Origin of the sequence: Actinosynnema sp. NPDC020468 (genome assembly GCF_040642015.1) — a bacterium.
Classification (GTDB): Bacteria; Actinomycetota; Actinomycetes; order Mycobacteriales; family Pseudonocardiaceae; genus Actinosynnema.
In genome coordinates this window covers 1-96,746 of sequence record NZ_JBFAEO010000032.1, presented here as the reverse complement: position 1 = coordinate 96,746, position 96,746 = coordinate 1, and the positions used below count along the sequence as shown (strand labels likewise).

Genomic DNA, 96,746 nt, shown 5'->3' with positions numbered 1-96,746 from the left:
GCCGTCGAGCACGAAACCCTCGTACCGCTCGACCTTCGGCTTGCGCTGCGGGTGCGAGGCACACCCGCCCGACCCGACCGGCTTCCAACGGGTCCGGCCGCCGAGCGTTGCCGTTGGGAGTCTCGGGGGTGCGCGTGGTGGCGGGGAGTGCGAGTACCCGCCACCACGGCGCTTTCTCCTCCTGGATCAGCCCCTCGCGTGCACGTCGGGAGTGCCGGCCTCGGACTCGTTCGCCCGGAAACCGCCCGCGGGGGACCGGCCGCCCCGGTTCGTCCCGTCGGTGTGGCGAAGGACGTGCGCGGGCCCGCAGGGATGGGCCCGGGCACCACCACCTCCGGACGCCACCGCCGGTGAGGCGGGTGACACCCGGGGCACGGAACGCCGGTACTTCTCGACCACCACGATCTCCTTCGTTGCAGGGTGAAGGTCTCGCGTGGTTTTCACATTAAGAGCAGATGACCGCCGGACGTCATACGTCTTGGGCATAAAGGCGGTCGATGGGCGTCGCGTCGGCCATCAACCCGATCATGCCCGACACCAGCCGCAGCTGGTCGACGCCGCGGATGTCCGCTTCGACCAGTCGCGGTGAGCACACCACCACCGCCACCGCCTGCGCCCGCGAGAGGGCGACGTTCAACCGGTTGCGGGACAACAGGAAGTCCAGCCCGCGCGGCAGGTCCACGGCGGCCGACGACGTCATCGTGGTGATCACGACCGGCGCCTCCTGCCCCTGGAACCGGTCCACCGTGCCCACCCGCACGTGCTCGTAACCGTGTTTCGCCAACTCCCGCCGCACCAACCGGACCTGCATGTTGTACGGCGCCACCACGAGCACGTCCGAGTCGTCGAGGGCCCGCGAGGTCGCGCCGTCGATCCACAGGCGACCCACCAGCTCGCGGACCAGCTCGACCACGACCCGGGCCTCCTCGACCGACGACGTCGTGTTGTGCCGGTGCGCCACCTCGCGCAGGTACACCCCCGACGCCAACCCGGCGACGCCCCGTTCCGCCGCGCTGGGGTGCGCGTGCAGCAACCCGGCGTAGGACAGGTTCGACACCGGCTCGCACACCGCCGGGTGCATCCGCCGCGTCTGGTCCAGGAAGTACCCCAGGTGCGCCGGGATCACGTCCGCGTCCCCGATGAGGTGCCCCAGCGCCGACGCGTCCGCGCCCGCCGGGTGCGTGCCCTGCACGACCTGCGGCAACTGCTGCGGATCGCCCAGCAGCACCAGGTTGCGCGCGCACGTCGACACCGCCAGCGCGTCCGCGAGCGCGAACTGCCCCGCCTCGTCCACGATCAGCACGTCGAACGGCTGCTCCCGCAACGCCGCGTTGGCGAACGTCCAGGCCGTGCCGCCGACCAGGTGGCCGCCACCCTGGTCGGTGCGCCACCGCGCCAACGCCCCGTTGTCCCGGGGCTGCTCCCAGGAGCACCCAGGCACCGGCTTCCCCTTGGCCCGCTTGGCGGTGGGGATCGGCACCCCGGCCTCCCGCCCGGCCGCGAGCGCCGCCGCCAACACGTTCTCCACGGCCTTGTGGCTGTTCGACGTCACCCCGACACTGCGCCCGGACCGGACGAGGTGCGCGATCAACCGCCCGGCCAGGTAGGTCTTGCCGGCGCCGGGCGGCCCCTGCACGGCCAACGTGGACCCCCGCAACGCGTCCACGGCGGCGATGACGTCCGCGATCACGTCGGCACCGCGCGGCAACCCGTCGACCCGCAACCGCGGCGCCGTCCGCCGGACCAGGTCCACCCCGGGGTGCGGCAACAACTCCGGCAGGTGCTCCACCACCTCCCGCGCGAGCTCGTACACCGCCTCGTCCTTGGGCGTCGGCCGAACCGGACTGCCGGGCAGCACCGCGACCGGCCGCTCCCCGTCGACCTCGTCCACCGCCGTGCTCTCCACGAGCACGATCTCCTCGGCGCTCTCCTCGACCACCTCGGCGTCCCGCGACCGGTTGGGCGAACCGAGGTAGAGCAACCGCACCGACTCCCCGACCGTGAACGGGTGCGGACGCTCGGGATCACACCGCACCACGACCTGCCGCTTGGCCTTGCGCACCCGCCCGGCCGGCTGCACCCACTCCTGCGCCCGCACCGACACCGCCACCGCGCACGCGCCGTCCGACTCCAACTCCGACAACGGCGCCGCCATCTGCCGGAAGAAGTCCCACCAGGCCGGATTCGTCTCCCGCCGGTGGTACCCGACCGCCGCCGCCAGCAACGCCCGAGCCTTCTGGTCCTCGGTGGCGTCCGCCGGGTCGTCCGGCAGCCCGTCCATCAGCGGATCGACCACCCGGGCCAACCGCTCGGCCCGCTCGGCCCGCCGCAGCGCCGCGACCTCGTCTTCGATCTCCTCCACAAAGGACGGTTCGACCACCACCGGCGCGATGCCTGCCTCGTCCCGGATGTCCGTCAGGAACCGGAAGAGCCGCCGCGTGGACACGCAGTCGTAGGTGTTGTACTCGGCGATCCCGCCCAACACCTCCTCGGCCCGCGCCGGATCCACCCCGCGCAACGCCAGGAACTCCTCGTACGCCTCGATGCTCGACACCGCCGTGGTCACCTCACCACCACGCCCCGACGGCATGTACAGCGGCTCGAGGTACTTGATCGAGTACGACCGCTGCGACACCCGCAACGCCTTGCGCACCACCGAGTACAGGTCGACCAACGCCCCGGACCGCAACAGGTGGTCGACCGCCTCCTCCCGAGTGCCGTGCAACGCCGCCAACTTCTTGAGCGCGTTCACCTCGTACGGCGCGTAGTGGTACACGTGCGCCCCGGGGTGCGCCCCCAACACCCCACCCGCGAAGTCCACGAACCGCTCGAACGCCACCTTCTCCTGAGCCCGACTGTGCGCCCAGAACGCGGTGAACGCCTCGTCCCCGTCCACCACCCCGAACAGGTACTCCACCCCCTGCCCGTCGAGCGCGAACGGATCACCCTCCATGTCGAAGAAGAGATCCCCCGGACTCGCCACCGGCAACGCGGCCAACGCCGAGGGATCCACGATCTCGTAGGCGACCTTCCCCACCGGATCGTCCGAGGTGCGCGAGTCGTCCTGGATCACCTGGAGCGCGGCCTGCGCCCGCAACCCCCCGAACGTCCCCGCCGACATGGAGGACGGCCGATCCTCCCGCCGCGCATTGGCCAGCGCGTCGATGGTCCCCAACCCCACCGCCACCAACTTCCGCCGCTGGTCGGCCCGAATCCCCGCCACCAACGACAAATCCCGATCCCGCTCCCGCCCGGAAGCGCAGTGCGAGGAGAACCGACACCCGGCACACGCGGCCCGCTCGTCCTCCCACAACCGCTCGGGCAGAACAACGTCCCCACCCGAACCCAACCGCTCCCGCAAACTCCGCACCACCGGAGCGAAATCCGCAAGCCGAAACTCCCGAGAACTCCCGTCCCCCAACAACAAGCGCCCAAGGGGAGCAGCGAACTCCCCCAACGCCAACCCGTACGCGGTCAACTGCACCACCGACGCCGCAGTGGGCCGCCGAGCCAACTTCGCATCCTGAGGCTCATACCCCAACGGCGTCCGAACCAGAAAATCGGCCCGCCCGTGAAACCCGTCGGCGTAGAAAACCCCTTGGTAAACCACCGCGACCCCAGCCTCAAGCGCCCGCCGAGTAGCCGAAGCCGCCGCCACCAACGCCTCGTGCACAGGCGCGGGCTGAGCAATCTCGACCACCTCACCAGCAGCCCGAAACCCCTCCAACACAGCCACTTCGTGCGCCACGCCCCGCCGAGCAGCCAACAGATCCCGCCGCTCGTCCCCCAGAGGCGCCCCCTCCACCCCGAGCGCCAAGGCTCGCGAGAGGACACTCCGATGCCCGCACTCCAACAGATCGACCAAATCCGAGGGCGAGTACACCGAACGGCCACCGGCAATGAACATGGCGCGCAGTATCTCCGCCAAACCCCAGGACACCACGCACCACACCCGGCGAGTCGCAGGAAGGCCTCACAACGCACACCAGCAGGCGCCAGCCAAGCCGCCGGCCTCGTGTTCTCCCCGTATGGCCTGGGCGAAGCCCAACCGCATGTGTCAAGGGGGCACATCAAGCGCTACCGACGCCCAAACTCACCAACCGCCCCCTTGACGCATGTGGTTGCCTCTGGCAGGCCATACGGGGAGAACACGACGCCCTTCACCCCCGGAGGCGCTGCCCGTCCGGCGAGGACGCTCTTAATCCCTAAACAGCACCCCACACCCCACCGCCACCCACCACCCGCCCCACAACATCACCCATGAGCAACCCGCCACCGATCCCGATGCTCCCGAGCCTTCTCCACAGCCGCAGCCACCGCCCACCCGGGCAACTCCTCCCCACACCACCCCCGAAGCACCGAAGCCATCCCCTCCACGAACTCCCGCCCCACCTCCGTCAACACCCCGGCCCCCAACAACGCCTCAGCCCCCGTCAACGCGGCCCCACGCCACCGCGCGTACTCCACCAGCGCCCGCTCCCCACCCCGCCCCCGCCAGAACCCGGCCACCCCCAAGTGCGCATACGTCCCGTGAAGCAACCCCACAGCCGGCCGAGGATCATCCCGCCAGGGCGCGTAGAACAACTCCGACGTATCCCTGACCAGCGGAAACAAATCCATCAACGCCGCCAGCTTGGTGTGCTGCGTCTCGTGCGCCAACACCACCGCCAACACCTCGGCGTCCCCGGTCGACGCCAGGAATACACACCCCACCGCATCCGAGACCGTCGCACTGGTCGTCCCCCCGACGACCGAGGGCATCGGCGTCACCACGCTCACCGCGGCCGCGAACTCCGCCGCCACCCCGGCCCGATCCCGGGCCAGAACCCCCCAGGCCGCCCCCAACACCGCCCGCCACGTCTCGAGATCCACCTCCGCGGCAACCGGCAGATCAACCGGCACCCCACCCTGAACCCACTGATCGACCTGCAACACCACCCCACCGAGATCGATCTCCGGATACGGCACCACCGTCAAATCCCCAGGCCCCCCGGGCGCGACACCCAACGACGGCAACACGAACACCTCGACGTCCGGAAACCCCACCTCACACGCGACCCCGGCCCGAACAGCCGCCGCCGCGGCCACGAACGCCAACCCCTCCCCACCCCCACCCCCGTCCCGCAACCCCAACGCCACCCGAGTGGCCCACGCCCCCACGGCGGGATGGTCGAAAACCCGCTCCACCGCCCACGGCGCGACCGCCCCCACCCGCCGCAACAACCCGAACGCCTCGGCCGCCCCCGGATCACCGGAAGCGATGTACCGGATCAACAACGCCGTCCGACTACGCCGAGCCGCCCGCAACCGACGAACGACGTCACCCCCACCCCCACCCCGGGCCAACGCCCGGAAGTCCCCCCACCCCATCCGCCACCGATCCACCCCTGCGCCCCCGCCCCTCACCGCAACCGGGCCAGATCGCCCGCCACCCGATCCCGCACGTGCCCGACCAACCGGTACAGATCGGGGCAGTACACCGACGGATGATCGAACGTCCCGTCCGGGTGAAGCCGATGAGCCCGCAACCCGCCTCCGCACACCGCCACGACCGGACAGGCCAGGCACTCCGCACACGGCCCACCCCGCGCCGCCGCCACCCCCGGCACCCGCAACGCGTCGTCGAACGAATCCCGCCCGACGTTCAACCCCGTGGCGGAAGCCTCCGGCGACCCGGACGCCACGATGTCCGAAACCTCGATATCCCCGTCGACTTCGACCACCACATGAGCCGGCGGAGTATTCCCCCACCCCTCGACCCGGGACCGCCCGCCCAACACCAACGCGAGGATCTCCTCGAACACCCGAACCGCACACCGGGGATCCGAGTACCACCGATCGAAAACGGCGATCAACCACTCCGCGTACGGCGTCCCACCCACGCCCATCCCCGCCGGCGGTGAACACCAATCCCCGTGCGGCAACAAAAAATCGATAACGGGAGCTCCAAGTCCGACCAGGAACTCATACGTGGCCACCGCGTCCACCGCGGGATCGACCACGCACAACACCCCACCGTAAATCTCCGGAAACTCGTCGGCCAACAACCGGAGCCCGGCCGCCACCGACGCCCAACTCCCACGCCCGTCCGGTCGCACACGGTGTCGGTCGTGCGCCTCGGGCACCCCGTCCACGCTCACCCCGACCCGCACCCGCAACCGCGCCAGGACCTCCAACCACCCCCGGTCGAGCAACGTCCCGTTGGTCTGCACGACCACGTCCACCGGCACCGGAACCCGGGATCGCAAGCCCCGCACCAATTCCTCCAGGAACGCCACCCCGGCGAGCAACGGCTCCCCACCGTGCAGCACCACGTCCACCCGGGGTAGGTCGTGCGCCCGAACGTGCTCGGCGATCCGCTCGACCGCCCGCTCCGCGACCGCCGCGCTCATCACCCTGGGTCGCGACCGCCACCGCTGATCGGCGCGCGTGTACACGTAGCAGTAGTCGCACGCCAGGTTGCACCGACCGTGCACCTTGAGGATGAACTGGCGGAACGGCAACACTTTCATCAGGCCCCCGATTCGCGACCCCCTCCCGCAATGAAACACGTCCCCGCACCCCCGGCGTCGGCCGATCGGCCGATTCCCGGCGACACCCACCCGTGCGCACTAGGATGAGGAACAACGCGCCGCGCACAAAACCGCAGCATTGCGGTGAGGGGAGCGCCATGAACGAGGAACCCGCCCTCGAGTCCGACCTGCTCGACGTCACGGACATCGACCTGACCCGATTGGCGGAACTACCCGAAACCGCCCTCCGCGCCGCACTCCACCGCATCCTCACCGACCACGACGACCTGCCCGACCAGTACGCCGCCTTCGAGAGCGCGCTCTGACCACTTTCCACACCACCAGGAATATTCACCCTCACGCCACCCGGGCTCACCCCGCCCACCCCCACCCAACGTGAAACAACATCCCCACCCGACCACCGAACGTCATTGCGCAATAACAACTCCCGAAGATTCGGCCCATCGGGCCCTCCACACCCCCACCCGACTTGCTACCGTGATTCGGTGACCCCAGGGGGCAGGGCGTTGACGCTGTTGGCAGCCCTAGGCGCGGGCTGGATCACCGCCGCCGCTGCCGGGCTGGACGGTGTCGAACATTCGGCCGCCTACGGTTACTTCATCACCGCGCTGTTGGGCTTCGGCCTCTACGCCAGTGCGAGCGGTATCGAAATAGCCGAGTTCCGCAAGGAATTCCGCACCATTGCGGTCGCGGTCACCCTGGGCGTACTGGCGAAAACCGCCTTGATCGCCGGCGTCCTGTGGTTCGCCTTCCGCGCCGATCCGCGTTATCTCCTGCTCGCCGTCGCGGTGGCCCAGATCGACCCGCTGTCGGTCGCCTCGGTGCTCGCCAAGTCCCGGATGTCGGACTCGGCCAAGGCCCTGCTCGCCGCGTGGGCGGCGTTCGACGACCCGATGACCGTCCTGCTGACCGTCTACCTGAGCGGTTTCGTGCTGGCGGACTCGATCGGCGGCCTGGACTCGTTCGGGGTGAACCTGCTGCTCAACGCCGTCCTGGCGGCCGGAGCGTGGGGCCTGTACCGGTTGTGGCGGCACTGGTCGGGCCGTCCGAAGTGGCACCCGGGCCGTAACGCGCGCGTCGCGATCCGCTGGCTCGCGCTGCTGTCGGTGCTCGCGATCGGCTACGTCGCGGTGAAGTTCTCGCTGCTCCTGGGCCTCGCGGTGATCGGCCTGTTCTTCCGCCCGGTGAGCGAGAAGTACCTGAGCCGAGCCGCCGAGGTCTGCGTGGTCGTCGCGACGCTGGCCGTCGGCCTGGTGCTCGCGGGCGACTTCGACCTGGGCCTGATCGGCGTCACCGGCGGTCTGCTGCTCGGCGCGGCGGCGTTCGCGTCGCAAGCCGTGGTGGCGTGGGCGCTGACCCTGCCGAAGCGCTGGCGCGGCGACCGCGTGCGGCTCGCGCTCGGCCAGCAGAACGGCCTGACCGCGATCATCCTGGCCCTGCTGCTCGAACCGCTGCTCGAGGGCTCGATCGCGATCGTGGTCCCGGCGGTGATCACGGTGAACCTGCTGAACTACGGCACCAACGCCTGGTACGACGCGTGGTCGGACCGCAGGCAGGACGGCCGCCCGGGCTTCTTCACGAGCCTGCTCTCCCGACTCCTGCCCACCCCGGCGCTCGCCGCGCACCCGAACCCACCCGCAGGCGGACCCCGACCCGCGACCGCCACCCGCCCCACCGTCGGCGCCACCCGCCCGGCGAGCGCCACCCACCCGGCGACCGCCAACACGACCGGGTCCACGACCGTCAACGCCAGCCGGCCCGCGACCGCCGACCGCCCCGCGACCGCCCCGCCGTCACCGCCCCGCGGCCCGCACGGCCCGCCCCGGCCTCACCACGGCGCGGGCGCGTAGTCCTTCAGGAAGCACCCGTACAGGTCCTCGCCCAGCTCACCCCGCACGATCGGGTCGTACACCCGAGCCGCACCGTCGACCAGGTCCAACGGCGCGTGGAACCCCTCGGCGGCGAGCCGGACCTTGGTCGGGTGCGGTCGCTCGTCGGTGATCCACCCGGTGTCCACGGCCGTCATCAGGATGCCGTCGGTCAGCATCTCCTCGGCACTGGTCCGGGTCAGCATGTTCAGCGCGGCCTTGGCCATGTTCGTGTGCGGGTGGCCGGGTCCCTTGTACGCGCGGGCGAACTGGCCCTCCATCGCGGACACGTTCACCACGTACTTGCGCCGCGCGGGCGCCGCCGCCATGGCGGGCCGCAACCGGGAGATGAGGATGAACGGCGCGGTCGAGTTGCACAGCTGCACCTCGAGCAGCTCGACCGGGTCCACCTCGTTGACCCGCTGCACCCACGAGTTCACCGCGGCCTCGTCCGGCACCAGACCGCCGGCGTCGATCTCCTTCGACCCGGCGAGCAGCGCGAGCGAGGTGACCGACGGCACCGTCTCGACCAGCGACCCGGTCAGCGCGAGCGGGTGCTCGGCGACCGTGTGCCCGAACGACACCAGCTCGGGCAGCGGCCCGGACGGCAGCGGCGCGGACTCGGCCGCGACCAGCGGCGCGTAGGCGTTCGAGGACCGGCGCACGGTCTGCGCGGCGTTGTTGATCAGGATGTCCAGCGGGCCGGCCGCGGCGACCGAGTCGGCCAGCCGCACGACCTGGCTCGGGTCGCGCAGGTCGATGCCGACCACGCGGAGCCGGTGCAGCCACTCCTCGCTGTCCGCCAGGGCGGCGAACCGGCGCACCGCGTCGTGCGGGAACCGGGTGGTGATGGTGAGGTGCGCGCCGTCCCGCAGCAGGCGCAGCGCGATGTACATGCCGATCTTGGCCCGACCGCCGGTGAGCAGCGCGCGCCGACCCGTCAGGTCCGCGCCCGCGTCCCGCTTGCTCCGGTTGAGTTCGGCGCAGTCCGGGCAGAGCTGGTGGTAGAACGCGTCGACGTCGACGTACCGCTTCTTGCACGTGTAGCAGGAGCGGGCGCGCAACAACGTGCCCGCCCGCGCGCCCGGCTCGGGCTCGCGCAGCAGCACGCCGCGGGTCTCGTCGTCGATGCGGCCGGGCGAACCGGTCGCGGTCGACTCGATCACCGCCCGGTCGGCCTCGACCACGGCGGTGCGGCGCTCGGCTTTGCGGCGCTTGCGGACGCTCTTGTAAATGCCCGCGGTCGCCCTGCGGATCGCGACGGCGTCGGGGTGCTCGGTCGGCAGTTCGTCCACTTGGGCGAGCACCCGCAGGGCGATCTCCAGCTCGGCGGGATCGATTGACACGGGCCGCACTCTACCCGGGCGGTATTTCGGTACCTGATGGGTGAAATTCGAGTGAGGCAGCGCTAGGGTGCCCCGCATGCCTACAGCGGGCCCTAAGGTGCGGCGCTTGGAGCACCCCGAAGCCGAGATCCGGCCGCGTGACCTGGGACTGCCCCGGACGAGACCCGTGCTGGCCGTGCTCGGCACCGCGCTGGACCTCGAGACCGCCGCGGCGGCGCTCCCGGTGTTCCGATCCGCGCTGGTCGCGGCGGCGCAGCTGGACGCGACCGTGCTGACGGCGGGTGCCGACATCGGCGTCACGCACCTGGTCGGACTGGCCGCGGAGTCGGTGCCGGGCCGCAGACCGCGGTTGGTCGGCGTCGCGCCGAGCGGTCGGGTCGCGGTCGACGCGGAGCCCTCGCCCGGCGAGGTCCGGCTCGACCGGCACCACGACACGGCCGTGCTGGTGCCCGGCGCGCAGTGGGGCGAGGAGACCCCGGCGCTGTTCCGGGTGGTCGACGCGGTGACGAGGTCCCGCCGGCCTGCACTGGCGCTGCTGCTCGGCGGCGACGCGCTCGACCGGGCCGCGCTGCTGGAGCACCTCGGCCGCGACCGGCCGCTGCTGGTGCTCGCGGGCACCGGCGGGTTGGCCGACGAGATCGCGGGCGGTGCGCTGGGCGACGGTGACGACCTGGCCGTGCTGGTGCGCGGCGGTTCGGTCGCGGTCGTGCACCTGGACGAGGGCGCGGACCGGGTGGTCTCGGTCCTCCGCCGGGTGCTCGGCGGCGCGTCGGTGCACGCGCCCGCCCCGAACCCGCGCCCGTCGCTGCGGTTCCGGCCGCCCGCGCCGCACCCGGTGGTCGACCCGGGTTACGTGCTCGACTACCCGCTGCTGGCCGACGCGATCCACGAGGCGAACCAGGTCGTCGCGCCCGTGCTGCACGAGTCCGAGGTGGCGGCGCTGGCCGAGAGCAGGCGGGCCCGGCTGAAGGTGGCGCTGGGCGCCGCGGCGGGGTTCGCGACGACGGTGTTCGGCGCGGTGCAGGTCTGGCTGGCCGACGTGGTGTGGCCGGGCGTGCTGGTGGCGGTGTCCGGCGCGGTGGCCGCGGTGCTGGTCGTGGCGACGCGCAACGGCGAGGACCCGGAGCCCCGGACGAGAGCGGACCGCCTGCGGGCGCTGTACTTCGACCACCTGGCCGCACCGCCCCCGAGCACCGCCGCGGAACGCGACCGCCGATCCCGCGACCTGGCCGCCGAGGTCGCCCGACACCGCCACGAACCGGTGAGCACCCGATGACGAACCGCCCTGACGCGCCGGCGGACCCCGCCGCGAAGCCCGACGACACCACACCCGCCGCGCCGGAACCCGTCGCGACGCCCGAGAAGGCACCGACCGGCGGCTCGACCCGCCGGCCCTCCGCCCGCACGGCGAAGCCCGAGGTCGCGAAACCCGATCCGGCGACCTCGCGGGACACGGCACGTCGATCGCCGACCCGCACCGCGAAGTCCGGCGACCAGGCGGAGCCCGAAACGCCCGCCGGCACCCGTCGCGCCGCCCGCCCCAAGCCCGAGTCCACGAGCACCGTCCCCCCGGTGTCCACTTCGGACTCCGCCACGACCGCCGCGCCGGCAGTAGCGCCGAAATCCCCGCCGAAATCCCCGGCGCCACCCGCCACCCCGCCGACAACCGTTGGCGCACAACAGGAATCTCCGCTCGATCAGGCCATTGAAGACCCGCTGGCCGCGGCCGTCGTCGCCCGCACCCGGACGCTGCCCGCCCCGCCGCCGCGCCCGGCCGAACCCAGGACGGCGGCCGCCCGACCGGCCGCGGCCCCCTTCGACCCCGACGTGCACCGCGAGCAGTTCCTCCGCGCCTACCTGAGGCACCGGGTGGGGGAGAAGCTGGCCGGGTTCGAGCGGACCGGGCGCCGGCACGTGGTCGCCCGGCGCGCGACGACCGGCGCCGGCGTGCTGCTGTTCACCGGCGCGGCGGCGCTCGGGGCGGTGGCGGTGGCCGATCCCGGTCGGCGGGCGCTGTGGGGCCTGCTCGCCACGGCGTGCGCGGCCCTCGCGGGCGCGGTGGCGGTGTACGAGACGGCGTTCTCGTCCCGGGTGCTCGCCCGGCGGTCGGCCGGTGGCGCCGCCGTGCTGGCACTGCTCCAGGCGCACGGCGCGCCCGAGGGCGACGCGGGCGTGGCGGCTTTTCGGGCCGAAGTCGAAAGCGCGCTGCGGCATTCGGGCTAGTCATCGGAAGCGGCTATGCATTATTCCAGGGCATCGTCTGTTCTTATGGATTCCCGAATGGGTGATCTGTAGATCCGGGCCAATTCGCACTAAAGTCGGGAGCCCCGCGCCCGTTTTCGTGGAGGTTTCCGTGACGCCGAAGATGAAGAAGATTCGTATCCGCCTGTCGGGGCCGATCCGCCTCGCCGCCGCCTCGTGTTCGGCGTGCCAGGTCCCGACCCTGGGCAGCTGAACGGATGGCCGACCACATCTGGATCAGAGGCAGCCACCCGGCGGACCGCGTCCGGGCCAGAGCCGGTCGGGACCTGTCGCCCGAGCTGGCCTCGGTCGACGCGCACCGGGGCCTGCGCGGTCCGTACACGGCGGGCGGCTCGCTGCTGCGGGCCATCGCCGTGGACGCGTTCAACAGATGTCCCGAACTCGCCTCGCGGCACAACACCGAGGTCGCCACCGCCGCGCCGGAACTCGCGGTCAGCGTGCCGACCGCGTGGGCGACCCTGGAGTGGACGGTCAGCGACGAGCAGCGCACCCGCTACTACTCCCGGCTGCGCACCCGCGACATCGCCAACGGCATCGCCGACTTCCTGCGCGCCTACCTCGCGTCCTACGGCGACGAGCAGCGCACCCTCTTCGTGGACAACGTCCACCAGGCCGACCCGACCGACCAGGAGCTGTTCGCCGTCCTGTTGCGCCGTCAGGACATCCCGCAGCTGAACCTGGTCCTCGGCACCGGCTGGGACCCGCTCGTCGACCCGCCGGGCGACGTCGCGGTCAGCCTCGCCGAGGCGCTGCCCGCCTACGCCAGGCTGGTCGACGGCCCGCGCCCGGCGCAGTCCCGCGACCCGCGCGGCTACATCGAGAGCGACGGCACCACCGAGGACCCGGCCGCGATCGCCGCCTACCGCGCGCTGTCCCCGGACGTCCGGGCACGCCGGCACGACGAGCGGTGCGCTCGGCTCTACGCGCTGGGGGAGCAGTCGCTCGCGCTGGGCGCGATCCCGTTCCACGCCGAGCGCGGCACCCGCCGGGCGACGCTCGGCGTGCAGGCGCTCAAGCACGCGCTCGGCCACTGCCGCAAGGTCGGCCTCTACCACGCCGCCGCGGACCTCGGGCTGCGCGGCCGGGCGCTGGTCGACCGCCTGGACGACCCCGCGCTCTGGTGGCACTTCACCGAGGGCGCCGCCGCGTCGCTCGCCACCGCGGGCCGGGCCGACGAGGCCGCCCTGGTCTACGACGAGGCGCGCGCGGTGACCGAGAACCCCGCGCAGCAGCTACGGCTCGCCTACGGCACCGCGATGCTGCACGTGCGGCACCTGCCCGAGCCGCGGCGCGACCTGGCGCAGGCGCGCGGCTGGATGGAGCTCGCCATGTCGCTGGCGCGCGGTCTGCCGGACCCGAAGGAGGCCGCGTTCCACTCGGTGTTCGCCCGCAACGGCCTGGCGCTGGTGGAGATCCACGAGGGCCGGGACGCGGAGGCGCTGCGGTTGGTCGAGGACGGGCTCGCGGTGCTGGACCGGTCGTTCGGCCGGACCGAGCACGCGCTGCTGCGCTCGGTGCTGCGGCTCAACCGCGGTCGGGTGCTGGCCGCCGCGGGCAGGCTCGAGGAGGCGCTCGCCGAGCACACCGCCAACACCGAGCTGGACCCGGCGTTCCCCGAGCACCACTTCCACGTCGGCACGCTGCTGCGCAGGCTCGGCCGCAACGCGGAGGCCGCGGCCGCGTTCGAACGGGTGCTGCCGCTCTCGCCGCCGTTCCCCGAGGTGCATTACAACCTCGCGGACACCTGGTTGGAACTCGGCGACGTGCGCAAAGCGCTGGGGTGCTTCGACTACGTGCTCGAACTCGACCCGGGACACCTGCGGGCGCGGGTGAACCGGGCCGCGCTGCGGTGCGAGGCGGGCGACACGCACGGCGCGTGGGACGACGTGGAGGAGGGTCTCCTCCAGTCGCCGGACAACGTGCACCTGTTGTGCGTCAAGGCGAGGCTGCTCGCCGAGGCGGGTGACGGCCGGACCGCGTCCGCCGTGCTGTCCACCGCGCTGCGCCGCGACCCGGGTTACGCGCAGGCGTGGGCGCTGCGCGGTCAGCTGCGCTTCGAGGCGGGCGATTTCGGTGGCGCGCTGAGCGATTACGACCGCGCCGTGGCGCTGGGCGACGGTCCGGAGGTCCGGTTCAACCGGGCCGTGGTGTTCGAACGGGTCGGCCGGTACGGCGAGGCGGCCGACGACTACCGATCGGTGCTGGCGGACTCGGACGACGAGGACGCGCGGAACAGGTTGGAGTTCTGCCTGCGCGCCGTCGGTTGAGCGGTGAGCGCCGCGCGGCCGGCGTGGTGGCCGCGCGGCGCCTGAGCTCAGACCGTCCCGGTGAACCGGTCGTCCAGGTAGGCGAGCTTGGCCGCCTCGTCGCGCGCGGAGTACAGGTAGCGGACCCAGGCCTCCCGCTCGTGCAGCACCGCGCCCATCTCCCAGACGCAGATGACCTCCAGGTGGGTGCCCTGCTCCAGCAGTCGGAAGTGGTCGCTGTCCTTGGTCTCGCGGTAGTAGACCGTCTCCCACATCTCGTTGTTGCGCCGCCACGTGCAGACGATGAGGAAGTGGAACGACTCGCCGCACAGGTGGTGGACCACGAAGCCGAGGTCGCCGGAGATGTCCAGCGCGCCGCTCGCCACCTGGTCGTGCAGGAACCTCGTGCCGTCGGCGCGCACCTCGGTGGTGATCACGGCGTCCTTCTCGCGGACCTCGTACCACTTCAGGTGCGCGTCCGGCAGGACCAGGTCGGCCTCCGGCAGCGCGACGACTTCCTTGGGGTAGTGGCGGTAGTCGTCCTCGACGTTGGTGATCCGGGCGAGGTGGGCATGCGTCATTCCGGCGATCCTAGGTCGTGCGCGCCGCCGAGCCGACCGTTCCGGGAGGACCGCGGCGCACCGGTTCTCGACCGTTGACGGTGGACGGCGACGCGCCCCTACCGGTTGCCACCCCTGGTGCGCAAGGGTTTCCCGGTACGCCACCCGCGGTCGCGACCGGACGGCTAGTCTCCCGCTCCGTGACTCCGACCCTCGCCACCCTGCGCGCCTCGGCGCTGACCTTCGGCGGGTACGACCAGCCCGACCGCTCGTGGTCCGCGCTGACGCTGGCCACCGCGCCCGGCCTCGACCTCGCCCTGCCCGCCCACCGCGACGCCGCGCACGTGTGGCTCAACGCGTGGGGCTGCCGGATCCGCAAACCCCGGGACGGCGAGCCGAGGGTGTTCGACGAGGCGGTCGCCGCGTGGTGGGAGCGGTGGCACACCGGGTTGCCCGCGCGCGAGGTGTGGCTCGCCGAGCTGTCCGACGAGGACGCGGCCGCGCTGGGGGAGTGCTTCGCGGACCTGGCGGCGACCCGCGCCGCGCCCACCAGGACGCTCGGCCCGACGGCCGCGTCCAAGCTGCTGTTCGCCTTGCGCCCCAACGCGCTCATGCCGTGGGACAACCTCATCGCGCAGCGGTTGCACGGCGCGCGAGACGGCGCGGCCTACACCCGGCACCTGACCACCGGGCGGACCTGGGCGCGGGCCGTGCTGGCCGAGTCGGGGCTCGCGGAGGCCGTGCTGGTGGAGCAGCTCGGCCGGCCGGGCGGTTCGCTCGCGAAGGTGCTGGACGAGTACTGCTACCTGGTCTACACCCGGGACTGGGTGGCCGCGCCCTGACCGGCGGGCTCGGTGAAGCGCCGGTGAAGAGGTGTCGACGCCGGGGGGAAATCACTTCGGAGTTCCGCGCGGAAACATCCGGGGCCATTTACCCGGTTGCGGTCGGGTGGCGCCGGCGAAGTGGCCGACGCGAGTCGTGAACCGATTGGGTCGGATCGGGGGGTGGTGTTCCGGCGGGTTGTCGGGTACTTCGGGAAACCGCCGCCCGGTCGCCGCCACGGGACGCGTCATCGCAGCTCACCGGGGGTACGGGAGAGGCGCGCCGTGCCGCACGCGGCCGGCCGGCGGTGTGGGCGGCACATTGTCGGCGGACCCCATAGGCATTCACGATGGGGTTCCCATAGGGGTCGGAAATGGGTCGTTGACTCTTCCCGGAGCGCGCCTACGATCGCCGTACCTAGCAGGAGAGGGTACGTGCATGCCCAGCTCGTCTCGGTTTCAGGGCGACGTCGTCGGCGCATTGTCGGACGTTCGCGAGTACCACGTGGTGACGGCGCGGACCACCCGGTTGGCATGTTTACCGCCCTATTTCCCGAGTGCGCCGGCGGGCGCGCGGTGAAGGTCGGCGTGGTGGGCGGCGGCGTCGCCGGCGCGCTGCTCGCGCTGCGCCTGCGCCGGGAGCACGGCGTCGCGGTGGAGGTGTTCGCCGGACCTCCGTCCACCGCGGACGCCTCGGGCGCGTCCGGCGGACTGGTCCGCGGTGTCGAGTCGACACCCGAGGCCTCCCGGCTCGCCTCGGCGGCGCTCGCGGAGGTGCGCGGCAGCGCGGAGTTGCTGGAGTGGAGCGGGTACCGGGAGATCGGCTCGGTCCACGTCCGCGGTCCCGGCGCGGAACCCGACACGAGCGCGGTGGACGAGCTGCTGCCCGGTTCGGCGGAGGTCGTCGGCGGCGCGGAACTGGCCGCGCGCTTCGGGTTCCGGGACGCGGCCGACGCGGTCGCGGTGGTCGAGCGGCACGCCGGGTACCTGTCGCCCGACCGGTTGCGCGCCCGCGCGCTGGGCTGGCTCGCGGACCACGGCGCGCAGGTGCGACCGGTGCTCGCGACGACCGTCGCGCCCGGACTGGTGACGGTGGCCGGCGCGGAGCACCGCTTCGACGCGGTCGTGGTCGCGGCCGGCGCGTGGACCGGTCGGCTGGTCGGCGCGGAGGGCTGGCGCACCAAGCAGATCCAGTACGGCGTGTACCGGGTGCGGCTGCCCGGGCTCGGCGTGCTGGTGGACGACGTGACCGGGTTGTACGGGAGGCCCTGGGGCGACGGGACGTTCCTGCTCGGCCTCGGGTGCGACCGCTGGGGCGTCGACCCGGACCGGGTCGAGCCGGACCGCGCGTCGGCCGCGCTGGTGGTGGACCGGGTGCGCGAGCGGTTCGGCGCGACCGCCGTGCCCGAGCGCGTGGTGGCGTCGTTCGACGGCTACGGCCCGGATCCCGGCCTGCGGCTGCGCGGGTCGGACGGCCTCTTCACCTTCGCCGGTGGCAGCGGGGGAGCGGCCAAGACCGTCGTCGCGGCCAGTCGGCTCGCGGCGGCGGCCCTCGTCGGGTGACTCCGCCACCTCGCGCGTAACGCGGAACGACTGCGGTACCCAGGGTTCCGGCGGCCGGTCAGGCCGCCGGGCCGGCTGTGGCGACCCCGGATCACGGGCGCGCGGCACGGCCGTTCGGCTCAGCCATCGGGGATACGGTGCCTGCATTCGGGGGCATAGGGATTCTCTGTTGGTGCAGGGGTGAGCACGGGGCAATACTCGCTTCGGTCCGGTTCGCCAGACCACTTCGGACGGACTGATCCACCACGGAACCCGGGATTCCTCTGGGGCCGCACGACTTTCCACCGTCCGAAGAGGACATCCCGATCGAGGCCCGGCGTGGGCGGAGATCGGGGCAGCACCACCCGACCGCCGCGACCGGCGGTGGTCGGTCGGAACGGACCGGTCCGGGATGGGGGCACACGTGGTCGGCCACGTCGCGTTCGAGGCGCCGGGGCACCGCGCGTGCGGCCCGGATCACGGCACCCGAGGAGCCCGGGGTCCCCGGGCGGACGACACCCCGGCGGCGACCCCGCCGAGGCTCGCCCGCGCACCGAGGACCCCGCGCTCCGCCTAGGCGCCACACCGGCACACCGCCGCCGCGAGGCAGTTCGCGGCGCGATGAGCCCTGCCCTCGGCACGGCCGGATCCAGAGCACACGGCGCCACCTACCGGGCGCCGCACACCGTCGAGCTATGGAGATTCCGTTGGACCACCAGGAAGTAGAACTGCTGGCGATCGGCGCCGGGCCCGCGAACCTCGCCCTGGCCGTCGCGTTGGAGGAGCTGTCACCCGAGATCGCGGCGAACTCGCTGATCGTGGAGCAGCACGACGACGTGGTGTGGCAGCGCGGGATGCTGCTGCCCTGGTCGCAGAGCCAGGTGTCCTTCCTCAAGGACCTGGTGACCCTGCGCAACCCGCGCAGCGAGTTCTCGTTCGTCAACTACCTGCACTCGATCGGCAGGCTGGACGAGTTCATCAACCTCGGCACGTTCACCCCGTACCGGCTGGAGATCTCCGACTACCTCCAGTGGGTGGCCCGGTCGCTGAAGTCGGTGCGGGTCGAGCACGGCAGGCGGGTGGTCGCGGTCGAGCCGCGCGAGGACGTCGCGGGCGAGGTCACGTCGTGGCTGGTCCGGTTCGCCGACGGCGGCAGCGCGGGCGCGCGCAGCATCGTGGTCGGCGCGGGCCGGGAGGCGCACGTGCCCGCCGAGTTCCTGAACCTGCCGCGCGAGAAGGTCATCCACAGCACGGAGTTCCTCCAGCGCGTCGAGCGGCTCGACCCCGAGGGCGCGCACCGCATCGTGGTGGTCGGCGGCGCGCAGAGCGCGGCCGAGATGCTGTGGCAGGCCCACCAGAGCTTCCCGCAGGCCCAGGTCACCATGGTGATGCGCTCGATCGGCCTGAACGGCTACGAGAGCAGCAAGTTCACCAACGAGCTGTTCTACCCGTCCTTCGTGGACACGTTCAACCAGGCGCTGCCGGACGCCCGCGAGCAGCTGCTGCGCGAGATGAACCGGACCAACTACGCCGGGTTGTCGCCCGCCATGCTGGACAACCTGTACCGCACGATCTACCTGGAGAAGCTGACCGGGACCGAGCGGCTCGGCATGATCACCATGGCCGAGATCGGCGACGCCCGCTCCGAGGGCGACGAGGTCGTGCTCACCCTGGTCGACCGCAAGAACGGCGAGCGGTCCGAGCTGCGCTGCGACGTCGTCATGCTCGGCACCGGCTTCGGCAAGCAGATGCCGCTGATGACCCGCAACCTGGCCGCGTCCGTCGGCGCGGACGACTTCACCGTCACCCGCAACTACCGGATGACCCTGCCCGCGACCGTGTCCGCGCGGGTGTACCTCCAGGGCGTCAACGAGTCCACCCACGGCATCGCCGACTCGCTGATCAGCGTGCTGGCCATCCGGTCCGGCGAGATCGTCGGCGACCTGCTGGCCGACCGCGTCCCCGCCGCCCGCCCGCGCCAGGACGTCGAGCTGCTCGACGTCGTCGCCTCCGCCTGACCCCGCCGAACCCACCGCGAAGGAACGCACCGATCATGATGGAGATCCGCAAGCTCGACCGGGAGAACCTCAAGCAGGACAACGGGCTCGTGGCCCAGCGGCTGATGCCGTGGCCGCTGGTGAACGCGCCGTTCGAGGGCTCGTGGTGCGTCGTGCGCCCCGGCGCCGAGTCGGGCGCGCACGGCCACCACGAGTACGAGATCTGGGTGGCGATGACCGGCGCGGCCGAGATCATCACCAAGGACGGCACGTCGTCGTTCGTCGCGGGCGACGTCGTGCACTTCACGCCGCACGAGAAGCACCAGGTGGTCAACCGGGGCGACGCCGACTTCCAGTTCTACGCGATCTGGTGGGACGCCGAGATGACCGAGAAGTTCGGCGCCCGCCACGAGGAGATCGCGTGAGCGACAAGGCCCGTCCGGCGATCGTCATCGCGGCCACGCCGACCTCCAACGGCGACCTGCACGTCGGCCACATGGCGGGTCCGTACCTCTCCGGCGACGTCTACGCGCGGTACCTGCGCGCCACCGGCCGCCCGGTGATCTACACGACCTGCACCGACGACAACCAGAGCTACGTGGTGTCGACCGCGCACCGGCGCGGCACGACACCGGCGGAGCTGGTCGAGACCTCGACAGCGAAGATCGAGCGGACGCTCGCGGCCATGGGCACGCTGATGGTCGGCCTGCCGCCCATCGACGAGCGGTACGAGCGCACGGTCCTCGACTACGTCACCGAGTTGCACGCGGCCGGTCGGTTCCGGCTGCGCACGGTCCGGTTGCCCTACGCCAAGAACGCGGGCGTCTACCTCTACGACGGCCTGGTGTCGGGCACCTGCCCGGTGTGCATGTCCGGCAGCAGCGGCGGCGCCTGCGAGAACTGCGGGCACCCCAACAACTTCGACGAACTCCTCGACCCGCGCTACAGCGTGGACCCGGCGGACCCGGTGGTGTACCGGGAGCGGCAGATCCTGGTGCTGCCCATGGAGGAGTACCGCGAGCGGCTCTCGGCGTACTACGCCTCGCGCACCCCGCGCTGGCGCCCGCACGCCAAGCAGCTGATCGGCGAGCTCCTCGCCCGACCGCTGCCGGACGTGCCGGTCACGTTCCCCGGCACGTGGGGCATCAAGGCGCCGTTCACCGAAACCCCCGACCAGATCCTGTACCCGTGGATCGAGGCGATGCCCGCGTCGATCTACAGCACCTGGTGGGCCGCGAACCGGCTGGGCCGCTCCGGCGGCGCGGTGGACGAGCACTGGCGCGCCGAGCAGGGCGCGGAACTCGTGTACTTCCACGGTTTCGACAACGTCTACCACTGGGGCCTGGTCGACCTGGTCATGCTCCTCGCGCACGGCGACCGGTACACCACGCCGGAGGCCAACGTGTGCAACGAGTTCTACGACCTGGAGGGCGAGAAGTTCTCCACCAGCCGCAACCACCTCATCTGGAGCGCGGACCTGCTCGCCGAGGTGCCGCGCGACCTGGTGCGGTTCTACCTGGCGCTGACCGCGCCGGAGTTCCAGCGCACCAACTTCAGCCGCGACCAGCTGCACAGCGTCACCACGCGCCGGCTGGTCGAGCCGTGGAACGCGCTGGCGGACGCGATCGCGCTGGCCCTGGTCGGCGTGGACGCGGCGGAGCCGTTGCCCACCACGGAGGCGGGCAGGCGGCGCGCGGCGGCGATGGTCGAGCGGTTCCGGCTGTGCTACGAGCTGCCGCACTTCACCCTCGGCCGCGCGGCCGAGACGGTGATCACCCAGCTCGGCCGGCTGCGGCTGCTGGCCGACGCGGTCGACGTGCGCGGCAACGGGAACGCGCCCGCCGCGCCCGGCGACCTGCTGCTGGAGGCGCGCACGCTGCTCTCCTGGGCCGCGCCGATCCTGGTCGACATCGGCGACCAGCTCACCGCCGAGGGCGTCGACCTCGCCCTGGGCACCGAGGGCGCGACCTCGGTGCCGGTGTTCCGGTTCCCCCGACTGCCCGCGACGACCGCGACCGCGCAGTCCCGCCCCCTGCTCGACAGCGCCCGCTAAGGAGGTGGCGGCGTGAAGCTGCTGACCGTGGAGACCCGCCAGTACCTGAACTACTACCACTCCCGCTACGAGCAGGTGAAGGAGCTCGGCGCGGACCTGTACGTGCTCAACGGCGAGGGCACCGAGGACTTCTGGCCGGCGGAGAAGTACCGCCTGGTCGGGTCCAAGGACATCGACAAGATGATCGCCGTGGCCAAGGAGTGGCACGCCGACGAGCACTTCGACGGCGTGATCACGTTCTCCGAGGCGGCGGTCATCGCGGTGGCCATGATCGCCGAGGCGCTCGGCCTGCCGACCATCGGCCGGGAGGCGGCGCTCAACAGCCGCAACAAGCTGCTGATGCGCCGGGCGCACGAGCGGGCCGGCGCGCCGATCCCCGGGTTCCGGCACGTCACCTCGCTGGAGCAGGCGCGGGACGCGGCGGCCGAGTTCGGCTTCCCGGTCATCGTGAAGCCGACCCTGGGCGCGGGCAGCCACTTCGTCTTCAAGTGCGACGACGACGCGGAGCTGGTCGAGCACTACACCCAGGCCGCCGAGGGCATCCAGGAGCTGTTCTGGGCGACCTCCGAGGCCGACGGGATCGACCTGGGCGCCAACGGGATCCTTGTGGAGTCCTTTTTGGACGGCAAGGAGTACCTGATGGAGGCGGTGGCCTGGGACGACGAGGTGTACCTGGGCTCGGTGGTCGACCGGATCACCGCCGAGGGCGGCACGTTCGACGACGACGTGCACCACGCGCCGACGTCGATGTCCGCGCAGGACCTGGCCGCGGTGCACGCCGTGGTGAAGGCCGGCGCGCACGCGCAGGGCCTGCGGCGCAGCGTGATGCACGCCGAGGTGCGGTTCCACGAGGGCAAGCCCTACCTGCTGGAGATCGCGGCCCGGGTGGGCGGCGGCGGGTTGGACCTGGTCGCCCGGATCACCGCCGAGCACGACCCGATCGCGGCCGTGGTCGACATCGCGGCGGGCCGCGCGCCCGCCGTGCGGCACTTCACGCCCACCGGCACCCACATCACCGCGATGTGCCTGATCTCCGAGGCCGGCGTGGTCGAGGAGGTGCACGTGCCCGACGAGGTGAGCGGGTCGGACCGGGTGTTCCTGCTCAAGATCACCGCGCGCAAGGGCGACGTGATCAAGCGGCCGCCCAACGGGAACACGATCCTCGGGTTCCTCGGCACCACGGGTGAGTCCGAAGAGGACGCCTTCGCGAAGATGACCGAGTTCGCCGCGAAGGTCACGGTGGACTTCCAGTAGTGGCCGGGTTTCCCGGCGCCCCTACCGGCGCCGGGAGCCCACCGCGGGCGACGACCCGCGTCGCCCGCGTCCTTTCCGAGCGCGGACTTCCTTGGGGGAAGAGCAAGTGACGACGATCAACGCGATCGACTACGACGGCAAGCGGTTCAGCCCGGTGGCGGACGGCGCGCCGGAGGAGTCCAGGGTCGCGGTGTACCGCCAGGAAGGCGACCTCTTATGGGGCGAGTTCCTGGGAGGCCGGGCCCGGCGCGGCACGCTGACCGGCACCGTCCTGCCCGACGGCAGGCTCGACTTCGCCTACTGCATGGTGCTCGACGGCGGCGAGGTCGTCTCCGGCCACTGCACCAGCACGCCCCAGGTCCTCGCGGACGGGCGCGTGCGGCTCAACGAGGTGTGGGAGCGGTTCGGCGCCCACGCGGACAGCGGCGTCTCGGTGATCGAGGAGATCCCGCGCCGCGGCGAGCACGACACATCCGTCAGCTGATCCAGAGACAGGGACTGAACCAGACATGACCGCGGCCAGCACCATCACCGCCCCCGCCGAAGACCGCCCCAGGAAGGGCGGCGTCGTGACCTGGGCGTGCGCGCCCGGGTTCCCGCCCGCCGTGATCTTCCCGTTCACGCCCGCCGAGCGCATGGGCACCCGCAACATCCTGGAGTTCCAGGCGCTCATGTACCGGACGCTGTACTACTTCGGCAGCGATGGCACACCGAACGTCGACTACGCGCAGAGCATCGGCGAGGAGCCGGTGTGGAGCGAGGACGGGCTGACCGTCACGATCAGGGTCAAGCCGTGGAAGTGGTCGAGCGGTGAGACGCTGTCCGCGGACAACGTGCTGTTCTGGGTCAACCTGATGAAGGTGAAGGGCGCCCGGTACGGCGAGTACGTGCCGGGCTACTTCCCGGACAACCTGACCTCGTACGGCAAGCTGGCCGACGATCAGGTGTTCTTCACGTTCGACAAGGTCTACTCGAAGCACTGGGTGCTGCACAACCAGCTCAGCACCATCACGCCGCTGCCGAAGTCGTGGGACCGCACCGCGGCCGGACCGGCGAACGCCTCGGGCGACGTCGCGGACGTCGAGGCGGTCTACGAGTACCTGATGGCCGAGCAGGGCGACATCATCCACGAGGGCAACGAGCACCGCACCAAGTGGGCGGACAGTCCTGTTTGGAGTGTCGTGTCCGGGCCGTGGCGGCTCAAGAGCTACACCCTGGAGGGCATCGTCACGTTCGTGCCCAACGAGCACTACTCGGGGCCGAACAAGCCGCACCTGGACGAGTTCCGCCAGGTGCCGACGTTCTCCGACGAGGAGCAGTACAAGGCGCTGCTCAAGGGGCCGGACGCCGAGGACGGCTTCCAGGTCGGCTACCTGCCGCTGAGCTTCGCCACCGAGCCCGCGGTGGACCCGGTGGTCGGCGGGCCGAACCCGTTGGCGGACAACTACACCATGTACCCGCAGAGCGCCTTCTGCATCCGGTACATCTCGCTGAACTACAACAACCCGACCGTCGTCGGGAAGCTGTTCGCGCAGACCTACGTCAGGCAGGCGCTGCAAAGCGTGCTGGACCAGGACACCGCGGTCCGCGACATCTACCAGGGCTACGCGTACCGGCAGAACGGCCCGGTGCCGATGTACCCGAAGACCGACTACGTCTCGCCGCGCCAGCGCGAGGGCGCGTGGCCGCTGCCGTTCTCCCCGAAGCACGCCAAGGAGTTGCTGGAGGCCAACGGCTGGGACACCAGCGTGACGCCGGCGGTGTGCGTGCGTCCCGGCACCGGACCCGGCGAGGCGGGCGAGGGCATCCCGGCGGGCACCCCGCTGACCATCCTCATGCGCTACGTCGAGGGCCGCCCGGCGCTGACCCGGGTCATGGAGGGCTTCCGCGACGCGGCCGCCGAGGCCGGCATCGAGTTGCGGCTGATGGAGGTCTACGGCTCGGTGCTGGTCGCCGAGGACGCGCCGTGCACGGCGACCGAGGAAACCCCGTGCACGTGGGAGATGTGCTGCTGGAACGGCGGCTGGGCCTACCACCACCCGACCGGCGAGATCCTGTTCTCCACCGGCGCGGGCGGCAACTTCGGCTTCTACAGCGACCCGAAGGCCGACGAGCTGATCGAGCGCACGGTCACCAGCGACGACCTCGACGTGCTCTACGAGTACCAGGACTACATCGCCGAGCAGGTGCCGGTGATCTTCACGCCGAACTTCCCGATCCGGCTGTTCGAGGTGGCCAACACGCTGCGCGGCTTCGGGCCGGTCAACCCGTACGGCATGATCAACCCGGAGAACTGGTACTACGTCGAGGACGAGGCCTGATGGTCCTCGCCGCCGTGCCGCCGAGTCCCGTCGGCGCGCACCAGATGCTCGTCTTCCTGCTGCAACTGGCCGTGCTGCTCGGCACGGCGTTCGCGCTCGGCAGGCTGGCGGCGAGGTTCCGGATGCCCGCGGTGGTCGGTGAACTCGCCGCGGGCGTCCTGCTCGGCCCCTCGCTGCTCGCGCCCGCGCTGCCCGGGCTGTCCGGCTGGCTGTTCCCGACCGACCCCGGCCAGATCCACCTGCTGGACGCGGTGGGCCAGTTCGGCGTGCTGCTGCTGGTCGGGTTCACCGGGATGCACATCGACCTCGGCCTGGCCCGGAAGCAGGGTCGCGCCGCGCTCTGGGTGGCCTCGGGCGGGCTGCTGGTGCCGCTCGGGCTCGGCTTCGGCGCCGGGTTCCTGATCCCGGCGTCGATGGTCGGCGACGGCGCGGCGCGGCCGACGTTCGCGCTGTTCCTCGGTGTCGCGGTGTGCGTCAGCGCGATCCCGGTGATCGCCAAGGTGCTGCTGGAGATGAACCTGCTGCACCGCGACATCGGTCAGCTCGTGGTGACCGCGGCGGCCGTGGACGACATCGTCGGCTGGTCGCTGCTGGCGGTCGTGTCCGGGATGGCGACCGCCGGGCTCACCACCGGGCACGTGCTGCTCTCGGTCGGCTCGCTGGTCGCGGTCGCCCTGATCGCGCTGCTGGTCGGACGGCCGGTGGTGAAGCGCGCCCTGGCGCTCGCGAACCGGTCGACCGAACCCGGCGTGACCGTCGCGGTGGTCGTGCTGCTGATCGTGCTGTGCGCGGCCGGAACGCACGCGCTGGAGTTGGAGCCGATCCTCGGCGCGTTCCTCTGCGGGCTGTTGATCTCGGCGGCCGGCGGGGTCGACCGGGAGAAGCTGAACCCGCTCCGGGTGTTCGTGATGTCGGTGCTCGCGCCGATCTTCTTCGCGACCGCCGGATTGCGCATGGATCTCACCGCGCTGCGCCGCCCGGAGGTGCTCGGCGGGGCATTCCTGGTATTGGTTCTGGCTATCACCGGCAAGTTCGTCGGCGCCTACCTGGGTGCGCGAATGGGCAGGTTGAGCCACTGGCAGGGCCTCGCGCTGGGCGCCGGACTCAACGCACGAGGCGTTATCGGGGTCATCGTGGCCATGGTCGGCCTGCGCGTCGGTGTGTTGACGACGGCCACCTATACGATTGTCGTATTGGTCGCGGTGGTCACCTCGCTAATGGCACCCCCGACCCTCCGCTACGCCGTTCGGCGGATTGCCGTGACGAGCGAGGAGAAGGACCGGGAAAAGGTCTTCAGCGGTTAGCCGTCGGTTTCTCGGAAATCGGCCGGAAACCTGCTACAAACTCTCCCGACGAAAAGAGGGCACCGCACCATGACCGCAACCCGAGACGACCGTCCGCTGCTCCTGCTGGTGGCCACCGGCATGCGGACCTACCGCGAATACCTGCTGCGCTCGATCAGTGCCGAGTACCGCGTGCACCTGTTCTCCCACGTCGAACCGGAGTGGGAGAAGGAGTACGTCTCGGGGTGGACGGTGCTGCCCAGCACGATGGACGGTCCCGCGATGGCGGAGGCGGCCCGCGGTCTCGCCGCCGACCACGAGTTCGCGGGCGTCCTGTGCTGGGACGAGGCGCGCATCCACGCCGCGTCGTTCGTGGCGCAGGCGCTGGGCGTGCGCAACGGCGACCCCGCCGTGGTGTGGCGCCTGCGGGACAAGGGCCAGACCCGCGCGACGCTGGACGCGGCGGACGTGCCGCAGCCCCGGTCGATCCCGGTGAAGACCGCGGACGACGCCGTGGTGGCGGCGGACAAGGTCGGCTACCCGGCCATCCTCAAGCCGCGCGGGCTGGGCGCCAGCCTCGGCGTGATCAAGGTGCTCGACGCCGACGGGATCCGGGCCAACTTCGCGTTCACCGAGAAGGCCGAGGGTCCCGAGCCGGTGGTGTTCGACACCGACCAGCCGATCCTGGTCGAGGAGTTCGTGTCCGGCGAGGAGATCAGCGTCGACTCGGTGGTCCGCGACGGCCGCGTCACGCCGGTCTTCGTCGGCCGCAAGGTCGTCGGCTACCACCCGTACGCCGAGGAGATCGGCCACTTCGTGGACGCCGACGACCCGCTGCTGACCGACCCCGTGCTGGCCGACGTCCTCCAGCGCACGCACGACGCGCTGGGCTTCACCGACGGCGTCACGCACTCGGAGTTCATGCTCACCGCCGACGGCCCGAAGGTCATCGAGGTCAACGGCCGGCTGGGCGGCGACCTGATCCCGTACCTGGGCCTGCTCGCCACCGGCGTCGACCCCGGCGCGTTCGCCGCCGCCGCGGCCACCGGTCGCACGCCGGACCTGGAGCCGCGGCACCGCAAGGTGGCCGGCATCCGCTTCTTCTACGTGGCGGAGGAGGACACCACGCTCGGCTCGCTCGGCTTCGAGGAGTCGAGGCTGCCCGAGGGGATCGACCGCGCGGTGGCCGTCGCGGCGCCGGGCGCCGTGGTGTCGCCGCCGCCCAGGGGAACCGTGTGGGGGCGCATCGCCTTCGCCATCGCCACCGGCTCGTCCCGCGACCAGGTCGCCCAGCGCCTGGACGCCGCCGAAGCCGCGTTCGTCGTCACGCCTGCCTGAAGACCGTCCCACCGAGAAGTGAAGAGCGATGACAACTGACCACAAGTCCGCGGGCATCTGGACCACCTTCGTCGAGTCGCCACTGGCGGTGAAGGCCGTCCTCGGTGGCGTCTTCATCAACAAGATCGGCGGCTTCCTCAACATCTTCCTGGTGCTGTTCCTCACCGCGAAGGGCTACTCCGCAGGCCAGGCGGCGACCGCCCTCGGTGTGTACGGCATCGGTGCCGTGATCGGCGTCCTGGTCGGCGGCGCGCTCGCCGACCGGCTGGGCGCGCGCAACTCCACCGTGCTCAGCATGGCCGGTTCCGCGGTGCTGATCGGCTCGCTGCTGTACCTGCCGAGCTACCCGGCCCTGGTGGTCGCGGTGGCGCTGGTCGGCGCGGTGAGCCAGATCTACCGGCCCGCGTCGGCGACCCTGCTGTCCGAGCTGACCGGCGACGACCGCCAGGTCATGACGTTCGCCATGTACCGGTTCGGGTTGAACCTGGGCACCACGGCCGCGCCGCTGATCGGCTTCGGGCTCTACCAGCTGGGTGGCAACAGCTACGACCTGTTGTTCTGGGGCGAGGCGTTCGTGGCGCTGGCCTACGCGGCGCTCGCGCTGGTGGCGCTGCCGTCCAAGGCGAAGGCCAGGGCGAGCGTCGAGGCGGCCTCGGACGGCGCGCCCGCGCCCACCGGCCGGTACGCGGACCTGGTCAAGGACAAGCGCTTCCTGCTGTACCTGACGGGCACGTTCCTCAACGCCATCGTCTACGTGCAGTACCTGTCGACGTTGCCGCTGGACGTGCAGGCCTCGGGCGTGCCGGTGTTCTGGTACACCCTCGCGGTCGCGATCAACGGCGGCGCGGTGATCCTGTTCGAGCTGCTGGTGACCAAGAAGACGCAGCACATGAAGCCGCGCCTGGTGGTGCTGACCTCCTACCTGCTGGTGGCGGTCGGCTACACGCTCTACGGCCTGCCGCTGGGTCCCGCGGTGATCGTCCTCGGCACGCTGGCCTGGACGCTCGGCGAGATCATCGGCGGCCCGGTCGTGTTCGCCTACCCCGGCATGGCGGGCCCGGCGCACCTGAAGGGCCGCTACATCGGCAGCTTCCAGTTCCTGTTCGGGCTCGGCTCGGCGGTCGGCCCGGTGCTGGGCGGCCTGCTGTTCCTGGGCGTCGGCCGCTCGGTGTGGCCGCTGCTGGCCCTGATCGCGGTGATCTCGGCGGCGTTCGGGTACTTCGGCGTCGCGCCGTCGCAGCCGAAGACGCCCGTGGGCGACACCGTGGCCGCGGACCCGATCGAGCCGGTCCTGGCGGCCGAGGAGGTCGTGCCGGTGGCGGAGGACGTCGCTCCGGTGGCCGAGGAGGTCGCGCCGCGCTGACGGCCGGCGGAAACCCGTAGGACCCGCCACCCGTGGCGGGTCCTGCGCATGTCGTGGCGTGCGAGCGTTTTCGCGTTGTCGGCGCACTTGGTGAAACTCCCACTCAACTCGGGGTTCAAGGGGAGTTCACCGGTGCCGGCTAGCGTTCGCGCCGCCTCGACGGAAGGAGAAGGACATGCGTCCGTTCCGCACCCTCGCCGCGTTGCTCCTCGCGCTGGGCGGGTTCGCCCTCGCCGCGCCCGCCGCGTCCGCCGACGTCACCGCGGCGGTGACCAAGCTCAGCCAGTCCGACGCCGCGTCCCGGCTCGGCGCCGCCGGCATCACGTGGTCCTCGAGCGGGAATTGCAGCAACCGCAACAACTCCACCTGCACGAGCTTCGACCAGATCAACCTCGCCACGGTGCAGGGCGTGATCACGTTCAAGAACGTCAGCGGGTGCGCCATCCGGATCACCGGCGGCACCGAGACCGGGCACGCCAGCGGGACCTACAGCCACTGGAACGGGTACAAGGTGGACGTCGCGCTGACCACGTGCGTGACGAACTACGTCAAGGGGCACTACTCGTCCATCGGCGGCAACAAGTGGGAGGCCGCGTCGGGCAACGTGTACTACCTGGAGTCGAACCACTGGGACATCACGTACTACTCCTGCGGCTGCTGACCTCCGGCGGGGCGTCGACCGCGGCGCCCCGCTCGGCCGTCCGATGTGGACGGTCAGCTCGCGGCGACGGTGAGCGCCGAGCGGTGCCGGACGCGCACCCGGACGTGGTAGGCGCGCAGCAGCGCGGCGTGCACGTCGTCGACGTAGTCGTCGGTTTCGGTGCGGCGCCGCCAGATCAGGCTGACGCGGCGGTGCACGGGGTTGCCGGCGATCGGTTTCAGCACGATGCCCGGCAGGTCGTGGCCGGTGGGGAAGAAGCACGCCACCGTGTGGCCGGAGCGGACCAGCTCGGCCGCCGAGGCCGGGTCGACGCCGAAGTGCGTGCAGCGCGGGGTGAAACCGGCGGCCTCGCACGCGAGGTGGAGGTTCAGCCTGCCGCCGCCGTGGTTCTCGTCCGGCACGGCCCACTCCTCGTCGGCCAGGTCGGACAGCCGCACCTCGGCGCGTGCGGACAGCCGGTGCCCGACGGGCACGCCGACGAGCATCGGCTCGGTCACCAGCGACCTGCGGTCCACCTCTTCGGGAATCCGAAGTGGACTCTGGGGGAACTCGGTGACCAGGGCCACGTCGACCTTTCCGGTCCGCACCAGCTCGAGCACCGCGTCCGCGTTGCGCTCCACGTGGGTGGTCTGCGGGTGGTTCGGCAGCAGGTCCCGCACGACGCCGACCAGCAGCGGCGCGTGCGCGCCGGCGACGCCGCCCAGCCGGATCCCGGTGCCGCCGCTCTGCGCCGCGAGCTTGCGCGCCGTCAGCAGCAGGTCGTCGAACCGCTCGACCAGGTCCCGCGAGCGCGACACCACGTGCCTGCCCAGTTCCGTCAGTTCCACGCCGTCCGTCCGCCTGGTGAACAGCGGACCGCCGAAGCCGCGTTCGATGCGCCGGAGCTGCGCCGTCAGGCCCGCCTGCGCGATCTTCAACGAGGTGGCCGCCCGGCTGATGCTCCCCGCTTCGGCCACGGTCAGCACGACGTGGAGATGTCTCAGCTCCATGTGCACCGCCGCAGCCTAGGGCAAACGGAGGACCGCGGGCACCGACCGCGCGGGTGTCCCACGGCATGACGCTGAGTGCCCACCAGGTAGCACACCGTTGCTCCGAAGGGTGCATAACTGACGAGTTATCGCCATGTGCCAGTCCCGCCGCGATGCGGGTTCGTCCAAGGTGCTCCATGGCTGTCCGCCGATCCAGGGAAGGTGTGAGCGACATGAGGAAAGCGTTGCGGCTGCGACGCCTTTCCCGTCCGCGCGACGACAGGTACCTGTTCGTCCCGCTCGACCACAGCGTCTCCGACGGGCCGGTGGTGCCGCGCGACCGGTGGCACGACCTGATCGACTCGGTCGTCGTCGGCGGTGCCGACGCGATCATCGTCCACAAAGGACGATTGCGCACCATCGACCCGGCCGTGCTCGGCGGCTGCGCGCTGGTGGTCCACCTGAGCGCGGGCACCGCGCACGCGTCCGACGCGAACGCGAAGGTGCTCGTCGGCGAGGTGGAGGAGGCGCTGCGACTCGGCGCGGACGCGGTGAGCGTGCACGTCAACATCGGCGCGGACACCGAGGAGCGGCAACTGGTCGACTTCGGCGTCGTGGCGAACGCGTGCGACGCCTGGAACGTCCCGCTGGTCGCGATGATCTACCCGCGCGGCCCGCGCATCGCGGACCCGAACGACCCGACCCTGCTCTCCCACGTGGTCAACATCGCCGTCGACCTCGGCGCGGACATCGTGAAGACGAACCTCGCGCTGCCCGCGGAGCGGATGGCCGAGGTGACCGCGAGCTGCCCGATACCGGTGCTCGCGGCCGGCGGCCCGGCGGGTGGCGGCAGTCTCGTGGACACCGCGCGGTCCGCCATGGCCGCCGGGTGCGCGGGTCTGGCCGTCGGCCGCCGGGTGTTCACCGCGCCATCACCGATGTCGCTGGTGGCGGAACTGGCGTCGGTCGTCCACGAGGGCGCCGCCGCGGAACTCGTCCACTACACAACCATGACAGGTGCCGTGTGAAGTTCGCCTGGATCGACCTGCGCAACACCCCCGAAGCGCACCGCGAGGCCGTCGTCGACGCCGCCGTGCACGCCCGCCTCGGCGGGATCGTGTCCGACGACCCGGCGCTGCTGGACGCGTTGCCGCCCACGCTGACCCGGGTGCTGATCGCGCCCGAGCGGGTCGACAGCCCGCACCTGGTCGCGGTGACCCTGCGCGACCGGGACCAGTTGGACCGGCTCACCGCCGACGCCGCCTTCGTGCAGGTGTCCGACGACCCGTCGCTCAAGCTCGCCTGCGACGCGGCGACCCGGCTCGGGCACACGATCGTCGGGTTCACCGATCCCACCAAGATCCCGCTGGAGATCGTGATCGCGGCGGCCGACGGCGCGGCGGGCAAGCTCGTCACGGTCGTCGCGGACCTGGAGGAGGCGGCGATCGTCCTGGACGTGCTGGAGCACGGCTCGGACGGCATCCTGCTCGCGCCGCGCGACGCGACCGAGGTGTTCGGGCTGGCCCGGCTGCTGGAGGCGGTGACGCCGCCGCTGGAGCTGACCACGTTGGTGGTCAAGGGCATCGCGCACAACGGGCTCGGCGACCGGGTGTGCGTCGACACGTGCTCGCACTTCGAGGAGGACGAGGGGATCCTCGTCGGCTCCTACTCGTCGGGCTTCATCCTGTGTTGCAGCGAAACCCACCCGCTGCCGTACATGCCGACCCGGCCGTTCCGGGTCAACGCGGGCGCGCTGCACTCCTACGTGCTGGGGCCGGACAACCGGACCAACTACCTGTCCGAGCTGCGGTCGGGCAGCCCGGTGCTCGCGGTGAACTCCGAGGGGCGCACCCGCAAGCTCACCGTCGGGCGGGCGAAGCTCGAGTCGCGGCCCATCCTGACCATCACCGCGCACTCGCCCGAGGGCGTCGAGGTGAGCCTGACCGTGCAGGACGACTGGCACGTGCGGGTGCTCGGCCCGGGCGGCAAGGTCCGCAACGTCACCGAGCTGCGCCAGGGCGACGAGCTGCTGGGCTACCTCGCCAAGGAGCAGCGCCACGTGGGCATCCCCATCGGCGAGTTCTGCAAGGAGTCCTGACCCGATGCGGGAGTTCGTCACCGATCTGCTGAGCCGGCACGGCGACGACGTGCCGGTGTTCAGCCACCGCGACACCGTGACGCACGGCGGGTTGCGCGCCGCCGTCGCCGCCGAGGCCGGCCTGCTCGCGGCCTCGGGCGTCGGCGAGGGCAGCACCGTGGCCGTCCAGGTGCCGCCCAGCTTCACCCAGCTGGAAGTCGTGCTGGCGCTGTGGACGCTGGGTGCGCGCGTCGTGTCGATCGACCACCGGCTCACGCCGGTGGAGGTGGAGGTGCTGCGCGGGCTGTGCCGGCCGCAGTTCACCGTGCGGGCGACCGACGGCGCGCCGGCGGTGTTCCGCGAGCGGTACGAGCTGGTCGTCTCGGCGCTGCCGGACGGGGTGCCCGCGGCCTCGGGGCACCGGCTCGTCCAGTTCAGCTCCGGGTCCACCGGCACGCCCAAGGTGATCGGCCGGAGCACCGCGTCGCTGATCCGCGAGGTGCACCGGTTCGGCGCCGCCGAGGGCATGACCCGGCACGGCGAGCGGCACCTGCTGCTCAACTCGACCGCGCACAGCTTCGGGCTGGTCGGCGGGTTGCTGCACGCGCTGGCGGTCGGGGTGCACCTGGTGTTCGCGGGCGGCCGGTCGGCGCGCGAGGTGCTGCGGACGGCGGCCGAGCACCGGGTGGACGTGCTCACCGGGTTGCCGCTGCACTTCGACGTGCTGGGCGCGGAACCGGACCGGTCGGCGCTGCGGTCGGTGCGCGGCGCGTTCGCGGGCGGCGAGCTGATGCCGCCCGAGGTGGCCGCCCGCTTCGCCGCCGCGTACGGGTTCCGGGTCGGGGAGTGCTTCGGCACCACCGAGACCGGCGCGTTGACCATGGACTTCGCCGGGGTCACCCGGCCGTCGGTCGGCGCCGTGCTGGGCGACACCACGCTGCGGGTGCGCGACGGGCTGGTGGAGGTGGCGCTGGACGAGTCGCCGTACCTGTCCGGCGACGACGGGACCCGGTACGCCGACGGGTGGTTCCGCACCGGCGACCGGGGCGAGTTCGACGCGCGCGGGAACCTGGTCCTGCTGGGGCGCAGCGATTCGCTCGTGGTCGTGTACGGGAGCAAGGTCGACCTGACCGAGGTCGAGGCGGCGTTGCGGGCGCACCCCGACGTGACCGAGGCGATCGCGGTGTACGACGGCGCGATCGAGGCGTACGTGGGCACGACGGGTGACGAGCTCTCGGCCGAGGCGGTGCGGGCGTGGTGCGCGGAGCGGTTGGCGGACTTCAAGCTCCCGCGCCGGTTCCACGTGCTGCGCGCGTTGCCCCGGACGCCGAGCGGCAAGCTGGTGCGCAACCCCCGGGCGCTCGCCGCCGCGCGCTGATCCCGGGTGTGGCAGGGTGTGCCGCGTGGAAGAAGTCGTGCTGCTGGACGAATCCGGCGTCGCCGTCGGCACCGCCGCCAAGTCGTCGGTCCACCACGCGGACACCCCGCTGCACCTGGCGTTCTCCAGTTACCTGTTCGACCCGGCCGGGCGGTTGCTGCTGACCCGGCGGGCGTTGCACAAGAAGACCTGGCCGGGGGTGTGGACCAACTCGTGCTGCGGTCACCCGTCGCCGGGCGAGAGCGCGGCGGCGGCGGTGACGCGCCGGTTGGCGGACGAGCTGGGTGTGGCCGGGGTGGAGCTGTCCCTGGTCCTGCCGGCGTTCCGGTACCGGGCGGTGATGGACAACGGGGTGGTGGAGAACGAGATGTGCCCGGTGTTCACCGGCGTCCTCGCCCACGACCCGACCCCGAACCCGGCCGAGGTGGACTCGGTGGAGTGGGTCGTGTGGGCGGACTTCGCGGCGGCGGTGCTGGCGGGCGTGCGACCGATCTCGCCGTGGTGCGTGCAGCAGGTGGAACAACTGGCCACCCTCGGCGACAACCCCCTCACCTGGCCCCACGGCTCCGAGTCCGACCTCCCCCCGGCGGCCCGACCTTCCTGACCGCCACTCGAGCCCACCCGCCCGGCCAGCTCGACCACCGCGGCGGCCTGGACCACCGCCCCGGCCCCGGGACCACCGTGCCGCCAACGACCGCTGCGCCGGCCAGGACCACCGAGCCGGCAAGGACCACCGAGCGGGCCATGACTCCTGCTCCAGTCATGACCTCTGCTCCGGCCTGGACCACCGCGCCGGCCATGACTGTCGCTCTACCTGGGGCCGCCGCGCCGGCCAGGACCATCGCCGGCTCCACCGCCGCGCCTGCCGGGCCGCTCAGCCATCCGTGACTGCTGCTCCAGCCGGGACCATCGCGCCGGCCAGGAGCACCGAGCCGACTCGACCACCTCGCCTGCCAGGCCGCTGCGCTTGCGAGAACCGCCGCGCCGGCCATGAGCACCGCGCCAGAGTGACAGCCCCCGGCTCGACCGCCACGCCGTCCCCAGGACCGCTGCACCTAGCCTGGACCGCCGCGCTGCCCAGGACTGCCGCTCCAGCCTGGACCGCTGCGCCTGGCCGGGACCACCGCGCTGCCCATGAGCACCGCGCCGGCTCGACCACCGCGCTTTCAGGAACCGCTGCACCGACTCGACAGCTGCGCGGCCCGGACCACCCCGCCGCCCGGACCACCCCGCCGCCCGGACCACCCCGCCGCCCGAGCTGCCTCGCCGCCCGAGCTACCTCGCCGCCCGGACCGCTGCGCCGCCCGGACCGCTGCGCCGCCCGGACCGCTGCGCCGCCCGGACCGCTCGACCGCTCGGATCGCCGAGTCGCCCTCCGGGGCATAGGCGTCTGGCCAGCCCGGTCGTTGAATCGTCGGATTGTTGAACATGTGACCCCCGCCCCGCCCGGTGCGCGCGCCCGCCCCGCCGGTTCAATTGTTGAAGCAGTGGATTGTTGAACAATTGACACGGCATTCGTGACCCGCACACGATTGCGCCTGCTTCGCCGCGACCGCCGTCCTCGCCGCAAGCGCTCGCTCCGCCACAACCGCCTGCCGCCGCCTCGGCATCCCTGCCGCCCATCTGTCGGTGCGCTTCCCCGCCCGCCGCCCGCCGCCGCTTCGGCATGGCTGACGCCATCGGTCGGCGCGGCTGCGCGACGACCACCCGCCGCCTGCCACCCGCCGCCTGCCACCCGCCGCCTGCCACCCGACCATCTGCGGCCCATCGACCACCCGCTGTCCCTCGACCACCTGCGTCCCCCCGACCACCCGCTGTCCGCCGCCTGCTGTGCGACAACCGCCTGCTGTGCGACAACCGCCCGCAGCCCGCAGCCCGCAGCCCGCAGCCCGCAGCCCGCAGCCCGCTGCCCGTCGCCTGCGTTCCGTCGCCCGCCGCCACCGCCTGCCCCCTCCACCTCGGCGTGGCACGCGGGCTGCTGTGCGGGTCGCTGCCTCGGCGGGTGGGTGGTCCGGTGGGCGGAGCTGGAGCTGTCGGAATGCTGAAGGGCGGAACCGGGGTCGGTGGTCGTCCGTTTTGCCGGGTGTGACCACCGACCTCGCCGCCCGTGCGCCGGCCCGTGCACCAGTACGCCTGCTCGCCGTCGTCGGCACCCTGGCGGTCGTCGGGACGGTGACCATGATCGGGTCGCTCGACCTCTACCGGGCCCTCACCACGCCGGCGACGCTTCGGCGCACCATCAGCGAGTACGCGCTCGGCCCCCAGCGCTGGGTGTTCGACGTCGGCGTCGGGCTGCTCGTGGTCGGGTCGCTCGCCATCCTCGCCGTGCTGGTCCGGCGTCGGTTGGCGGGCACGGGCGGTGCGGTCGCGATGGTGGCCTGGGCGGTCGGGCTTGCGCTCGTCGTGGTGTTCCCCAAGCACAACTGGGCGGTGGGGGGGTCCGGGGCGAGCGGGACGGTGCACCGGGTGGCCAGTCTGGTGGCGTTCGTCAGCCTGCCGATCGCCGCGGTGCTGCTCGCCAGGCCCTGGGCCCGCGGCGACCGGCACGCGCGGTGGGTGGTGCGGTTCGGGGTGGTGTCGGCCCTCGCGTTCACCCCGATCCTCTACGCGGTGCTGGTGAACGCGGTCGTCGGCACGGCGTGGTGGCGGGTGGTGCCGCTGGGCTATGTCGAGCGCGTGCTGGTGGTGACCGAGGTCGCCACGGTGCTGGTGATCGGGCTCTGGGCCGTCGCTCAGTCCCGGTACAGACCGTCCAGCACGTCCCGGTAGCGCGACTCGATCTCCTTGCGCTTCGGCTTCATCGACGCGGTGAGCGTGCCGTCCTCCACCGAGAAGTCGCCGTCCAGCACCGCGAACCGCTTGATCTGCTCGTGCCGCGCCAACTTCCCGTTCGCCGCCGCGACCGCCCGCTCCACCTCGGCCCGCAGGTCCACCTCCGCCGACGCGGTGTCCGGGTCCGGTGTCACCAGCGCGACCACGTACCGGCGCTGGTCACCGTGCACCAGCACGTGCCCGATGTACGGGCTCGCCGCCTTCACCCGCGCGCCGACGCCCTGCGGCGACACGTACTTGCCGCCCGAGGTCTTGATCAGGTCCTTCTTGCGGTCGGTGATCCGCAGCCGGCCCGCGTCGTCCAGTTCGCCGATGTCGCCGGTGCGCAACCACCCGTCGTCCAACGTCGCCGCGGTCTCCTCGGGCAGCCCGCGGTACCCGCGCATCACGCCGCGACCGCCGATCAGCACCTCGCCGTCCTCCGCGATCCGCACCGACGTGCCCGGCAGCGGCTCGCCGACGGTGCCGAACTCGTGCGCGCCCGGCCGGTTCACGAACGACGCCGCCGACGACTCGGTCAGCCCGTAGCCCTCGAGGATGGTCAACCCGGCGGACTCGAAGAACCGGCCCACGTCCGCCGACAGCGGCGCCGAGCCGGACACGAAGTAGCGGATCCGGCCGCCGACCCGGTCGCGCAGCTTCGCGAACACCAGTCGGTCCGCGATCACCCGTCGCACCCGCCACGAAGGGTGCTCCGCGACCCGCAACGCCCACTCGAACAGCTTCTCCCGCACGCCGCCCGACGACCGCACCGACGCCACCACCCGCTGGTGGATCTTCTCGAATATCCGCGGCGCGCCCGCGACCACCGTCGGCCGCAGCTCCAGCAGGTTCTCCGAGATCCGGTCCACCGCGCCGTCCACCGCCGTCGGCACGCCGATGCCGACCATGGCCACCTGGAGCACCTTCCCGAAGGCGTGCGACATCGGCAGCCACAGGTAGTGCAGGTCGCTCTGCCGCAACAGGTCCAGCTCGGCGATCGCGTCCGCCGTGTACAGCCAGTTGTCGTGGGTCAGCTCCACGCCCTTGGGCGTGCCCGTGGTGCCCGAGGTGTAGATCAACGTCGCCAGGTCCTCCGGCGTGATCGCGTCCACCATCGCGTCGTACTCGGCCGCGTCCTCGGACGGCACGGGGAAGTCCGCGTCGCCGAACCGCACCAGCCGCACCCCGTCGGGCGCCTTGTCCGCCAGGTCCGGGTCGCACGCCACGATCGCGCTGCCCGAGTCGCGGACCACGTGCGCGCACTCCTCGGGCGTGCTGTTCGGGTACACCGTCGTCGTCACGCCGCCCGCCGCCAGCACGGCGAGGTCGTGCAGGATCCAGTCCACGCTCGTCGCGGCGATCAGCGCGACCCGCGCGCCGTCGCGGACACCGGCCGCCCGGTACCCCAGCGCCAACCCGCGGACCCGCTCGCCGACGTCGGACCAGGTCAACGACTCCCACCGGCCGTCGACGCGGTGCCGCAGCGCCTCGGCGCCGGGGGTGGCGCGCACCCGTTCGCGCAGCAGGTCGGGGATGGAACGGGCCACGGAGGTCCTCCTGGGCTGGACGGCGGGGTGTCCAGTCTCCCAGTCGTGATGACCGCGCGACGCGCCACCCGTAGGGTGACCGCATGGCTACCTGGGGCGACCTCGCCGCGTATGTCCGCGACGCCTACGACGTCATCGCCGAGGAGAAGGACGAGATCCGGATCCTCTTCGACTTCGAGCACCTGGACGAGGACGACGAGCGGACTCAGGTGATCGTCCTGGTCCGCGAGGTGCTCGACAAGGTGCACGAGTGGGTCCAGATCGCGTCGCCGATCGGCCTCGCCGCCGACGTCGACCTGCACGCGCTGCTGGTGGAGGTGGGCGTCTCCTCGATCGCCTGCGGCGCGGCGATCATGGGCGACCACGTCGTGCTGCGGCACTCGCTGCCGCTCTCCGACCTCGACATCCACGAGTTCGTCGACCCGCTCACGCTGCTCGCGGGCACCGCGGACCGGCTGGAGGAGCAGTTCTTCGGCGGCGACAACTACTGAACCCGGGCGTACCGCCCATCGGGATCGCGAATCGCCGTCCCCGACCCGGTGGACCGGCCGGTTTACCCTGGTGGGCGTGTACGAGTCGATGACGGTGCAGGTGCGCTCGGATCTGGGGGAACGGCGACTCGTCGCCGCGGTCCGGTCGCTGCTCGAACGGCACGAGGTGCTGCGCGCGGACGGGGCCTCGGCCGCGTCCTGCGTCCGCCACGTGTACCTCGCCCCCGACTCCGAGTGGCGCGCCGCCGACGAGGTGGCCGCCGCGTCCCGCCGCAACGGCGCTTTCCAGGTGGTGTGGCTGGACTCGGGCACCGAGGCCCGGCTGGTCCTGGTCGCCCGCAGCGAGGCGCTGGAGGAGGTCCCGTGGCGGGTCCTGCTCCCCGAGCTGGCCTCCGCGTGGAACGCCAGCCCGGTGCGGGTGCCCGCCTAGCCCGCGATGCCCGCCCCGAGTCCACTGTGGACGGTCAGCCGACCGGCCAGGTGTGCACGGGTTCGTTGCTGTGCATCAGGTCCCGGTAGGTGCGCAGCATCCGGCGCAACGCCTCGGGCCGGTCGAGCGACGAGTGGTCGTAGTGCTGGTGGAACACCCTGGCCTGCCACGTCGCGCCGTTCACCCCGGTGAGGCAGCGCTGCTCGACCACGCCCAACAGCCGGTCCCGCTCGACCGGGTCCACGTTCAACCGCACCAAACCCTCGTGCGCCAACGGCAACAGCCTGCGCAGCACCAGTTCCGCGGCCGGCACCGTGCCCAGGCCCGGCCAGTACACCTGCGCGTCGATGCCGTTCCGGGCGCCCGCCAGGAAGTTCTCCTCGGCCGCGCTGAACGACATCTGCGACCACAGTGGACGTTCCTCCTCGGCCAGCATCCGCACCAGGCCGTAGTAGAACGCCCCGTTGGCCAGCGTGTCGACCACCGTCGGGCCGGCGGGCAGCGTCCGGTTCTCCACCCGCAGGTGCGGCCGGTCGCCCACCACGTCGTACACCGGGCGGTTCCAGCGGTAGACGGTGCCGTTGTGCAGCCGCAACTCCGCGAGCGACGGGGTGTCGCCGCGCTCCAGCACCGCGAGCGGGTCCTCGGCGTCGCAGATCGGCAGCAGCGCCGGGAAGTACCGGACGTTCTCCTCGAACAGGTCGAAGATCGACGTGATCCACCGCTCGCCGAACCACACCCGCGGCCGGACGCCCTGCTCCTTCAGCTCGTCCGACCGGGTGTCGGTCGCCTGCTGGAACAGCGCGATCCGGGTTTCCCGCCACAGCTCCTTGCCCAGCAGGAACGGCGAGTTCGCGCCCACCGCCACCTGCACGCCCGCGATGGCCTGCGCCGCGTTCCAGTACGACGCGAACGCCTCCGGCGGCACCTGGAGGTGGAACTGGGTGGACGTGCACGCGGCCTCGGGCACGATCGAGTCCGCGGTCAGCTGCAACCGCTCCACGCCGTCGATCGAGATCGCCAGGTCCTCGCCGCGCGCGGCCAGCACCTGCTCGTTGAGCAGCTCGTAGCGCGGGTTGACCGACAGCGCGTCCACCGCGAGGTGCTTGGCCTGCAACGTCGGCAGGATGCCGATCATCACCATGTGCGAGCCCGCGTCCCGGGCCTTGTGCTCGGCCTCGTTCAGCGACGCGCGCACGGTCTCCTCGAAACCGGGCATCGCGTCGTCGCCCAGTTCGCGCGGCGCGACGTTGATCTCCAGGTTCCACTGGCCGAGCTCGGTGACGAAGTCCGGGTCGGCGATCGCCTCCAGCGCCTGGGTGTTGCGCATGGCGGGGTCACCCGCCTCGTCCACCAGGTTCAGCTCGATCTCCAGGCCCGCCATCGGGCGCTGGAAGTCGAACCGCGACTCGCGCAGCATCCGCGCGAACACGTCGAGGCACCGCCGCACCTTGGTGCGGTACCGCGTGCGGTCCTCGCGGGTGAACTCGTGCCGTGCGACCTCGTCGCCCACTTGCGCCCTCCCAGACCGGATGATCAGGGCGCGGGTACCGCGATCGCGGTGACCACAAACCCCTCCCGCACGAGCCAGCGACCGGTGAACCCGTCCAGCATGACGCCGTCCACCACCGGGGGGTCGATCAGGATCCGCGCGGCGAACGTGCCGTCGTCGGGGTTGACGGTCACCTCCGCATCCTCGAACCCCAGCCACGCGCGCGCCAGTGGGAACCACGCCTTGTAGACGGTCTCCTTGGCGCTGAACAGGAGCCGGTCCCAGGCCACCTTGTCGCCCGCCGCCCGCAACCGCTCGACCATGGCCAGCTCGGGCGGCAGCGCCACGGCCTCCAGCACGCCGCCGGGCGTCGGCTCGTTCGGCTCGGCGTCGAGCCCGATCGTCCACACCTCGGACGCCCGGCCGACGGCCGCCGCCCGGTAGCCCTTGCAGTGCGTGATCGCGCCGACCACCCCGGCGGGCCACAGCGGCTCCCGGTTGGGGCCCGGCAGGATCGGCACGGGCGCGATGCCCAGCCCGCCCAGCGCGGCGCGCGCGCAGTGGCGACCGGTGGTGAACTCCAGCCGGCGCTTCTCCACCGATCGGGCGATGTGCTCCTGCTCCTCGGGGAACAGCACCGCGTCGGCCGGGTCCTCGAACGCGTCGACCGCGGCGACGGGCGGCGGCAGCAGGTCGGTGATCACCGGGCGTCCCCCTCGCGCAGCACGTCCAGCAGGGGCGCGCCGGTCCAGCCGCGGGGCTGCCACTCGCGCGGGTAGCCCAGCGACACCTCGTCGAAGCGCACGCCGTCCTTCCGGATGGTGCGCGGGATGTGCAGGTGGCCGTAGACCGCGACGGCCGCCCGGTAGCGCAGGTGCCAGTCCGCGGTCTTCTCGGTGCCGCACCACAACGCGAATTCGGGGTACCGCAGGATGAACGTGGGATCCCGCACCAGCGGCCAGTGGTTGATCAGCACCGTGCGCAGGGTCGGGTCCACCTGGTCGAGGCGCCGCTCGGTCTCCTCGACCCGCGCCGCGCACCACGCCTCGCGCGACGGGTAGGGGTCCGGGTGCAGGAAGTACTCGTCGGTGCAGATGACGCCCGCCTCCTGGGCGGCGTCCAGCGCGCTCGCCTTGTCGGTCGTGCCGGCCGGGCGGAACGTGTAGTCGTACAACGTGAACAGCGGCGCGACGGCCACCGGGCCGCCGGCGCCCTCGAACACCGCGAACGGGTCCTCCGGGGTCAGCACGCCCAGCGACCGGCACAGCTCCACCAGGTGCTTGTAGCGGACCTCGCCGCGGGCCTGCACCGGGTCGTCCTTGGTGGTCCACAGCTCGTGGTTGCCCGGCGACCACACGACGGTGTGGAACCGGTCCCGCAGCTGGGACAGCGCCCACTCGATGTCCTCGACCTTCTCCGCCACGTCGCCGGCCACGATCAGCCAGTCGTCGGGGGAGTGCGGCCGGATGGCCGAGGTGAAGTCGCGGTTGAGCTGGTAGGTCACGTGCAGGTCGCTGGTGGCGAGCAGGCGCGGTGTGCTGGTCACCCTTGCGAGGGTATCCGCAGTCCCGCCGAGTGGGACCACGACCGTTCGCCCGCTCGTCGCGGGTGGGGTGCCGTTGGTCGTGCGGCGGTGCGCCGCGTGACGACGGCTCCACCCGCTCGCCGGGTACGTGCTTGGGAGTGAGCGGTCGTGTTCCTAGCGTGATGGTCATCACGACCTGTCCTGGGCGGAGGACCTGATGACCGACTACGCACGAACCGCACAGCCGTTCGGCCGCACGGTGGGCGCCGAGATCGCCCGCCAGGTTCAACAGCACGTGCACCCCGCGGTCGCGCCGCGTCGCATCGACGACGCCGCGCTGGCCACGTTGCTCCGCGCCCGCCAGCGGGGTGACGCGCAGCGGCAGGAGCCGTGGGTCCGCCGGGCACCCGAGGTGCCTCCCCGGGCGCCGCACGCGGACGTGATCGAGCAGCTGGCCGCGCGGCTCGTGCCGTCGGCGCTGTGGGCCCGCGTGGAACCCCAGATCCCACCCGCGAAGGTGCGCCGCCAGGGCGGTGGCCGTGGCCGCGTGTCGGACCGGGCGATCTTCACCGCGATCGTGTTCGTGCTGACGAGCGGGTGCGCGTGGCGGCACCTGCCGGCGACGTTCGGGGTGACCGTGCCGACCGTGCACCGGCGCTTCCAGGAGTGGACCGACGCGGGCCTGTGGCCGCGGCTGCGCCGGGTGGTGGCGGAGGGTCCCGCGGAGGAGACCGAGTGGCTGCGGCTGGTGCTGGAGGCCGCGGAGCGCCGCGGGGCACGGGCGGCGGTCTGACGGGTTTTCCGGGCGGCCGGCATTCCCCGACCGGGTGGCAGGTGAACCGGGACGGGGGTGCCGGCCGTTCGTTGTGGTAGGAGGTGCCGACCATGTCCGATCCCAGCGCACCGCTCACCGGCCGCGAGGTGGCCCTGCTCCGCGCCACCGCCGCCCACCGCGTGGAACTCACCTGCGGCCGCCGCGAACCCGACCTGAGAGTCGACTCGCTCCCGTTCTGCGACTACGCGGCGGCCTGGTCCGTGGTCAACGCGGGCCTGATCGAACCGGAATCCCGCGCTCCCGCGGGCCACTGGGTCCCGGCTCGGCTGACGGCGGCGGGCGAAACCGCGTTGACGGCGTGAGTTCTTGATTATCCGAGGTTGTGGTGCCGCGAGCCGGCGACCACGTTCCGGGCGCTTTCGGTGAGTCCCACCCACCACCGAATTCCCAGCCCTTCGTCGTCGTGCGACCACACGGCCTCGGCACGCGGCCACACGAATCCCGCCACATCGGCCACGTGTTCCGCGTCTACCGGCAGGAGCAGGGGCCGACCCTGCCTCAGTCGACCCTGGCAGGGTGGCTCGACCTGACTCAGGGGAGCGTCAGCGTGATCGAGCGGTCCCGTCGGCGGGTGACCGATCTGGAGCGCTTGGAACGGTGGTGCGACGCGCTTCGGGTACCGCGCCACCTGCGCTGGTTCAACGGCCTCCCGGCCGGTGCTGAGGTGCCGGATTCCCTTACACCGCAGGAAATGTCACTCCGGAGTTTGGGCCTCGGGTACCAGCCGTCACTACCGGCTACGGTGGAGGTGGTTGCCGACCTCGGGAGGTACGACGTGGAGCGAAGGACCTTCCTGACCGGTGCGGTGTTCGGTGTCGCGGCGTCGGTCGGGCCGAGTCGGGACTGGTTGTTGGCGACGTTGGACGAGGTTGGTCCGGTGCGGGGGAAGGTCGGCGGTGAGCAGGTTGCCGCCGTTCGTCGGGCCTTCGGGGTGTTCCAGGAGTTGGACGTGATGCTCGGCGGTGGTCACGCTCGGGCGCAGTTGTCGGCTTATCTGACGTCGCACGTGGTTCCGTTGTTGCGGAGCAACGATCCGGCGACGCGGGATGGTCGGGCGTTGTACGAGGCGGCGGCGGAGCAGTTGTACCTGTTGGGGTGGATGGCGTTCGACAACGGGGAGCAGTCGTTGACCCAGCGGTACCTGGTCCAGTCGTTGCGGTTGGCGCAGGCGGCCGGGAGTCCGGAGTTGGGGGCGCACGTGTTGGCGGGGTTGTCCGATCAGGCGACGTCGACCGGGCATCCGGATCACGGTGTGCAGTTGGCGAAGGCGGGACGGGCGGGGTTGGCGCGAGGGCGGTCGGAGGGCTGTCTTGCGCGGTTGTGGGCCTTGGAGGCTCGGGCGGAGGCGGCGATGGGGGAGGGGAAGGCGGCGGGGCGGGGTGTTCGTCTGTCGGAGAAGGCGTTCGAGGGGTTTCGGGTCGAGGACGAGCCGGAGTGGGCGCGGTTCATCGATCGTGCTTATCTGAACGGGGAGTACGCGCACGTGTTTCGCGACCTGGGGCGGTCCGGTGAGGCCGCGCGTTTCGCGGAGTTGTCCATTGTGGACGCCAAGCGGGGGAATCGGGCTCGGCGGGGGTGTTTGGCGCAGGCGGCGTTGTCGCGGGCGCACCTGGACGACCACGATCTGGAGGCTGCCGCGTCGGCCGGCAGGGCGGCGGTGCGGTTGGCGGTGGCGGTGAAGTCGTCGCGGTCGGTTGGCGCGGTGGAGGATCTGCGGGAGCGGATGCGGGGGCACGGGGGAGTGCCTGTGGTGCGGGAGTTCCTGGACGTTTCGCGGGCGTTGCTTCCCGGTTAGCCGCGTTCGATCGTGTGGGTCAGCAGGGTTACCAGGTCCGCCAGTTGGCGTTCCTGTTCCGGCGGGGACATCTCGCTCAACGTGCGGTCCCCGCGCGGTCGCCAGTCGTAGATCGCCAGTTCCGACGACAGGAACTGGCTCGGTCCGACCAGGACCGGCACGATCAGGCAGCCGCCTCGGCCTGCGGCCTCCAGCAGGCGGGGTAGTTGTTCCTCCACGATCAGGTCCGAGCCGAGCGAGTACGCCGACACCAGCACCAGGGCCACCTTCGCGCGGTTCAGGGCGTCGTTGACGGCCTCCTTCCGGCTGGTTCCCAGGGGAATCCGCTGGTCCGACCAGATGTTCAGCTGTGCCTTGCGCTCCAACGGCCGCAGGTGGACCTCCAGGCGCTGCAACCACTCCACGTCCTGCGGGCTGTGGCAGAGGAACACCTGGTCGCGCGGCACGGCGGGTTGCCGACCGGTCAGACCCACCAGGTCCTCGCGCGAGGACTGCCGCAGGTAGAACAGGAACTGCGGGTCGTCCACCACCAGCCGCCCGCCGCGCCGGTCGTGGAAGAGGTGGCGGGACACGACGTCCGGCAGCGCGTGCGGGAACGGCGCGGTCAGGCGGAGGTCGCCGGTGGGCGAGTTCCCCAGCTCCAGCAACAACTCCAGGCAGCGGGACTCGGTCGGCGGGTCCAGCGCGCCGAACGCGGCCACCGCGCCCTCGTACCGGGTCGCGAGCTGGGCCGCCACGCGCGGCAGCGTCACGCCCAGGTCGGCCGGCACGTCGGTGCGGGTGGGCGCGGTCTCGGTGATGCGGGCGTCGACCACCAGCTGCCAGCAGAGCATCTGGGTGGTCAGCAGGCTCCCGCCCGCCGCGCGCACGATGCCCGCCTTGTCCGCGAACGCGATGTTCAGCGCCTGCTCGCCCTTGTCCACCAGCTGCCGCACCAACTCCTCGGACACCTGCCCGACCCGGAACACCCGCACCCGCGCGGCGAGGTCGACGCCGTCGCCGACGAGCCGCGTCGCGGTGCCGGTCAACCCGGCCAGCACCAACCGGTCGGTGCGGGAACCGGTGTCCGCCAACAGCTTCAGGTAGTCCGCCAGCTCGTCCTGCACCTCGCCCGGCAGCCGCTGGAAGTCGTCCACCACGACCAGACCCGAGTGCTCGCGCGGCAACCGCCTGATCCGCGCCAGGTCCGCGTGCGACGACGCCCGCAGCACGACCGCCTCGCCGAGCAGCTCCCGGTCGCGCTCGACCGCGTTGTGCAGCACGGTCGACTTGCCGATGCCCGCCGGACCCTCCACCACGACGGCCAACCCGGGCTGCCGCAACGCCATCCGCAACTCGGTGAACCAGTCCGGCTCCACGAACGTCACCGTCGGCACCCCCGCCAGCGGGAACACCTCGTCCAGCGCCCTGATGCGCGGCGCGGGCTCGACAGGTCGGGCCGCGGGTTCCGGGCGGTCCCGGCCCAGGTGCTGCCGCACGGCCAGCCGCACGCCGTCGACCACGCTCACCATCGCCTCGTCGCGACTGCGCCAGTCCACGACCGGCCGCGCGCCGGTGGGCAGCGCGGACAGGTGCCCGAACGGCTGCCGCTCCCACGGCGTCGCCCGGTACACCACCGGCACCACGAGCTTGCCGCTGTCCCGGCGCAGCACCAGCCGCATCTCCTCGCCCGAGCCGTACCGGGTGCTTTGGAGGTCGCGGCTGACCACGAGCAGCACCACGTCCGCGTCCCGGACCAGCCCGTCCACCTCGCCCTCGGCGACGGCCCGCGCGTGGACCGGCCGCACGTCCACCCACGACAGCAGACCCTCGGTCTCGAGCGTCAGCAGCGAGTCCTCGAGGTCGTCGGCGAAGTCGGCGTCCTCCACCGCGTGCACGACGACCGCGCCCACCTGCCGCGGCGCCTCCTCCACCGCCGCCGGCTCGACCACCGGCTCCGGCACCCCGGAACCGGGGAACGCCGGCTGCCTGCGCTCGCCGCCGTACTCGCGCAGCAGCGCGGCACGCGCGTCCGTCGCGCCCATCCCGCTCAGGTCCAGCACCTCCGGCAGCACCTCGGCCGCGCCGTCCGCGGGCGTCACCCGCACGCCCGACACCTGGCGCGACGCCGGCAGCGCCGACCCGACGCGCCGGTTCAGCGCGGGCGACACCACCAGGATCACCCGCTCCGCCCGGTCCGCCGCCGCGGTCAACCCGGCCCCCGCGGCCCGGCCCGGCTCCAGCGCGTGCGCGTCGATCTCGGTGGAGAAACCCGCGCCCTCCAACTGGAACGCGATCCACTGCGCCCACGCGGCGTCCGCGTCCACCCGCACCACCGCGAAATCGGTGCGCTCCACGCCCGCGGGCGAGCGGGACGCGGCCGACCGGGTCCAGATCCGCGCGGTCGTGCCCAGCACCTCGGTGTGCACCCGCACCGGCCGGAACTCGTTGGCACGCGCGGTTCCGCGCAGCACGCGGTCGTAGAACGACCCGGTGGTGATCACCGCGAGACCGGCGCCGTGCTGCGCCTCCTCCATCGCGGACGAGTAGACCAACGACTCCACCGCGCGCAGCAGCGGTCCGCCGAACCTGCCGGGCAGCGCGGAGACCTTGCCGCTGTGCACCGCCGCCCGCAGCCGCGCGCCGTGCCACGCCGCGTCCTCGGCGATCCGCGCGGCGAGCGCCTCGGTCAACCCGGCGAGCACCGCCTCGGCCACGTCCGACTCGGCCACCTCGGGCCGGACCAGCGCCGTGCAGCCGCCCGCCGACTCCTGCACGTCGAACGAACCCGGGTCGACGCCCGCGGCCGTCAGCGCGCCCGCCACCAGGGCCGCCACCCCGGGCAGCAGTTCCTCCGCACCACCCGCGGGCACGGCCAAGTCGACCGACACCACCGTCCGCGGCACCGACTCGGCCAGCTTCCCCACCCCGATCACCCGTCGACGGCCTATCGTCCCAGCACCGCGAAGCGTTAGGCGTGCACCCCCGCTTGGTACTTGGGCACCCGCACGCTGATCTTGGTGCCGAGGCCCTGCGCGGTTTCCACCACCAGCCCGTAGTCGTCGCCGTAGCAGCGGCGCAGCCGCTCGTCGATGTTGCCGAGGCCGATGCCCGCGGTTTCGCCGACCTGGCCCGCGAGCGTGCGGCGCAACGCCTCCGGGTCCATCCCGATGCCGTCGTCCTCGATGGTGATGTGCGCCTCCTCGCCCGCGTCCGCCGCCTGGATGGAGATCCTCCCCGGACCGACCTTGCCCTCCATGCCGTGCCGGACCGCGTTCTCCACCAGCGGTTGCAGGCACAGGAACGGCACCGTCACCGGCAGCACCTCGGGCGCGATCTGCAACGTCACCTGGAGCCGCTCGCCGAACCGGGCCCGCTCCAGCGCCAGGTACTGGTCGATCGACCGCAACTCCTCGGCCAGCGTGGTGAAATCGCCCGCGCGGCGGAACGAATAGCGGGTGAAGTCGGCGAAGTCGAGCAGCAGCGTGCGCGCCCGTTCCGGGTTGGTCCGCACGTAGGAGGCGATGGCGGACAACGAGTTGTAGATGAAGTGCGGCGAGATCTGCGCCCGCAGCGCCCGGACCTCGGCCTCCACCAACCGGGTCCGCGAGCGGTCGAGCTCGGCCAGCTCCAGCTGACCCGACGCCCACCGCGACACCTCGTTCGTCGCGCGCACCAACCCCGCCGACGCCTCCCGGCTGTACGCGGCCAGCACGCCGACCACCCGGCCCTCCACCGTCAGCGGCGCGAGCACGGCGGTGTGCACCGGGCAGTCCGGTTGTCCGCACGCGATGTCGAACGCCCGGGTCCGGCCGGTCGCGAACACGTCGCGGGCCAGTTCCATCGCGTCGGCCGAGTGGTGCTCGCCGAGCCCCTCCCACGCCACGACCTCGGTCTCGTCGGTCAGCGCCAGCGCGGGCGTGCCGAGCAGCGTGCGCAGGTGCTTCGCGGACTTCTTGGCCGCCTCCGGCACCAGGCCGGCGCGCAGCGGTGGCGCCGCGGACCACGCCGTGTGCAGCGTCTCGAAGGTGATCCGCTGCGCCTCGGTCAGGAAGTCGTTGCGGTCGCGGGAGGTCAGCCACAGGGTGATCACCACCGCGAGGCCCACCACCAGGATCGCGCCCGCCGTGAGCACGGCCGTCACCCCCGGTCCTGACTGCGCAGTCCCAGGTTCTCCGGCGCGTGCAGCCGCACCATCACGTGGTTCACCCCCGGTGGCACCTTGCGCGGTGTCAGCAGCGACACCACGTACATCACGACGAAACCCAGCGGCACCGTCCAGGCGGCCGGCCGGGTCAGGAACACGTGGTACCAGGCGTTCCCGCCGCCCGCGCTGATCGTGACCAGCCCGGCGACCAGCGCCGGCACCCCGCCCGCGAGCATCCCGGCCACCGCGCCGACCGTGGTCACCCGCGTGCTCCAGATGCCCAGCACCAGCAACGGGCACAGCGACGACGCGGCCACCGCGAACGCCAGGCCCACCATGTCCGCCACCGGAACCTTGCCCACCAGCAGCGACATGCCGAGCGGCACCAGGATCGCGAGCAGCGTGGAGATCCGGAAACCCCGCACCCCGCGCAGTTTCAGCACGTCCCGGCTCAGCACCCCGGCCAGCGACACCATCAGACCCGACGAGGTGGACAGGAACGCGGCGAACGCGCCACCGGCCACCAGCGCGCCCAGCAGCTGCCCGCCCAGACCGTCGACCATCCGGCTGGGCAGCACCAGGACCACCGCGTCGGTGTCGCCGGTCATCAGCAGCTCGGGGGTGTAGAGCCTGCCGAGCGCGCCGTAGATCGGCGGCATCAGGTAGAACACGCCCAGCATGGCCAGCACGATCAGCGTGGTGCGGCGCGCGGCGCGGCCGTTCGGGTTGGTGTAGAAGCGGACGATCACGTGCGGCAGGCCCATGGTGCCCAGGAACGTGGCGATGATCAGCGAGTACACCGCGTACAGCGGGAACCGCTCGCCGCCGCGCATGGGCAGCGCCCAGATGTCGTTGGTGCTGCTGGGGATCGAGATCTCGTGCGGCACCGACGCGCCGGCCGGGAAGGTCAGCCGCGACCCGGCCGCCGCGGTGTGCTCACCCGGCGCCAGCTCGGCCGTGCCGTCGATCCGGGTGCCGTCCACGACGCCCGCGCCCGCGTACCCCGTCGGCGTCCCGACCCGGAACGCGGTGTCGCTGTCGAAGGTCACCGTGGTCTGCTGCGGGAACTGCGGCGCGGCCGGGCCGTTCAGCTCGCGCGCGCCGTGGGACTGCCACGCCACCACCAGGAACACCACGGGCACCGCGATCGCGGTCAGCTTGAGCCAGTACTGGAACGCCTGCACGAACGTGATGCTGCGCATGCCGCCGGAGATCACGTTCGAGGTCACCACGACCGCGACCACCAGCGCGCCCACCCAGTCCGGCGCGCCGGTGACCGTGTGCAGGGTCAAACCCGCGCCTTGCAGTTGCGGCAACAGGTACAGCCAGCCGATGCCCAGCGCCAGCACGCTCGCGACCGCGCGCACCGCGGGCGAGGCGAACCGGGCCTCGGCGAAGTCCGGCAGCGTGTACGCGCCACTGCGCCGCAACGGCGCCGCGACCAGGGCCAGCAGCACCAGGTACCCCGCCGTGTAGCCGACCGGGAACCACAGCATGTCCGGTCCGTGCGCGAAGATCAGGCCCGCGATGCCGACGAACGACGCGGCCGACAGGTACTCGCCGCCGATCGCGGAGGCGTTCCACCACGGCGAGACGGTGCGGCTGGCGACGAAGAAGTCCGACGTGGTGCGGGAGACGCGCAGTCCGTAGGTGCCGACGAGGACCGTGCCGAGCGCGACCACGATCACCGCGACCACGCCGTAGCCACTGCTCACGAACGCTCCACCAGGTCCGCGAACTCCTGCTCGCTGCGCTCGGCCTGGCGGACGTAGAACCAGCCCGCGGCCACCAGCACCGGGAACACCACGACGCCCAGCAGCAGCCAGGGCAGTTGCAGGCCCAGGAGTTTCTGCGCCGCGACGCCCGGCGCGAGCGTGAACACCAGCGGCAGCGCGGCGACGCTGCCGCACACCACCGCGCACAGCAGCAGGCCGAGGCGGCGCTGGGTGCGGATGAGCGACCGCATGTAGACCGCGCCCAGTTCGCTCTGCTCGTCGATCTCGCGGGACGCCGGGTAGGGGCGTGGCGCGCGGGGCGCCCTGGTGCGCGGACTGGTCACGACGACGCGCTGGGTCGGCGGCTTGCGCGGGTGGGTCATGACGGTTGCCGGTTGCGGCGCACCAGGAGTTGCCGCAGGTGCCGCGCGTGCCGGCGGCTGACCGGCAGCACCGCGCCGCCGATGTTGACGCTGAGGTGGCCGTCCTCCAGGCGGAGTTCTTCGATGTGGCCCAGCGACACCAGGTGGCTGCGGTGGATCCGCACGAACCCGGCCGACCGCCAGCGCTCCTCGAGCCCGTTCAACGCGGCGCGCACCAACCCGCTGCCGGTCGCGGTGTGCAGGCGGGCGTAGTCGCCGTGCGCCTCGACGTAGCGGATGTCGGCCAACCGGATGAACCTCGTGATACCACCGAGTTCGACCGGGATCACCTCGTCGCCGACGTCCGGCTCGGGCTGCTGTGCGGGCGGCGGTTCGGGCGACTTGGTCTCCAGCACCTCGTGCACGATCCGGTGCACGGACTCGGCGAGGCGTTCCGGGCGGACCGGCTTGAGCAGGTAGTCGAGGGCTTTGAGCTCGAACGCCTCGACCGCGGGCTCCTGGTGGGCGGTCACGAACACGATGGGCGGCGGTTGCGCGAACCGGGACAGCACGCGGGCCAGGTCGAGACCGTCGAGGCCGGGCATCCGGATGTCGAGGAAGACGGCGTCCACGGGCCTTCCGGCGTCCATGGCCCGGTGCAGCGTGCGCAGCGCCTTGGTCGCGTCGGTGACGGCCTCGACGTGGGCGACCCGGGGGTCGGAGCGCAGGAGGTAGACCAGGTCGTCCAGCGCGGGCGCCTCGTCGTCGACCGCGAGCACCCGCAGCGTCCGCTCCAGCGTGCCGCGGCGCTCAGGCCCCTCGCAGAGGGGGCAGGGGAGACTTGACGTCATCGAGTTCCAATGCGGTGTGGTCGACGGCCCGGCGATTAGACCACCGGACGGCCATCCTCGCCCCTCGGGAGGGCGAAGGGCAACGAATCCCGGCCGCGTGACGACATCACCGGGCGCCATCCCACCACACCCTGCCGTTCTCTCGTTCAACAATCCCCTGATCCCACACGCCGCTCGCGTCGGCGACCGCGGTCCGGGTGCCCGGGCCTGCTTCGCCGGTCGCTCGTTCTGGCGGTATTTCGTTGGATTGTTGAACAGTCGGACGGTTCTGCGGCCGGGGACAGGCGACATCGTCGGCTGTGGCGAGGTGTTCGGGCGAACCCGGTGGGTCGTCCGGTCGGGCACGACGGGTGATCGCCCCACCGCGGGTGTGCGCTTGGCTGGGTACACCTCGAGCACGGTGTGGACGATCGTCGGGATCGCGGTGGCGCTCCTGCTGGGCGGTGTGGGCGGCGTTCCGGTCGGCCGACCCGCGACGCACCCTGCACGTCACGATGGACCAGGCGGTGTCGTCGCTGCGTCGCGCGCCATCGTGGCCACCGCGTCCGCGAGGTCGGCGGCCGAAGCGCAAGGTGCTACGAGGGCGCGTCGAGTAGGGCGGCCAGGAGTTGGTCGGCCCGTTGCTCGAAACCGCCGAAGCCTGCTCGCAGGGCCAGGTCCTTGCCGATTCTGGCGTGGCGGAGGGCGTCGGCGCGGCGGCCGTCGGCGGTCAGGGCGGTGGAGAGGTGCAGGTGGGAGTTCGTGACGCCGTAGCGGTAGTCGCAGTCGAGGGAGAGTTCCAGGGCTCGGCGGTGGGCGGCGGTGGCTCGGTTCGGTTTGGACAGGTGGCGCAGCACCAGGCCCAGCGCGTTGTGCACCTCCGACTCGATGCGCGGCGACCCGCCCAGCTCCTGCACCAGGGCCAGCGCGCGTTGCGCCGACCGCAGCGCCTCCGCGTGCTCACCGCCCAGGCACAACGCCGTCGACAGGTGCGCCATCGCCTCCGCTCGCGCGTGCCGCGCCCCGGTCCGGTACCACGACGCCAGCGCGTGCCGGAAATGTTCTACAGCACCGGAATAGTCACCCGTCATCGTCAGGCACCGCCCCAGCAGGTTGGCGCACGTCGCCTCCAGGTTCGCCCCCGACGCCGCCCGCGCCAGCGACAACCCCTCCTCCAACTGCGCGATCGCCGCGCCCACCGCGCCGCGCATCAGGTTCAGCGCGCCCAACCCCGCCAACCCGCCGATCCGCACGTGCGGAGCTGCCGACGCCGACGTGCTCAGCGCCATCAACCGGTCGAACGCCGCCGCGGCCAGGCCGAACTCGCCCAGCTCGAGGTCGACCACCCCGGCCAGCCCGGAGTGCAGCCACACCACGTCACCCGACGGCCGCGCCTCGCTCAGGTACCGCTGCGCCACCCGCAGGTTCCCCAGGTTCCGGTGCTCGGCCGCCAACCACACCAGCATCGCCGTCTCCGCCGCGCCGTCACCGCACGCCCGCGCCGCGCCCAGCGCCGCGTCGATCGCGTGCAGGAACTCGACGTGGTGACCGTGCGACCCGAAGTACCCGCTCACCGCGTCGATCAACTGCCACGCCGGCGGCAGCGGGCCGTAGCGGGCGCAGTGCTCGGTGGCCGCCAGCACCGCCGCGCGCTCCACCTCCAACCACGCCCGCGCCGCGTCCTCGTCCAGCACCGGCACGGTCGCCGCCGGCCGCAACTCCGGGTACAGCACGTCGCCGACCTCGACCGCGGTCCGCAGGTACCAGGAGAACAACCGCTCCCGTGCACCGCCGACGTCGTCGCCCGCGGCCGCCGCCCGGTCCGCCGCGTAGTCGTGCAGCAGGTCGTGCAACGCGAACCGGTCACCGCCCACCCGCTGCACGAGGTGCGCCGTCGCCAGGTCCTCCAGCAGCGCCCGGGCCCTCGCCTCGGTCCCGCCCAGCAACGCCGCCGCGCCCGCCGCGCTGAAATCCGGACCCGGCACCAGACCCACCAACCGGAACAACCGGGCCGCGTCCGCCGGCAGCGCCGCGTAGGACAGGTCGAACGCCCGCCGCACCGCCGCCGTGTCGTCGTTGTCCACGGCCAGCGCCGTCAACCGGTCGCCCGCCCGCAGCTCCTCCACGTAGGACGCCACGTCCGCGTGCGGCGAACCCACCAGGTTGCCCAGCGCGATCCGCAGCGCCAGCGGCAGGTACCCGCACAACCGGGCCAGCTCGCTGATCACCTCGAACTGCGCCGCAGCCGCCTCCGGACCGAGCGACCGGGCCAGCAGCTTCCACGCCTCGTCACCCCGCAGCACGTCCAGCCGCACCACGGTCGCCCGCAGCGGGCCGCGCAGCTCGTTGCGGCTCGTCACCACCACCGAGCACCCCGGCTCGCCGGGCAGCAGCGGCACGACCTGGTCCACCGACGCCGCGTTGTCCAACGTGATCAGCACCCGCCGGCCGCGCAGCCGCGCCCGGTACCCGCGCACCAGCTCGGCCTCGTCCACCGGGATGTGGTCGGCCCGCACGCCCATCGCCCGCAGGAACCGCGCCAGCACCGCCGACGTGGACAGCGGCGGCGACGTCGAGTGGCCGCGCAGGTTCACGTACAGCTGACCGTCGGGGTAGCGCTCGCGCACCGCGTGCCCGACCGAGATCGCGAACGCCGTCTTGCCCACGCCCGGCGGCCCGCACACCACCACGGTCGCCGCCGCCCGCGCCAGCAACCCGGTCACCCGGGTCAGCTCGGCGCCCCGGCCGACGAAGTTGCCCACCGGCGCGGGGAGCTGGGACACCGGCGTCCACGTCGACGCGGCCGGCTGGTGCAGCCCGGGGTCGCCGGTCAGGATCGCGTGGTGCACCGAGCGCAGCCCGTCGCTCGGGTCGACGCCCAGCTCGCGGGCCAGCGCGGTGGACGCCTGCCGGTACGCGTCGAGCGCGTCGGCCTGCCGGTCCACCCGGTACAGCGCGACCATCAGCTGCGACCAGAACTGCTCGCGCAACGGGTGCTGCGCGGTCAGCCGGCGCAGGTCCGCGATCACCTCGTCGCACCGGCCCAGCCGCAGCTTCACGTCCACCAGCTCGGAGATCACCCGCAGCCGCTGCTCGGCCAGGTGCGGCGCCTCGATCTCGTGCAGCGACGCCGAGGGCACGTCGGCCAGCGCCGTGCCGCGCCAGTGCTCCAGCGCCCGCTCGTACAACGCCGCCGCGCCCGGGAAGTCCTCGTCGCCGGCCGCCGCCGCGCCCCGCTCCGCGAGGTCGGTGAACCGGTCGAGGTCCAGCGCGCCCGGCGGCAGGTCGATCCGGTAGCCGGTGGGCGTGGTGCGGATCAGCTGCGGCTCGCCGAGCGCCCGGCGCAGCCGCATCACGTACACCGGCAGGGTTTGCGCGGCGCGGTCCGGCGCGACCTCGCCCCACACCCGGCGGATCAGGTCACCCGCCGGCACCGAGCGGTTGGCGCCGAGCAGGAGGGTGGCGAGGACGATGCGGTGCTTGGCGGCGGTGATCGGGACGGTTCGGCCGCCCCGGCGGACCGCCAGGGGTCCTAGCACACCGAACTCGTCCTCCGACAGGGTCGATCGCCTCCGCTCCGTTCCGACTCGGTCATGCTGGTGTCCCCGCCGGCGCGGCAGTACCACCGGATGGCCCCGAAGGGGGCTAGACGAGGCCCACTTCGGTGATCCGCAGGACGGCGGCGCCGGACTCGTCCGATCCGCCGAGGTCGACCTCGGCGGTGAAGCCCCAGTCGTGGTCCTTCTCCGGGTCGTCGAACACCTGCCGCACCAGCCAGCGCTCGGGTTCCTCGGTGATCGTCAGCAGCGCCGGGCCGCGCGCGTCCGGACCCATGCCGATGGCGTCGTGCTCCTCGAAGTACGGGTCGAGGGCCTCCTGCCAGTCCTCCGAGGTCCACCCGGCGTCGCCGTCGAGCTGACCCAGTTCGTAGTAGTTGCGCCGGGCGGCGAGCTCGACGCGGCGGAACAGCGCGTTGCGCACCAGCACCCGGAACGCGCGCAGGTTGCGGGTGACGGCCGGGGGAGCGGTGTCGACCAGCTCCTCCTCGCCCGGGTTGCGCAGCTTCTCCCACTCGTCCAGCAGGCTCGAGTCGACCTGGCGCACGAGTTCGCCCAGCCACTCCTGGAGATCGCTCAGCTCCTCGGTCTTCGCGTCCTCGGGAACGGTCTGCCGCAACGCCTTGTACGCGTCGGCCAGGTACCGCAGCACCAGTCCCTCGGACCGGGCCAGCTGGTAGTGCGACACGAACTCGGTGAACGTCATCGCGCGCTCGAACATGTCCCGCACCACGGACTTCGGCGACAGGTGGTGGTCGGCGACCCACGGGTGCCCGCGCCGGTAGGTCAGGAACGCGGCCTCGAGGAGCTCGGCGAGCGGCTTCGGGTAGGTGACCTGCTCGAGCAGTTCCATCCGCTGGTCGTACTCGATGCCCTCGGACTTCATCGCGCCGATGGCCTCGCCGCGCGCCTTGTGCTCCTGCGCGGACAGCACCTGGCGCGGATCGTCCAGAATGGACTCCACGACCGAGAGCGCGTCGAGCGCGTAGGTCGGCGACTCGCGGTCCAGCAGTTCCAGCGCGGCCAGCGCGAACGGCGACAGCGGCTGGTTGAGCGCGAAGTTCACCTGGAGGTCGACGGTCAGCCGGATCTCGCCGCCCTGCCGCTCCACCACGCCCGCCGCGAGCAGACCCCGGTACATCTGGATCGCGCGCAGGATGTGCCTGCGCTGCGCGGGCCGGTCCTCGTGGTTGTCCTCCAGCAGGTGCCGCATCGCGGCGAACGCGTCGCCCGGGCGGCCGATCACGTTGAGCAGCATGGCGTGGCTGACCTGGAAGCTCGACGTCAGCGCCTCCGGCTCGGCGTTCTTGAGCCGCTCGAAGGTCTGGTCGCTCCACGACACGAAGCCCTCGGGGGCCTTCTTGCGCACCACCTTGCGGCGCTTCTTCGGGTCGTCGCCCGCCTTCGCCAGCGCCTTCTCGTTCTCCACCACGTGGTCCGGCGCCTGCACGACGACGGTGCCCATGGTGTCGTAGCCGGCCCGTCCGGCGCGGCCCGCGATCTGGTGGAACTCCCGGGCCTTGAGGTGGCGGGTGCGCTGGCCGTCGTACTTGGACAGCGCGGTGAACACGACCGTGCGGATCGGCACGTTGATGCCGACACCCAGCGTGTCGGTGCCGCAGATGACCTTGAGCAGACCGGCCTGGGCGAGCTGCTCGACCAGCCGGCGGTACTTGGGCAGCATGCCCGCGTGGTGCACGCCGATGCCGTGCCGGACCAGGCGGGACAGGGTTTTGCCGAACCCCGAGGTGAAGCGGAACCGGCCGATCATGGCCGCGATCGCGTCCTTCTCGGCGCGGGTGGCCACGTTGACGCTCATCAGCGACTGGGCCCGCTCCAGGGCGCTGGCCTGGGTGAAGTGCACGACGTAGATCGGCGCCTCGCGGCCGTGCAGGAGCTCCTCGATCGTCTCGTGCAGCGGGGTGAGGACGTACTGGAAGTTCAGCGGCACCGGGCGCTGGGCCGAGCGGACCGTGGTGGTCGTGCGGCCGGTGCGGCGGGTCAGGTCCTTCTCGAAGAACGCGACGTCGCCCAGGGTCGCGGACATCAGCAGGAACTGCGCCTGCGGCAGTTCGATCAGCGGCACCTGCCACGCCCAGCCGCGGTCCGGCTCGGAGTAGAAGTGGAACTCGTCCATCACGACCTGGCCGACGTCCGCCGTCGTGCCGTCGCGCAGGGCGATGTTCGCCAGGATCTCGGCGGTGCAGCAGATGATCGGCGCGGACTCGTTGACGCTCGCGTCGCCGGTCATCATGCCGACGTTCTCCGCGCCGAACGTGTCGATCAGGGCGAAGAACTTCTCCGACACCAGGGCCTTGATCGGGGCCGTGTAGTAGGTCTTCTTGCCCTCGGCCATGGCGGCGAAGTGGGCGCCGATGGCGACCAGGCTCTTGCCGGAGCCGGTGGGGGTGCTGAGGATGACGTTCGAGCCGGAGACGATCTCGATCAGCGCCTCCTGCTGGGCCGGGTACAGCTCCAGGCCCCGTTCCTGCGCCCACGCGGCGAAGGTGTCGTAGAGGACGTCGGGGTCCGGGGCTGTGGCTGGGGTGGAGGGGGCGGGGAGCCGGCTGGTGAGTGTCATCGCACTCGGATCCTAAAGGGTTGCCGTGCTCCCTCGGTGTGTGGGAAGGGGTGCGGGCGGGAGTGTGTGGGGAGGGTGGGGGCTCAGAGTTCGCCGATTCGGCAGGCCTCTGTGGCGATGGCGTAGGGGATGCCGCCTCCTCCTAGGAGGTCGGTGCAGAACCAGCGGTCGAAGGGGGCGTCTCCGCAGGCGTCGAGGATTTCTTCCTGGGGGGCTATGTAGCCCTCCGAGGCCAGGTAGCTGACGCATTGGGCCGGGGTTGCGGAGGCTGCTCCTGCGGTGAGGAGTAGGCCGGAGGTGACGGCTGTGGTGGCGATGAGTGCGCGGATCATCATGGGGGGCTCCGGTGGGTTGGGGCTTGTGGGTTCTCCTTACTCGGGTTGTTCGGGGTTCGCCTGGGGTGGGGGTGGGGATCACCCGTTGGTGTGACGGTGGGGTGTGGGTGGGGTGTGGGTGGGTGGCGGTGGGGTGTGGGGTGCTGTTTAGGGATTAAGAGCGTCCTCGCCGGACGGGCAGCGCCTCCGGGGGTTAGGGCGTCGTGTTCTCCCCGTATGGCCTGCCGGAGGCAACCACATGCGTCAAGGGGGCAGATCGTTTTTCGGGTGACGGTCGTGCGTGATGTGCCCCCTTGACACATGCGGTTGGGCTGCGCCCAGGCCATACGGGGAGAACACGAGGCCCCTTGCTGGTCGGGCGCGACCGTGGCGTTTGGGTGCGGACCGTGGCTGCTTGGTGTGGGTGGGGGTCGGGCTTCCGGGTGATGTAGGTCGCGGGGATTACTCCTGGTTGTTGTTGCACTGTGCTGGCCATAGCTGGGGAGTGGCAACTAGCGTGCTGGGTGTGGTCGAACCGGTGGCTATGCACATGAGTGACGGGCTGTTGAACGCGCCTACGTCGCTCCTGTTCGTCGGTGTTGCGGTTGTCGGGGTCGGGGTTGCGTTGGCCAAGGCTCGGGGGGACCTTGACGATCGCACCGCGCCCATGGCCGGGTTGGTGGCGGCGTTCGTGTTCGCCACTCAGATGCTCAACTTTCCGGTGTTGCCGGGGGTTAGTGGGCATTTGTTGGGCGGGGCCTTGGCGGCGATCTTGGTCGGGCCGTGGGTCGGGGCGTTGTGCGTGACCATCGTGTTGGTGGTGCAGTCGCTCTTCTTCGCCGACGGTGGGGTGACCGCGCTCGGGGCGAACGTCACCAACATGGCGCTCATCGGGACTGCGGTCGGGTATCTCACGGCGGTTGCGCTTCGGCGGCTCGCGGTGCGGGGCAAGGGTGGGTTGGCGGCTGCCGCCTTCGTGTCCGCGCTGGTCAACACCGTGTTGGCGTCGTTCGGGTTCGTCCTCGAGTACGCCATCGGTGGGCAGGGGGGCGTCGGGTTCGGGACGGTCGCGGCGGCGATTTTGGGGGTGCACGTGTTGATCGGGATCGGGGAAGGGGTCATCACGGCGGTCACCGTGACGGCGGTGGCGGCGGTTCGGCCTGATCTCGTCCACCTGTTGCGCGGGGTTCCCCGGAAGTTGGAGTTGAGGTCGTGAAGCGGTTCTTCGTGGGGTTTGCCCTGGTCAGCCTGGTGTTGGCCGGGGTCGTGTCCTATCTCGCCAGTGGTGATCCGGACGGGTTGGACTGGGTCACCGAGGACAAGGGGATCGCCGCGCACGCCCAGGAGCACCCGTTGGGCGGGGGACCGTTCGCGGATTACGCGGTCGGTGGGGACGATCGGCTCACCGGGGTGGCGGGTGTGGTCGGGGTGGTCGTGGTGCTGTTGCTCGGTGGCGGGCTGTTCTGGTTGTTGCGCAAGCGCGCGCCCAAGGCGTGAGCGGCGCGCACGGGTTCCTGCACCGGGCCGGGGACTCGGTGGTGCACCGGATGGCGCCGCAGGTCAAGATCGTCGCGGCGGTGGTGGCCGTGTTGTGCGTGGTCGCCACGCCGCGTGAGGCGTACTGGGCGTTCGGGGTGTACCTGCTGCTGGTCGGGGCGGTCTGGTGGGTCGCCCGGGTGCCGGTGGGGTGGGTGTTGGCGCGGGCGTTGATCGAGGTGCCGTTCGTGGTGTTGGCGCTCGTGCTGCCGTTCACCGGGTCCGGCGAGCGGGTCGACGTGCTCGGGGTGTCGGTGTCGGTCGGCGGGGCGTTGGCGGGGTGGAACATCCTGGCCAAGGGGACGCTGGGGGTGCTCGTCTCGTTGACCCTGGCGGCCACCACGGCGCCGCAGGAGTTGCTGCTGGGGTTGCAGCGGCTGCGGATGCCGGCGGTGCTGGTCACGATCGCGACGCTCATGCTCCGGTATGCCGAAGTGGTGGTCGGCGAGGCTCGGCGGATGCGGGTGGCGCGGATTTCGCGGGGGGACGACCCCCGGTTCCTGTGGCAGTTGGGCGCCACCGCGCGCGGGGTGGGCAGTCTGTTCATCCGGTCCTACGAGCGCGGCGAGCGGGTGCACCTGGCGATGGTGTCGCGCGGCTGGTCCGGGCGGATGCCCGACGAGGGTCGGGCCGGTGGCGTGGTGGAGGCTGTGCGGGTGTCCACCGACGAACCCGCGCTGCTGGTCGAGCGGCTGGCCTACGCCTACCCCGACGGGCACCAGGCGCTCTACGGCGTCGACCTGCGGGTCGAGCGCGGTGAGCGGGTGGCGGTGCTCGGGCCCAACGGTGCCGGGAAGACGACGTTCGTGCTGCACCTCAACGGGGTGCTCGGCGGTGGCAGCGGCCGGGTCGAGGTGGCCGGGTTGCCCGTGGTGAAGGAGAACCTGCGGGAGATCCGGCGGCGGGTCGGGGTGGTGTTCCAGGATCCCGACGACCAGCTGTTCCTGCCGACCGCGCGGGCGGACGTGGCGTTCGGGCCGGCGAACTTCGGGTTGCGCGGCGCGGAGTTGGAGCGGCGGGTCGACCAGGCGTTGGACGCGGTGGGCATGCGCGGGTTCGGCGACCGGTCGCCGCTGCACCTGTCCGGCGGGCAGCGGAGGCGGGTCGCGTTGGCGACCGTGCTGGCGTGCGACCCCGAGTTGCTGGTGCTGGACGAGCCGTCGGCCAACCTGGAGCCGGTGGCCCGGCGGGAGTTGGCCGAGGTGCTGCTCGGGTTGGACCGGACGATGCTCATGGTCACGCACGACCTGCCCTACGCGCTCCAGCTCTGCCCGCGCAGCGTGCTGGTCGACGGTGGCGTGGTGGTCGCCGACGGGCCGACGCGGGAGATCCTGGCCGACACCGCGTTGCTGGCCCGGCACCGGTTGGAGCTGCCGTTCGGGTTCCGGCTCGACTGAGTCCGGTCGACGGCGCGGCAAAGGTGAGCGGAGCACGGCTCTTGTCCAGGTGGGCAGGGGTGTTGCTCCGGGCGTGCAGCCGACTGGACCGGGCGGCCGTCGACGCACCACCATGGGCGCCATGCAGCGCGTGAGGGGCATCGAGGACGCCAGGCGGTTGCGGGACGAGTTGCGGGCACTGCCCAAGCCGGCGACACCCGTGCGGACGCACGTGGCCGCGCCGACCGGGGTGGGCGCCGCGCCGATCGTGGCCGAGGCGGGCGACCGGATCGCGATGGACTACGACGAGTTGGCCAGGACCGAGGGCGACCTGGACAAGGCGCGTGACGTCCTGTCCGAGCTCCTGGACCGGGCCGCGGAGTTGGAAGGGCCGCTGGGTGACGGGAAGGGGCCCGTCTCGCGGCAGATGCGGCAGGCGTTCGGGTTGCGGGCGGACGACGTCGGCGGCGGGGTGCGGGCCGCGTTGAAGTCCTACCTGGCCGAGTTGGAGTCGTTGCGCGCCGCGATGCACGAGGTCGGGCGCACTCACCGGCAGCAGGACGCCGAGGCGGCGCGTGCGATGGGGGCCAAGTGAGCGGGTACTGGTCGGCCACCCACAAGCCGTCGGACGCGCAGCGGGCGCGCGACGCCGTCCACCGGGAGCAGAAGCGGGAGAACAACCAGGCCGGGTCGTTCGGGAAGATCCGGTGGGAGGCGTACGAGCACCGCGAGATGTGGGACATGGTCAAGTCCGCCGACCAGAACCTGATGAACGGCAGGGCGACCGCGTGGAAGCAGCTCGCGCGGGAGGTGGACGAGGTGACCGAGCGGGCGCGGCAGACCGTGCAGCGGTTGGCGCTGTCCTGGCAGGGTGCGTCGGCGGTCGGCGCGGCCGGTGCGGCGACCCGGCTCAACCAGTGGGCCGCCGACTCCTCCGAGCGGGCCTACCAGGTGGGGTCGGGGTTGGACGACTACGCCGCGGTGGTGCGGGAGGCGTCGACGCGGATGCCCGTGCCGGTGCACCCGTTCGCGGAGCGCTGGGCGCGGGAGGGGCACGACATCACCACGCTGCCCGGCCCCAACGGCGGGTACCTGATCGACCAGATGCTGGACGACCACCTGCCGTCGTTCCAGGAGGCCAAGGACGCCAAGCGGGGCGCGATCCGGGTGATGGAGCAGTACGAGGACGCGAGCCACCACCTGTCCCGCCGGTTGCCGACGTTCGACGCCGCGCCCGCCGGGTCCGCGTTGCCCGCCGATCCGGGTGCGGGTGGGGGATCGGGGCCGGTGCGGGTGATCGACCCCGTGCCGCCGGTTCCCCCCGTTCCTCCCGTTCCGCCGGTGCCGCCTGTTCCGCCGGTGCCTCCGACGCCGCCGGTTCCGCCCGTTCCGCCCGTTCCGCCGTTCGACCCGCCCGGGTCGGGCGGGTCCGGGGACTGGCCCGTGCCGACGGGCACCACGACGGTGTCGTCGGTGGTCGACCCGCCGGCCGCGCACTCGACGGGTGGCGGGTTCGGGCCGACGGGGACGACGACGGGTGTGCCGGGCGGGTTCGGGCCCACCGGTGGTCACGTCGGCACGGGGTTCGGGCCGCGAGGGTCGGCGGGTGTCACGCCGTTGGCGCCGGGATCGGCCTCCGGGGTGCTGGGCACGGCGGCGTCGGCCGGTGCGGGTCGGTCCGGGTTCGCGTTGCCTCCCGTCGGTGGTCAGCCGGGGTACGGCATGGTGCCGCCGGCGTCCGGCGCGCGCGGCGAGGAGGACCGGGAGCACCGCAACAAGTACGAGAAGGGGTTGGACTTCTTCGACGACATGCCGGCCGCGTTCCCGCCGGTGCTGGGCGAGTGAGCGGGTACCGGGTCGACCCGGACGCGGTGACCGCCCTCGCGGGGCGGTTGGCCGAGTCCGCCGAGGAGTTGGGCGGGGTGGCGGCCGGGTTGGCCGCGCCGCCGGGCGCGCTCGGTCCGCCGCCGGTCGCCGACGCCGTCACGGCGCTGCTCGCGGAGTGGCGGGCCCGGCTGCCGACGCGGGAGCTGGCCGACCTGGCCGAGTCGCTGCGCTCGGTGGCGGAGACCTACCGCGAGGCGGACCGGCTCGACCATGACTGACTACCGGGGGTTGGGCTTCGACCCCGTGCCGGGTGACGCGGGCGCGGTGGCCGCGCTCACCGGTCGGCTGCGGTTCGACGTGGACGTGCCCACGACGGCCGCCGGCTGGACGGGTGGCGCGGCGGAGGGGTTCACCGGGCGGGTGGAGGCGGTGGTGGCGGAGGTGACGGCCGTGCGGAAGTCCATGCTGGCCGCCGCCGAGGTGCTGGACGACTGGGCGACGACGGTGCTCGGCAACCAGCGGCGCGCGGAGGAGTTGGACGGTCGGGCGGCGCGGTTGCGGCGCGAGGTGGCCGACGCGGTCGACCGGCTGGACGACACCGGCGGGTTGGCCTCGTTCACCGCCGCGCACGCCGAGCTGCACCGGGCCGCCCTCGCGCACCACGACGAGGTGCGCGGCCGGCTCGACGCCGTGCTGGAGGAGGCGCGCGACCTGGAGCGCGAGCACCACGCCCGGGCCCGCGAGGTCGCCGAACGGCTCGGCGCCGGCCCTCGGGAGCACCCGCTCTCGGCGACCCTGGACGACTTCGCCGCGCTCACCGCCGAACTCGCGTCGGTGCTGCTCGGCCAGGCGCGCCCGCACGGTTCCGGCGGCGCGGCGGCGGCGTTCGCGGCGGGCCTCGGGTGAGGCTCGCTCCGGTACCGGGCGTCACGCCCGTCGGCTCGAACACGGCCGAGGACCTGCTGGCCGTGCTGCGCCGGCTCAAGGGCACCCTGGACCCCGGGTTGGAGGTGTCCGCGCAGCAGGCCGCCGACCTGGCCGCGCGCGGCGGCGCGACGTTGCTCGCGGTGGTCGAGCACCCCGACGCGGACCCGGCGCTGCTGGTCGCGAAGGTGGTCGACGGGCACGTCGACCCGCACGAGCCCGGCCTCCACCTCGACGGCCCGCACGTCGCGGAGGTGACGAAAGGACAGACCGCGACCGGTTACCCGGTGCTCGTGGTGGAACGCATCCCGCCGACCGGCGCCCAGCTCCAGGTGGTGGTGTCCGACCCGGAGCACCACCGGATGGCCGTGTTCACCCTGCACTCTCCCAGCGGGCGCGGGTGGTTGGACGTCGCGGGCGTGGCGGGCCGGTTCGTCTCGGGGGTGGAGTTCACCGACCCCGGTAGTCGCTCGGTGTCGCGCCGACCGACTGGCGGAACACCCGGGAGAAGTGGGCGGCGCTGACGAAACCGCATTCGCGGGCAATCTCGCCGATACCGCGGCCCGCCGTGGCCGGGTCGGCGAGCAGCGCCTTCGCCCGTTCCACCCGCAACGCCTTCAACCGCTCGGCCACGCCCTGGCCGTCGTCGAACAGCTGGTAGAGCCGCCGCCGCGAGATGAACAGCGCCTCGGCCACCCGGTCGGCGCCCAGCGTCGGGTCGCCGAGGTGCTCGCGCAGGTAGTCGACCGCCTCGCGGCGGCGCGCGGCCAGTGCGTCCACCCGGTCCAGCTCGGCCCGCAACGCGCTGCGCAGCACCAGTTCCGCCAACCCGCGCAGGTGGTGCGCGAGACCGTGCGGGTCGAGGTCGGCGGAGGCGGCCAGCACGTGCGCGACGGTCGCCGACACCAGCGAGCGCAACCCCGGCCCGATCGGCACCGCCTGGAACATCAGGGGTTTCAGCTCGGCGAACCCCACGGTGAGCCGCGCCTGCGCCACGGTCAGCAGCACGCCCGTCGGCAGCACGTGCAGCGAGCAGTCCGGCGGTTCGAGCACCCGGTGCGCGGACTTCGGCACCGGGCAGCCCACCAGCAGCTGGATCCGCTCGGGCGTGCCGGCGCTGCCGGTGAGCGCCGCGCGGGCCGCCGACGCGCGCACGGTGAGGAATCCGCTCGGCACGTCCATGGTCGCGCAGCGTAGGACAAACGCCTGCGGCGCCACGGCGCTTCCCACTATCTTCGGCGGTCATGGCTCGCCGTTCGGGCAACACGGTCGTGTTGACGCACCTGGAGTTCGACCTCCTCTGGGAGGACCTCGGGTCGGGCGACCCGCCGTACCCGCTGGACGTCCCGTCGCACGGCCGCACCGAGGCCGAGCGCGACGAGCTGGGCGTCCGGGTGCACGCCTCGCTCACCGAGGCCGGGCTGTTCCGGGGCGACGACGTGGACGAGGACCTCGCCGACCTGTTCGGCCTGCTCGGCACCGCGGCCGTGTCGGTGGACGCCACCGTGTTCCGGCCCACGCAGTGGCGGGTCGTGGCGGCCAAGCGTGGCGGTCGGGGCGTGCTGGCGGTGCTGAACGACCGGGAGATCGCGCTGGAGCCGATCACCGACCTGGTGCGGGCGATGACCCGGGTGGTCGGCGACGCGCCGGCCGGTCCGGGCGAGCAGCTGCGGTTGCCGCGCGCGGTGTTCTCCGCCGCGATGGACTCCTTCGCGCGGTCCGGGCACGCCGGGTTGGAGCGGGTGCTGACCGAGGCGGGTGTCACCGGGCGCGCGGTCCGGTCGATCACCACCCTGGCGGGCTCCGGGCGGACGGCGGCCGGTCAGCTGGCGGTGTCCGGCCCGGCCGGCCGGACGCCCGTGCTGAGCTGGACCGACACCGACGTCGGCCGGTACGCGATGGTCGTGGAGCAGGTGTCGGGTGAGCCGTTGGTGCGGCTGTCGCCGGCCGACGGCGGGTGGCTCACCAGGAGGCTCGCCGAACTGCTGGAGGAGGCGGGCGCTCCTCGCTGGTAGCGCCGAACAGGTGCGCCGGCACGGTTTCGGTGAGCACCGCGATGCCCTCGGCCAGCGCGTCGGCCGCGGCCTGGGCGACCAGTCCGCGCACGAGCGCCGCCAGGTCGTCGGGCCGCATGGTCAGCGCCGTGCGGTCGAACGCCAGGTCCACGGGTTTGCCGTGCAGGTCGACCACCACCGTGACGCCCTCCGCCGACGCCTCGCGCCGGATCGCGTCGAGCCGTTCGCCGAGCATCAGACCCTCCAGGTGGTCGGTGTGGTGTCCTCGGCCTCGGGTTCCGCGCGCAGGCCGAGCGCGCCGACGTCGCCGAGCGCGCCCGCGACCCGGGCGTTCGCGCGCGAGGCGGCGGTGTCGACCAGGGTCAGGATCGCGCGGGCCAGTCCGGCGCCGCCCAGCCGCAGCGACCGGGCGTCCAGGGTCAGGTCGTGCAGCGCGCCGCCGGGTCCGACCTCGACCGCGACGCCGGTGTCGGGGTCGTGCGCGTGTGCGGTGATCACGGGTGGACGCCTCCGTAGAAGGTGGAGTGGCTCAGCTGGTGGGTGTTGCGCCGCACGCGGTCGCCGGAGTTGCCCTCGATCAGGGTCACGGTGCCGTTCGACACCTTCTCCACGATGCCGACGTGGGTGCTGGTCGCGGGACTCTGCGGGCCGGTGCCGAACAGCAGCACGTCACCCGGCTTGGCCGCGCTCAACGAGGTGTAGGCCTTGCCGTGCTTCCGCCCCCAGCGGAACACGTCGCCGGTGAACGGCAGCAGCGGGATGTCCACGCCCGCCTTGCGCCACATGGCCGTGGCGAACGACGAGCACCACGCGGCGGTCGGGCCGTAGGGGTTGCGGTTGCTGCCCGGCGGGTTCTCCCGGGTGCCGATCTCCTTGCGCGCGGCCGAGAGGATGGTCCGCGCCTTGCCCCTGGCCTTGACCGCCGACGGTGACACCGCGCCCCGCGCGTCGGCGACGTGGTCGGGCGCGACGTCCTTCCCCAGCGCGCGCAACCGGCGTGCCGCGTCCGCCAGGTGCTCCCGCGCGTCCCGCAGCGCGTCGGCGGTTTCCTTGGTGTAGCGCGGTTCCAGGTCCGCGGCCGCCGCGACGGCCTTGAGCAGCGCGGCCTGCGAGCCGACGCCGACGCCCTGGTCCAGCAGCGCCCGCGCCTTGCCCAGGTACTCCTCGACGGCCCGGGCCGCGCGGGTGTGGCCGGTGGTCAACGCGCTGCTCGCGCCCGCCACGACCCGCTCCGCGTCGCCGGCCGCCTCGGCGGTGGCCCGCAGGTGCTCGCCGAGCCCGGCGGAGCGCTTCGCGAAACCCTCGGAGTGCGCGCCGCGCCAGTGCTCCAGCACGGTCCTCCCGGCCGCGCGGTGCTCCTCGTGCCGGTCGTGCAGCGCGGACGCGGCCCGGTTCAGCGCGTACTGCGCCTTCACCGCGTCCTCCGCCTTGCCCGCCAACGCGTCGCGGTGGCCGATCATGCTCTCGGCGAAGTGCCGGGCGAGTGCTCTGGTGTCCACTGTGGAGTCAGCCCTTCAGGGTCCGCGCGAGGTCGTGCTCCTGCTCCCGGTACGCCCGCTCCGAGCGGGTCGCGGACGTGGCCAGCACGTCGGTGCCGTGCGCCACCGCCTTCACCTGCCTGCGCAGCGCCGCGCCGAACCCGTCGAGCGCCTCGGCGAACCCGGACTCCCGCCCGATCCGACCGAAGCTGTCGTCCGCGATCTCCCGCACCTCGCGGACGTGGCCCCGGCCGAGCGCCGTCAGGTCGTCGGCGCCGGCCCGGGTGCGCCGGGCGTAGTCGCGCAGCACGTCCGTGTCGACCTGGAACCCGACCGCTCCTGGGGTGTGGTTCTTGTTGTGCGCCAAAGCTGTTACCCCGCGCCGCGCCTGCGCCAGGTGCGCGCGGTAGGCGCCGCTGGTGTAGGTCGACCACGGCGTCCACGACCGGCCGCCGGAGATCCGGTGCGCCGCCCTGGCGTTCTCCGCCGGGTCGAACAGCTCGGCGTCCGAGCGCAACCCGAGCTGCCGCCGCCGTTCCGGGCCCAGCGCGCCCAGCATGTTCACCTGCCACAACCCGTAGGAGTCGTCCGGCGGGGTGGCGTTGTGCGCGCGGGAGTTCCCGCCCGACTCGGCCAGCGCGACCGCCACCGCGATCGTCAGGTCCTCGCCGCGGAATCCCGCGTCGTGCGCGTACCGGGCGATCCGCTCCGGGCTCAGCGTGCTCATGCCGACGACCTTCGCGCGCCCGGCGCGTCCGGGGGAACCGGCGCTGCACGCTCGGACAGCGGCGCTGCACGGGCGGGCTACAGTCGAACACGTGGACGAAGGGGTGTTCGACGAGGGCCTGTTCGGACCGGACCCGGAGGAGAAGGCGGCCCGCATCGCGGCCAACGCCCCGCTGGCCGTCCGGATGCGCCCGCGCACGCTGGACGAGGTCGTCGGGCAGGACCACCTGCTCGGGCCGGGCGCGCCGCTGCGCCGGCTGGTCGAGGGCTCGTCACCCGCGTCCGTGATGCTCTACGGCCCGCCCGGCACCGGCAAGACCACCCTCGCCACGCTCGTCTCGCAGGCCACCGGTCGCCGGTTCGCCGCGCTCAGCGCGTTGTCCGCGGGCGTCAAGGAGGTCCGCGCGGTCATTGACGAGGCGCGCCGCCGACTGGTGCGCTCCGGCGAGTCGACCGTGCTGTTCATCGATGAGGTGCACCGGTTCTCCAAAACCCAGCAGGACGCGTTGCTCGGCGCGGTCGAGGACCGGATCGTGCTGCTGGTGGCCGCCACCACGGAGAACCCGTTCTTCTCGGTCGTCTCACCGCTGCTGTCCCGCTCGCTGGTGCTGCAACTGCGTCCGCTGGGCGACGACGACGTGCGCGCCCTGGTGCGCCGCGCGGTGGCCGATCCGCGCGGCCTGGGCGGGAAGATCACCGTGGCGCAGGACGCCGAGGACCACCTCGTGCGGCTGGCCGGCGGTGACGCCCGGCGCGCCCTGACCGCCCTGGAGGCCGCCGCCGACGCGGTGTCCGACGGCGTGCTGGACCTGCCGACGCTGGAGGCGACCGTCGACCGCGCGGCCGTGCGCTACGACCGGCAGGGCGACCAGCACTACGACGTGACCAGCGCGTTCATCAAGTCCATCCGGGGTTCGGACGTGGACGCGGCGCTGCACTACCTGGCCCGCATGATCGAGGCGGGCGAGGACCCGCGGTTCATCGCCCGGCGGTTGGTCATCCACGCCGCGGAGGACGTGGGCATGGCCGACCCGACGGCGTTGCAGACCGCGGTCGCGGCGGCGCAGGCGGTGCAGCTGATCGGGTTGCCGGAGTGCGCGCTGCACCTGGCGCAGGCGACGGTGCACCTGGCGACCGCGCCGAAGTCCAACGCGGTGACCACGGCCATCGGCGCGGCGATGGCGGACGTCCGCAAGGGCGCGATCGGCGCCATCCCGCCGCACCTGCGCGACGGGCACTACGCGGGCGCGGCGAAACTCGGCAACGCCCAGGGCTACCGGTACCCGCACGACGTGCCGGAGGGCGTGCTGACGCAGCAGTACCCGCCGGACGACCTGGTGGGCCGGGACTACTACGAGCCGACGGCGCGCGGCGCGGAACGCGTGCTGGCCGAGCGCGTGCCCCGACTGCGTCGGGTGGTGCGCGGCCAGGAGCCGTGAGCCGGGCGAGCGGAAAATCCGGTGCCCGTCGACGGGACTTCTGCCACCGTTGGGCCGTGACGTCCGCCGCGCCGCCCCTCGCCGTGCCGCCGTCGACCCCGATCCCCTGACCGCCTCGTCCGGCCGGGGATACCGGACGAGGCGGCAGGACCGTCCGCAACCGTGGCGCGGGCTTATCCGACCTAGGTAGGATAAGCCGATGAGCGACGCCCGGAGGGTCACCGGCCCACTCCTGGACGTGCTGGAACTGCTGATCGAGGCGTTCCGGCAGGACCAGGACCCGCACGGCTGGACGATCATGAAGCAGACCAAGCGCTCGGGTCCCACCGTGTACGGGGTCCTGGAGCGCCTGGAGGAGTGGGGCTGGGTCACCGGCACGTGGGAGGAGCTGCCCAGCGGCGAGAACCGCCCACGCCGCCGCCACTACCGGTTGACGCCCGACGGTCGGGCGCGGGCGCAGGCGCTCGTGGCCGAACGCCGTCCCCGGCGCGAGGGCTTCCTCGCGTTCCGCGACACCCTGCCCGGCGACACCCTGCCCGGCGGCGCGCGATGAGCGGCTGGCTCGGGTTCCTCGGCACGGTCGCGCTCGCCCTGGTGGTCAACGAGTTCGGCGAGCTGTCGCCGTGGCTCGCGCGGAAGGTCGTCCGCTGGGCGGCCGGCATCCGCTACCCGGACCGGGTGGAGGAGTTGGAGGCGGTGCTCGAGGACCGCCCCGGGAAGCTGTTCAAGCTGGTCACCGCGCTGGGCTTCGGCTGCGCGGCCCTCGCGCACCGGATCACCCACCCCCGCGGCACGGGCGAGCGCACGTTCCGCGGCGTCGTCATCGCCTCGGACGTGCTGGGCGCGATCGCCGTGGTGGTGACCGCCGCGCTGGTGCTGCCCGACCGGTGGCTGCCCGCCGGGCAGTTGCTCCTGCTCGCGGTCGGGACGGTCACCGCGGCGGCCCTGCTCGGCGCGCTCGCGCTGGCCGGCGCGTGGAACAGCATGGTGCTGGGCCAGGGCGAGGAGGAGTTCCTCCGCCTGGGTCGCGGCCTCACCGGGTTCGCCGTGGTGGCGGCCGTCGCGGCGATGGCCACCGGCCTGCCCGACGCCCGGGTGTGGGTGTTCGCGGTCGCGCCGGCGTTCGCCCTGGTCGCCCTCCCGGTCCGGTACCTGCTGCGCCGGGCGCTGTGGGTGGTCCGCGACCGGGACCGCTGCCTGCGGTCGGTGCTGGTCGCGGGCGGTGCCGGGGAGGCGCGGGACCTCGTCGGCCGCACCCGGCGCGCGCCCCGGCTCGGCTGGCGGGTGGACGCGGTGTGCACCGCCGACGGGTGGGCCGGGTCGTCCGACGTCCCCGTGGTCGGCCGGCTCGACCAGGTCGTGGCCCTGGTCCGGCGCGACGGGTACGGGGTCGTGGCGCTCACCCCGGACCCGTACTGGACGCCGCACCGGGTGCGCCTGCTGGTGGCCGAGCTCGAGGAGGTCGACGCGGAACTGGTCGTCGACCCGGCCCTGGAGCACTGCGTCCGGTCCCGGCTGTGCGTCGCCGGTGTGCTGGGCCTGCCCCTGCTCTGGGTGGCCGGGCCCGCGTTCACCGGGGCGCGCCGGGTGGTGAAGACGAGCGTGGACAAGCTCGTCGCGGCCGTCGCGCTGGCGGTGCTCGCGCCGGTGCCGGCGCTCGTCGCCCTGGCGATCACGCTGGACGACGGCGGCCCGGTGGTCGTCCGGGAACGCCGGATCGGCAAGGGCGGCAAGGAGTTCTCCGCCTGGACGTTCCGCACCGCGACCGACGCCGGTGTCACGCGGGTCGGCCGCGTGCTGCGCGCGTGCGGTCTCGCCGAGTCGCCGCTGTTGGTCACCGTGCTCGGCGGCTCGATGTCGCTGGTCGGCCCGCGGTCGCTCGCGCCGGGCGAGGGCGGGCGGCTGTCGGCCAAACCCGGGTTGACCGGGCTGTGCCGGATCTCCGGCCGACCCGACCTCACCCGCGAGCAGATCGCGCGGCTCGACGTGCGCTACCTGGAGGACTGGTCGCTCGCGCTGGACGTGGTGATCCTGTGGCGGGCCGTCCGGATCGCGGCCGGCGTCCGGTATCCCTGACTCACCACCCGTCCACCGGCTCCACCGGCGCCACGTCGTGCAGCGGGTTCGGGATGACGCCTCCGGTCGGGACCGGGGGACGGGTGGGCAGGTCCTGGTAGCCCAGGGTCAGCCGGTAGGAGTTCAGCGGGTAGCGGGTGAAGGTCTCCGACGTCAGGGAGCCCTCGTCCATCCTCGGCGCGAGCGTCGGGAAGCGGGCGCGGTAGGCGTCGACCTCGCCGCGGACGAGGCCCCAGAAGACGTCCTCCGGCAGGTCGGCCAACCGCGCCAACGGCCGCAGCACGCCCACCAGCAGCGCGTCGACCACGTACTGCCGCAGCACCACCCACGGCTTGCGCGGCAGCACGTGGTCGTGCGCGTCCGGGTCGAGGCCGCGTTCCGGCACCCGGTCCACCGACACGTTCACGTCGTCCACCAGGTCCAGCAGCGCCACCCGCACCGGCAGGCCCGACCCGTCGGTGATCACCACGACGTTCTCCCCGTGCGGGTTCACCGTGATCCCGTAGGTGTACAGGACGTGCAGCAACGGCCGGAACAACACCCGCAGCAGCGCCGAGTACCACTCGACCGGCGGGGTGTCGCCGACGAACTCGCGCACCAGCGGCCGGCCGGCCGGGTCCACGTGCAGCACCGCCGCCAGCGACCACGAGCGCTCGCCGGGCGCCAGCACGACCGGTTCCCGCCACACGCACCCCAGCGTCTCCAACCACTGGTAGGGCACCGCGCCCGCGCGGGACAGCTGCGGGTGGCGCACCGTCACCGACGCGACCTCGCCCAGCAGCACCGTGCCCCACTCGCCGATCAGCTTGTCCGCCCGCCACAACCCGCGCAGCCACTGCGTCACCACGGGCGCGGCCAGCGAGCAGTGCGGCGGGATGCCCCGGTACACCGAGGTGTTCAGGATCCGCAGCGGCAGCTTGACCTGGAACCGGGTCTGATCGTCCACATTGGACATCGTGCGGATCGACTGGGTCGGCAGGTGCCAGTCCGGCCCCTCGCCCAGCTCCACGATCCGACCGGTCGCGAGCTCCGGCGCCCACAGCGTGCGCACCACGTGGTCGACCTGCCACGGGTGCGCGGGCAGCCACACGTACGCGCCGGGGTCGGCGCCGGTTTCCTGGAGCACCTCGGTGAACCGCTCCACCGTCGCCGGGCTCAGCTCGTGCGCCCGCACGGCCTCCTCCGACAGCTCCGAGACACCGCGGAACTCGGCCAACCCCCGGTGCACGGCCAACCACGGCAACCGCACCGGCGTGCGCGCCTCCGGGCTGTACCGCGCCACGTCGTCGGCGGAGAACCCGATCCGACCCTTGTTCGCGATCAGCCACGGGTGCCCGGTCAGGTGCCCGTCCAGCTCCGCGCGCGGCAACGCGGCCAGCGCGGCCACCGGCACGGCCGTCGCCGCCAGCGCCACGTCGGCGGACAGCGTCGCGGTCACCTCGGCCAGGAAACCCGCCGTGGTGCCCGGGTCGACGCCGAGGAAGCCGAACGCCTCCACCACGAACCGCTGCACGTCCTCGCACTGCTCGACCACGTCGTCGCCCAGCACGCCGGCCGCGCCGCGGCGCACCGAGCCGACCTCCACGGCCCAGCCGCCGAACGCCGTGCGCTCGGCCGCGAAGCGGTAGACCGCGGTGTCGAACCGCAGCACGTAGCCGGGTTCGGGGACGAGCAGGCCCTCGAAGCACAGCTCGCCGATCGTCTTGGCCAGCAGTTCGGCCGAGCAGCGGCGCCACAGGTCACTCAACGGACTCTCCCGGTGCGGTGAAGCTGGTGTAGGCGGTGTGCTTGGGCAGCGGGTACACCTCGCGGCCCGCGACCGCGTTGAGGATCGTCGCGTTGCGGTACGCGCCGATGCCGAGGTCCGGCGCGGCCACGCCGTGGCTGTGCAGGTCCGCGTTGGCCACGAACACCCGGCCGGTCACCGCCGGGTCCAGCGCGATCGAGTGGTCGAGCGCGACCTCGTAGCGGCCACTGGAATCGCGGCGCACCAACGGTTCCAGCGGGTCGAGGAACGGCGTGCGGGCCGGCCGGTACCCGGTCGCGGCCACGACCAGGTCGGTGCGGTGGGTGAAGGACGCGCCGGTGTCGCGGTGCCGGCACCGCAGCACGACCCCGTCGGCGTCCTGCGCGGCGGACTCCACGGCGACGCCCGGCCGCAACTCCACCGGCGCGAGCCCGTGCGCCCACTCGCGTCGGTAGAGCAGGTCGTGCAGCTCCTCCAACGTCTCCGACGAGATCGCCCGGTAGTGCCGCCAGTGCTCGGCGTTGAGCGCGTCCCGCCGCGCGGCCGGCAGCGCGTGGAAGTGCCGCACGTACTCCGGCGTGGTCATCTCCAGCACCAGCTTGGTGTAGTCCAGCGGCGCGAACACCGGCGTGCGGGTCAGCCAGGTCACCGCCGGACCACCGGAGGCGTTGCGCCGCAACAGGTCCAGCACCACCTCCGCGCCGGACTGCCCGGAGCCGACCACGGTCACCCGCGGCACGTCGACCGACGTGCGCAGGTACTCCGAGCTGTGCGCGAGCCGGGTCAGCCCGGCCAGCGCGGCCGGCACGTGCGGCTCGGTGCCCACGCCCAGCACCAGGTTCCGCGCCTCCACCGAGAAACCCCCGCCGGACACCACGAACCGGTCGGACGCCCAGCGCGCCGACGTCACCTCGTGCGAGAACCGCACCGCCGGCAGCCGGGACGCCGCCCACCGCAGGTAGTCCTCGTACTCCGGCCGCGTCGGGTGGAACCGCTCCCGGACGTAGAACGGGTACAACCGGTCCGCCGACCGCAGGTAGTTCAGGAACGACAGCGGGTGCGTCGGGTCGACCAGCGACACCAGGTCGGCCAGGAAGCTCACCTGGAGCAGCGCGTCGGGGAACATCATCCCGCTGTGCCACCGCAGTTCCGGCCGCGCCTCCAGCACCACCACGTCCGGTGAGTCCACAGTGGACGCCAGTGCGGCCAACCCGAGGTTGAACGGTCCGCAGCCGATCGCCACCACGTCGTGCGTCATCGGGTCCGCACCATCAGCAGCGCCACCTTGTCCGGCAGCAGCACCTCGCCGACGGGGGAGAACCCGCCCGCCATGAACGAGCTGATCGCCCGCCGGTTGCGCACGTCCGGCTCCAGCAGCACCCGCGTGCACAGCGGGTCGGCGGCGAACAGCGCGTCGGTCAGCACCGGCAGCAGCGAGCGCACCAACCCCCGGTCGGTCATCGACAGCTCGCCGACCGCCAGGTGCAGCCCGAGGTCGTGCGGCCGGGTCGCGTACACCTGACCCACCACGTCGCGCACCGCCCGGTACACCTCCACGTACATCACCGGGTCGCCGTCCAGGGAGACCAGGCAGGGCAACGAGTGCCGGCCGTCGAGCTGGCCGCGCAGCTCCTCCTCCCACCGCTCGCGCGGCCACGCCTGGTGCCAGAACGCGGCCACGTGCGGCGCCTGCATCCACCGGTGCACGAGGTCCAGGTCCGGCCCGCCGGGGTCGACCGCCCGCGCGTGCCACCCGTCGGTGAGCACGGGCAGCGGGGGACCGGGTACCGACTCGGGGTCGACCTGCCGGTAGGAGTCCAGGTGGGTCACGGGGCGCACCTGCCCTCCCGGAACGGGTTGGGCGCCTCGAAGTACACCGACTGCGCGTCCAACGGCGCCAGCACCTCGTCGATGCCCTCCAGGCGGGTGAGCAGGTTCGCCTTGCAGGGCAACGTGTCCGCGGTCAGCCACCGGCGGGCCAGCCGGTCGCCGTCCGGACCGGCCGCGGCCAGCGCGGGCAGCGCCGCCTCCAGTCGGGACGCCATCACGCCCAACAGCGCGCGCTCGTCGGCCAACCCCTCCGCGCCCAGGCACCCGATCACCGCGAGCGCCTGGTTGCGCAGCAGGTAGTAGGTGAGCCGGTCGTCCACGATCGCGTCGTCCACCACGGCCAGCGTCGAGGACGCCACGCCCAGGTGCGCCAGCAGCGCGGGCAGGTGCGACGACGCGAGGTAGTAGCCCTGGTTGTCCCGGTACCGCCCGCCCGCGACCCGACCGGCCGGATCGAGCCGCACCAGGGTGTTCTGCTGGTGCGCCTCCAACCCGATGCCGGTCTCGGCGTAGAGCCGCAGCATGGGCACCAGCACGAGGTCGGTGTAGTCCGCGACCCACTCCGCCGCGTCCAGCCGCACCACCAGCTCGCCCAGCAGGCTGCGCCCGATGCCCGGCCGCGGCGCGACCAGCCCGGCCAGGCACCGCGAGTCGCCCAGCCCCGCCGGCACCTCGCGCACCGCCACGTCCAACCCGGTGACCTCGCCGCCCTCGTCCACCGCGAGCCACGACGGGTCGCGCACCACGCTGAACTCGGGGTGCGCCTTGGCCGTGCCGTCCGCGTACCCGGATTCCAGCAGCAGGTGGATCTCCGAACCGCGGCGCAGCTCGGTGGAGGTGGACTCGCGGCGCGAGTTGGTGATCCGCAGCCCCAGCGACAGCTTGAGCATCACCGGCGCGCCGGTCCGGTACACCGTGCGCAGGCTCGACGTCGGCGACCACTCCGGCCCGAACTCGCCCAGCGGCTCCAGCAGCCCGCGCGAGACCAGCGACGCGATCCGCGGCCGGTGCAGCAGGTCGCGGGCCTGCCACGGGTGCGCCGGCACCAGCACGCGACCCGGTTCCGGCGACCGACCGGCCAGCGAGGCCATCAGCGCCGGCGCGTCCGGACCGGCGACCGAGCCGTGCGACACGACCTCCTCGGCCGCGGCGAACCAGAACAGCGGGAACGACCCGCGCAACTCGGGGGAGAAGCGGGCGTTGTCGGCGTCGGACAACCCGTCCCGGCTCTTGGGCGACGGGTGGTGCAGGTGCCCGAGCATCAGCCGCTGCTCGGCGTCCAGGAAGCGGTCGGCGGGCCCGACCGGCTGCTGTCTGCGCTGCCGCACGAACGCGGTCACCCGCCGCACCGACTCGGCGGTCCGCTCGACCAGGTCCGCCGTGTCGCCGCCCAGCCGGGCGCCGACCAGCGCGACCGCCAGCACCGGGTCGACCGGCGCGCCGTCCAGCGTCACCGGCCCGAACCGGTGCCGCCCGGTCGGCGAGGCGTACCGGACGTCGGCCTCCAGCGCCAGGCCGAGCACCTCGATCCGCACCCGGTCGCCGACGGGGACGTTGCGCTCCCGGGTCCAACAGCGCAGCAACGCCTCCAGGTGGGCGTGCTCGGCGGTCGACCGCGGGTCGCCCTCCAGCGGATCCGGTCTCATGCCACTCCCTCCTCCAACGTGCGTTCGGCGGCGGCGCCCGCCTGCCGGACCAGGTCCAGCAGCGCGGTCAGGTCGGACTCCGTGGCGGCGGGGTTGAGCAGCGTGAGCTTGAGGCAGGTCGCCTTGTCCACCTCGGTGCGGCCGACCAGCGCGGTGCCCGACCGCATCAGGTCGCGCCGCAGCGTCGCGTTCACCCGGTCGGCGAGTGCCGGGTCCGCGGCCAGGTAGCGGAACACCACGGTGGTCAGCGCCACCCCGCCGACCAGTTCGAACGCCGGGTCGGCGGCGATCCGCGCGGCGACGTGCCCGGCCAGCGCGTGGCACCGGTCGACCAGCGCGCCCAACCCCTCGCGGCCCAGTGCCAGCAGCGTCGCGGCCACCTTCACCGCGTCCGGGCGCCGGGTGGTCTGGAGCGTGCGGCCGAGCGTGCCGTCGTAGCCCTCGGCCCGGTCGTCCTCGGGGTTGAGGTAGGCGACCGAGCGCTCCAGGGTGGCGAACGCGGCCGCCGAGCGGACCAGCAGCACGCTCGCCGCGGCCGGCTGCCAGCCGATCTTGTGCAGGTCCGCGGTCACCGAGTCGGCCAGCCCGATCCCGTCGACCAGCCCCGCCAGCCGGTCGGAGAACAGCGCGCCGAACCCGTACGCCGCGTCCACGTGCAGCCACACGCCGTGCTCGGCGGCCACCTCCGCGACCTCGGCCAGCGGGTCGACCGTGCCGAAGTCCGTGGTGCCGGCCGTGGCGACCACCGCGACCGGCGTGCCGCCCGCGCGCAACCCGGCGACCAGCGCGTCGGTCCGCATCCGCCGGGACGCGTCCACCGACACGGGCCGCACCGCGCGTTCGCCCAGGCCCAGCGCCGCGCACGCCCGCTGCACCGAGAAGTGCGCCAACTCCGAGCACAGCACGACCGGCTCGGGCACCGCGGCCACCCCGTCGGCGCGCACGTCGACGCCGAGCCGGCGCGCCGCGTGGTCCCGGGCCAGCAGCAGCGCGGTGAGGTTGGACAGCGTGCCGCCGGGGGTGAACACGCCGGCGGCGTCCGGGCCGAACCCGGCGAGGCCGGTCAGCGCGGTCAGCACCCACCGCTCGACCGCGATCGCCGCCGGGCCCGAGTCGTAGGTGTCCAGGGACGCGTTCGACGCGCTGGCCAGCGCGTCGGCGTGCACCGCGACCGCGAGCGCGGGCGGCTGGAGGTGCGCGGCGGTCAGCGGGTGGGCGAGGTTCGCACCGTACTCCTCGAACACCCGTCCGACGAGCGCCAACGCGGCGTCCTGGCCGATGCCCCGGCGCGGCAGCGGGCGGCCGAGGAGGTCGGCCGCGGCGGCCAGGACCTCGTGGGGGCGGCCCGCTGGGAGTGGTCGTCCGGAGGACCTGGCTGCGAACACGGCACCTCCGAAGATCGACTAAGGGTAGCCTTACCTCACTCGCTCGAAGTCCTGCCTGTCAAGGGCACTGTGACCACCGGATCCCGTACCTCGACCAACGCTAGTCGCCGCGAACCCGATCACCTCGCGGCCATTCGGGGGTATCGGACGAGGGGCGGGCCACGTCCCGGAGCGATCTCGTTCGGACCTCCCGGACCGGTCGCGGTAGCCTTTGGTCCCACCTTGCCGCGTGACAGTCACCAGGAGGATCCGTGTCGCCAGGGCAGATCGCCGCGCTGGTCGCCGCCGGCGCGTTCGTGCTGCTTGTGCTCCTGCTGGCGATCCCGTTGATCAAGCTGGGCCGGACGCTGGACGAGGCCACGATCGCCATCCGGAAGGCCCACCAGAACAGCGACCCGCTGTTCTCCGGCGCCAACACCACGATCACCCACGTGAACACCCAGCTCGAGCGGGTCGACGGGATCACCGCCAACGCCCGCGCGGTCACCGGCAACGTGTCCGCGCTGACCTCGCTGTTCACCGCCACCCTCGGCGGGCCGCTGGTCAAGGCCGCCGCGCTGTCCTACGGCCTGAGCAAGGCCGTGCGCGCCCGGCGCAAGTCCGCCGAGCAGCCGAAGAAGCACAGCCGCAGGGGCCGGCGATGAGGCGCCTCTTCTGGTTCGGCCTCGGCATCGCGGCCGGCGTGTTCGCCACCCGCAAGGCGGGTCAGGCCGCGCACGCCGCCACGCCCGCGGGCATCGGCGCGAACGTCGGCGAGGGACTGCGCGAACTGGCCGGCGCCCTCGGCTCGTTCGGCGCGGAGGTGCGCGCCGGCATGTCCGAGCGCGAGCAGGAACTCCAGGACACCGTGGAGAAGCAGACGGGCTACGCGCCGGGTCGGCGAGCGCGCAGGGCGAACGACTGAGGGTCGTTCGCCTCGCCGCGCCCCGAACCCACCACGACACACGAGGAAAGACCCGTGCAGACCCACGAGATCGTCAAGCGCTTCCGCGAGCACTTCGAGAACGCCGGCCACAAGTACGTCCCCAGCGCCCCGCTGCTGGTGGACGACCCGAACCTGCTGTTCGTCAACGCCGGCATGGTGCCCTTCAAGCCCTACTTCCTCGGTGAGGCCCCGCCGCCCGCCCCGCGGATGACCAGCGTGCAGAAGTGCGTGCGCACGCCGGACATCGACGAGGTCGGCAAGACGACCCGGCACCTCACGTTCTTCCAGATGGCCGGCAACTTCTCGCTCGGCGACTACTTCAAGGAAGACGCCATCCGGCTCGCCTGGGACCTGGTGACGCGCTCCCAGGCCGACGGCGGCTACGGCTTCGACCCCGAGCGGCTCTGGGTGACCGTCTACCTGGACGACGACGAGGCCGCCGACCTGTGGCAGAAGGTCGCGGGCCTGCCGCCGGAGCGCATCCAGCGCCGGGGGATCGAGGACAACTACTGGTCGATGGGCGTGCCCGGCCCGTGCGGCCCGTGCTCCGAGATCTACTACGACCGGGGTCCCGAGTACGGCCGCGAGGGCGGTCCGGTCGTGGACGAGGACCGGTACCTCGAGATCTGGAACCTGGTGTTCATGCAGAACATCCGGGGTGAGGGCGGCGCCAAGAAGGACTACCCGATCCTGGGCGAGCTGCCGTCGAAGAACATCGACACCGGCATGGGCGTCGAGCGGGTCGCGTTCCTGCTCCAGGGCGTGGACAACGTCTACGAGACCGACCTGGTGCGCGCGGTGATCACCAAGGCCGAGGAGCTGTCCGGCCGGAAGTACGGCGCGAACGAGACCGACGACGTCCGGTTCCGGGTCATCGCCGACCACGCCCGCAGCGGTGTGCTGCTGGTCGGCGACGGCGTCACGCCCGGCAACGAGGCCCGCGGCTACGTGCTGCGCCGGCTGCTGCGCCGCATCGTGCGCTCGTCGCGGCTGCTGGGCGTGACGGAGCCGGTGCTGACCACGTTCGCCGCCGTCGTGCGCGACACGATGGGCCCGTCCTACCCCGAGCTGGTGTCCGGCTTCGCCCGCATCGAGCAGGTGCTCAAGGCCGAGGAGGACACGTTCCTCCGCACGCTCGACGCCGGCTCGCGGATCTTCGAGACCGCCGCCGGCGCCGTGAAGGCCGACGGACGGGCCATCCTGCCCGGCGACCAGGCCTTCCAGCTGCACGACACCTACGGCTTCCCCATCGACCTCACCCTGGAGATGGCCGCCGAGGCCGGTCTGTCCGTGGACGAGGCCGGGTTCCGCAAGCTGATGGCCGAGCAGCGCGCCCGCGCCAAGGCCGACGCCGCCGGCAAGAAGACCGGGCACGGCGACCAGACCGCGTACCGCGAGCTGCTGGAGCAGGGGCCGACCGAGTTCACCGGCTACACGGAGCTGGCCTCCGAGGCCACCGTGCGCGGCATCCTGAGCGAGGGCAAGCGGATCCGCAGTGCCCGCGAGGGCGACATCGTGGAGGTCGTGCTCGACCGCACCCCGCTCTACGCCGAGTCCGGCGGCCAGGAGAGCGACGCCGGCGTGATCGTCTCCGGCGGCGCCGAACTGGAGGTCGTGGACGTGCAGAAGGTGGCCCGCAAGCTGTGGGTGCACCAGGTGCGCGTGCTGTCCGGCGAGATCGCCGAGGGCGAGCACGTCGAGGCCCGCGTGGACCAGGAGTGGCGCGTGGGCGCCCGCCAGGGCCACTCGGGCACGCACGTCGTGCACGCCGCCCTGCGCCAGGTGCTCGGCCCGTCGGCCCTCCAGAGCGGCTCGTACAACAAGCCCGGCTACCTGCGGCTCGACTTCGCCTGGACCGGCGGCCTGTCCGAGGCCACCCGCAGCGAGATCGAGGAGGTCTCGAACCTGGCCGTCCGCAAGGACCTGCCGGTGCGCGTGGTGTACACCGACATGGGCGGCGCCCAGGAGCTCGGCGCGGTGGCCCTGTTCGGCGAGACCTACGACGACACGGTGCGCGTGGTCGAGATCGGCGGACCGTGGTCGCGCGAGCTGTGCGGTGGCACGCACGTCGAGCACTCGTCCCAGATCGGGCCCATCACGGTCATCGGGGAGTCGTCGGTCGGCTCCGGGGTGCGCCGGCTGGAGGCCTACGTCGGCATCGAGGCCTTCCAGTACCTGGCCCGCGAACGCGCCCTGGTGCAGAACGTGGCCGCGCTGCTGAAGGTCCCGGACGCCGAGGTGCCCGGCCGGGTGGAAGCCCTGGTCGAGCGGCTGCGGGTGGCCGAGAAGGAGCTGGAGCGGCTCAGGTCCGCCCAGCTGCTGTCGGACGCCGGCTCGCTGGCCGACCAGGCCCTGGACGTGCGCGGGGTGTCGTTCGTCGGCCTCGCGCTGCCCGAGGGCACCTCCGGCGGCGACCTGCGGACCATCGCCTCCGAGGTGCGCAACCGGCTCGGTGCCAAGGCCGGCGTCGTCGGCCTGTTCGCCCCGGACGGCGACAAGGTCAGCTTCGTCGTGGCCACCACGTCGGCCGCCCGCGACCTCGGGTTGGCCGCGGGCAAGCTGGTGCCGTCGTTCGCCCCGGCCGTCGGCGGTCGCGGTGGCGGCAAGCCGGACCTGGCCCAGGGCGGCGGCACGAACCCGGCGGGTGTGGCCGAGGCCCTCACGGCCCTGCGCGCCGAGGTGGACCGCGCCCTTGAGCAGCGCTGACCGGGCGGGCGTCGACGATCCCGGCCTCGGTCGGAGGCTGGGCGTCGACGTCGGCTCGGTGCGGGTAGGGGTCGCTTTGTCGGATCCGGGGGCGTTTCTGGCGACGCCACTGGTTACCCTGTCGCGTGACGAGAAGACCGGCCGGGACCTGGCGGACCTGACCGGGCTCGTCGCCGAGCACGACGTGGTCGAGGTCGTGGTCGGGTTGCCCCGAACCCTGGCCGGCAAGCACGGCCCCGCGGCGGAGGCGGCGACGACCTACGCGACGGCGCTGGCCGAGCGGGTCGCCCCGGTTCCGGTGCGCCTGCACGACGAGCGGTTGACCACCGTCACGGCGAGCAGGGTGCTGGCGGAGCGAGGTGTCCGTGGCAAGAGGCAACGTGCTGTCGTGGACCAGGCGGCTGCGGTCGAGATCCTCCAGTCCTGGCTCGACGCACGGGCGCGATACGTGGCCCGTTCCGCCGACGAGGACCGGGCCGAGGGAGATGGAGCCCGCTCGTGAGCGACGACCTCGGGTTGTTCGAGGACCCTGACGCGCGCGACGACCGCCCGCGGTCCGGGCGCAGGCGCAAGCGCAAGACCGCCCTCTGGGTGGTCGTCGCGCTGGTGCTCGCCGTGGGCGGGTTCGGTGCGTACTACGGGTACCAGACGCTGAGCGGGATCGGCTCGTACGAGGACTTCCCCGGCGCCGGCGACACGGACGTCGTGGTCGAGGTCAAGGACGGCGACCTCGTGTCGTCGATCGCCACGACGCTCCAGCAGAGCGGTGTGGTGGCGAGCGCGCGCGCGTTCACCGAGGCGGGCAAGGACGACGCCAGGGTCACCGCGATCCAGCCCGGCTTCTACCTGATGAAGACCAAGATGTCCGGCACCGCCGCGGTGACCAGGATGGTCGACCCGAAGACCAAGGTCGTGCCGCTGGAGATCAAGGGCGGCAACGTCCTGCACGACATCACCGCGATCGACGGCAAGACCACCAAGGGCATCCTGTCGATGATGTCCGACGCGTCGTGCGTCGAACTGGACGGCGCCAAGAAGTGCGTGACGACGCAGGAGTTGCGCACCGCCGCCGAAACCGCCGACCCGGCCGCGCTGGGCATCCCGGAGTGGGCGCGGGCCGACGTGGCCAAGGCGCCCAAGGAGCACCGCCTCGAAGGCCTGATCGTGCCGGGCAAGTACAGCGTGAAGCCGGGCGCGTCGGCGCCGGACATCCTCAAGGCGGTCATCCAGACCTCCGCCACCCGGTTGCAGGGTTACGGCATCCCGTCCGGCACCAAGGACACCGGCTTCCGGCCGTACGAGGTGCTGGTGATCGCCTCCCTGGTGGAGAAGGAAGGCCTGGAGAAGGACTTCGGCAAGGTTTCCGAGGTCATCTACAACCGGCTGAAGATCTCCCAGATCCTCCAGTTCGACTCGACGGTCAACTACGGCCTCGACCGCCCGACCATCACCACCAGCGACGAGGACCGGCAGAAGTCCGGTCCCTACAACACCTACAGCTCCCCGGGGCTGCCGCCGACGCCGATCGGCTCGCCGAGCCAGGCCGCGTTGAAGGCGGCGATCACCCCGGAGAAGGGCGACCTGCTCTACTTCGTGGTGTGCCAGAAGGACGGCACGAGCTGCTTCTCCACCAACCTGACCGACCACGAGAAGTTGGTGGCGAAAGCCCACGCGGAAGGCGTTTTCTGACCGTGGGCAGGCAAGCGGCGGTCATCGGCTCACCGGTGGCCCACTCCCTGTCGCCCGTGCTGCACAACGCGGCGTTCGAGGCGCTCGGCCTGACCTCGTGGTCCTACACCAGGATCGAGTGCGTGGCGAACGACGTGCCGGCGCTCGTGCACGGGCTGGACGAGTCGTGGGCCGGGCTCTCGGTGACCATGCCGAACAAGCGGGCCGCGCTCGCGGTCGCGTCGGTGCCGACCTCGCGCGCGTCCCTGGTGGGCGCGGCGAACACCCTGGTGCCGTCCGAGGCCGGCTGGGTGGCCGACTGCACGGACGTCGACGGCGTGGTGGGAGCGTTGCGCGCCAACGGTTTCACCACGGGCTCGACGGCGTTGCTGCTGGGCGCGGGCGGCACCGCGACGGCCGCCCTGGTGGGGCTGGCGTCGGTGGGCGTGCGGTCGGCGACGCTGGTCGTCCGGTCGACGGCGCGCGCGGGCGAGGCCGTGGACTGCGCGGTGCGCGCGGGTGTCGAGCTGACCCTGGTTCCCTGGCACGAGGCCGATTTCGGCGCGCTGGCGTCCACTTCGGACGTTCTGGTGAGCACCGTGCCGCCGGCCGCGACCGAGCCGGTCGCCGACGAGCTGGCGCTGGCGCCGTTCGCGCTGGACGTGATCTACCACCCGTGGCCGACGCCGCTGGCGCTGGCCGTCGGCAAGCGCGGCAACGCCCTCGCCACCGGGCTGGACATGTTGCTGCACCAGGCTTTCGGCCAGTCCGAGCAGTTCACCGGCCGGCCCGCGCCGCGCGAGGCGATGCGCGCCGCGTTGCGGGCGGCCACCGGCGACCTCCTGCCGCTCCCGCTGTAGAACCTCTTCCCGGGCGCGGAAAAGCCGGGGTCCTGGCCACGCGAGGGTGTGGTCAGAACCCCGGCTTCCACCGGGGTGAGGGCGGTCAGCCCTCGTCGAGGTCGGTGGCGATGAGCTCCGCGATGGCGTCCAACGCCGCGTCCGCGCCGTCGCCCTCGGCGGCCAGCACGACCTCGTCGCCGTGCATCGCGCCGAGTGTCATGAGACCGAGCACGCTGCCCGCCTCGACCGGTTGGCCGTCCTCCTTGCGGATGGTGACCTTGACCGGTTGTCCCGCCGCCGCCTTGGCCAGCAGTGCCGCCGGTCGGGCGTGCAGTCCGACCTTGCTCGCCACGGTGACCCGTCGCTCAGCCATCGTCCGTCCCTCTCTTGGTTCGATCCGCTCAGGCCGTCGAGGCGTCCGGGCGGCCTTCGCGCCGGTCGCCCGCCTCCGCCTGGGCATCGGCCACGGTGACCACGCTCGGGTCGGCCTCGGGGTCCTCGTCGTCGTCGCGGCCCGGGGTCTTCAGGTTCCACTTGGTGATGGCGAAGCGGAACAGGAAGTAGTAGATCGCGCCGTAGACCACGCCGACCACCAACAACAGCACCGGCTTCTGCGCGACGTTGAAGTTGATGATGTAGTCGATGGCACCGGCGGAGAAGCCGAAGCCGTCGTGGATGCCCAGGGCGTTGCTGACCGCGAGCGAGGTGCCGGTCAGGATCGCGTGGATCACGTACAGCGGCCACGCCACGAACATGAACGCGAACTCGAGCGGCTCGGTGACACCCGTGATGAACGAGGTGAGGGCGGCCGAGGCCATGATGCCGGCGACGATCTTCTTCTGCGCGGGGCGGGCGGTGTGCACGATGGCCAGGGCCGCCGCCGGGAGCGCGAACATGAAGATCGGGAAGAAGCCGGTGAGGAACGTGCCCGCGGTCGGGTCACCCGCGAAGAACCGCGGGATGTCGCCGTGCTTGCCCTCGAAGGTGCCGAAGACCTGCTGCACGAAGGTGTTCGGGATGTGGTGCAGGCCCAGCGGGACCAGGAGCCGGTTCAGCACGCCGTAGATGAACGCGCCGATGATCGTGCTTCCGGTGACCGCCTCGCCGAACCAGGTCAGCGCCTTGTCGAACCACGGGTAGATCAGGCCGAGCACGACGGAGACGGGGATCATCACGGCCGCGACCAGGATCGGCACGAACCGGCGACCACCGAAGAACGCCAGGTACGGCGGCAGCTTGATGCGGTGGTACCGCTGCCACAGCACCGCCGCGATCAGACCGACGATGATGCCCGTGAGCACCCGGTAGTCGATCTGCTGCTGCTTGACGTCCGGTCCCGCGTTCTCGGGGAGCGGGAAGACGAACGGCGAGATGGCCTTGAAGATCGACGTCGTGACGACGTAGCCGACGGCCGCCGCGAGGGCGGTCGAACCGTCGCCGCGACGGGCGAAGCCGATGGCCACACCGATCGCGAACAGCAGCGGCAGGTTGGCGAAGAGAGCATCGCCGGCCGCGCCGATGACCGCCGCGACCTTGATCCAGCCCGCACCGTCCTTGCCGAGCAGATCGGGCTGGCCGAGGCGCAGCAGCAGGCCTGCTACGGGCAGCGCGGCGATCGGCAGCATCAGGCTGCGTCCGAAGCGCTGGATCCCGGCGAGACCCTTGATCTCACGACCGCCGGTCGCCTGTGGGGCGCTGGCGCTCATGGGTTACCTCCCTTGGCGGAGTTCGGTCCGGATTCCGGGTCGGTCCGGTCCAATTGCATGGTCACCTGGTAGAGATCGCCCCGGTACCAGGACGTCATGTCCTCCACGGGCCTGCCCTGGGAGGCGGCGACGCGGCGGAAGACGAGGAGCGAGCTGCCTGTTCTGACGTTCAGCAGCTTGGCGGTTTCGGGGTCCGCGCCCTCGGCCCACACGGTTTGACTCGCGTGGTCGAGCTGGACCCCGTAGGTGTCGGCGATGAGGGTGTAGAGCGATGCGGTCAGGTCGTGCCGGGGCAGGTCCGGGACGACTCTGGGGTTGTACCAGCCGCGTTCGATCGCCAGCGGCACGCCGTCCGCCTTGCGCAGGCGGACGAGCTTGCACGCCGGTTCGTGCGGCGACAGGCCGAGGGAGACGCCGGCCGTGGACGGCGGCACCTCCTCGGCGCAGTCCAGGACCTCCGTCGCGGGGGTGAGCCCGCGCCTGCGCATGTCGTCGGTGAACGACTCCAGGTACAGCTGGGCGTCCAGTCGACGTCGGGCGGTGAACGTCCCCCGCCCCTTCGCCCGGGTCAGCAGACCCTCGGCGACGAGCTGGCCTACCGCTGCGCGCACCGTGATCCGGGACACCCGGTACTGCTGGGCGAGGTCGCGTTCGGACGGGATGGCGGACCCCGGTGGCAGCTCCTGCTCGGCCAGTCTGCGCAGGATGTCGCGCAGCTGGGCGTGCTTCGGCTTGGGGCCGTCGACGATCTCGTCGCGGTTCACGACACCTCCCCTGTGCTCGCATCGACAGACCGGGATTGGTACTTTCCGGTCTAGACCAGTTGGTGCGGGGAGGATGCTCTCCGCGTCAACCGGGTGTCAACCGCCGTTACGGGACCGTGCCCGAGCGGCGGCGCTTCAACCACAGGTGTCGAGAGAGGACGCGAGATGGCTGACGACAGGGCGGAGAAGATCCTCGCCGCGCTCGGCGGTGCGGACAACATCGTCGAGATCGAGCCGTGCATCACGCGGTTGCGCTGCGAGTTGACCGACGGCTCGGTGGTGGACGAGAAGGGCTTGAAGTCGGCCGGTGCGCACGGCGTGATCCGGGCGGGCAACGTGGTCCAGGTCATCGTCGGGCCCGAGGCCGACACGATCGCGAGCGACATCGAGGACCTGCTGTGACGCTGCTCGTGCAGAGCCCGGTCAGCGGGCGCGTGGTGTCGCTGACAGAGGTGCCGGACCCGGTGTTCGCGCAGGCCATGGTGGGTCCGGGCGTCGCGGTGGAACCCGATCGGGCGGCGGCGGACGTCGTCGCGCCGATCGACGGGACGATCGTGACCCTGCACCCGCACGCGTTCGTGGTGGCCTCGCCGGAGGGTGCCGCGGTGCTGGTGCACCTGGGCATCGACACGGTGAAGCGCAAGGGCGAGGGGTTCACCCTGCACGTGGTGAAGGGCGAGGAGGTGCGCGCCGGTCAGCCGGTGGTCACCTGGGACCCGACCGAGATCGAGGCGGCCGGTTTCGCCCCGATCTGCCCGGTGGTGGCGCTCGACGCGACCGCCGAGGTGCTGCTCGACCTCGCGTCCGGCGAGGTGAAGGCCGGCGACCGGCTCTTCACCTGGGAACGCTGACCCGGGGGACCGTCCGACAGTCGACGAACGGGTGCGGGTGAATGGACCATTCACCCGCACTCCCCGTTGTGCCGGTTATGACCACCGGTCCACCCTTGAACCCATGGTCATCACCCGCCCCACCCTCCTGCCCGACCGCCGTGCCGCCGCACTCGCGTGCCTGGTCACCCCGGTCCTGTGGCTGATTTCCCTGACCGTGGCGACTCCACCGTGGACACTCGCCACCCTGGCCGTCGCGACCCTCTCGGTGCCCCTGGTGGCATGGGACCTTATATATGGACGACTGCCGAACGCGTTGACCCTCTCCGGCTACCCGCTCACCGCGGCCGTCCTCCTCGCGTCGTCCTCCGACACCCCCGCCGGCCCAGACCCGTGGCGAGCCACCCTGGGCGGCGCGCTCTTCTTCACGGCCCACCTGGCCATCCACCTCACCGCCCCGTCCTCACTGGGCGGCGGAGACGTGAAGTTGTCCGGTTGGCTAGGCGCCCTCCTGGCCTCCATCTCCTGGCCCTCCCTCCTCCAAGCCACCGCCATCGCCGCCGCGATCACCCTGGCCCTGTCCGTCCGCCACAACCCAAAATCCATCCCCCACGCCCCAGGCCTCCTGATCGCAACCTGGCTAGCCCTCCTCACCACCCCTTGACCACCGCGCCCCTTGACCGCCTGTGCCCCTTGCCCGTCGCGCCCCCTTGCCCGCTGCGCCCCTTCGACCGCCTGCGCCCCCTCGACCGCCGCAGCCCCTGACCACCTGACCTTGCCCAACGTCACCCCTGACCGCCGCTGCCCTTGCCCTACGCAGCCCCTGACCGCCCGCAGCCCTGCCCTGCTCTGACCGGCACCGGCCCTTGCCCGCCGCTGTCCTCGCCCAACGCCACCCTTGACCGCCGCCGCCCTCGACCGCCGCCGCCCTTGCCTGCCGCGGCCTCTGCCCGCCACCCCTGACCGCCGCCACCCCTGACCGCCGCCACCCCTGACCGCCGCCACCCCTGACCGCCGCCACCCCTGACCGCCGCCACCCCTGACCGCCGCCACCCCTGCCTAACACCGCCTCTGCCCGCTGCGGCCTCTGCCCGCCCGCTGCCCCTTGCCCGCCGCTGCTCCTGTGCAACGCCGCCCCTGACCGCCACCGCCCTCACCTGCCGCTACCGCTGCCCGCCGCCTCCGTCCGCTGCGGCTCCTCACCGCCCGCTGCCCTTGCCCTCCGCCACCCCTCACCGCCCGCAGCCCTCGACCGCCGCGGCCCTGACCGCCCGCAGCCTTTGCCCTGCTCTGACCGGCACCGGCCCTTGCCCGCCGCTGTCCTCGCCCAACGACCCTTGCCCGCCTCCGCCCTTGCCTGCCGCGGCCTCTGCCCGCCGCAGCCCTTGCCCGCTTGGCCCTTGCCCAACACGGCCCCTGACCGCCGCGGCCCCTGACCGCCGCCCGCCGCCGCCCCCCGCCCGCCGCTGCCTGTCTCGGCCTCTGACCTCCTGCGGCCCTTGCCCGCCCGCCGCCCTTGCCCAACGCTGCCTCTGCCCAGCCCTGCCCTTGCCCGCCTGCCACCTCTGCCCGCCCGCTGCCCCTTGCCCGCCGCTGCTCTTGTCCAACGCCGCCCCTGACCGCCCGCAGCCCTTGCCCAACGCTGCCCTTGCCCGCCGCCGCACTTCGCCGCCCGCAGCCCTTGCCCGGCCCTGCCCTTGCTCAACCCCGCCCCTGACCGCCGCCGCCCTCGTCCAGCACCAACCCCTGGCCAGCGCCGCCCCTTGACCTGCACCGGGGCTGACCAGCGCTGACCCTCGCCCCTGCCCGCTCCCGCCTGCCCTTCACCCACACACCCGCAGCACCACGCACCTCATCGCCACCCACCCTCAAACCCACACCGCCCACCCCAACGCACCCGCCATCCCCCTCAGCCCCTTCAACCACCCGCCCTCCCGAGCGAACCGCCGCCCCCAATCGCCCACACCCCGACCCTCACGAGCCTCACCACCCACGCCCCGCCCAACCGGTGCCCTGCCCGCTCACGCCCTGCCCCTCGCGGGCTGCGCCAACCCAGGACCCGACCTCGTGCCCGAGCCGCCAGAGCCCCGCCTGCCCGCTCCCGCCTGCCCGGGAGGCCTGACCTGCGAGGCCTTGCCCGAGGCCGGCGTGCGAGCCCCGACCGCCCACCTCTCAGACCCGCACCCCCCACCCGCCCGCCCGACGCTCCGCAAGGAGGCCCGCCACCCACCGTCGCCCGACCACCACCCACGGCAACCAACCCGTACCCATCACCCCCTCCACCCCGAAGCAAGCCCCACCGCGAGCGCCCACCCCACCCCCACCACCACGTCCACCTGTCGGGACCGGTCGGTGGGGTTGACCTGGGACGCTCGGGCCGGGCGCGCTGTGAAAGGATTCGGGGGTGCTGCGCTGGATCACCGCTGGGGAGTCCCACGGACCCGCCCTCGTCGCCGTGCTCGAAGGCATGGTCGCGGGGGTCGAGGTCACCACTGCCGACCTGACCCGCCAACTCGAACGGCGGAGGTTGGGGTTTGGGCGTAGTCCCCGCATGGGGTTCGAGGCCGACGAGGTGGACATCCTCGGTGGCGTGCGGCACGGGCTCACCCAGGGCGGGCCGGTGGCCGTGCGCATCGGCAACACCGAGTGGCCCAAGTGGGAGAAGGTCATGTCGGCCGACCCGGTCGACCCGTCCGAGCTCAAGCCCACCGGGCGCAACGAGGCGCTCACCCGCCCCCGCCCCGGCCACGCCGACCTGCCCGGCATGCAGAAGTTCGGCTTCGACGAGGCACGCCCCGTCCTCGAACGCGCCAGCGCCCGGGAAACCGCCGCCCGCACCGCCCTCGGCACGGTCGCCCGCCACTTCCTCAAGCAGGTCTTCGACGCGGACGTGATCAGCCACGTCGTCTCGATCGGCAAGGCCAAAACCCCCGCCGACGCCCCGGTGCCCGGCCCGGACGACCTGGACCGGGTGGACGAGAGCCCGGTCCGCGCGTTCGACCAGCGCGGCACCGACGCCATGGTCGCCGAGGTCGAGGCGGTCAAGGAGGCCGGCGACACGGTCGGCGGCGTCATCGAGGTCATCGTCTACGGCCTGCCGCCGGGCCTCGGCTCGCACGTGCACTGGGACCGCCGCCTCGACGCACGGCTCGCCGGCGCGCTCATGGGCGTCCAGGCGATGAAGGGCGTCGAGGTCGGCGACGGCTTCACCACCGCCGAGCGCTGGGGCAGTGAGGCACACGACGAGATCGACCGCGGCCCCGGCCCGAAGGGCGTCACCCGCCGCACCAACCGCGCCGGCGGCCTCGAGGGCGGCATCACCAACGGCGAGCCGCTGCGCGTCCGGGTCGCCATGAAGCCGATCTCGACCGTCCCGCGAGCACTGTCCACGGTGGACGTCCGAACGGGAGAGCCGGCCGTCGCCATCCACCAGCGCTCGGACGTGTGCGCGGTGCCCCGCGCGGGCGTGGTGCTGGAGTCCGTCGTCGCGCTGGTGGTCGCCGAGGCGGCGCTGGAGAAGTTCGGCGGGGACTCCATCGCCGAAACCCGGCGCAACGTCGCGTCCTACCTGGAGGCGCTCGAAGCGCGCTGGGAGGGCAGGTGAGCCCCCGCTTCGTCGTGCTCGGCCCACCGGGCGCGGGCAAGACCACCGTGGGCCAACTGCTCGCGCAACGCCTCGACCTGCCGTTCCTGGACTCCGACGAGGTCGTCGTCGACAAAGCCGGCAAGTCCATTTCGGACCTCTTCACCACCGACGGCGAGGAGGTGTTCCGCGCGCTGGAGGCGGACGCCGTCGCCGAGGGCTTGGCGACCCACGACGGCGTGTTGGCGCTCGGCGGGGGAGCGGTGCTCGCGGAAATCACCCGGGAGAGGCTCAAAGGTCACCCGGTCGTGTTCCTCAACGTGGGCATGGCCGAGGGCGTCCGCCGCACCGGCCTGTCCACCGCCCGCCCGCTGCTGGCCGGCGTCAACCCGCGCGCCACGTTCAAGTCGCTGCTGGACGCCCGCCTCCCGCTCTACCGCGAGGTGGCCGCCCTCGAGGTGGTGACCGACAACCTCGAACCGGACGAGGTCGTCGACGCCGTGCTGGCCGCGTGGAGCTGACCCGAGCCCGGGTGTTGGCCCATCGCGCCGCGGCGCAGGGCCTGTCCGAGACAGACCCGTCCCTCGGTGTGCTCGCCCTGGGCGTGGTCGACAGCCCGCCGAACACCGGGCGCGCGGCCATCGCCGTCCGGTCGCCGCACCACGACGAGCCGCTGACCCGAGTCCTGAGCCTGCGCGGCGCGCCGCACCTGCACCGCCCGGCCGACCTGCCACGCCTGCGCGCCGAACTGCGCCCCCGCACCCCGGCCCAGCTGCGGGCGTGGTGCGGCGCGTTCGACCCACCGGACCTCGCGCACCTGGACGTCGTGGTCGAGGCGGTGCACGAGCACTTCCCCGGCGACACCGCCACCAAGGCCGAGCTGTCCGCCGCGCTCACCCCGCACGTGCCGGCCGACATCGCCCCGCACTGCCCGCCGTGCGGCGCGGCGCACGTGGTCGAGGGCCTGTTCCGACTGGCCACCCTGCTCGCCGGCGTCGAACTGGAACCCCGCGGCGCGAAGCTCGTCTTCCGCCGCCCGACAGCCCTCCCGGAACCGACCGACCCGACCGGCCCGACCCTGCTGCGCGACTACGCGCGGTTCGTCGGCCCGTTCACCGAGGCGGACGCGGAGAGGTGGCTGGGCGCCCCGCCGTCGTCCCGGCCCGACACGACCCCGGTCACGGTGGCCGGCAAAACGCTCCTGACCTGCGACGACATGCCCGAGGCGACCGAGGCGACCGAGCCGCCGGCCGGCCTGCTGCTGTTCCCGCGCGACCCGTACCTGCTCGGCCCGAGGTGGCTCGTCGCCGAGCCGGACGTGGCGAAGCGGGTGTGGCGACCGGTCGGCAGCCCGGGCGCGCTGGTGCTGCACGGCCGGGTCGCGGGCGCGTGGCGGCACGCGATCAGCGGCCGGACGATGACCTTCCGGGTCGAGGGCTGGTCGAAGGTCAAGGGCGCGGCGCGCGCGGCGGTGAAGGACCAGGCCGACGTGCTCGCCGGGGTGTGGGGCGGCAACGCCCTCGAAGCGGTGGTGGTCGAATGGTGACCCGACGAGGGGAGTGGTGATGGGCGAGCCGGTGCGGATCCGGGTGGCCGCGGAGCAGCCGTACGAGGTCCTGGTGGGCCGAGGCCTGCTCGGTGACCTGGTGGAGGTGCTGCGGGGCACGGCCAAGGCGGCGATCATCCACACGGCGACGCTCGCGGAAACCGCCGAGGCGGTCCGCGAGGAGTTGGCCGGTGCGGGCGTCGACGCGCACCGCGTGGAGGTCCCGGACGCCGAGGACGGCAAGGACCTGCGGGTCGCCGGGTACCTCTGGGACGTGTTCGGCCAGATCGGCCTGGGCCGCCAGGACGCGGTGATCGGGCTCGGCGGCGGCGCGGTGACCGACCTCGCCGGGTTCGTCGCGTCCACCTGGATGCGCGGCGTGAAGCTGGTCAACGTGCCGACGACGCTGCTCGGCATGGTCGACGCGGCGGTGGGCGGCAAGACGGGCATCAACACCGACGCGGGCAAGAACCTCGTCGGCACGTTCTACGAGCCGACCGCCGTGCTGGTGGACCTGGCCACGCTGGAGACGTTGCCGCGCAACGAACTCGTCGCCGGCATGGCCGAGATCGTCAAGGGCGGCTTCATCGCCGACCCGGTGATCCTCGACCTGATCGAGGCCGACCCGGCCGCCGCGCTCGACCCGACGGGCGAGGTGATCGGGGAACTGGTCCGGCGCAAGATCCGGATCAAGGCCGACGTGGTGTCCTCCGACCTGCGCGAGTCCGACCTGCGCGAGGTGCTGAACTACGGCCACACCCTGGGCCACGCCATCGAACGCCGCGAGCGCTACCGCTGGCGCCACGGCGCGGCGATCAGCGTGGGCCTGGTGTTCGCCGCCGAACTGGCCCGGTTGGCCGGCCGCCTGGACGACGCCACCGCCGACCGCCACCGCGCCGTCCTGACCTCGCTCGGCCTGCCGGTCCAGTACGACCCGGACGCCCTGCCGCAGCTGCTGGAGGGCATGCGCTCGGACAAGAAGAACCGGGCGGGCGTCCTGCGCTTCGTGGTCCTGGACGGCCTGGCCAAGCCGGGTCGCCTGGAAGGCCCCGACCCGTCCCTGATCGCGGCGGCCTACTCGGCGGTGGCCGCGGAGCCGAGGTCCGGCGGGAGCATCCTCCTGTGACCCCGCCACCCGCCAGGGTCCTGGTCCTCAACGGCCCGAACCTGGGCCGGCTCGGCACCCGCGAACCGGACGTCTACGGCCGCACGACGTACGCGGACCTGGTGTCGCTGTGCGAGCGGACGGGTCGCGACCTGGGCGTGGAGGTGGAGGTCCGGCAAACGGACTTCGAGGGCGAAATGCTCACCTGGCTCCACGAAGCCGCCGACACCACCACCCCGGTGGCCCTGAACCCGGCCGCCTGGACCCACTACTCCATCGCGGTCCGCGACGCGTGCAGCCAACTCACGGCCCGCCTGGTCGAGGTCCACATCTCGAACGTCCACAAGCGCGAGGAGTTCCGCGCCCACAGCTACATCTCCCCGGTGGCCGACGGCGTGATCGCCGGCCTGGGAATCCAGGGCTACCCGTTGGCGATCCGCTGGCTGGCCCAAAACCCCTGACTCCACAAGGATCGTTCACTCACCCCCTCGTAGCATCGTTCAACAATCCCCCCCACCCCGTCGTGATCACCCCGCCCAGGTGGCGTGATCACGACGGGTCGCGGACGAATCGACCGGGTGCTCTTTCGATGTCGCCCGACAAGGTGAGTTGATCTCTACACTGAACCCGAGCCCGGGATCGCACGTCTTCCCGGTGTCGCCTCCGGCTCGGCAGAAGTGGAGATCCCCCCGCATGGCCAGGCCTGATCGGGGAATGGCGCGGTTTCTCCGGTGCGCACTCGGGTGCGTGCTCGTCGGCACGTCGGTGGCGGGCTGCACGGCGGACCCGGGCGAATCCGTCCTCGAGAAGCCGACGGCCAGTGCGGAGGCCACCCCGAGCGCGGCCGAACCCGCGGGCCCGCAGCCGGGCGCGCCCGTCGTGCTGTTCACCGACCGCCCCCGCAAGAGCGGCATCGTCGCGGCCGGCGGCGGGGACTCGCCGTACAACTACGGCCCGACCGTCGTGGTCGACCGCGGCAGGCACCGGATGTGGTGGTGCAGCCAACTGGGCATAGCCGCCCCGGCGGGTGACGACCTGCTCTACGCCGAGAGCACCGGCCCCGACGGCCCCTTCGCCGCCCCGAGCGGCGCCGCCGCCGTCCCGGTGCTCTCCGGCAGCGTCACGGGTTTCGACGGCGAGCACACCTGCGACCCGTCGGTGGTCAAGGTCGGCACGACCTACTACCTGTACTACACCGGCGCGGCGGGCGAGCACGCGCACGGCAACGCCATCGGCGTCGCCACCAGCAACGACGGCCTGGCCTGGTCCCGGGCCGCGAACGGCAAACCGATCGTCAGCCCGTCCTACGACACCATCCGCGACAACACCTACGGCGCGGGCCAACCGTCGGTCCTGTTCCTGGACGGCTGGTTCTACCTGATGTTCACCGACACCTCCGGCACCGCCGCCGGCTGGAACGGCGCGGGCCAGTTCGTGCTCAGGTCCAAGTCCCCGACCTTCGCCACCGACGTGGAAGCACTGGGCCCCAAGGGTTTCACCACCACCCCGGACACCCACGGGAAGCGCGAGCGCTCCGTCGTCGACGCCTTCAGTGCCGACTGGGCCTACATCGACGCCCTGGACGCCTTCGTCATCGCCCACGAAACCGACGACGGCACCACCCTCACCTTCTGGAACCGCGACTTCACCGCGAACCCCTTCCAGCAGACGACCATCCCCGGCCCGTGGCGCGAGGGTCCGGGCCTGGTCCGCACCCCGGACGGCCACCTGCCGATCTCCACCGAGGACCCGTGCGGCCGACTCCCGTTCGACGTGGTCCGCGCGACCGTCGACGGCTGGGCGGGAGCCCCGACCGACCTGTCCCACTTCGGCCTGGACGTCGTGGGCGCCCCGGGCTGCACCACGACGACCTCGGCGAAGGTCCTGGACGGTTTCGCCGTGCCGTCACCGGAGAACACCGTCGACCTGGTGGTGGGGGAGCAGGTGGTCAGGGTGGAACGCCGCTCGGTCACCGACCGCCTGGCCACGAGAATCCTCGACCACCGCCCCCCGATCGTGGACCGACTCCCGGTGGTGGCCCACATCCCGGCAGGCGCGAAGGCCGTGAGCTCCCCGTCGGGCGAGGTGGCCCTGATCCTGGACCAGGACAAGCTGTGGCTGATCGGCGCGGCGGAAGTCGCCGCCCTGAACTCCTCCCCGATCACCCCGGTACCCCAGGAAACCTGGGACGCCTTCACGAAGGCCGGCGACCTCCGCCGCTGACACGGCGCGCGGAAAACGCCCCACCAACACCCATCCCGACCGCAGCGGTCACCAACACCACCAACGCGGTGAACGCGGCCCCACCACTCAACGCCGCCCCCAACGCCTCAACCCCGGTCCGATCGACCAACAAGGAAGCCCCGACCACCCCAAGCCCGCCGGCCAACGGCCCGGCGACGAGCGAAGCGAAGAACCACACCATCCCCCGCCCCTCAAGCCCCCGCCAAGCGTCCAACGCCCCCCACAACACCCCAACCACCACCAACAACGCCAACGCGATGTACCGAACCCCACCCCCCGCCCCAGGACTCCACACCGCAACCGCCGCAACCCCGACCTGAACCCCGCCGTGCAACAACCCCATCCCCACCCCACGCCCAACCCAAGCACCCATACCCGCAGCCTAGAACCCACCACCCACCAGCCGCGCAGCGCAAACCCCCAGTGCTGTGTTTCCCTCCCGTATGGCCCGGGCGAAGCCCAACCACATTTGGCACGGGGGCGCCGCAACTCTCAGGTAGCAAAACAAATTACACAAGGCCGCCCCCCCGAGCCAAA

Annotated in this window: 84 protein-coding genes and 2 pseudogenes; 55 read left to right on the top strand and 31 right to left on the bottom strand. The window is 72.5% G+C overall.

The annotated features are described in order from the left end of the window. Window positions 1–469: 469 nt before the first annotated feature. The 3 genes from AB0G50_RS22960 to AB0G50_RS22950 form a co-directional block, all read right to left on the bottom strand. Window positions 470–3,883: a TM0106 family RecB-like putative nuclease gene (locus tag AB0G50_RS22960; protein WP_360111964.1), complete on the bottom strand. Its 3,414-nt coding sequence runs from the start codon at window positions 3,881–3,883 to the stop codon at window positions 470–472. Window positions 3,884–4,254: 371 nt separating this feature from the next. Then, window positions 4,255–5,274, bottom strand: a complete 1,020-nt coding sequence (locus AB0G50_RS22955) for an HEXXH motif-containing putative peptide modification protein (RefSeq protein ID WP_360111956.1) — start codon at window positions 5,272–5,274, stop codon at window positions 4,255–4,257. 128 nt (window positions 5,275–5,402) lie between these two features. After that, on the bottom strand, window positions 5,403–6,512 hold the full coding sequence (locus tag AB0G50_RS22950) for an FxsB family cyclophane-forming radical SAM/SPASM peptide maturase (protein WP_360111954.1): 1,110 nt from the start codon (window positions 6,510–6,512) through the stop codon (window positions 5,403–5,405). 158 nt (window positions 6,513–6,670) lie between these two features. Between AB0G50_RS22950 and fxsA the strand changes: the two genes are divergently transcribed. Together fxsA and AB0G50_RS22940 are read left to right on the top strand one after the other, a co-directional pair. Beyond that, window positions 6,671–6,838, top strand: coding sequence for an FxSxx-COOH cyclophane-containing RiPP peptide (gene fxsA / locus AB0G50_RS22945; RefSeq protein ID WP_360111953.1), 168 nt, complete (start codon window positions 6,671–6,673; stop codon window positions 6,836–6,838). A 180-nt stretch (window positions 6,839–7,018) separates the two neighbouring features. Next, entirely contained in the window at window positions 7,019–8,383 is a 1,365-nt protein-coding gene (locus tag AB0G50_RS22940; protein WP_360111951.1) for a hypothetical protein, read from the top strand. Here the strand turns inward: AB0G50_RS22940 and AB0G50_RS22935 are convergent. Next, window positions 8,362–9,747 (bottom strand): SDR family NAD(P)-dependent oxidoreductase, encoded by a 1,386-nt coding sequence (locus AB0G50_RS22935; RefSeq protein ID WP_360111949.1) that lies wholly within the window; start codon window positions 9,745–9,747, stop codon window positions 8,362–8,364. The two genes, AB0G50_RS22940 and AB0G50_RS22935, sit on opposite strands and share 22 nt — an antisense overlap. Before the next feature lie 97 nt (window positions 9,748–9,844). Between AB0G50_RS22935 and AB0G50_RS22930 the strand changes: the two genes are divergently transcribed. The 3 genes from AB0G50_RS22930 (at window position 9,845) to AB0G50_RS22920 (ending at window position 14,276) form a co-directional block, all read left to right on the top strand. Beyond that, window positions 9,845–11,023, top strand: a complete 1,179-nt coding sequence (locus AB0G50_RS22930) for a hypothetical protein (protein ID WP_360111948.1) — start codon at window positions 9,845–9,847, stop codon at window positions 11,021–11,023. Further along, window positions 11,020–11,970 (top strand): hypothetical protein, encoded by a 951-nt coding sequence (locus AB0G50_RS22925; protein ID WP_360111946.1) that lies wholly within the window; start codon window positions 11,020–11,022, stop codon window positions 11,968–11,970. Before AB0G50_RS22930 ends, AB0G50_RS22925 begins: the two co-directional genes overlap by 4 nt. A gap of 236 nt (window positions 11,971–12,206) precedes the next feature. Then, window positions 12,207–14,276, top strand: coding sequence for a tetratricopeptide repeat protein (locus AB0G50_RS22920; protein ID WP_360111944.1), 2,070 nt, complete (start codon window positions 12,207–12,209; stop codon window positions 14,274–14,276). Between the two features lie 47 nt (window positions 14,277–14,323). Here AB0G50_RS22920 and AB0G50_RS22915 read toward each other — a convergent pair whose 3' ends face one another. Further along, window positions 14,324–14,836, bottom strand: a complete 513-nt coding sequence (locus AB0G50_RS22915) for a hypothetical protein (protein WP_360111942.1) — start codon at window positions 14,834–14,836, stop codon at window positions 14,324–14,326. A 179-nt stretch (window positions 14,837–15,015) separates the two neighbouring features. Between AB0G50_RS22915 and AB0G50_RS22910 the strand changes: the two genes are divergently transcribed. The 12 genes from AB0G50_RS22910 to AB0G50_RS22855 all read left to right on the top strand — a co-directional run bounded on the left by AB0G50_RS22910 (window position 15,016) and on the right by AB0G50_RS22855 (window position 29,448). Next, window positions 15,016–15,657 (top strand): hypothetical protein, encoded by a 642-nt coding sequence (locus AB0G50_RS22910; RefSeq protein ID WP_360111940.1) that lies wholly within the window; start codon window positions 15,016–15,018, stop codon window positions 15,655–15,657. A gap of 513 nt (window positions 15,658–16,170) precedes the next feature. Further along, window positions 16,171–17,199, top strand: a complete 1,029-nt coding sequence (locus AB0G50_RS22905; RefSeq protein WP_360111938.1) for an FAD-dependent oxidoreductase — start codon at window positions 16,171–16,173, stop codon at window positions 17,197–17,199. A 674-nt stretch (window positions 17,200–17,873) separates the two neighbouring features. Then, a complete protein-coding gene (locus tag AB0G50_RS22900) occupies window positions 17,874–19,196 on the top strand; it encodes a SidA/IucD/PvdA family monooxygenase (RefSeq protein ID WP_360111937.1) in 1,323 nt (440 codons plus the stop codon). Window positions 19,197–19,231: 35 nt separating this feature from the next. Beyond that, the gene (locus tag AB0G50_RS22895) at window positions 19,232–19,600 is read left to right on the top strand and encodes a cupin domain-containing protein (RefSeq protein WP_360111935.1); all 369 of its coding nucleotides are present in this window, start codon (window positions 19,232–19,234) and stop codon (window positions 19,598–19,600) included. After that, window positions 19,597–21,228 carry a class I tRNA ligase family protein gene (locus tag AB0G50_RS22890; RefSeq protein WP_360111933.1) on the top strand — a complete coding sequence of 544 codons (1,632 nt, stop codon included), beginning with the start codon at window positions 19,597–19,599 and terminating at the stop codon, window positions 21,226–21,228. The genes AB0G50_RS22895 and AB0G50_RS22890 overlap by 4 nt, the downstream gene beginning before the upstream one ends. Before the next feature lie 12 nt (window positions 21,229–21,240). Beyond that, complete coding sequence (locus AB0G50_RS22885) at window positions 21,241–22,482, top strand: ATP-grasp domain-containing protein (protein ID WP_360111931.1); 1,242 nt, start codon at window positions 21,241–21,243, stop codon at window positions 22,480–22,482. A gap of 106 nt (window positions 22,483–22,588) precedes the next feature. Then, window positions 22,589–22,966 carry a hypothetical protein gene (locus AB0G50_RS22880; protein WP_360111929.1) on the top strand — a complete coding sequence of 126 codons (378 nt, stop codon included), beginning with the start codon at window positions 22,589–22,591 and terminating at the stop codon, window positions 22,964–22,966. A gap of 25 nt (window positions 22,967–22,991) precedes the next feature. Then, the gene (locus AB0G50_RS22875) at window positions 22,992–24,803 is read left to right on the top strand and encodes an ABC transporter substrate-binding protein (RefSeq protein WP_360111928.1); all 1,812 of its coding nucleotides are present in this window, start codon (window positions 22,992–22,994) and stop codon (window positions 24,801–24,803) included. After that, window positions 24,803–26,107, top strand: a complete 1,305-nt coding sequence (locus AB0G50_RS22870; RefSeq protein ID WP_360111926.1) for a cation:proton antiporter — start codon at window positions 24,803–24,805, stop codon at window positions 26,105–26,107. The genes AB0G50_RS22875 and AB0G50_RS22870 overlap by 1 nt, the downstream gene beginning before the upstream one ends. A 69-nt stretch (window positions 26,108–26,176) precedes the next feature. Further along, on the top strand, window positions 26,177–27,424 hold the full coding sequence (locus AB0G50_RS22865; protein WP_360111924.1) for an ATP-grasp domain-containing protein: 1,248 nt from the start codon (window positions 26,177–26,179) through the stop codon (window positions 27,422–27,424). Window positions 27,425–27,452: 28 nt separating this feature from the next. Beyond that, window positions 27,453–28,787, top strand: coding sequence for an MFS transporter (locus AB0G50_RS22860; protein ID WP_360111922.1), 1,335 nt, complete (start codon window positions 27,453–27,455; stop codon window positions 28,785–28,787). A 175-nt stretch (window positions 28,788–28,962) separates the two neighbouring features. Further along, window positions 28,963–29,448, top strand: coding sequence for a hypothetical protein (locus tag AB0G50_RS22855; RefSeq protein ID WP_360111921.1), 486 nt, complete (start codon window positions 28,963–28,965; stop codon window positions 29,446–29,448). A 53-nt stretch (window positions 29,449–29,501) separates the two neighbouring features. On the opposite strand, the gene AB0G50_RS22850 is transcribed toward AB0G50_RS22855, so the two are convergent. Continuing rightward, window positions 29,502–30,437, bottom strand: a complete 936-nt coding sequence (locus tag AB0G50_RS22850) for a LysR family transcriptional regulator (RefSeq protein ID WP_360111919.1) — start codon at window positions 30,435–30,437, stop codon at window positions 29,502–29,504. Window positions 30,438–30,649: 212 nt separating this feature from the next. Between AB0G50_RS22850 and AB0G50_RS22845 the strand changes: the two genes are divergently transcribed. The 5 genes from AB0G50_RS22845 (at window position 30,650) to AB0G50_RS22825 (ending at window position 36,640) form a co-directional block, all read left to right on the top strand. Further along, complete coding sequence (locus AB0G50_RS22845; protein WP_360111917.1) at window positions 30,650–31,444, top strand: 2-amino-3,7-dideoxy-D-threo-hept-6-ulosonate synthase; 795 nt, start codon at window positions 30,650–30,652, stop codon at window positions 31,442–31,444. Beyond that, on the top strand, window positions 31,441–32,514 hold the full coding sequence (locus AB0G50_RS22840; protein WP_360111915.1) for a 3-dehydroquinate synthase II: 1,074 nt from the start codon (window positions 31,441–31,443) through the stop codon (window positions 32,512–32,514). The genes AB0G50_RS22845 and AB0G50_RS22840 overlap by 4 nt, the downstream gene beginning before the upstream one ends. Before the next feature lie 4 nt (window positions 32,515–32,518). After that, window positions 32,519–33,871, top strand: a complete 1,353-nt coding sequence (locus AB0G50_RS22835; RefSeq protein WP_360111913.1) for a class I adenylate-forming enzyme family protein — start codon at window positions 32,519–32,521, stop codon at window positions 33,869–33,871. Window positions 33,872–33,896: 25 nt separating this feature from the next. After that, window positions 33,897–34,475, top strand: a complete 579-nt coding sequence (idi, locus tag AB0G50_RS22830) for an isopentenyl-diphosphate Delta-isomerase (RefSeq protein ID WP_360111911.1) — start codon at window positions 33,897–33,899, stop codon at window positions 34,473–34,475. 1,481 nt (window positions 34,476–35,956) lie between these two features. Next, window positions 35,957–36,640, top strand: a complete 684-nt coding sequence (locus tag AB0G50_RS22825; protein WP_360111909.1) for a DUF998 domain-containing protein — start codon at window positions 35,957–35,959, stop codon at window positions 36,638–36,640. Here AB0G50_RS22825 and AB0G50_RS22820 read toward each other — a convergent pair. Continuing rightward, complete coding sequence (locus AB0G50_RS22820; protein ID WP_360111907.1) at window positions 36,604–38,232, bottom strand: long-chain fatty acid--CoA ligase; 1,629 nt, start codon at window positions 38,230–38,232, stop codon at window positions 36,604–36,606. The two genes, AB0G50_RS22825 and AB0G50_RS22820, sit on opposite strands and share 37 nt — an antisense overlap. Before the next feature lie 83 nt (window positions 38,233–38,315). Between AB0G50_RS22820 and AB0G50_RS22815 the strand changes: the two genes are divergently transcribed. Next, window positions 38,316–38,723: a hypothetical protein gene (locus tag AB0G50_RS22815; protein ID WP_360111905.1), complete on the top strand. Its 408-nt coding sequence runs from the start codon at window positions 38,316–38,318 to the stop codon at window positions 38,721–38,723. 76 nt (window positions 38,724–38,799) lie between these two features. Further along, window positions 38,800–39,153, top strand: a complete 354-nt coding sequence (locus tag AB0G50_RS22810; RefSeq protein ID WP_360111903.1) for a hypothetical protein — start codon at window positions 38,800–38,802, stop codon at window positions 39,151–39,153. A 34-nt stretch (window positions 39,154–39,187) separates the two neighbouring features. Here AB0G50_RS22810 and AB0G50_RS22805 read toward each other — a convergent pair whose 3' ends face one another. The 3 genes from AB0G50_RS22805 to AB0G50_RS22795 are packed head-to-tail and all read right to left on the bottom strand — an operon-like array spanning window position 39,188 to window position 42,191. After that, on the bottom strand, window positions 39,188–40,666 hold the full coding sequence (locus AB0G50_RS22805; protein WP_360111901.1) for a glutamate--cysteine ligase: 1,479 nt from the start codon (window positions 40,664–40,666) through the stop codon (window positions 39,188–39,190). 23 nt (window positions 40,667–40,689) lie between these two features. Next, entirely contained in the window at window positions 40,690–41,349 is a 660-nt protein-coding gene (locus tag AB0G50_RS22800; RefSeq protein ID WP_360111899.1) for a 4'-phosphopantetheinyl transferase superfamily protein, read from the bottom strand. Further along, entirely contained in the window at window positions 41,346–42,191 is an 846-nt protein-coding gene (locus AB0G50_RS22795) for a metallophosphoesterase (RefSeq protein WP_360111897.1), read from the bottom strand. Before AB0G50_RS22795 ends, AB0G50_RS22800 begins: the two co-directional genes overlap by 4 nt. A 418-nt stretch (window positions 42,192–42,609) precedes the next feature. On the opposite strand from AB0G50_RS22795, the pseudogene AB0G50_RS22790 reads away from it, so the two are divergent. From AB0G50_RS22790 to AB0G50_RS22780, 3 genes and pseudogenes are all read left to right on the top strand, one after another. Next, window positions 42,610–42,885, top strand: a pseudogene (locus AB0G50_RS22790) (transposase); the annotation flags it as partial. Window positions 42,886–43,055: 170 nt separating this feature from the next. After that, window positions 43,056–43,307 (top strand): hypothetical protein, encoded by a 252-nt coding sequence (locus AB0G50_RS22785; protein ID WP_360111895.1) that lies wholly within the window; start codon window positions 43,056–43,058, stop codon window positions 43,305–43,307. 473 nt (window positions 43,308–43,780) lie between these two features. Further along, a complete protein-coding gene (locus tag AB0G50_RS22780) occupies window positions 43,781–44,800 on the top strand; it encodes a hypothetical protein (RefSeq protein ID WP_360111893.1) in 1,020 nt (339 codons plus the stop codon). Here the strand turns inward: AB0G50_RS22780 and AB0G50_RS22775 are convergent. From AB0G50_RS22775 to AB0G50_RS22740, 8 genes are all read right to left on the bottom strand, one after another. Beyond that, on the bottom strand, window positions 44,797–47,715 hold the full coding sequence (locus AB0G50_RS22775) for a TIR domain-containing protein (RefSeq protein WP_360111891.1): 2,919 nt from the start codon (window positions 47,713–47,715) through the stop codon (window positions 44,797–44,799). The two genes, AB0G50_RS22780 and AB0G50_RS22775, sit on opposite strands and share 4 nt — an antisense overlap. 35 nt (window positions 47,716–47,750) lie before the next feature. Continuing rightward, window positions 47,751–48,923, bottom strand: coding sequence for a histidine kinase (locus AB0G50_RS22770; protein WP_360111889.1), 1,173 nt, complete (start codon window positions 48,921–48,923; stop codon window positions 47,751–47,753). Next, window positions 48,920–50,608, bottom strand: coding sequence for a cation acetate symporter (locus AB0G50_RS22765; protein WP_360111962.1), 1,689 nt, complete (start codon window positions 50,606–50,608; stop codon window positions 48,920–48,922). The genes AB0G50_RS22770 and AB0G50_RS22765 overlap by 4 nt, the downstream gene beginning before the upstream one ends. Window positions 50,609–50,637: 29 nt before the next feature. Beyond that, complete coding sequence (locus tag AB0G50_RS22760; protein WP_360111887.1) at window positions 50,638–51,024, bottom strand: DUF485 domain-containing protein; 387 nt, start codon at window positions 51,022–51,024, stop codon at window positions 50,638–50,640. Next, a complete protein-coding gene (locus AB0G50_RS22755; protein ID WP_360111885.1) occupies window positions 51,021–51,854 on the bottom strand; it encodes a LytTR family DNA-binding domain-containing protein in 834 nt (277 codons plus the stop codon). The genes AB0G50_RS22760 and AB0G50_RS22755 overlap by 4 nt, the downstream gene beginning before the upstream one ends. Window positions 51,855–52,429: 575 nt before the next feature. Continuing rightward, entirely contained in the window at window positions 52,430–55,372 is a 2,943-nt protein-coding gene (locus tag AB0G50_RS22750) for a BTAD domain-containing putative transcriptional regulator (protein ID WP_360111883.1), read from the bottom strand. 106 nt (window positions 55,373–55,478) lie between these two features. Further along, on the bottom strand, window positions 55,479–57,971 hold the full coding sequence (locus tag AB0G50_RS22745; RefSeq protein ID WP_360111881.1) for a DUF3516 domain-containing protein: 2,493 nt from the start codon (window positions 57,969–57,971) through the stop codon (window positions 55,479–55,481). 83 nt (window positions 57,972–58,054) lie between these two features. After that, entirely contained in the window at window positions 58,055–58,306 is a 252-nt protein-coding gene (locus tag AB0G50_RS22740) for a hypothetical protein (RefSeq protein ID WP_360111879.1), read from the bottom strand. Window positions 58,307–58,811: 505 nt separating this feature from the next. On the opposite strand from AB0G50_RS22740, the gene AB0G50_RS22735 reads away from it, so the two are divergent. The 9 genes and pseudogenes from AB0G50_RS22735 (at window position 58,812) to AB0G50_RS22695 (ending at window position 64,472) form a co-directional block, all read left to right on the top strand. Further along, the gene (locus AB0G50_RS22735; RefSeq protein WP_360111877.1) at window positions 58,812–59,501 is read left to right on the top strand and encodes an energy-coupling factor ABC transporter permease; all 690 of its coding nucleotides are present in this window, start codon (window positions 58,812–58,814) and stop codon (window positions 59,499–59,501) included. Further along, window positions 59,498–59,782, top strand: a complete 285-nt coding sequence (locus AB0G50_RS22730; protein ID WP_360111875.1) for a PDGLE domain-containing protein — start codon at window positions 59,498–59,500, stop codon at window positions 59,780–59,782. The genes AB0G50_RS22735 and AB0G50_RS22730 overlap by 4 nt, the downstream gene beginning before the upstream one ends. Further along, window positions 59,779–60,420 (top strand): annotated as a pseudogene (cbiQ, locus tag AB0G50_RS22725) (cobalt ECF transporter T component CbiQ); the annotation flags it as partial. The gene AB0G50_RS22730 and the pseudogene cbiQ, both read left to right, overlap by 4 nt. Before the next feature lie 12 nt (window positions 60,421–60,432). Then, window positions 60,433–61,218, top strand: coding sequence for an ABC transporter ATP-binding protein (locus AB0G50_RS22720; RefSeq protein ID WP_360111960.1), 786 nt, complete (start codon window positions 60,433–60,435; stop codon window positions 61,216–61,218). Window positions 61,219–61,339: 121 nt separating this feature from the next. After that, window positions 61,340–61,792 (top strand): hypothetical protein, encoded by a 453-nt coding sequence (locus AB0G50_RS22715; RefSeq protein ID WP_360111873.1) that lies wholly within the window; start codon window positions 61,340–61,342, stop codon window positions 61,790–61,792. After that, entirely contained in the window at window positions 61,789–63,042 is a 1,254-nt protein-coding gene (locus AB0G50_RS22710; protein WP_360111871.1) for a PPE domain-containing protein, read from the top strand. Before AB0G50_RS22715 ends, AB0G50_RS22710 begins: the two co-directional genes overlap by 4 nt. Then, complete coding sequence (locus AB0G50_RS22705; RefSeq protein ID WP_360111869.1) at window positions 63,039–63,302, top strand: hypothetical protein; 264 nt, start codon at window positions 63,039–63,041, stop codon at window positions 63,300–63,302. The genes AB0G50_RS22710 and AB0G50_RS22705 overlap by 4 nt, the downstream gene beginning before the upstream one ends. Beyond that, window positions 63,295–63,930, top strand: a complete 636-nt coding sequence (locus AB0G50_RS22700) for a hypothetical protein (protein ID WP_360111867.1) — start codon at window positions 63,295–63,297, stop codon at window positions 63,928–63,930. Before AB0G50_RS22705 ends, AB0G50_RS22700 begins: the two co-directional genes overlap by 8 nt. Beyond that, a complete protein-coding gene (locus AB0G50_RS22695; protein ID WP_360111865.1) occupies window positions 63,927–64,472 on the top strand; it encodes a hypothetical protein in 546 nt (181 codons plus the stop codon). The genes AB0G50_RS22700 and AB0G50_RS22695 overlap by 4 nt, the downstream gene beginning before the upstream one ends. On the opposite strand, the gene AB0G50_RS22690 is transcribed toward AB0G50_RS22695, so the two are convergent. After that, the gene (locus AB0G50_RS22690; protein ID WP_360111863.1) at window positions 64,399–65,130 is read right to left on the bottom strand and encodes a helix-turn-helix transcriptional regulator; all 732 of its coding nucleotides are present in this window, start codon (window positions 65,128–65,130) and stop codon (window positions 64,399–64,401) included. The two genes, AB0G50_RS22695 and AB0G50_RS22690, sit on opposite strands and share 74 nt — an antisense overlap. A gap of 62 nt (window positions 65,131–65,192) precedes the next feature. Between AB0G50_RS22690 and AB0G50_RS22685 the strand changes: the two genes are divergently transcribed. Beyond that, the gene (locus AB0G50_RS22685; protein ID WP_360111861.1) at window positions 65,193–65,963 is read left to right on the top strand and encodes an ESX secretion-associated protein EspG; all 771 of its coding nucleotides are present in this window, start codon (window positions 65,193–65,195) and stop codon (window positions 65,961–65,963) included. Here the strand turns inward: AB0G50_RS22685 and AB0G50_RS22680 are convergent. From AB0G50_RS22680 to AB0G50_RS22665, 4 genes are read right to left on the bottom strand one after another with little or no spacing between them, the layout of a single operon-like run. Next, window positions 65,911–66,198: a hypothetical protein gene (locus tag AB0G50_RS22680; RefSeq protein ID WP_360111859.1), complete on the bottom strand. Its 288-nt coding sequence runs from the start codon at window positions 66,196–66,198 to the stop codon at window positions 65,911–65,913. The genes AB0G50_RS22685 and AB0G50_RS22680 overlap by 53 nt on opposite strands. After that, window positions 66,198–66,461: a YbaB/EbfC family DNA-binding protein gene (locus tag AB0G50_RS22675; protein ID WP_360111857.1), complete on the bottom strand. Its 264-nt coding sequence runs from the start codon at window positions 66,459–66,461 to the stop codon at window positions 66,198–66,200. The genes AB0G50_RS22680 and AB0G50_RS22675 overlap by 1 nt, the downstream gene beginning before the upstream one ends. Next, a complete protein-coding gene (locus AB0G50_RS22670) occupies window positions 66,458–67,462 on the bottom strand; it encodes a CHAP domain-containing protein (protein WP_360111855.1) in 1,005 nt (334 codons plus the stop codon). Before AB0G50_RS22670 ends, AB0G50_RS22675 begins: the two co-directional genes overlap by 4 nt. Before the next feature lie 7 nt (window positions 67,463–67,469). Next, complete coding sequence (locus tag AB0G50_RS22665; protein ID WP_360111853.1) at window positions 67,470–68,168, bottom strand: transglycosylase SLT domain-containing protein; 699 nt, start codon at window positions 68,166–68,168, stop codon at window positions 67,470–67,472. A gap of 118 nt (window positions 68,169–68,286) precedes the next feature. On the opposite strand from AB0G50_RS22665, the gene AB0G50_RS22660 reads away from it, so the two are divergent. The 3 genes from AB0G50_RS22660 (at window position 68,287) to AB0G50_RS22650 (ending at window position 71,682) form a co-directional block, all read left to right on the top strand. Further along, window positions 68,287–69,606 carry a replication-associated recombination protein A gene (locus tag AB0G50_RS22660; protein ID WP_360111958.1) on the top strand — a complete coding sequence of 440 codons (1,320 nt, stop codon included), beginning with the start codon at window positions 68,287–68,289 and terminating at the stop codon, window positions 69,604–69,606. A 199-nt stretch (window positions 69,607–69,805) separates the two neighbouring features. Beyond that, the gene (locus AB0G50_RS22655; RefSeq protein ID WP_360111851.1) at window positions 69,806–70,159 is read left to right on the top strand and encodes a PadR family transcriptional regulator; all 354 of its coding nucleotides are present in this window, start codon (window positions 69,806–69,808) and stop codon (window positions 70,157–70,159) included. Continuing rightward, window positions 70,156–71,682 (top strand): sugar transferase, encoded by a 1,527-nt coding sequence (locus tag AB0G50_RS22650; protein ID WP_360111849.1) that lies wholly within the window; start codon window positions 70,156–70,158, stop codon window positions 71,680–71,682. The genes AB0G50_RS22655 and AB0G50_RS22650 overlap by 4 nt, the downstream gene beginning before the upstream one ends. A 1-nt stretch (window position 71,683) precedes the next feature. Here AB0G50_RS22650 and AB0G50_RS22645 read toward each other — a convergent pair whose 3' ends face one another. Genes AB0G50_RS22645 through AB0G50_RS22625 form a run of 5 tightly spaced genes read right to left on the bottom strand, consistent with a single transcriptional unit; the run spans window position 71,684 to window position 78,290 of the window. Beyond that, window positions 71,684–73,429: an IucA/IucC family protein gene (locus tag AB0G50_RS22645; RefSeq protein ID WP_360111847.1), complete on the bottom strand. Its 1,746-nt coding sequence runs from the start codon at window positions 73,427–73,429 to the stop codon at window positions 71,684–71,686. Next, window positions 73,422–74,687: a SidA/IucD/PvdA family monooxygenase gene (locus AB0G50_RS22640; RefSeq protein WP_360111845.1), complete on the bottom strand. Its 1,266-nt coding sequence runs from the start codon at window positions 74,685–74,687 to the stop codon at window positions 73,422–73,424. Before AB0G50_RS22640 ends, AB0G50_RS22645 begins: the two co-directional genes overlap by 8 nt. After that, window positions 74,684–75,259 (bottom strand): GNAT family N-acetyltransferase, encoded by a 576-nt coding sequence (locus AB0G50_RS22635; RefSeq protein ID WP_360111843.1) that lies wholly within the window; start codon window positions 75,257–75,259, stop codon window positions 74,684–74,686. Before AB0G50_RS22635 ends, AB0G50_RS22640 begins: the two co-directional genes overlap by 4 nt. Then, window positions 75,256–76,905, bottom strand: coding sequence for an IucA/IucC family protein (locus AB0G50_RS22630; protein WP_360111841.1), 1,650 nt, complete (start codon window positions 76,903–76,905; stop codon window positions 75,256–75,258). The genes AB0G50_RS22635 and AB0G50_RS22630 overlap by 4 nt, the downstream gene beginning before the upstream one ends. Continuing rightward, entirely contained in the window at window positions 76,902–78,290 is a 1,389-nt protein-coding gene (locus tag AB0G50_RS22625) for a pyridoxal-dependent decarboxylase (RefSeq protein WP_360111840.1), read from the bottom strand. The genes AB0G50_RS22630 and AB0G50_RS22625 overlap by 4 nt, the downstream gene beginning before the upstream one ends. Before the next feature lie 251 nt (window positions 78,291–78,541). On the opposite strand from AB0G50_RS22625, the gene AB0G50_RS22620 reads away from it, so the two are divergent. The 6 genes from AB0G50_RS22620 to AB0G50_RS22595 are packed head-to-tail and all read left to right on the top strand — an operon-like array spanning window position 78,542 to window position 84,449. Further along, a complete protein-coding gene (locus AB0G50_RS22620) occupies window positions 78,542–78,934 on the top strand; it encodes a DUF948 domain-containing protein (RefSeq protein ID WP_360111838.1) in 393 nt (130 codons plus the stop codon). Further along, complete coding sequence (locus tag AB0G50_RS22615; RefSeq protein ID WP_360111837.1) at window positions 78,931–79,194, top strand: hypothetical protein; 264 nt, start codon at window positions 78,931–78,933, stop codon at window positions 79,192–79,194. The genes AB0G50_RS22620 and AB0G50_RS22615 overlap by 4 nt, the downstream gene beginning before the upstream one ends. Window positions 79,195–79,248: 54 nt before the next feature. Then, window positions 79,249–81,921 carry an alanine--tRNA ligase gene (gene alaS / locus AB0G50_RS22610; protein WP_360111835.1) on the top strand — a complete coding sequence of 891 codons (2,673 nt, stop codon included), beginning with the start codon at window positions 79,249–79,251 and terminating at the stop codon, window positions 81,919–81,921. Continuing rightward, window positions 81,908–82,423: a Holliday junction resolvase RuvX gene (gene ruvX / locus AB0G50_RS22605; protein WP_360111833.1), complete on the top strand. Its 516-nt coding sequence runs from the start codon at window positions 81,908–81,910 to the stop codon at window positions 82,421–82,423. Before alaS ends, ruvX begins: the two co-directional genes overlap by 14 nt. After that, on the top strand, window positions 82,420–83,610 hold the full coding sequence (gene mltG, locus AB0G50_RS22600) for an endolytic transglycosylase MltG (protein WP_360111831.1): 1,191 nt from the start codon (window positions 82,420–82,422) through the stop codon (window positions 83,608–83,610). Before ruvX ends, mltG begins: the two co-directional genes overlap by 4 nt. 2 nt (window positions 83,611–83,612) lie before the next feature. After that, window positions 83,613–84,449 (top strand): shikimate dehydrogenase, encoded by an 837-nt coding sequence (locus tag AB0G50_RS22595; RefSeq protein ID WP_360111829.1) that lies wholly within the window; start codon window positions 83,613–83,615, stop codon window positions 84,447–84,449. A gap of 85 nt (window positions 84,450–84,534) precedes the next feature. Here the strand turns inward: AB0G50_RS22595 and AB0G50_RS22590 are convergent, their stop codons facing one another. The 3 genes from AB0G50_RS22590 to AB0G50_RS22580 are packed head-to-tail and all read right to left on the bottom strand — an operon-like array spanning window position 84,535 to window position 86,901. Continuing rightward, complete coding sequence (locus AB0G50_RS22590; protein ID WP_360111827.1) at window positions 84,535–84,804, bottom strand: HPr family phosphocarrier protein; 270 nt, start codon at window positions 84,802–84,804, stop codon at window positions 84,535–84,537. Window positions 84,805–84,832: 28 nt separating this feature from the next. Then, window positions 84,833–86,137 (bottom strand): PTS transporter subunit EIIC, encoded by a 1,305-nt coding sequence (locus tag AB0G50_RS22585; protein ID WP_360111825.1) that lies wholly within the window; start codon window positions 86,135–86,137, stop codon window positions 84,833–84,835. Then, window positions 86,134–86,901 (bottom strand): GntR family transcriptional regulator, encoded by a 768-nt coding sequence (locus AB0G50_RS22580; RefSeq protein ID WP_360111823.1) that lies wholly within the window; start codon window positions 86,899–86,901, stop codon window positions 86,134–86,136. Before AB0G50_RS22580 ends, AB0G50_RS22585 begins: the two co-directional genes overlap by 4 nt. Before the next feature lie 165 nt (window positions 86,902–87,066). Between AB0G50_RS22580 and AB0G50_RS22575 the strand changes: the two genes are divergently transcribed. From AB0G50_RS22575 to AB0G50_RS22535, 9 genes are all read left to right on the top strand, one after another. Beyond that, on the top strand, window positions 87,067–87,303 hold the full coding sequence (locus AB0G50_RS22575; protein ID WP_360111821.1) for a PTS glucose/sucrose transporter subunit IIB: 237 nt from the start codon (window positions 87,067–87,069) through the stop codon (window positions 87,301–87,303). Continuing rightward, window positions 87,300–87,752 (top strand): PTS glucose transporter subunit IIA, encoded by a 453-nt coding sequence (locus AB0G50_RS22570; RefSeq protein WP_360111819.1) that lies wholly within the window; start codon window positions 87,300–87,302, stop codon window positions 87,750–87,752. The genes AB0G50_RS22575 and AB0G50_RS22570 overlap by 4 nt, the downstream gene beginning before the upstream one ends. Window positions 87,753–87,855: 103 nt before the next feature. After that, the gene (locus tag AB0G50_RS22565; protein WP_360111817.1) at window positions 87,856–88,395 is read left to right on the top strand and encodes a prepilin peptidase; all 540 of its coding nucleotides are present in this window, start codon (window positions 87,856–87,858) and stop codon (window positions 88,393–88,395) included. A gap of 1,740 nt (window positions 88,396–90,135) precedes the next feature. After that, on the top strand, window positions 90,136–91,335 hold the full coding sequence (aroC, locus tag AB0G50_RS22560) for a chorismate synthase (protein WP_360111815.1): 1,200 nt from the start codon (window positions 90,136–90,138) through the stop codon (window positions 91,333–91,335). Next, a complete protein-coding gene (locus AB0G50_RS22555) occupies window positions 91,332–91,835 on the top strand; it encodes a shikimate kinase (RefSeq protein ID WP_360111813.1) in 504 nt (167 codons plus the stop codon). The genes aroC and AB0G50_RS22555 overlap by 4 nt, the downstream gene beginning before the upstream one ends. Then, a complete protein-coding gene (locus tag AB0G50_RS22550) occupies window positions 91,826–92,860 on the top strand; it encodes a crosslink repair DNA glycosylase YcaQ family protein (RefSeq protein ID WP_360111811.1) in 1,035 nt (344 codons plus the stop codon). The genes AB0G50_RS22555 and AB0G50_RS22550 overlap by 10 nt, the downstream gene beginning before the upstream one ends. A 19-nt stretch (window positions 92,861–92,879) precedes the next feature. Continuing rightward, window positions 92,880–93,986 carry a 3-dehydroquinate synthase gene (aroB, locus tag AB0G50_RS22545; RefSeq protein WP_360111809.1) on the top strand — a complete coding sequence of 369 codons (1,107 nt, stop codon included), beginning with the start codon at window positions 92,880–92,882 and terminating at the stop codon, window positions 93,984–93,986. Continuing rightward, window positions 93,983–94,426 carry a type II 3-dehydroquinate dehydratase gene (gene aroQ / locus AB0G50_RS22540; protein ID WP_360111807.1) on the top strand — a complete coding sequence of 148 codons (444 nt, stop codon included), beginning with the start codon at window positions 93,983–93,985 and terminating at the stop codon, window positions 94,424–94,426. Before aroB ends, aroQ begins: the two co-directional genes overlap by 4 nt. A gap of 286 nt (window positions 94,427–94,712) precedes the next feature. After that, window positions 94,713–96,188, top strand: coding sequence for a beta-xylosidase (locus tag AB0G50_RS22535; RefSeq protein ID WP_360111805.1), 1,476 nt, complete (start codon window positions 94,713–94,715; stop codon window positions 96,186–96,188). The last annotated feature ends 558 nt before the right edge of the window (window positions 96,189–96,746 follow it).

Excerpts from the sequence above, each read along its gene's own strand:
- AB0G50_RS22950 (WP_360111954.1), bottom strand. The coding sequence starts at position 6,512 with ATGAAAGTGTTGCCGTTCCGCCAGTTCATCCTCAAGGTGCACGGTCGG.
- fxsA (WP_360111953.1), top strand. The coding sequence starts at position 6,671 with ATGAACGAGGAACCCGCCCTCGAGTCCGACCTGCTCGACGTCACGGAC.
- AB0G50_RS22925 (WP_360111946.1), top strand. The coding sequence starts at position 11,020 with ATGACGAACCGCCCTGACGCGCCGGCGGACCCCGCCGCGAAGCCCGAC.
- AB0G50_RS22920 (WP_360111944.1), top strand. The coding sequence starts at position 12,207 with ATGGCCGACCACATCTGGATCAGAGGCAGCCACCCGGCGGACCGCGTC.
- AB0G50_RS22915 (WP_360111942.1), bottom strand. The coding sequence starts at position 14,836 with ATGACGCATGCCCACCTCGCCCGGATCACCAACGTCGAGGACGACTAC.
- AB0G50_RS22905 (WP_360111938.1), top strand. The coding sequence starts at position 16,171 with ATGTTTACCGCCCTATTTCCCGAGTGCGCCGGCGGGCGCGCGGTGAAG.
- AB0G50_RS22900 (WP_360111937.1), top strand. The coding sequence starts at position 17,874 with ATGGAGATTCCGTTGGACCACCAGGAAGTAGAACTGCTGGCGATCGGC.
- AB0G50_RS22895 (WP_360111935.1), top strand. The coding sequence starts at position 19,232 with ATGATGGAGATCCGCAAGCTCGACCGGGAGAACCTCAAGCAGGACAAC.
- AB0G50_RS22875 (WP_360111928.1), top strand. The coding sequence starts at position 22,992 with ATGACCGCGGCCAGCACCATCACCGCCCCCGCCGAAGACCGCCCCAGG.
- AB0G50_RS22870 (WP_360111926.1), top strand. The coding sequence starts at position 24,803 with ATGGTCCTCGCCGCCGTGCCGCCGAGTCCCGTCGGCGCGCACCAGATG.
- AB0G50_RS22865 (WP_360111924.1), top strand. The coding sequence starts at position 26,177 with ATGACCGCAACCCGAGACGACCGTCCGCTGCTCCTGCTGGTGGCCACC.
- AB0G50_RS22860 (WP_360111922.1), top strand. The coding sequence starts at position 27,453 with ATGACAACTGACCACAAGTCCGCGGGCATCTGGACCACCTTCGTCGAG.
- AB0G50_RS22855 (WP_360111921.1), top strand. The coding sequence starts at position 28,963 with ATGCGTCCGTTCCGCACCCTCGCCGCGTTGCTCCTCGCGCTGGGCGGG.
- AB0G50_RS22850 (WP_360111919.1), bottom strand. The coding sequence starts at position 30,437 with ATGGAGCTGAGACATCTCCACGTCGTGCTGACCGTGGCCGAAGCGGGG.
- AB0G50_RS22845 (WP_360111917.1), top strand. The coding sequence starts at position 30,650 with ATGAGGAAAGCGTTGCGGCTGCGACGCCTTTCCCGTCCGCGCGACGAC.
- AB0G50_RS22835 (WP_360111913.1), top strand. The coding sequence starts at position 32,519 with ATGCGGGAGTTCGTCACCGATCTGCTGAGCCGGCACGGCGACGACGTG.
- AB0G50_RS22815 (WP_360111905.1), top strand. The coding sequence starts at position 38,316 with ATGGCTACCTGGGGCGACCTCGCCGCGTATGTCCGCGACGCCTACGAC.
- AB0G50_RS22785 (WP_360111895.1), top strand. The coding sequence starts at position 43,056 with ATGTCCGATCCCAGCGCACCGCTCACCGGCCGCGAGGTGGCCCTGCTC.
- AB0G50_RS22760 (WP_360111887.1), bottom strand. The coding sequence starts at position 51,024 with ATGACCCACCCGCGCAAGCCGCCGACCCAGCGCGTCGTCGTGACCAGT.
- AB0G50_RS22755 (WP_360111885.1), bottom strand. The coding sequence starts at position 51,854 with ATGACGTCAAGTCTCCCCTGCCCCCTCTGCGAGGGGCCTGAGCGCCGC.
- AB0G50_RS22745 (WP_360111881.1), bottom strand. The coding sequence starts at position 57,971 with ATGACACTCACCAGCCGGCTCCCCGCCCCCTCCACCCCAGCCACAGCC.
- AB0G50_RS22740 (WP_360111879.1), bottom strand. The coding sequence starts at position 58,306 with ATGATGATCCGCGCACTCATCGCCACCACAGCCGTCACCTCCGGCCTA.
- AB0G50_RS22720 (WP_360111960.1), top strand. The coding sequence starts at position 60,433 with ATGCCCGACGAGGGTCGGGCCGGTGGCGTGGTGGAGGCTGTGCGGGTG.
- AB0G50_RS22715 (WP_360111873.1), top strand. The coding sequence starts at position 61,340 with ATGCAGCGCGTGAGGGGCATCGAGGACGCCAGGCGGTTGCGGGACGAG.
- AB0G50_RS22700 (WP_360111867.1), top strand. The coding sequence starts at position 63,295 with ATGACTGACTACCGGGGGTTGGGCTTCGACCCCGTGCCGGGTGACGCG.
- AB0G50_RS22690 (WP_360111863.1), bottom strand. The coding sequence starts at position 65,130 with ATGGACGTGCCGAGCGGATTCCTCACCGTGCGCGCGTCGGCGGCCCGC.
- AB0G50_RS22685 (WP_360111861.1), top strand. The coding sequence starts at position 65,193 with ATGGCTCGCCGTTCGGGCAACACGGTCGTGTTGACGCACCTGGAGTTC.
- AB0G50_RS22680 (WP_360111859.1), bottom strand. The coding sequence starts at position 66,198 with ATGCTCGGCGAACGGCTCGACGCGATCCGGCGCGAGGCGTCGGCGGAG.
- AB0G50_RS22665 (WP_360111853.1), bottom strand. The coding sequence starts at position 68,168 with ATGAGCACGCTGAGCCCGGAGCGGATCGCCCGGTACGCGCACGACGCG.
- AB0G50_RS22655 (WP_360111851.1), top strand. The coding sequence starts at position 69,806 with ATGAGCGACGCCCGGAGGGTCACCGGCCCACTCCTGGACGTGCTGGAA.
- AB0G50_RS22650 (WP_360111849.1), top strand. The coding sequence starts at position 70,156 with ATGAGCGGCTGGCTCGGGTTCCTCGGCACGGTCGCGCTCGCCCTGGTG.
- AB0G50_RS22640 (WP_360111845.1), bottom strand. The coding sequence starts at position 74,687 with ATGACGCACGACGTGGTGGCGATCGGCTGCGGACCGTTCAACCTCGGG.
- AB0G50_RS22630 (WP_360111841.1), bottom strand. The coding sequence starts at position 76,905 with ATGAGACCGGATCCGCTGGAGGGCGACCCGCGGTCGACCGCCGAGCAC.
- AB0G50_RS22615 (WP_360111837.1), top strand. The coding sequence starts at position 78,931 with ATGAGGCGCCTCTTCTGGTTCGGCCTCGGCATCGCGGCCGGCGTGTTC.
- AB0G50_RS22590 (WP_360111827.1), bottom strand. The coding sequence starts at position 84,804 with ATGGCTGAGCGACGGGTCACCGTGGCGAGCAAGGTCGGACTGCACGCC.
- AB0G50_RS22585 (WP_360111825.1), bottom strand. The coding sequence starts at position 86,137 with ATGAGCGCCAGCGCCCCACAGGCGACCGGCGGTCGTGAGATCAAGGGT.
- AB0G50_RS22575 (WP_360111821.1), top strand. The coding sequence starts at position 87,067 with ATGGCTGACGACAGGGCGGAGAAGATCCTCGCCGCGCTCGGCGGTGCG.
- AB0G50_RS22565 (WP_360111817.1), top strand. The coding sequence starts at position 87,856 with ATGGTCATCACCCGCCCCACCCTCCTGCCCGACCGCCGTGCCGCCGCA.
- aroB (WP_360111809.1), top strand. The coding sequence starts at position 92,880 with ATGGGCGAGCCGGTGCGGATCCGGGTGGCCGCGGAGCAGCCGTACGAG.